The organism is Alphaproteobacteria bacterium, from assembly GCA_040905865.1.
Taxonomy (GTDB): domain Bacteria; phylum Pseudomonadota; class Alphaproteobacteria; order UBA8366.
The window spans coordinates 1-91,708 of the sequence record JBBDQU010000056.1 but is presented as its reverse complement, the minus strand read 5'-3'; the positions used below and the strand labels follow the sequence as shown (position 1 = coordinate 91,708).

The 91,708-nt window shown below is 62.1% G+C and carries 96 protein-coding genes and 1 tRNA gene; 62 read left to right on the top strand and 35 right to left on the bottom strand.

The annotated features are described in order from the left end of the window. Positions 1-98 precede the first annotated feature (98 nt). A complete protein-coding gene (locus WD767_12425; protein ID MEX2616892.1) occupies positions 99-1,178 on the top strand; it encodes a hypothetical protein in 1,080 nt (359 codons plus the stop codon). An 88-nt stretch (positions 1,179-1,266) separates the two neighbouring features. After that, entirely contained in the window at positions 1,267-1,875 is a 609-nt protein-coding gene (locus WD767_12420; GenBank protein ID MEX2616891.1) for a hypothetical protein, read from the top strand. A 61-nt stretch (positions 1,876-1,936) separates the two neighbouring features. On the opposite strand, the gene WD767_12415 is transcribed toward WD767_12420, so the two are convergent. After that, entirely contained in the window at positions 1,937-2,845 is a 909-nt protein-coding gene (locus tag WD767_12415) for a methyltransferase domain-containing protein (GenBank protein MEX2616890.1), read from the bottom strand. Positions 2,846-3,089: 244 nt separating this feature from the next. On the opposite strand from WD767_12415, the gene WD767_12410 reads away from it, so the two are divergent. The 3 genes from WD767_12410 to WD767_12400 all read left to right on the top strand — a co-directional run bounded on the left by WD767_12410 (position 3,090) and on the right by WD767_12400 (position 5,021). Further along, positions 3,090-3,848 (top strand): ComF family protein, encoded by a 759-nt coding sequence (locus WD767_12410; protein MEX2616889.1) that lies wholly within the window; start codon positions 3,090-3,092, stop codon positions 3,846-3,848. Between the two features lie 87 nt (positions 3,849-3,935). Beyond that, a complete protein-coding gene (grxC, locus tag WD767_12405; protein ID MEX2616888.1) occupies positions 3,936-4,199 on the top strand; it encodes a glutaredoxin 3 in 264 nt (87 codons plus the stop codon). 3 nt (positions 4,200-4,202) lie between these two features. Beyond that, entirely contained in the window at positions 4,203-5,021 is an 819-nt protein-coding gene (locus WD767_12400; GenBank protein ID MEX2616887.1) for a carbon-nitrogen hydrolase family protein, read from the top strand. A 132-nt stretch (positions 5,022-5,153) separates the two neighbouring features. Here the strand turns inward: WD767_12400 and WD767_12395 are convergent, their stop codons facing one another. After that, complete coding sequence (locus WD767_12395) at positions 5,154-5,603, bottom strand: GNAT family N-acetyltransferase (protein MEX2616886.1); 450 nt, start codon at positions 5,601-5,603, stop codon at positions 5,154-5,156. Further along, positions 5,600-6,133, bottom strand: coding sequence for a class I SAM-dependent methyltransferase (locus WD767_12390; protein MEX2616885.1), 534 nt, complete (start codon positions 6,131-6,133; stop codon positions 5,600-5,602). The genes WD767_12395 and WD767_12390 overlap by 4 nt, the downstream gene beginning before the upstream one ends. Positions 6,134-6,229: 96 nt before the next feature. On the opposite strand from WD767_12390, the gene WD767_12385 reads away from it, so the two are divergent. Further along, positions 6,230-6,649 carry a DUF1178 family protein gene (locus tag WD767_12385; protein MEX2616884.1) on the top strand — a complete coding sequence of 140 codons (420 nt, stop codon included), beginning with the start codon at positions 6,230-6,232 and terminating at the stop codon, positions 6,647-6,649. On the opposite strand, the gene ubiG is transcribed toward WD767_12385, so the two are convergent. Then, on the bottom strand, positions 6,650-7,414 hold the full coding sequence (gene ubiG / locus WD767_12380; GenBank protein ID MEX2616883.1) for a bifunctional 2-polyprenyl-6-hydroxyphenol methylase/3-demethylubiquinol 3-O-methyltransferase UbiG: 765 nt from the start codon (positions 7,412-7,414) through the stop codon (positions 6,650-6,652). Between the two features lie 107 nt (positions 7,415-7,521). Between ubiG and WD767_12375 the strand changes: the two genes are divergently transcribed. From WD767_12375 to WD767_12290, 18 genes are all read left to right on the top strand, one after another. Continuing rightward, the gene (locus tag WD767_12375; GenBank protein ID MEX2616882.1) at positions 7,522-8,742 is read left to right on the top strand and encodes an aspartate kinase; all 1,221 of its coding nucleotides are present in this window, start codon (positions 7,522-7,524) and stop codon (positions 8,740-8,742) included. 226 nt (positions 8,743-8,968) lie between these two features. Beyond that, the gene (locus tag WD767_12370; protein MEX2616881.1) at positions 8,969-10,276 is read left to right on the top strand and encodes a RodZ domain-containing protein; all 1,308 of its coding nucleotides are present in this window, start codon (positions 8,969-8,971) and stop codon (positions 10,274-10,276) included. A 98-nt stretch (positions 10,277-10,374) separates the two neighbouring features. Further along, the gene (hisS, locus tag WD767_12365; GenBank protein ID MEX2616880.1) at positions 10,375-11,619 is read left to right on the top strand and encodes a histidine--tRNA ligase; all 1,245 of its coding nucleotides are present in this window, start codon (positions 10,375-10,377) and stop codon (positions 11,617-11,619) included. A gap of 7 nt (positions 11,620-11,626) precedes the next feature. Then, positions 11,627-12,904, top strand: coding sequence for a glutamyl-tRNA reductase (gene hemA, locus WD767_12360; protein MEX2616879.1), 1,278 nt, complete (start codon positions 11,627-11,629; stop codon positions 12,902-12,904). Continuing rightward, positions 12,905-13,966, top strand: a complete 1,062-nt coding sequence (gene prfA, locus WD767_12355) for a peptide chain release factor 1 (protein ID MEX2616878.1) — start codon at positions 12,905-12,907, stop codon at positions 13,964-13,966. It abuts the gene before it with no gap. Further along, on the top strand, positions 13,963-14,823 hold the full coding sequence (gene prmC, locus WD767_12350) for a peptide chain release factor N(5)-glutamine methyltransferase (GenBank protein ID MEX2616877.1): 861 nt from the start codon (positions 13,963-13,965) through the stop codon (positions 14,821-14,823). Before prfA ends, prmC begins: the two co-directional genes overlap by 4 nt. Before the next feature lie 316 nt (positions 14,824-15,139). Further along, a complete protein-coding gene (gene coxB, locus WD767_12345; GenBank protein ID MEX2616876.1) occupies positions 15,140-15,997 on the top strand; it encodes a cytochrome c oxidase subunit II in 858 nt (285 codons plus the stop codon). A gap of 24 nt (positions 15,998-16,021) precedes the next feature. After that, a complete protein-coding gene (ctaD, locus tag WD767_12340; protein ID MEX2616875.1) occupies positions 16,022-17,608 on the top strand; it encodes a cytochrome c oxidase subunit I in 1,587 nt (528 codons plus the stop codon). 29 nt (positions 17,609-17,637) lie between these two features. Further along, positions 17,638-18,546: a heme o synthase gene (gene cyoE / locus WD767_12335; GenBank protein MEX2616874.1), complete on the top strand. Its 909-nt coding sequence runs from the start codon at positions 17,638-17,640 to the stop codon at positions 18,544-18,546. Between the two features lie 6 nt (positions 18,547-18,552). Further along, positions 18,553-18,726 (top strand): hypothetical protein, encoded by a 174-nt coding sequence (locus WD767_12330; GenBank protein MEX2616873.1) that lies wholly within the window; start codon positions 18,553-18,555, stop codon positions 18,724-18,726. Between the two features lie 4 nt (positions 18,727-18,730). Continuing rightward, positions 18,731-19,336: a cytochrome c oxidase assembly protein gene (locus WD767_12325; GenBank protein MEX2616872.1), complete on the top strand. Its 606-nt coding sequence runs from the start codon at positions 18,731-18,733 to the stop codon at positions 19,334-19,336. 31 nt (positions 19,337-19,367) lie between these two features. Further along, positions 19,368-20,213, top strand: coding sequence for a cytochrome c oxidase subunit 3 (locus tag WD767_12320; GenBank protein ID MEX2616871.1), 846 nt, complete (start codon positions 19,368-19,370; stop codon positions 20,211-20,213). Between the two features lie 79 nt (positions 20,214-20,292). Then, complete coding sequence (locus WD767_12315; protein ID MEX2616870.1) at positions 20,293-20,601, top strand: DUF983 domain-containing protein; 309 nt, start codon at positions 20,293-20,295, stop codon at positions 20,599-20,601. An 18-nt stretch (positions 20,602-20,619) separates the two neighbouring features. Then, positions 20,620-21,318: an SURF1 family protein gene (locus tag WD767_12310; GenBank protein ID MEX2616869.1), complete on the top strand. Its 699-nt coding sequence runs from the start codon at positions 20,620-20,622 to the stop codon at positions 21,316-21,318. Beyond that, positions 21,290-22,825 (top strand): carboxypeptidase M32, encoded by a 1,536-nt coding sequence (locus WD767_12305; GenBank protein MEX2616868.1) that lies wholly within the window; start codon positions 21,290-21,292, stop codon positions 22,823-22,825. The genes WD767_12310 and WD767_12305 overlap by 29 nt, the downstream gene beginning before the upstream one ends. Positions 22,826-22,899: 74 nt before the next feature. Continuing rightward, positions 22,900-24,306, top strand: coding sequence for a threonine synthase (gene thrC / locus WD767_12300; GenBank protein ID MEX2616867.1), 1,407 nt, complete (start codon positions 22,900-22,902; stop codon positions 24,304-24,306). Beyond that, on the top strand, positions 24,303-25,583 hold the full coding sequence (locus tag WD767_12295; protein ID MEX2616866.1) for a pitrilysin family protein: 1,281 nt from the start codon (positions 24,303-24,305) through the stop codon (positions 25,581-25,583). The genes thrC and WD767_12295 overlap by 4 nt, the downstream gene beginning before the upstream one ends. Positions 25,584-25,638: 55 nt before the next feature. After that, positions 25,639-26,238, top strand: a complete 600-nt coding sequence (locus WD767_12290) for a GNAT family protein (GenBank protein MEX2616865.1) — start codon at positions 25,639-25,641, stop codon at positions 26,236-26,238. A gap of 15 nt (positions 26,239-26,253) precedes the next feature. Here WD767_12290 and WD767_12285 read toward each other — a convergent pair whose 3' ends face one another. Then, complete coding sequence (locus WD767_12285; GenBank protein ID MEX2616864.1) at positions 26,254-26,829, bottom strand: YqgE/AlgH family protein; 576 nt, start codon at positions 26,827-26,829, stop codon at positions 26,254-26,256. A gap of 209 nt (positions 26,830-27,038) precedes the next feature. Here WD767_12285 and WD767_12280 point away from each other — a divergent pair, with 209 nt between their 5' ends. Further along, positions 27,039-29,165 carry a protein-disulfide reductase DsbD domain-containing protein gene (locus tag WD767_12280; protein MEX2616863.1) on the top strand — a complete coding sequence of 709 codons (2,127 nt, stop codon included), beginning with the start codon at positions 27,039-27,041 and terminating at the stop codon, positions 29,163-29,165. A gap of 263 nt (positions 29,166-29,428) precedes the next feature. Next, positions 29,429-29,911, top strand: a complete 483-nt coding sequence (locus WD767_12275) for a peroxiredoxin (GenBank protein MEX2616862.1) — start codon at positions 29,429-29,431, stop codon at positions 29,909-29,911. Positions 29,912-29,941: 30 nt separating this feature from the next. Here WD767_12275 and rnhA read toward each other — a convergent pair whose 3' ends face one another. Next, positions 29,942-30,400, bottom strand: a complete 459-nt coding sequence (gene rnhA / locus WD767_12270; GenBank protein MEX2616861.1) for a ribonuclease HI — start codon at positions 30,398-30,400, stop codon at positions 29,942-29,944. After that, entirely contained in the window at positions 30,400-31,359 is a 960-nt protein-coding gene (locus WD767_12265) for a homoserine kinase (protein ID MEX2616860.1), read from the bottom strand. The genes rnhA and WD767_12265 overlap by 1 nt, the downstream gene beginning before the upstream one ends. 165 nt (positions 31,360-31,524) lie before the next feature. On the opposite strand from WD767_12265, the gene WD767_12260 reads away from it, so the two are divergent. Genes WD767_12260 through recQ form a run of 3 tightly spaced genes read left to right on the top strand, consistent with a single transcriptional unit; the run spans position 31,525 to position 34,153 of the window. After that, a complete protein-coding gene (locus WD767_12260; protein MEX2616859.1) occupies positions 31,525-31,764 on the top strand; it encodes a CDGSH iron-sulfur domain-containing protein in 240 nt (79 codons plus the stop codon). 16 nt (positions 31,765-31,780) lie between these two features. Then, complete coding sequence (locus WD767_12255; GenBank protein ID MEX2616858.1) at positions 31,781-32,296, top strand: hypothetical protein; 516 nt, start codon at positions 31,781-31,783, stop codon at positions 32,294-32,296. 6 nt (positions 32,297-32,302) lie between these two features. Further along, entirely contained in the window at positions 32,303-34,153 is a 1,851-nt protein-coding gene (gene recQ / locus WD767_12250) for a DNA helicase RecQ (GenBank protein ID MEX2616857.1), read from the top strand. On the opposite strand, the gene WD767_12245 is transcribed toward recQ, so the two are convergent. Further along, positions 34,143-35,273 (bottom strand): GNAT family N-acetyltransferase, encoded by a 1,131-nt coding sequence (locus tag WD767_12245; GenBank protein MEX2616856.1) that lies wholly within the window; start codon positions 35,271-35,273, stop codon positions 34,143-34,145. The two genes, recQ and WD767_12245, sit on opposite strands and share 11 nt — an antisense overlap. A gap of 63 nt (positions 35,274-35,336) precedes the next feature. On the opposite strand from WD767_12245, the gene WD767_12240 reads away from it, so the two are divergent. Both WD767_12240 and WD767_12235 read left to right on the top strand, forming a co-directional pair. Further along, positions 35,337-36,107, top strand: coding sequence for a methyltransferase domain-containing protein (locus WD767_12240; GenBank protein ID MEX2616855.1), 771 nt, complete (start codon positions 35,337-35,339; stop codon positions 36,105-36,107). Between the two features lie 60 nt (positions 36,108-36,167). Continuing rightward, positions 36,168-37,541: an MmgE/PrpD family protein gene (locus WD767_12235; protein MEX2616854.1), complete on the top strand. Its 1,374-nt coding sequence runs from the start codon at positions 36,168-36,170 to the stop codon at positions 37,539-37,541. Here the strand turns inward: WD767_12235 and WD767_12230 are convergent. Beyond that, positions 37,538-38,104 carry a RecX family transcriptional regulator gene (locus tag WD767_12230; protein MEX2616853.1) on the bottom strand — a complete coding sequence of 189 codons (567 nt, stop codon included), beginning with the start codon at positions 38,102-38,104 and terminating at the stop codon, positions 37,538-37,540. The two genes, WD767_12235 and WD767_12230, sit on opposite strands and share 4 nt — an antisense overlap. A 356-nt stretch (positions 38,105-38,460) precedes the next feature. Next, positions 38,461-39,102, bottom strand: coding sequence for a DUF4167 domain-containing protein (locus WD767_12225; protein MEX2616852.1), 642 nt, complete (start codon positions 39,100-39,102; stop codon positions 38,461-38,463). Between the two features lie 439 nt (positions 39,103-39,541). Between WD767_12225 and WD767_12220 the strand changes: the two genes are divergently transcribed. Then, positions 39,542-39,808 carry a hypothetical protein gene (locus WD767_12220; GenBank protein ID MEX2616851.1) on the top strand — a complete coding sequence of 89 codons (267 nt, stop codon included), beginning with the start codon at positions 39,542-39,544 and terminating at the stop codon, positions 39,806-39,808. 42 nt (positions 39,809-39,850) lie between these two features. On the opposite strand, the gene WD767_12215 is transcribed toward WD767_12220, so the two are convergent. Next, a complete protein-coding gene (locus WD767_12215; GenBank protein MEX2616850.1) occupies positions 39,851-40,564 on the bottom strand; it encodes a ribonuclease activity regulator RraA in 714 nt (237 codons plus the stop codon). An 86-nt stretch (positions 40,565-40,650) separates the two neighbouring features. On the opposite strand from WD767_12215, the gene WD767_12210 reads away from it, so the two are divergent. The 6 genes from WD767_12210 to WD767_12185 are packed head-to-tail and all read left to right on the top strand — an operon-like array spanning position 40,651 to position 44,935. Continuing rightward, positions 40,651-40,851, top strand: a complete 201-nt coding sequence (locus tag WD767_12210) for a twin transmembrane helix small protein (GenBank protein ID MEX2616849.1) — start codon at positions 40,651-40,653, stop codon at positions 40,849-40,851. A gap of 6 nt (positions 40,852-40,857) precedes the next feature. Beyond that, the gene (locus tag WD767_12205) at positions 40,858-41,421 is read left to right on the top strand and encodes a cob(I)yrinic acid a,c-diamide adenosyltransferase (GenBank protein ID MEX2616848.1); all 564 of its coding nucleotides are present in this window, start codon (positions 40,858-40,860) and stop codon (positions 41,419-41,421) included. Positions 41,422-41,437: 16 nt separating this feature from the next. Beyond that, complete coding sequence (locus tag WD767_12200; GenBank protein MEX2616847.1) at positions 41,438-42,283, top strand: hypothetical protein; 846 nt, start codon at positions 41,438-41,440, stop codon at positions 42,281-42,283. Positions 42,284-42,337: 54 nt separating this feature from the next. Further along, positions 42,338-43,087, top strand: a complete 750-nt coding sequence (locus WD767_12195) for an electron transfer flavoprotein subunit beta/FixA family protein (GenBank protein ID MEX2616846.1) — start codon at positions 42,338-42,340, stop codon at positions 43,085-43,087. Positions 43,088-43,089: 2 nt separating this feature from the next. After that, positions 43,090-44,031, top strand: coding sequence for an FAD-binding protein (locus WD767_12190; protein MEX2616845.1), 942 nt, complete (start codon positions 43,090-43,092; stop codon positions 44,029-44,031). A 31-nt stretch (positions 44,032-44,062) separates the two neighbouring features. Continuing rightward, complete coding sequence (locus WD767_12185) at positions 44,063-44,935, top strand: 3-hydroxybutyryl-CoA dehydrogenase (protein MEX2616844.1); 873 nt, start codon at positions 44,063-44,065, stop codon at positions 44,933-44,935. Between the two features lie 55 nt (positions 44,936-44,990). On the opposite strand, the gene WD767_12180 is transcribed toward WD767_12185, so the two are convergent. Then, positions 44,991-45,533 carry a TlpA disulfide reductase family protein gene (locus WD767_12180; protein MEX2616843.1) on the bottom strand — a complete coding sequence of 181 codons (543 nt, stop codon included), beginning with the start codon at positions 45,531-45,533 and terminating at the stop codon, positions 44,991-44,993. 21 nt (positions 45,534-45,554) lie between these two features. Here WD767_12180 and argH point away from each other — a divergent pair, with 21 nt between their 5' ends. From argH to WD767_12160, 4 genes are read left to right on the top strand one after another with little or no spacing between them, the layout of a single operon-like run. Further along, positions 45,555-46,952: an argininosuccinate lyase gene (argH, locus tag WD767_12175; GenBank protein MEX2616842.1), complete on the top strand. Its 1,398-nt coding sequence runs from the start codon at positions 45,555-45,557 to the stop codon at positions 46,950-46,952. Continuing rightward, positions 46,949-47,077, top strand: coding sequence for a hypothetical protein (locus WD767_12170; protein ID MEX2616841.1), 129 nt, complete (start codon positions 46,949-46,951; stop codon positions 47,075-47,077). Before argH ends, WD767_12170 begins: the two co-directional genes overlap by 4 nt. Before the next feature lie 9 nt (positions 47,078-47,086). Then, complete coding sequence (gene lysA, locus WD767_12165) at positions 47,087-48,349, top strand: diaminopimelate decarboxylase (GenBank protein ID MEX2616840.1); 1,263 nt, start codon at positions 47,087-47,089, stop codon at positions 48,347-48,349. A gap of 38 nt (positions 48,350-48,387) precedes the next feature. Next, entirely contained in the window at positions 48,388-50,925 is a 2,538-nt protein-coding gene (locus WD767_12160; protein ID MEX2616839.1) for a TIGR02302 family protein, read from the top strand. Between the two features lie 26 nt (positions 50,926-50,951). On the opposite strand, the gene WD767_12155 is transcribed toward WD767_12160, so the two are convergent. Next, positions 50,952-51,815, bottom strand: coding sequence for a zinc-ribbon domain-containing protein (locus WD767_12155; GenBank protein MEX2616838.1), 864 nt, complete (start codon positions 51,813-51,815; stop codon positions 50,952-50,954). 209 nt (positions 51,816-52,024) lie between these two features. Between WD767_12155 and ftsE the strand changes: the two genes are divergently transcribed. The 5 genes from ftsE (at position 52,025) to WD767_12130 (ending at position 57,427) form a co-directional block, all read left to right on the top strand. Continuing rightward, positions 52,025-52,669 carry a cell division ATP-binding protein FtsE gene (ftsE, locus tag WD767_12150; protein MEX2616837.1) on the top strand — a complete coding sequence of 215 codons (645 nt, stop codon included), beginning with the start codon at positions 52,025-52,027 and terminating at the stop codon, positions 52,667-52,669. A gap of 1 nt (position 52,670) precedes the next feature. Then, on the top strand, positions 52,671-53,555 hold the full coding sequence (locus WD767_12145) for a cell division protein (protein MEX2616836.1): 885 nt from the start codon (positions 52,671-52,673) through the stop codon (positions 53,553-53,555). Between the two features lie 9 nt (positions 53,556-53,564). Next, positions 53,565-54,191, top strand: a complete 627-nt coding sequence (locus WD767_12140; GenBank protein MEX2616835.1) for a YdcF family protein — start codon at positions 53,565-53,567, stop codon at positions 54,189-54,191. After that, complete coding sequence (locus WD767_12135) at positions 54,188-54,928, top strand: lysophospholipid acyltransferase family protein (GenBank protein MEX2616834.1); 741 nt, start codon at positions 54,188-54,190, stop codon at positions 54,926-54,928. Before WD767_12140 ends, WD767_12135 begins: the two co-directional genes overlap by 4 nt. Before the next feature lie 246 nt (positions 54,929-55,174). Beyond that, positions 55,175-57,427, top strand: a complete 2,253-nt coding sequence (locus WD767_12130; protein ID MEX2616833.1) for an adenosylcobalamin-dependent ribonucleoside-diphosphate reductase — start codon at positions 55,175-55,177, stop codon at positions 57,425-57,427. Here WD767_12130 and WD767_12125 read toward each other — a convergent pair. Continuing rightward, positions 57,409-58,026, bottom strand: coding sequence for a gamma-glutamylcyclotransferase (locus WD767_12125; GenBank protein ID MEX2616832.1), 618 nt, complete (start codon positions 58,024-58,026; stop codon positions 57,409-57,411). The two genes, WD767_12130 and WD767_12125, sit on opposite strands and share 19 nt — an antisense overlap. 131 nt (positions 58,027-58,157) lie before the next feature. On the opposite strand from WD767_12125, the gene WD767_12120 reads away from it, so the two are divergent. Beyond that, a complete protein-coding gene (locus WD767_12120; GenBank protein ID MEX2616831.1) occupies positions 58,158-59,201 on the top strand; it encodes a DUF2125 domain-containing protein in 1,044 nt (347 codons plus the stop codon). Here WD767_12120 and WD767_12115 read toward each other — a convergent pair. The 3 genes from WD767_12115 to WD767_12105 are packed head-to-tail and all read right to left on the bottom strand — an operon-like array spanning position 59,152 to position 62,065. Further along, complete coding sequence (locus WD767_12115; protein MEX2616830.1) at positions 59,152-60,129, bottom strand: prephenate/arogenate dehydrogenase family protein; 978 nt, start codon at positions 60,127-60,129, stop codon at positions 59,152-59,154. The genes WD767_12120 and WD767_12115 overlap by 50 nt on opposite strands. Continuing rightward, complete coding sequence (hisC, locus tag WD767_12110) at positions 60,126-61,217, bottom strand: histidinol-phosphate transaminase (protein ID MEX2616829.1); 1,092 nt, start codon at positions 61,215-61,217, stop codon at positions 60,126-60,128. Before hisC ends, WD767_12115 begins: the two co-directional genes overlap by 4 nt. After that, positions 61,214-62,065, bottom strand: a complete 852-nt coding sequence (locus tag WD767_12105) for a chorismate mutase (protein MEX2616828.1) — start codon at positions 62,063-62,065, stop codon at positions 61,214-61,216. The genes hisC and WD767_12105 overlap by 4 nt, the downstream gene beginning before the upstream one ends. A gap of 142 nt (positions 62,066-62,207) precedes the next feature. Between WD767_12105 and WD767_12100 the strand changes: the two genes are divergently transcribed. The 9 genes from WD767_12100 to WD767_12060 all read left to right on the top strand — a co-directional run bounded on the left by WD767_12100 (position 62,208) and on the right by WD767_12060 (position 68,793). Further along, entirely contained in the window at positions 62,208-63,368 is a 1,161-nt protein-coding gene (locus tag WD767_12100) for a homoserine O-acetyltransferase (GenBank protein MEX2616827.1), read from the top strand. Beyond that, on the top strand, positions 63,365-64,018 hold the full coding sequence (gene metW / locus WD767_12095; GenBank protein MEX2616826.1) for a methionine biosynthesis protein MetW: 654 nt from the start codon (positions 63,365-63,367) through the stop codon (positions 64,016-64,018). The genes WD767_12100 and metW overlap by 4 nt, the downstream gene beginning before the upstream one ends. A 53-nt stretch (positions 64,019-64,071) precedes the next feature. After that, positions 64,072-64,677 carry a VOC family protein gene (locus tag WD767_12090; GenBank protein ID MEX2616825.1) on the top strand — a complete coding sequence of 202 codons (606 nt, stop codon included), beginning with the start codon at positions 64,072-64,074 and terminating at the stop codon, positions 64,675-64,677. A 127-nt stretch (positions 64,678-64,804) separates the two neighbouring features. Then, on the top strand, positions 64,805-65,773 hold the full coding sequence (locus WD767_12085) for a TauD/TfdA family dioxygenase (GenBank protein ID MEX2616824.1): 969 nt from the start codon (positions 64,805-64,807) through the stop codon (positions 65,771-65,773). 136 nt (positions 65,774-65,909) lie between these two features. After that, positions 65,910-66,122, top strand: a complete 213-nt coding sequence (locus WD767_12080) for a hypothetical protein (GenBank protein MEX2616823.1) — start codon at positions 65,910-65,912, stop codon at positions 66,120-66,122. 50 nt (positions 66,123-66,172) lie between these two features. After that, on the top strand, positions 66,173-66,613 hold the full coding sequence (locus WD767_12075; GenBank protein MEX2616822.1) for a type II toxin-antitoxin system HicB family antitoxin: 441 nt from the start codon (positions 66,173-66,175) through the stop codon (positions 66,611-66,613). Positions 66,614-67,011: 398 nt separating this feature from the next. Then, a complete protein-coding gene (locus tag WD767_12070; GenBank protein MEX2616821.1) occupies positions 67,012-67,293 on the top strand; it encodes a DUF1778 domain-containing protein in 282 nt (93 codons plus the stop codon). 11 nt (positions 67,294-67,304) lie between these two features. Further along, a complete protein-coding gene (locus WD767_12065; protein MEX2616820.1) occupies positions 67,305-67,811 on the top strand; it encodes a GNAT family N-acetyltransferase in 507 nt (168 codons plus the stop codon). Positions 67,812-67,983: 172 nt separating this feature from the next. Beyond that, positions 67,984-68,793 (top strand): aldolase/citrate lyase family protein, encoded by an 810-nt coding sequence (locus tag WD767_12060; protein MEX2616819.1) that lies wholly within the window; start codon positions 67,984-67,986, stop codon positions 68,791-68,793. A 32-nt stretch (positions 68,794-68,825) separates the two neighbouring features. Here WD767_12060 and WD767_12055 read toward each other — a convergent pair whose 3' ends face one another. The 13 genes from WD767_12055 to miaA form a co-directional block, all read right to left on the bottom strand. Further along, complete coding sequence (locus WD767_12055) at positions 68,826-69,476, bottom strand: DUF924 family protein (GenBank protein MEX2616818.1); 651 nt, start codon at positions 69,474-69,476, stop codon at positions 68,826-68,828. Further along, positions 69,473-70,636 carry an MFS transporter gene (locus tag WD767_12050; GenBank protein MEX2616817.1) on the bottom strand — a complete coding sequence of 388 codons (1,164 nt, stop codon included), beginning with the start codon at positions 70,634-70,636 and terminating at the stop codon, positions 69,473-69,475. The genes WD767_12055 and WD767_12050 overlap by 4 nt, the downstream gene beginning before the upstream one ends. Before the next feature lie 203 nt (positions 70,637-70,839). Further along, positions 70,840-70,915, bottom strand: a tRNA-Lys gene (locus tag WD767_12045). Positions 70,916-71,059: 144 nt separating this feature from the next. Continuing rightward, entirely contained in the window at positions 71,060-71,806 is a 747-nt protein-coding gene (locus WD767_12040; GenBank protein ID MEX2616816.1) for a YdcF family protein, read from the bottom strand. A gap of 69 nt (positions 71,807-71,875) precedes the next feature. Then, entirely contained in the window at positions 71,876-73,021 is a 1,146-nt protein-coding gene (rodA, locus tag WD767_12035) for a rod shape-determining protein RodA (GenBank protein ID MEX2616815.1), read from the bottom strand. Next, positions 73,018-74,910 carry a penicillin-binding protein 2 gene (gene mrdA, locus WD767_12030; GenBank protein ID MEX2616814.1) on the bottom strand — a complete coding sequence of 631 codons (1,893 nt, stop codon included), beginning with the start codon at positions 74,908-74,910 and terminating at the stop codon, positions 73,018-73,020. Before mrdA ends, rodA begins: the two co-directional genes overlap by 4 nt. A 1-nt stretch (position 74,911) precedes the next feature. Further along, positions 74,912-75,430, bottom strand: coding sequence for a rod shape-determining protein MreD (mreD, locus tag WD767_12025; GenBank protein ID MEX2616813.1), 519 nt, complete (start codon positions 75,428-75,430; stop codon positions 74,912-74,914). Between the two features lie 178 nt (positions 75,431-75,608). Further along, complete coding sequence (gene mreC, locus WD767_12020; protein ID MEX2616812.1) at positions 75,609-76,493, bottom strand: rod shape-determining protein MreC; 885 nt, start codon at positions 76,491-76,493, stop codon at positions 75,609-75,611. Positions 76,494-76,545: 52 nt separating this feature from the next. After that, entirely contained in the window at positions 76,546-77,586 is a 1,041-nt protein-coding gene (locus tag WD767_12015) for a rod shape-determining protein (GenBank protein MEX2616811.1), read from the bottom strand. Between the two features lie 324 nt (positions 77,587-77,910). Then, positions 77,911-78,930, bottom strand: coding sequence for a ketol-acid reductoisomerase (ilvC, locus tag WD767_12010; protein ID MEX2616810.1), 1,020 nt, complete (start codon positions 78,928-78,930; stop codon positions 77,911-77,913). A gap of 59 nt (positions 78,931-78,989) precedes the next feature. After that, complete coding sequence (gene ilvN, locus WD767_12005) at positions 78,990-79,523, bottom strand: acetolactate synthase small subunit (GenBank protein MEX2616809.1); 534 nt, start codon at positions 79,521-79,523, stop codon at positions 78,990-78,992. Continuing rightward, positions 79,523-81,289 carry an acetolactate synthase 3 large subunit gene (locus WD767_12000; GenBank protein ID MEX2616808.1) on the bottom strand — a complete coding sequence of 589 codons (1,767 nt, stop codon included), beginning with the start codon at positions 81,287-81,289 and terminating at the stop codon, positions 79,523-79,525. The genes ilvN and WD767_12000 overlap by 1 nt, the downstream gene beginning before the upstream one ends. Positions 81,290-81,445: 156 nt before the next feature. Then, a complete protein-coding gene (miaA, locus tag WD767_11995; GenBank protein ID MEX2616807.1) occupies positions 81,446-82,402 on the bottom strand; it encodes a tRNA (adenosine(37)-N6)-dimethylallyltransferase MiaA in 957 nt (318 codons plus the stop codon). Positions 82,403-82,805: 403 nt separating this feature from the next. Here miaA and WD767_11990 point away from each other — a divergent pair, with 403 nt between their 5' ends. Beyond that, on the top strand, positions 82,806-83,594 hold the full coding sequence (locus tag WD767_11990) for a PEP-CTERM sorting domain-containing protein (protein ID MEX2616806.1): 789 nt from the start codon (positions 82,806-82,808) through the stop codon (positions 83,592-83,594). A 192-nt stretch (positions 83,595-83,786) separates the two neighbouring features. Beyond that, on the top strand, positions 83,787-84,587 hold the full coding sequence (locus WD767_11985) for an enoyl-CoA hydratase/isomerase family protein (protein MEX2616805.1): 801 nt from the start codon (positions 83,787-83,789) through the stop codon (positions 84,585-84,587). 63 nt (positions 84,588-84,650) lie between these two features. Here WD767_11985 and WD767_11980 read toward each other — a convergent pair whose 3' ends face one another. From WD767_11980 to WD767_11970, 3 genes are all read right to left on the bottom strand, one after another. Continuing rightward, entirely contained in the window at positions 84,651-85,871 is a 1,221-nt protein-coding gene (locus WD767_11980; protein MEX2616804.1) for a glycerophosphodiester phosphodiesterase family protein, read from the bottom strand. Between the two features lie 128 nt (positions 85,872-85,999). Continuing rightward, positions 86,000-87,160, bottom strand: coding sequence for a glutathionylspermidine synthase family protein (locus tag WD767_11975; GenBank protein ID MEX2616803.1), 1,161 nt, complete (start codon positions 87,158-87,160; stop codon positions 86,000-86,002). A gap of 11 nt (positions 87,161-87,171) precedes the next feature. Next, complete coding sequence (locus WD767_11970) at positions 87,172-87,720, bottom strand: DUF1190 domain-containing protein (protein MEX2616802.1); 549 nt, start codon at positions 87,718-87,720, stop codon at positions 87,172-87,174. A gap of 144 nt (positions 87,721-87,864) precedes the next feature. On the opposite strand from WD767_11970, the gene WD767_11965 reads away from it, so the two are divergent. The 3 genes from WD767_11965 to WD767_11955 all read left to right on the top strand — a co-directional run bounded on the left by WD767_11965 (position 87,865) and on the right by WD767_11955 (position 89,767). Then, on the top strand, positions 87,865-88,320 hold the full coding sequence (locus WD767_11965; protein MEX2616801.1) for a peroxiredoxin: 456 nt from the start codon (positions 87,865-87,867) through the stop codon (positions 88,318-88,320). A 75-nt stretch (positions 88,321-88,395) separates the two neighbouring features. After that, positions 88,396-88,722 (top strand): NIPSNAP family protein, encoded by a 327-nt coding sequence (locus tag WD767_11960; GenBank protein ID MEX2616800.1) that lies wholly within the window; start codon positions 88,396-88,398, stop codon positions 88,720-88,722. 142 nt (positions 88,723-88,864) lie between these two features. Further along, positions 88,865-89,767: a hypothetical protein gene (locus WD767_11955; GenBank protein MEX2616799.1), complete on the top strand. Its 903-nt coding sequence runs from the start codon at positions 88,865-88,867 to the stop codon at positions 89,765-89,767. Positions 89,768-89,817: 50 nt separating this feature from the next. On the opposite strand, the gene WD767_11950 is transcribed toward WD767_11955, so the two are convergent. Together WD767_11950 and WD767_11945 are read right to left on the bottom strand one after the other, a co-directional pair. After that, positions 89,818-90,597, bottom strand: a complete 780-nt coding sequence (locus tag WD767_11950) for a glucose 1-dehydrogenase (protein MEX2616798.1) — start codon at positions 90,595-90,597, stop codon at positions 89,818-89,820. Positions 90,598-90,730: 133 nt separating this feature from the next. After that, entirely contained in the window at positions 90,731-91,366 is a 636-nt protein-coding gene (locus WD767_11945; GenBank protein MEX2616797.1) for a glutathione S-transferase N-terminal domain-containing protein, read from the bottom strand. Positions 91,367-91,708 lie beyond the last annotated feature (342 nt).

Below are 91,708 nucleotides of genomic sequence, written 5' to 3'. Positions count from 1 at the left end.
ATTGAATCACAAACCCCTCACCAAAGGCGAGGGGTTTGTCAGCGGTCTGAGGCCGTCCCATCGGGGCGGCCTTTTTCTTTTTCCATATGGAGAAATCAATGCGCCACCCACAATTGCCTATGCGGCCGCGCGTCTCCGCCGAATCCGCCGCCGCAAACCGCCGCACGGTTGACGCCCTGTTGCGGACATCGACGATAGGCGATCTGCCCACCCAGCTTGCCAACGCGCTCCAGACCGGCGGCGAAGACACTGTCAATGAAGTCGCCGATCTTTTCCAACAACTCGAAGCGCGCGACCCGGAAATATCCGCCCAACTCGGCGATGGTCTCGCATCTCAATTGGGGTCGATTGAAGGAAACGACGGCGGAAAATCGAAGAATCCGCAGGTTGCCTTCGCGCCAGCCGTACCGTTGCTGGGCCTTTTGATAGGCGGTGGCGCGGCAATCGGGACGGGCGAAATATTGCGACGGCAATATGAACGCCGGCGCCGCGAAAATTTCCACAACAGACCGCCGGCACTGGTTCCGCCGCCGCCTTTGACGCCAAACCGAACGCCGGAAAACCAAAGGCCCAAAGACCTCGAGACCGCGACAAGGACCCCGCCACAGACGCAGCCGCCGCGAGGTTTTACCGGCACCAAGGGGCCGATTCCAGAAATCAAGACGCCGCAGGTCATACTTGGGCCGAGCCTCGATGAGATTACGAAAGAAATCCCTTTTTATGAAAACCGTGGCAACGACTTGACTAAGGACGAAATCGATATCGTAAGGGACTGGTTTCTTGGAAATAACCCCCTCTACGAACATAAAGACGGAGGGCGAGAACAGGGCTCAGGCGAAGACAAGAAGGAGAGGCAGATTCCGGGACCGGGAATTGCCTTTAAACATCCGATCACCGGAAAACCGGGGGACAGCCGGCCTGGTTCGCGTTTTGCCGATTTGACATTTAGACACAAGAAAACCGGTAAGATTGTGCATATTCAAACGGTTGATATCGACAAAAACGGTAAAGTCACCGCCGATGAACTGGAAGCGGCGGAAGCGATTCGCCGCGCTTCCGGCGCCACTGTCTTGCTTATACGGAAACGCTGGCAGGTAGAACGGTTGCGACGCCGACGCATCAAGATGCAACGACGCCAACGCGGAATCGGACACAATCCCAGGTCGCGCAAACGATAGGATATCTGCTAATGTGAATCTGACTCGAAGATGAGGCCAGAAACTAGTGACAGGGCGAAAATCCACCAAGCGGTCCAGACCGCTCATCATGACCGAAGTCGATGAGGCTGCGCTGACCCGTGTTTTGCTGGAAGAATTTCCGGCGATGAAATTCATCGACGGCAGCAGATGGGATTTCGACAATTTTCCGTGGATCGAGTCAATCGATCAGTCAAGCGAGATCGTTGTACACGGCGTCCTGCCATACCCCGGATGGCACCCGGAATTGTCACGGTACGATACGGATAAATTCCCGCGCCACAATTTCTTTTGGGCGCGTTCCTGGTGGGACTGGACCCTGCCGCGCGGCGCCAACTGGGCCTGGGACCCGCCGACTCTGGAAGCGGGAGCTTTCATGGCAACCTATTGGCGCGACGATGCCGAAGACAGGTTCTTCGTCAACAAGCTGTACCGGCTGCTGCGCAAGGTCACGGTAAATGCCTTTCGCAGCGAAAACCCGCATCTGGGTATCGTTCACGGCGATGCAACGGGATGGGAAACATTCGCCGGCCACGACGCGCTGCGCTGGTGCAGCGAATCGCCGACGCGGATGCTGGACGGCAAGTACCGTCCGCATAGCGAATGGTCCTTTCCGGAGGACAGCCCGTATTACAAAGGGCTCGGCATCTTCGGGCGCCCCGTCGCGCCAACCGGATGAAGCGGATATTCCGGGCATCGGTTGTTCGATATTCGGCGCAAAAGCAAGCTCACGATTTGCTTCAGTTGGGTCTGGCCTTGTCGGGCACGGTCGATTCCGGAACGTCCAGCGCATCGGCGAGCCGTACCTCCGCGCTGCCGGGGCGCAGCGGCTGCTGCTGGGTCTCATGCGGCGCCCAGCCATGCAGCCAGATCACCTCGAAGGTTGCCGCGATACGGCCATCCGGCCCCGCATGCCGGTCGTGATAGATTTCCGCCATGCGCAGGAACAGGTCCTTGCGGGTAAAGCCGCGCGTCCGCGCCATCGCAGCGTCCGTTTCACCCATGCCGCGCAGGTCGGCCAGCAGCTTCAGGGCATTGTCATAGGTTACCGTAATCCGGTCGCTGTCGATGACCGGCAGGGCGAATCCCGCCCGCTGCATCAGCGCGCCCGCGTCGCGGATTTCCAGGAAAGGCGACACCCGCGGGCTCGCGCCGTCGCGCAGGTCGATTTCCGCCGCCATCAGGCATTCTCGCAGTTCAGCCAGCGTATCGCCGCCCAGGGTCGCGGCAAGGAACAGGCCGTCCGGTTTCAGGATACGCCGGATCTGCAGCAGGGTTCCCGGCAGGTCGTTTACCCAGTGCAGCGACAGGTTGCTGATCGCCAGGTCGAATCTTCCCTCCGCGAAGGGCAGGGCTTCCTCGTCGGCGACGACAACGGGGCCATCCGCCCGTCGCGCCATGGGTTCCGACAGGTCGGACTGCAGCAGCGCGCCGATCCGCCCGCTGGCCAGAACCGCGTTCCGCAGACCGCCGTCGTGACAGCCGATATCGACCGCCAGGGGGAATTCCCGGGCGATATCCAGCAGCCGGTCCGCCAGCCGGTCCGCGGATTCCCGGAACAGGAAGTCGTAGGCGGCGAATCCAGGGGCGGCGCGATTGCGGTGCGCGCGGACGGCCCGCCGGTCGAAGACATGCATGGAATCGGACATGGCGGCACAATATGGCGCACCGGGAGCCGGGGCAATCGCCGCTTGAGCGAACGCCGTCTATCCGCCTGGATCGGATCATGGATTACCGGAATCGCCTCTGGCGATCCAACAGCCATGTGAACGTGCTATAGTATAGCGATACAGGTTTCAGGGAAACTCGTCGAATGGCCGGACAAATCGATGCGAAAGCGCTGAACGATGCCCTTGGCGACGGCACGCTCGTGTTTCCGGATTTCGGACCCTGATGGGGCTGGCGCTCCGGACGCCACCCGGTCTCGGGCTGGTCGCGCGGACGATTGTGAATGCCGTGTTACCGCCGCGCTGTACCGTTTGCGGCGTGACGGTCGAACCCGGTGGCGCGCTCTGCGGCGACTGCTGGGGCCGGATCGTGTTTCTGGCGACGCCTGCCTGCGATTGTTGCGGCTACCCGTTCGAATACGCGGTGCCCGACCGCACCCTGTGCGGCGCCTGCACCATGCGGCGGCCGGCCTTCGACCGGGCCCGGGCGGTTTTCGCCTATGACGATGCCAGCCGCGACCTTGTCCTGGCGTTCAAGCATGGCGACCGGACGCATGATGCGCCGGCTTTCGGCCAATGGCTGGCGCGAGCGGGCGGCGAACTGCTGCACGATGCGGACCTGATCGTCCCTGTCCCCTTGCATCGCTGGCGGCTGTTCTATCGGCGTTACAATCAGGCGGCGATTCTGGCGCTGGCGCTTGGCCGTATCTCCGGCCGGCGCGTGGCGGTCGACCTTCTGGCGCGCCATCGGCGCACACCGATCCAGGGCCGGCTGTCCCGATCCGCGCGGATCAACAATGTCCGCGGGGCATTCATCGTCCGCGGCGCCTGGCGTGACGATCTGGCCGACAAACGGGTCCTGCTGGTCGACGATGTGCTGACAACGGGGGCGACGGCAGAGGAGTGCGCCAGGGTGCTGAAACGCGCTGGCGCGGGTGCGGTGGATGTATTGACCCTGTCCAGGGTTGTCAGACCGCTGGGCTGACGCCATATTTCACGCCGCATCACTGTATTTTTGCGTATATTGCCCTGACGGTCCCAGCGGCCGGAACGGATGAGGATGGAAATAAGCATGGCCAAGGTCGAGATTTACACAAGCCCGTTTTGCGGCTTCTGTCACCGCGCAAAACATCTTCTGAGCCAGAAGAATGTCGCGTTCGAAGAAGTCGATGTGATGATGGACAGGGCCCGGAAGAGCGAAATGGTGCAGCGCGCCGGCGGCCGCACCAGTGTTCCCCAGATATTCATTGATGGCGAACATGTCGGCGGCTGCGACGATCTGTTCGCCCTCGATTCCGCGGGCAAGCTGGACGAGAAGCTGGCCGCCGCGGGCTGACCCATGACACTACGCGTTGCGTGCGTTCAGCTGAACTCCGGCGCGGAGATCGCACCGAATATCGCCATATCCACCGCCCTGATCCGCCAGGCGCACGGCGAGGGTGCGGCGTTGGTTGCGACGCCGGAAGTGTCGAATCTCTGCGAAATGCGGTCGGGTCGCGCGGCTGAAAAAGCCTTCGACGAAGCGAACGAACCCGCCCTGCAGGCCTATCGCGAACTGGCGGCGGAACTCGGTATCTGGCTACTGGCCGGTTCGCTGGTTGTCAGGCTGGAAGACGATCCGCGCTTTGCCAATCGCAGCTTCCTGATCGATTCCAGCGGCGCGATCGCTGCACGATATGACAAGATCCATATGTTCGACGTCGATCTGGAAGGCGGCGAAAGCTACCGGGAATCCGCCCGGTTCCGCCCGGGAGAGCGTGCCGTCATCGCGCCTTCGCCGTGGGGCGATATCGGCATGACGATCTGCTACGACTTGCGGTTCGCCTATCTGTACCGCCATCTGGCGCAGGCTGGCGCGCGCATCCTGACCGTGCCTTCGTCCTTCGCCCGGCCCACGGGTCGCGCACACTGGCATGTCCTGTTGCGGGCCCGGGCCATAGAAACCGGCTGTTTCGTGATGGCGCCGGCGCAATGCGGCGATCACGAAGACGGGCGCAAGACCTATGGCCATTCGCTGATCGTATCCCCCTGGGGCGAAATCCTGGCGGAGGCGGGCGAGGAACCGGGCGTAATCCTGGCCGACCTGGATTTCGACGCGGTCGATACGGCCCGATCGATGGTGCCCTCGCTGGGCCACGACCGCGTCTACAGCCGGTAGATCAGATCGTGTTTGATTGGAATCGCCTCTGGCGATCCAGCCAAACACGTGAATCTGATCTATCTTATTGAAGATATAGCACCTTCACAGGTTTGAATGGAACCGCAACCGGTTCCATTCAAACCTGATGTGCTATAGTTCACCCTTTTTATAGATATCGGGGTTGTGGATCGTCATCATCGACTGCGGCGCTGCGAGCGAGGTGAACCCCACCTTGGCGTAAACCCCGTGCGCATCCCGCGTCGCCAGCAACCAGCGGCGCATACCCTGCAATTCCGGATGGCCGACGAGGCATTGGGTCAGCCATACCGCCAGGCCGCGCCCGCGCCAGGCCTCCAGGACAAAAACATCGCCGATATAGGCGAAGGTCGTGTAATCGGTCACAACGCGCGAAAAGCCGATCATACGGTCGCCGTCATACAGCCCCATGACCAGCGAGTTGCGGATGGAGCGCTCGACCGTTTCGCGCGGGATGCCCTCGGCCCAGTATGAGGTCCGCAGGAAATCGTGAACCGTATCGAGGTCGATACGCGCCTTGTCGTCGCTGGCGGTAATGCCGTCCATTTCGACCTCGTGCGTCATGCGGCGCGGACCGCGGCAATATGCTGGACCACGCGCCGGTTTTCCTGAACGCATTGGCCGTAGGCGATGACCGTCAGTTTGCCGCGCACCGCTTCCAGCAGTTCGCCCCGGCGCAGCAGGAAATCCGGGTTCCGGGGCCGCCCGAACGCCTCGTTACCCTCGGCAAAGGTCTCGTAGATCAGGATGCCGCCGGGTGCGACGGCGTGGATAATATCGGGCAGGATCGGCCGCCACAGATAGTTTGTCACCACGACGCCGCCGAACTGCCGGTCTCCCAGCGGCCAGGGTGCGCCGGATTCCAGATCGGCCTGAATGATTGTTGCAGCCGGGTGATCGGCAAGGTCGCCAAGCGCTGCGGTATCGGCATCGACAAACGTGACCGGATGCCCGGCTTCCAGAAACAGCCTGCCATGCCGGCCGCCGCCGCAGGCGAGGTCCAGAACGGCGCCGCCGGCGGGAAGCCGGTCGGCGAACCGTTTCACCCAGCCCGATGGCGGGCCGTCGGTTTCATGCTTTCCGGAGTGGGCCATGGATATCCAGGAAATTTAATTCTTGCGGGGTAATGTGAAAGTCACCATCTTTTATCAGGTGAAACTGTAATATACTTGGAGACAGGCGTCAGCGCCATGATTTCATTCAATCTTCGTTGTGCCAAGGATCATGTGTTCGAGGCCTGGTTCAAGGACAGCGCGTCCTATGACGAGCAGGTGAAACGCAAGGCGCTTTCCTGCCCGAGCTGCGGCGGCACGACGATCGAAAAGGGTGTCATGGCGCCCAATATCTCCAGGGGTTCAGGCCGCCGGAAAAGCGATAACATGCCGTCCCCGGCGCAACTCCGCGCGGCCCTGTTGGAGTTGCGGACGGTTGTCGAAAAGAATTGCGACTATGTAGGCTCGGAATTCCCCGAAGAAGCCCGGAAGATCCATTACGGTGAAACGGACCAGCGCAATATTTACGGTGAAGCGACGGCCGAAGAAGCGACCGAACTGGCGGAAGAAGGCATTGAGTTCGGCCGGATTCCCTGGGTTTCCTCAACGGACGACTGATCAGTCGGCCTGTTCCGGTTTTGCCGCCCGCCGTTCCGCGACGGCCATGTAGTTGACCGCGAGGTCGTCCGGATCGAGCGACCAGCGGTCCGAGAACGGATTGTAGACGACGCCCGTCATCTCCGTGACGGTCATGCCCGCCGCCCGCAGGCCGGCGGCCAGCTCCGACGGCTTGACGAAGCGTTGCCAGTCATGGGTTCCCCTTGGCAGCCAGCGCAGCAGGTATTCCGCGCCGACAATGGCCAGCGCATAGGCCTTGGCGGTCCGGTTCAGTGTCGCGAGGAACATGGCGCCTTCCGGCTTCGTCAGTGCCGCCGTAGCCGCGAGGAACATGTCGACATTGGCGACGTGTTCAATCACTTCCATGTTGAGCACCGCATCGAATTGTTCGCCCGCGCCGGCCAGCGACTCCGCCGTGGCGACGCGATAATCGATGGCCAAACCCATATCAGCCGCGTGGATACGGGCGATGCCGATATTCTTTTCGGTTGCATCGATGCCGGTCACCGAGGCGCCCAGGCGGGTCAGCGGTTCGGCCAGCAGCCCGCCGCCGCAGCCGATATCGACAACGCGCAGGCCTTCCAGGGGACGTTCGGCTTGCACATCGCGCCCGAACCGCATCGCCAGCCGGTCGCGGATGAAACGCAGCCGGATCGGGTTCAGCCGGTGCAACGGCTTGAACGGCCCGTCGTGATCCCACCATACCGCCGCCAGGGCCGCGAATTTTTCGACCTCCGCCGGATCGACCGTTGTGTTTGAAGTCATGCGGAAACTCCCTTCGCGCCGCAGGATACGGCTTGCGCCTGTACTTTCATGCGCGTATGCATACGCCGCCTTTTCGGGCACCGGGCAATCGAACGAATTCGGGTTTCATGGCACGCATTGTACAGAAATTCGGCGGCACGTCAGTGGGCGATCTCGATCGCATCCTGCATGTCGCCCAGCTTGTAAAGCGGGAGTACGACCAGGGCAATGAAGTTGCCGTCGTGCTGTCGGCGATGTCCGGGAACACAAATGATCTCGTCGCCAAGGTGAATGCGATCAGTCCGCTGCATGATACGCGGGAATACGATGCCGTCGTCGCGACCGGCGAGCAGGTGACCTGCGGCCTGATGGCGCTCGCACTGCAGAACCTGGGCATTCAGGCGCGGTCCTGGCTGGGCTGGCAGGTGCCGATCCATACGGACGACGTGCACGGCAAGGCGCGGATAACAGGCGTGGATACCGAGGGTATCGTCAGCCGGTTCGCCGAGAGGCAGGTTGCCGTGGTGGCCGGATTCCAGGGTGTATCGCCCAACGGACGAATCACCACGCTGGGCCGCGGCGGGTCGGATACGACGGCCGTCGCGCTCGCGGCGGCGCTGGGTGCGGAACGTTGCGACATCTACACCGATGTCGACGGCGTATACACGACCGATCCGAGGATTGTGTCCCGGGCCCGGAAAATTGACCGGATCACATATGAGGAAATGCTCGAAATGGCGTCGCAGGGCGCCAAGGTGCTGCAAACCCGCGCCGTCGAGCTGGCAATGAACCAGAGGGTGCGTCTGCAGGTCCTGTCGACATTCGAGGATCTGCCGGGCACGCTTGTCGTAGACGAGGATGAAATCGTGGAACAGCAGGTCGTAAGCGGCATTGCCTATAGCCGTGATGAAGCAAAGCTTACCCTGGTCGGGGTTGAGGATCAGCCGGGAATCGCCGCCGCAATATTCGGCCCGCTGTCCGATGCCAGCGTTAATGTCGACATGATCGTCCAGAACGTCTCGGCGGACGGCACGCATACCGACATGACTTTCACCGTCGGCAAGGCCGATTACCAGCGCGCGATAGCGATCCTGGAAAGCATCCGGCCGGCAATCAATTTCGGGGCGCTGAAGGTCGACCCGAATGTCGTCAAGGTATCCGTGATCGGCGTCGGCATGCGCTCCCATGCCGGCGTTGCCAAGACCATGTTCCAGGCACTGTCCGAAAAGGGGATCAATATACAGGTGATCTCGACATCGGAAATCAAGATAAGCGTCCTTGTCGCCGAGGAATACACGGAACTTGCCTTGCGGTCATTGCACACCGCCTATGGACTCGACGCGGACTGATTGCGTTAATACAAGTGTAAGTTTTAGGATTTATAGACATTATATTGATATTGCCAGTACATGGCGGTTTGAATATTGTTAATGCGCTGAAATATCGAAATTATAATGTTTAATGGCGGGTGCGGGACTGTTCTCAATTCGTATTGTGTACGGCAAGGGGTGGGGAGCCTCGGGCTCCATCATCTGATTTGATTGGCGCGCAATGTTGAAACGACGGCAAGAGACCATGCAGCTTGATGAAAGCGTCGAATCCCCGGTCCGGGAAACGGCTGGCCAGTTTTTGCGCCAGAAACGCGAAGCATTCGGCTATGACCTGCGCGACGTGGCCGACCGGTTGCGGATTCGCTATGTTTATCTCGTCGCCATTGAGGAAGACAGGCTCGATGACCTGCCCGGCGCGACCTATGCCGTCGGCTTCGTACGGGCCTATGCGGAACTGCTCGACCTGGACGGACCGGAGATTGTCAACCGGTTCAGGGAAGAAACGGCGGAACTCGCGAAAGAGGCGCGCCTCGTCTTCCCCTCCCCGCAATCGGAAGGCAGGGTGCCCAGCGGCGCCATATTGCTGCTGTCGATTGTTGCGGCGGCGCTGGTCTATGGCGGATGGGTCTTTCTCTCGTCGAAGGATCGTCCGATAGCGGAACTTGTCCCGGCCCTGCCGGAACGATTTCTGGCGCTGATCGGTAAATCCGAACCCGTGGCGCCGGAAGGCATTGCGCCTGTATTGCCCGTGCCGATGGCCAGTGAAGGCCCCGCGGAACCTTCCGGATCGGCGGCATCGCAACCGGAAATGCCGCCTGTTACGGTGGCGCCCGTAGGTCCGGTGACCAGTGAACCGGTTGAAAACCCGTCCATAGCCGTGGCGCCCGCGCCGGCGGAGCCGCAGACGGCCGTCACCGCGCCGCAGCCGGCACAGACGGAATCGCCGGATAATGCGGTCGGTTCGGAAACTGCCGACGGACGGATTCCGGCGTCCGAGCCCCTGCCCGACACCGGCCGCGATATACCGACGGTGGCTGCCGGCAATATCGAATCGGTCGATCAGTCGCCCGGCGAGCCCCCGGCGACGGTTTCCGCCGGATCGCCGGATGCTGCCGCTCCCGCGACGGCGGCGGAGCCGGAAACGAATGCCGCCGCCGCGCCGTCCGAGGATGCGCCGGAACCGGCGCCCGCGAGGGTAGACCTGACAGCGTTGCCGGCGCCGCCGGCGCCGCCGCGCATCGATTCCACCACACCGCGCGAATATGGCGAGGAAAATACCGATGCGCGCGTTGTGCTGCGTGCGGCGGCGGAGGTCTGGGTTCAGGTTCGGGACAGTGGCGGAAACCTGCTGCTGACCCGCCTGTTGCGGACCGGCGACAGCTACCGCGTCCCCAATGATCCGGGTCTCGTGATGCGCACGGGAAATGCCGGCGGGCTGGATATTCTCGTCGATGGCAGCGCCATTCCCCGAATAGGGTCGAAAGGCGCCGTCATGAAAGAGGTCCAGCTGGATGCCGACCTGCTCAAAGCCGGTACGGCGACCCGTCAGTAGACGAGCGCCGCCCGCGTTGACCCGGCGCTTGATCTTTCAGGCATGTGCGAGCACATTCGCCGCCGATCCGACACAGCAACACTGACGGCGTAATTGACATGGCCCTGCTACAACCCGTTCGCGGCACGCATGATTTACTGGCCGATGAAACACGCGCTCACGGCCGCGTGACCGAAACCGCGCGCGCGGCGGCGCTGCGTTACGGATTCGAGGAAGTATCGACGCCGATTTTCGAGTTCAGCCAGGTGTTCAGGCGGACCCTCGGCGATACCTCCGATATCGTCACGAAGGAAATGTATACATTCACCGACAAGGGGGGCGACGAACTCACCCTTCGGCCGGAGAATACGGCCGGCATCGCGCGCAGCTTCATCTCCGAGGGGCTGGCGCAGCAGATCCCGGTCAAGGTGTTTTACAACGGGCCGATGTTTCGCTACGAGCGCCCGCAGAAGGGCCGGTTGCGCCAGTTCCACCAGATCGGGATCGAACTGATCGGCGTTGCCCAGCCGCAGGCCGATATAGAGGTCATCGCCTGCGGCGCGCGGGTGCTGGACGAGCTGGGTGTGATCGGTCTGGCGACGCTGGAACTGAATACGCTCGGCGATACGCAAAGCCGGTCCGCCTATCGCGACGCGCTGGTCGAATATTTCAGCGATTTTACGGCCGACCTGTCACAGGACAGCCAGGAACGGCTGACGCGAAATCCGCTGCGCATCCTGGACTCGAAGAACGAAGGCGACCGCAGGATCATCGCCGATGCGCCGTTGTTTGCCGATTTTCTCAATGCGGAAAGCAGCGATCACTTCGCCGCGGTGCGCGCCGGGCTGGACGCGCTGGACATAGCCTATACCATCAATCCCCGGCTGGTGCGGGGGCTGGATTATTACTGCCATACGGCGTTCGAGTTCACGACCGATGCGCTGGGCGCCCAGGGCGCGCTGATTGCGGGTGGCCGGTATGACGGGCTGATCGGCATGATGGGCGGGCCCGAAACGCCGGGGATCGGATGGGCCGGGGGCATTGAGCGTCTGGCGATGCTGTGCGGCGATCCACCGCCGCGGCCACGGGCGATTGCGGTGGTGCCGGTTGGTGATGTCGCCCAGCAGGCCGCCCTTGTCCTGTCGGAAAAACTGCGCCGGGACGATTTTCGGATAGAAATCGCCTATAGCGGAAACCTGAGCCGCCGGATGAAACGCGCAAACAGGCTGAATGTCTGCGCCGTGGTGATTTTTGGCGAGGACGAACTGGCGCGGGACGCGGTGACCGTGCGCCACATGGATACGGGCGAGCAGGAAGAGGTGCCGCTCACCTCCCTCCCGGATTTTCTCGCCCGCTATCGTTAGCAACGCCATGCCGGCGGTAGCGCGGGCGGTGGCTTTCGCGGCGGGAGCGAACCATCGTTCCAGCACGGTCGGACTGCGCGACAGGCTGTTTGTCGACGAAGCGAAGGCGCCGCTGGTTCTCGAGCAACTCGCCCGCACGGGCATCGCCCAGGCGATTGTCATGTCGACCTGTGACCGGGTGGAGGTGCAGGCCGTCGTGACGGATCCGGAACTGGCGCGCGATACCGTCCGCGCCCTGTTTGCACGAAATTCCGGCCTGGATGAAAGCGAGCTCGCCGATCAGGTCTACTGTTTATCCGGCGACGCGGCGGTACGGCACATTTTCGCCGTTGCCGCTTCCCTGGACAGCCAGACCATTGGAGAACCGCAGGTGCTGGGGCAGGTTCGCGAAGCCCACAGGTTTTCGCAGGCCCATGGCATGACCGGTCCGGAACTCGATGCGATCATGCAGGCTGCGTACACCGCGGCAAAGCGGGTGCGGACGGAAACCGAAATCGGCCGCCGTCCGGTCTCCATCGCCTCGGCGGCGGGCCGGATTGCCCGCGACGTGCAGGGGGACCTGTCGTCGTCGGCCGTGCTGGTCGTCGGCCTCGGCGACATGGCGGATATTGTCGTCGACCAGTTTCGCGCCATGGGCGTTACCCGCATCATGCAATGCGGGCCGTCACGGCGAACCGAAGCGGTCGCGCGGCGCAACGGATTTCATTTTGTCGCCTATGACGCGCTTGACGATACGCTAAAGGATGCCGAAATCGTCGTGACGGCGGCGGGAACCGGGCAGTATCTGGTTGGCGAAGAATCGATGCGGCGCGCCTTGCGCCGTCGCCGGTTCCGGCCTGTCCTGCTGATCGATGCGGGCGTGCCGGGCGATATCGATCCGGCGGTGGGCGACCTGGACGGCGCTTTCCTGTATACGCTGGACGATCTGGAGCGGGTCGCCATGGAGGGTCGCTCGACCCGGGGCGCGGCTTCCGCCGCGGCCTGGGCTATCGTTGACCAGGAAGTGGAATCGTGGCGGCGCGCCCATGCGGGCCGGGATGCGGTTCCGGCGATTGTCGCCTTGCGCGACCGTTTCGAGGCGCTGCGTCGGGAAATTCTGAAAGAGGCGCCGGATGCGGATGCCGTGGAAACCACGCGGCGGCTGATCGGCCGCCTGCTGCATGACCCAAGCCGCGCCATGCGTGAAATGGCGTCAGGCAGCGGCGAGATGGACTTGAAAGTGGCGGAACAGGTGCTGCGGCAGATATTCCGCCTTGATGATCGTGACGATGGAAAGCAGGACTAGATGCGCGAAAACGAAAAATACGCAAGCCTCGTTGCCCGCCAGGAGGAATTGACGGCATTGATGTCGAGCGGCGAACTCGGCCCCGAAGCCTTCACGAGGTGTTCCCGGGAATATGCCGAACTTGCGCCCATCGTCGAAAAGATCACCGAACTGCGGGATGCCAGGGCGGAACAGGCCGATCTGGAGGAACTGACCCACGATCCGGAAATGCGCGAAATGGCGGAAAAGGAATCGCGCGCCCTGCAGGAGCGCATCCCGGCGCTGGAACAGGAATTGCGCATCCTGCTGCTTCCGAAGGATGCGGCCGACGAAAAGAATGCCATCCTGGAAGTACGGGCCGGAACCGGCGGCGACGAGGCGTCGCTGTTCGCGGCGGAGCTGTTCCGCATGTATCAGCGCTATGCGGATCTGCAGAACTGGCGGTTCGAGGTGCTGAGCATCAGCGAAAACGAGCTGGGCGGATACAAGGAAGCCACGGCGCTGATATCGGGCAAGGGGGTGTTTGCCCGCCTGAAGTTCGAATCGGGCGTCCACCGGGTACAGCGGGTGCCGGAAACCGAATCCGGCGGCCGGATACATACATCGGCCGCGACGGTCGCCGTGCTGCCCGAAGCGGAGGAAGTCGACGTGCAGATTGCCGACAAGGACATCCGCGTCGATATCTTCCGGTCCAGCGGCCCCGGCGGGCAGTCCGTCAATACGACCGACAGCGCGGTGCGCATTACCCACCTGCCGACGGGCATCGTCGTGATCCAGCAGGATGAAAAATCGCAGCACAAGAACCGCGCCAAGGCCATGAAGGTTCTGATGGCGCGGATTTATGACCTTGAACGCGCGCAGGTCGATGCGGCGCGCTCCGCGGACCGCAAGAACCAGGTCGGCAGCGGCGACCGGTCGGAACGCATTCGCACCTATAATTTTCCGCAGGGCCGGGTTACGGACCATCGAATCAACCTGACCCTCTACAAGGTCGACAGGGTTATCGTCGGCGAGTCGCTGGACGAGATTATCGGCCCGCTGATCGCGGAAGATCAGGCCATGCGACTGGCCAGTATGACATGACGGATATCCGCGCCGGACTGCAGCACGGTGCGGCCCGGCTGGCCGCGGCGGGCATCCCGAATTCCCGGGCCGAAGCGCGGTTGCTTCTGGGCCATGCGACCGGATTGCCCCTGGAAACGCTGATCGGCCATCCGGAGCGCCGGATAGACGGCGAACGGGCGTATATGCAACTCGTCGAACGGCGCGCGGCGCGCGAACCGCTGTCGCATATCACCGGCCGGCGCGAATTCTGGAGCCTGGATTTCGCCGTCACGCGGGATACGCTGGACCCCCGCGCCGACTCCGAAACGCTGATCGAAGCGGTCATGGACCGGATCGCGGATCGGGGCGCGCCCTTGCGGATTGCCGACCTCGGCACCGGGACCGGGTGCCTGCTCGGCGCGCTGCTGTCGCTGCTGCCCGGCGCTTTCGGTGTTGCGGTCGATTGCAGTCCGGCGGCGGCGGCGGTTGCGGCCCGCAACCTGGCAGCGCTGGGGTTCCGTGACCGATTCACGGTGGTGGCGGGCAATTGGGCCAATTCGCTGGCCGGCGGATTCGATATCGTCGTTTCCAATCCGCCCTATATCCCGAGCGGCGAAATCGACGGCCTGGAACCCGAAGTCGCCGTCTGGGAGCCGCGACTCGCGCTTGATGGCGGAACGGACGGGCTTTTCGCCTATCGGCAGATTTTCGACGAATTGCCCCTGCTGTTGAAAGCCGGCGGCTTCGCCGCGCTGGAATTCGGCCAAGGCCAAGGGGATGCCGTCGCGATGCTGGCGGCGCGCGCCGGGATGACCGTATCCGCCAGAAAGGCCGATCTGGGCGGCAGGGAGCGTTGCCTGGTGTGCGAAGCTCCCTTGAATGATGTATTGGATTAAGTATTCCGATAGTGTTTGCTGCAATTTTTGCCGGTTGAATTTATAATTGACTGGCGTGGCCGGCGGTGCGGTAAGGAATCGTTACGATTTTGCGGCATAGTGTCGCGCTGACTACTTGATGCTGCGTGGATGCGGTAGATAGTGCGGCATATTTTGATCGGCAGGATCGCCCGTCTGGTCCGGCAGCGTAGTTGCGCTTGATATGGCGTCGTGGCCGGTTAGTATGCGCCACAGTGGAAGGGGGTTCTGTATACAGGTCGTTGTTCGGCTCGATTACGGAACCGGGGAGTTTCCGTTTGGTATGGAGGGAGCAATCGTGAAATCACGACTTGCCGCGTTTGCGGCGGCTTTTGTCGGTGCGGTGGGCGCTGTGCTGTATGGCAGTGTTGCGTTCGCAGCCGAGCCGCGGAATTGGCAACTGGGCCTTCAGGATCCCGCCTCGCCGACGGCGGCCCGTATCGACAGTTTTCATGACGTGTTGACATGGCTGGCAACAGGCATCTCGCTTTTCGTCATGATACTGTTGGTGATCGTTATTTTCAGGTTCAACGAAAAAGCCAATCCGACGCCGACGAAAACCACGCATAACGCGGTGCTGGAACTTGCCTGGACGATTGTGCCGGTGCTTATCCTTGTCGCGATGGCGATCCCGTCATTCAGTCTGCTGTATTATGCGGACCGGGTCGAGGACCCTGACATGACGCTGAAGATCACGGGCCATCAATGGTACTGGTCCTACGAATACCCCGATCACGGCGGATTCGGTTTCGACGCAAACATGGTTACCGACGAGGAAGTTGCGAAAAACCCGAATCTGAAGCGGATGATGGATACGGATAACCGGGTCGTCCTGCCCGCGGGCAAGAAAGTCCAGTTGCTGATGACCTCCGCGGACGTCATCCATAACTGGGGTGTTGCGTCGCTTGGCGTGAAGCTGGATACGGTGCCGGGTCGCCTCAACGAAACCTGGGTGCAGGTCAACGAGCCGGGCGTCTATTATGGTTTCTGCTCGGAACTGTGCGGTGTCGCCCACGCCTATATGCCCATTACCGTCGAGGTGGTTTCACCCGAGGATTTCGACATATGGGTCGAGCAGGCGAAGGTGAATTTCGCCAGGTCGGATGACGGGGCGGCGCCCGCTGTCCGGGTTGCACAAAACAATGTCGCAGACTGAAGTGGTTAGAGGAGGGCTATAGGCATGGCTGGCGCACACGCGGACCCGACGGGTTGGAAACGCTTCGTCTATTCGACTAATCACAAGGATATCGGCACGCTGTACCTGCTTCTGTCGGTGGTCGCGGCGCTGATTGGCGGCGGTTTCTCCGTATACATGCGTATGGAGCTGATGGAGCCCGGCGTTCAGTTCATGACCAATGCCGACGGCACGCCGGATGGCCAGGCCTGGAACGTGTTTGTCACCGCGCACGGCCTGATCATGGTCTTCTTTGTCGTCATGCCTGCCCTGATCGGAGGGTTCGGCAACTGGTTTGTGCCGCTCATGATCGGCGCGCCGGACATGGCGTTTCCGCGTATGAACAATATCAGCTTCTGGCTGCTCGTACCGGCCATGCTGCTCCTTGCCGCCTCGGCGTTTGTGGGTGAAGGCGCGGGTACCGGCTGGACAATTTATCCACCGCTATCCGGCGGCGACGCCCATCCCGGGCCATCGGTGGACATGGCGATTTTCGCCCTGCATCTTGCCGGCGCGTCGTCCATTCTCGGCGCCATCAATTTTATCACCACGATCTTCAACATGCGCGCCAAGGGCATGACGCTGCACAAGATGCCGCTGTTCGCATGGTCGGTTCTGGTGACCGCATTTCTGCTGCTGCTGTCGCTGCCGGTGCTCGGCGGCGCCATCACGATGCTGCTGACGGATCGCAATTTCGGCACCTCCTTCTTCAAGCCCGATGGCGGCGGCGACCCGATCCTGTTCCAGCATCTGTTCTGGTTCTTCGGACATCCTGAAGTCTATATCATGATCCTGCCGGGCTTCGGCATCGTCTCGCACATCATTTCGACCTTCTCGCGCAAGCCTATTTTCGGGTATCTCGGGATGGCCTACGCGATGGTGGCGATCGGTTTTGTCGGTTTCATCGTCTGGGCCCATCACATGTACACGGTGGGTCTCAGCGTCGATACGCGGGCCTATTTCGTCGCGGCGACCCTGGTGATCGCGGTGCCCACGGGTATCAAGATCTTCAGCTGGATCGCCACGATGTGGGGCGGCTCGATCCGGTTCGACACGCCGATGCTCTGGGCGGTCGGATTTATCTTCCTGTTCACGGTCGGCGGCGTGACCGGCGTTATCCTGGCCAATGCCGGTGTCGATCTGGTGCTGCACGATACCTACTATGTGGTGGCGCATTTCCACTATGTTCTGTCGCTGGGCGCCGTGTTCTCGATCATCGCCGCGACCTATTACTGGTTCGGCAAGATGACCGGGCGGCATTATCCGGAATGGGCCGGAAAGCTGCATTTCTGGACGACCTTTATCGGCGTCAACCTCACCTTCTTCCCGCAGCATTTCCTGGGGCTGGCGGGGATGCCGCGGCGCTATATCGATTATCCGGATGCCCTGGCCGGCTGGAACATGGTGTCGTCCTATGGCGCCTTTATCACGGCCGCATCGACGATCTTCTTCCTGCTGGTGATGTGGTATTCGATGGTTGCCGGTCGCAGGGCGGAAGCCAATTACTGGGGCGAGGGTGCGACGACGCTTGAATGGACCGTCAGTTCGCCGCCGCCGTTCCACAGCTACCACGACCTGCCTGTCATCAAGTAGCCGGGCCGGAACTCAGGGAGGCAATAAGGGTGAGCGACGCCGCAATCCGTACGGTGGAACTGGAACACGCAGATGCTGCGCCGGGTGATTTTTTCGCCCTGCTCAAGCCGCGTGTGGTGTCGCTTGTCGTTTTCACCGGCGCAACCGGGATCCTTGTCGCGCCGGGGGCGATCCATCCGCTGATTGCGCTGGTGGCCCTGCTTTGCATTGCCGTCGGCGCCGGTGCGGCGGGCGCGATCAACATGTGGTATGACCGCGATATCGATGCGGTCATGACGCGCACCAGCAACCGGCCAATTCCGGCGGGCAGGATCAGGCCCGGCGATGCACTTGGCTTCGGCACCGTCCTGGCGGTCGGATCGGTTACGGTCATGGGGCTGGCGGTCAATTATGCCGCGGCGGCTCTTCTGGCCGTTTCGATCCTGTTCTACGTGTTCGTCTACACGGTCTGGCTGAAGCGTCGCACGCCGCAGAATATTGTTATTGGGGGCGCCGCCGGCGCGTTTCCGCCGATGATCGGCTGGGCCGCCGTGACGGGTTCGGTCGGCATCGAATCGGCGTTGCTGTTCGCCCTGATTTTTTTCTGGACGCCGCCGCATTTCTGGGCGCTGGCGCTGTATCGGCGCGGCGATTACGAAAAGGCCGGCATTCCGATGCTGCCGGTTGTCGCGGGCGAGGCCGAAACCAAGAAACAGATGCTTCTGTACACGGTTCTGCTGCTGCCCGTCGCCGTCGCCCCGGCGTGGTTCGGCGTGGTGGGCTGGCTGTATGGCGGCGTGGCCCTGGTGCTGGGGCTGGTGTTCCTGGCGGCCGCGATTTGCGTGTCTTTCGACAAGACGCACCGGTCCGCAAGGCGGATGTTCGGCTATTCGATCTTTTATCTTTTTGCCCTGTTTGCCACGATGATGGTCGATGTGCCGTCCGGAACGGCAGGGTGAGGCGCGATGGCTGCAAAGGCGGATATGGCGGAACCCATGGCTGACGATAACGGCAAACACGACGCGCAAGACGAAAGACGCCGCCGGCAGCGGTCCAGGAACCTGACCTTGCTGCTCGTGCTCGGCGGCCTCGCATTGCTGTTTTATGTCATCACGATTGTTCGCATGGGCGGCGGGTGAGGCGATGGCGGCGACCGACAGAAACCGGAACCGGAAAACCCTTATTGCCTGCGCGACCGTTGTCGCGGGCATGGTGGGGCTGTCCTTCGCATCGGTGCCGCTTTACGATTTGTTCTGCCGGGTCACCGGGTATGGCGGCACGACGCAGGTCGCGGCGAGCGACAGCGCGACAGTGACGGAGCGCATTATCCGGGTGCGATTCGATGCATCGACGAATCCGCACCTTGGCTGGCGGTTCGAACCGGTACAGCGGGAAATGACTCTGCAGGTGGGCCAGACGGCCCTCGCCTATTACCGGGCCACCAATCTGGAATCCACCGTCAATACGGGCACTGCGACCTTCAACGTGACGCCGCAGAAGGCGGGCCTTTACTTCGCCAAGATCGAATGTTTCTGTTTCACCGAACAGCAGCTCGAACCGGGACAGTCCGTTGACATGCCGGTGACATTTTTCATCGATCCGGAAATCGAATCCGATCCGAATCTCGATGAAGTGAAGACAATAACGCTGTCCTACACGTTTTTCCGCGCGGCGACGGATGAAACGGACGCCGCTGACAAGACGGCATCCGTGAACCAGACTTCGAACAAGCCGGCCGAGATGAATTAATGAACAGAACACAGAGCGAGTGAGAACGGATATGAGCGCTGAACACGCACAAACCCATGACTATCACCTCGTCGATCCGAGCCCATGGCCGATCGTCGGTACCATTGCCGCCGCCAGCCTGTTCTGCGGCCTGATTCTGTTCATGCATCCGAATATCCTCGGCACTGATCTGGAACCGAGGATTGCGGCGCTGGGTATATGGACAATAGCACCCGGGGTGGTTCTCCTGTTTCTGACGGGCTGGTTCTGGTGGCGCGACGTCATTCGCGAAGCGGAATTCGAAGGCTACCACAAGCCTGTTGTGCAGCTCGGCATGCGATATGGCATGGCGCTGTTTATCTGTTCAGAGGTCATGTTTTTCGCCGCGTTTTTCTGGGCATTCTTCGATGCGTCGCTGGCGCCGAAGGAGATGCCCCACGATGTGCCCGGCGGTGTCTGGCCGCCGGAGGGCATTGAGACCTTCGATGCGTTCGATCTGCCGTTCATGAATACCCTGATCCTGCTGCTTTCCGGCGTGACGGTCACCTGGGCGCATCATGCCCTGATTGAAGGGGACCGCCGCGGCCTGATGCGCGGGCTGGGCCTGACGATCCTGCTCGGTATCGCCTTCACCGCCCTGCAGGCATATGAATACAGCCACGCGGCGTTCGGCATCACGAGCGGCATCTATGGCTCCACGTTCTACATGGCGACCGGCTTTCACGGTTTCCATGTTATCGTCGGGACCGCTTTCCTGACGGTCTGTTTCTTCCGGGCCCGTGCCGGCCATTTCAAGCCGGAGCATCATTTCGGTTTCGAGGCAGCGGCCTGGTACTGGCATTTCGTTGACGTGGTCTGGCTGTTCCTCTTCATCTGCGTCTACTGGTGGGGCGGCTGATAGATTCCTGATGGCCGTATCCTATCCGCCAGTTTCGCCATTCTCGGCCGGGCTTCGTTGCCGGTGTCCGCGATGCGGCGTGGGGCGGCTGTTTCGGGGCTATCTGACGGTTGCGGACAAATGCGAACGTTGCGGACTGGACCTGAAAGCATCCGATAGCGGCGACGGTCCGGCGGTGTTCGTCATTTTTATCGTCGGGCCGGTTGTAACGGGCCTCGCGCTCTGGGTCGAAGCCATGTTCGAACCGCCGTTATGGGCGCACGCCCTGATGTGGATCCCGGCAATCTGCGGCGGTTCGGTGGTGCTGCTGCGGCCCTTCAAGGCCGTTATGATCGCGTTGCAATACCGGCACAAGTCCGGCGAAGCCGGCACAGCGACATTCGACTAGATACGAGACCGGACAAACATGGGATTTCGCCCGCAATTCTGGCCCACCGTGGTAACGGTGCCGATGCTTATCGCGCTGGTCGGGCTCAGCATCTGGCAATTCAACCGGTACGGCTGGAAGGCCGACCTGATCGAAAAGCTGAATACCCGCGCGGAATCGGAAGCGGTGGACCTGCCGCCGGGAACACCCGCTACCGAAGCGCTGGAATTTCAGCGGGTCCGCGTGACAGGGACCTATCTGCACGACAAGGAACTCCATCTTGTTGCGCGGTCGATGCGCGGGAATCCTGGCATGCATATCTTCACGCCCCTGCGCCGCGCCGATGGCGGCGGCATCGAACTGATCAACCGCGGCTGGGTTCCCGGGGAACGGCTGGAGGCGGCGACGCGCGCGGCGGGTCAACTCGCGGGCGAGGTAACCGTTGACGGAATCGTCCGGCTCGCCAAGGGGCAGGGCAGTTTCATTCCCGACAACGACCCGGAACAGAATGTCTGGTTCTTCATCGATCCGGCGGCGATGGCGCAGGCGGTCGGGCTGGACGCATTGCCGCCCCATTATATTGTATCCGGTAATACGGATGTGCCCGGCGGCTTTCCGGTCGGCCGGCAGTGGCGCATCAACCTGCCGAACAACCATTTTGAATACGGCCTGACCTGGATGTTCATGGCCATGGCGTTACTGGTGATTTATGTCCTCTACCACCGAAAGCCGCGCTGACAACGCCGGGACGCCGGCGGCATACCGGGAACTCGAACGCCGGTTCCGCCGCATCGCCCTGGTCGGCAATGCCCTGAATCAGTTGCACTGGGACCAGTCCGTGATGATGCCGCCCGGCGGCGCGGGCCCGCGCGGCGACCAGATCGCGGCGCTGGCGGTCATCCGGCACGGCGCGCTGACCGATCCGGCAATGGACGATCTGCTGGCCCGGGCGGCGTCGCAGGCCGATGCGCTGGACGACTGGCAGGCCGCCAATCTGCGAGAAATGCGCCGGAAGCACGCCCACGCCGCGGCCCTGCCGGCCGACCTTGTCGAGGCATTGTCGACGGCGACGAGCAAATGCGAGACGATCTGGCGCACCGCGCGGCGCGATGCCGATTACGCCACCGTGTTGCCCGCCCTGACGGAAGTGCTTTTCCTCACCCGCCGCAAGGGAGAGGCGCTGTCATCGGCGTTCGGGGTGGCGCTGTACGATGCGTTGCTCGACGCCTTCGAACCCGATGGGCGCAGCGCCGATATCGATCCTGTTTTCGATGCCTATGCCGCCTTCCTGCCGGACTTTCTGGATGACGTGCTGGCGCGGCAGCGCACGCAACCGGCGCCCGTATTGCCGCCGGGTCCGTTTCCGATCGAACGGCAGCGGGCTCTCGTGCGCCTGATGGCGGAGACAGTGGGTCTCGATTTCGGGTCGGCGCGTCTCGATGAAAGCCTGCACCCGTTTTCCGCGGGTATTCCCGAAGACAGCCGGATCACCACCCGTTACGACGAAGCCGACTTTACCCAGGCGCTGATGGGTGTGCTGCATGAAACCGGGCATGCGATGTATGAACGCGGCCGCCCGGCGGCCTGGCGCTACCAGCCGGTCGGCGAAGCACGCGGCATGACCATGCATGAAAGCCAGTCGCTGCTGGTCGAAATGCAGGTCTGCCGGTCGGCGGCGTTCATGGCCTGGGCGGCGCCCGTAATACGCGATGCCTTCGATGGCGCGGGGCCGGCATGGGATCCGGATAACCTCGCCCGGCTGGCCCTCCGCGTCGAACCCGGATTTATCCGTGTCGACGCGGATGAAGTAACCTATCCGGCGCATGTCATATTGCGCTACCGGCTGGAACGCTCGATGTTGTCCGGCGACCTGGCGCTGGCCGATCTGCCCGGTGCATGGAATGACGGTTTGCGGGCGCTGCTGGGGGTTACGCCGCCGAATGACCGGCTCGGCTGCCTGCAGGACATTCACTGGTACGACGGCGCCTGGGGTTACTTTCCGACCTATACGCTGGGCGCGATGGCGGCGGCGCAGATATTTGCCGCTGCGAGACGGGCGGATCCGTCTATCGCCCCAGCGCTGGGCCAGGGCAATTTCGGACCGCTGATGGTCTGGCTGCGGGCCAATATCCATGCGAAAGGCTCGTTCCTGTCAACCGGCGCGATCCTGCAGCAGGCCACGGGCCGGACGCTGACCGCCGCCGCGTTTCAGGATCATCTGCGGGCGCGCTACCTGCCCGATTGACCGGGGACGAATGCTTGCCTGCGTCGTAACGTGTGGATAGGTTACGCGCGCTGCGACTGGCTGAAAGGAATACGGTGCGCTATATCAGCACACGCGGGCGCGCGCCCGAACTGGAATTCGATGACGTTCTGCTGACCGGGCTTGCCCGGGACGGCGGGTTGTACCTGCCGCAAAGCTGGCCGGCATTCAGCGCCGATGACATTCGCGCCCTGCGCGGCCTTTCCTATCCGGAGCTGGCGGCCCGGGTGATCGGACCGTTTGCGGGCGGGTGCATTGCGCCCGCCGACCTCTCCGCGATCCTGACGGAAAGCTACCGGGGTTTCGGCCACAAGGCCGTGGCGCCGCTGCGGCAGCTTGAACCGGCCCTGTGGGTGATGGAACTGTTTCACGGGCCGACACTGGCGTTCAAGGATTTTGCGATGCAGTTCCTTGGCCGCGCCTTCGACCATGTTCTGACACGGCGCGGTGAGCGCGTGACCATTATCGGCGCGACGTCCGGCGATACCGGTCCGGCAGCGATCGAGGCGTGCCGCGACCGGGAAGCGGTCGATATATTCTTCCTGTATCCGCATGACCGGGTGTCGGAGGTGCAGCGCCGCCAGATGACAACGGTAATGTCGAAGAATGTCCATGCGCTGGCTGTCGAAGGGACGTTCGACGATTGCCAGGACATCGTGAAAGCCATGTTCAACGATGAGGTCTTTCGGGACGACGTGCGGCTTTCCGCGGCCAATTCGATAAACTGGGCGCGGATCGTGGCGCAGATCGTCTATTATTTCCACGCGGCCGTGTCCCTTGGCGCGCCGGACCGTGCGGTCTCCTTTGCCGTGCCGACAGGGAATTTCGGCAATATCTATGCGGGTTATGCGGCAAGGGCCATGGGCCTGCCCATCAGCCAGTTCATTATCGGCTCCAACGTCAATGACATCCTGCCACGCTTTTTCGATAGCGGCGCGTTGACGACCGGCGCCGTGACGCCGACGATTTCGCCCAGCATGGATATTCAGGTGTCGAGCAATTTCGAGCGCTTTCTGTTTGAACTCTACGGGCGCGACGGTCGCGCTACCGAGGCGGCGGTGACGGAGTTCCGCGAGACAGGTACTCTATCGGTCGGCAGCAACCTGTGGCGGCGCGCGCAGGATACCTTCGACGGCTACCGGACGGATGAGGCCGCGACAAAGACCGTCATCGGCGAGACGTACCGCGACAGCAATTATCTGCTCGACCCCCACAGCGCCATCGGCGTCGCATCCGCGCGGGCCCGGCGCCGGGATTCAACGACGCCGGTCGTGGTGTTGGCGACCGCGCACCCGGCGAAATTTCCCGATGCGGTCAGGGAGGCGTCCGGCGTGTACCCCGAACTGCCGCCGGCGCTGGCCGACCTTCGCGAACGGCCGGAACGGATCGAGGTTCTGCCCAACGATCTTCGGGTCATCCAGAAATTCGTGCGCCGGCAGCTCGGTATCGCGGGGTCCGCATGAGCAGCGTGCAACTGACAACCCTACCGAACGGGCTGCGGGTCGTGACGGATACCGTAGCAACCGTTGAAACTGTTTCGGCCGGGGTCTGGATCGGCGCCGGGACGCGGCATGAGCCTGCAAATATAAACGGCGTCGCACATCTGCTGGAACATATGGCGTTCAAGGGGACCGAGCGGCGCAGCGCCGCCGATATCGCCCGGGAAATCGAGGATGTCGGCGGCCAGATCAACGCCTATACCAGCCGGGAGCACACGGCCTATTACGCCAAGGTGCTGAAGGATGACACACGGCTGGCCTTCGATATCCTGGCCGATATCCTGCAGAATTCGGTATTCGATCCGAAGGAACTGGCGCGCGAACGGTCGGTGGTCCTGCAGGAAATCGGCCAGGCGAACGACACGCCCGACGATATCGTCTTCGACTATTTCCAGAGCGCGGCCTTTCCCGATCAACCGCTCGGTCGCCCGGTTCTGGGGCCGCCGGAAATTGTCGAGGCGATGACGCGGGAGGAAATCATGGGTCATATGCAGCAGACCTATGGCGCGGAAGCGATGGTGCTGGCCGTTGCCGGCAACATCGAACACGAAGCGGCTGTTGCGCTGGCGCGGGACCTGTTCGGCGGAATCAGGTCCGCTTCCGTCCGGGAAACCGCGCCGGGCGTTTACCGGGGCGGTGAATACCGGCATGAGCGGGATCTGGAACAGCTGCACCTGGTCCTGGGCTTTCCCGCTACCGGCTATCACGATGACGATTTTTATGCGGCGACCGTGCTGACATCGCTGTTCGGCGGGGGTATGTCGTCGCGGCTGTTTCAGGAAATCCGCGAAAACCGGGGCCTGGCCTATTCGATATACGCCTACAATGCGTTTTACGCCGATTGCGGCGTGCTGGCGGTGTATGCGGGGACGGGGCCGGAGATGACGGGCGAACTTATTCCGGCCATCGCCGAAGAGATCAGGCGTCTGCCGGAGACGCTGGAGGAAGCCGAACTGACACGCGCCCGCAACCAGCTCAAGGCGTCGACCCTGATGGCGCTGGAATCGACGTCCAGCCGATGCGAACAGATGGCGCAGCAACTTCTCATCTTTGACCGGATTGTTCCGGTTTCGGAACAGGTGGCGAAAATCGATGCGGTCGACGCCGCGGCCGTACGGCGGGTGGCCGAGACGGTGTTTCGAGGCCGGCCGACGCTCGCGGCCGTCGGGCCGCTGGAAGGACTGGACGATTACGACCGGATTGGCGCAAGCTTCGCGATGCCAGCCGTGCTGGATGCCTGACAGATTGTGGCGGTGACTCGAATAGGGTAATTGCGGGGACGTAACGAATAGGGCCATGTTCGGATTATTGTCGCATAACGCGCCGACCATTCGGCTGGTTGGACCCAAGGTCATTCTGCGCCCATTGCAGCGTCAGGATGAAAAGCAATGGGTGGAGATTCGTGAGGTCAGCCGATCCTTTCTGGAACGATGGGAGCCCAGATGGCCGAGCGACGCGACGTCGCCTGCCGCCTTCCGTCGCCGCCTGAAACGGTTTTCCGCTGAATGGCGCGACGGGACGACCTATTCGTTCCTGATTTTCAACCGCAGCGACGATGCGTTGTGCGGCGGTATCACGCTGTCCAATATCCGTCGCGGCGTCGCGCAGACCGGCAGCGTCGGGTACTGGGTCGGCGCCCCCTATGCCCGCAAGGGCGTCATGTCGGAAGCAGTGCAACTGCTGCTGAATTTTTCCTTCGATACGCTCGGCCTGCACCGGGTCGAGGCCGCCTGCCTGCCGTCAAACGCGCCCAGCCGCGGCCTGCTGGAAAAAAGCGGCTTCATCCAGGAGGGGTTGGCAAGGAAATTCCTGCGGATCGACGGGATATGGCAGGATCACGTCTGTTACGCGATCCTGCGAACCGATCCCCGGCCTGTCGTGCCGATGTATGACTGACCGAATACGTATCTGTCAGGCGTGGCCGTGCTCGCCGGACAGCAGGGACAGGTCGATCCCCAGCTTCGCGATCGCCCGCTCCCACCTTGTTTCGTTGTCCTGATCGAACAAAAGACTGTCGTCAGCGGGTACGTTCAGCCAGGCATTCTGCTGGATTTCGCTTTCCAGCTGTCCGGAGCCCCAGCCGGCATAACCAAGCGCCAACAACGAATGTTGCGGACCGCGGTTTCGCGCTATATCGCGCAGGATTTCGATCGTCGCCGTCAATCCGACCCGATCATCGACCGTAATGGTGCCGTTCTGTTCGTATTCCGGCGAATGGAGGACGAATCCCCGGCCCGTTTCGACCGGTCCGCCGTACTGGACCTTGATTTCGTTCGCGGATTCGCCGTGTTCGATACCCAGTTGATCGAGCAGTTCCTGGAAGCTCAATTCCTTGATGGGCCTGTTTACAATCAGGCCCATCGCGCCATCGGCATTATGCGCGCACAGGAAAATGACCGAGCGTTCAAAACGTGGATCCTGCATCGTCGGCATGGCGGCCAGAAGCTGGCCCTTCAGATATCCGGAAGTGCTTTCCTTTCCACTCATGGCGTTGGCCTTTTCGTAACTGTGTTCCCGTGTCAATTATCGGCGATATTCGCTGCCGGCGGAATGGCCCACAACAATATCTCGTGTTCAATTATATTGCAGTGCAGCATAACACGAAATACCCTGACGGAAAAGTGACCCGTTCTTTCGGCGTGGAAACATTATATATTCCGCGCATTCGTTGATTACAGTAGAGGGGAAATAATTTCGTGCCGATCGTTCGGATCATGCAGGCGGCAATCGTATCCCTGTTCTGTCTGACGCTGTCGTCGGCGGGGATGGCGGCCAGCGGCGCCTGGAACACCAACGATCATGTCGATACGCGGCTTGTGTCGGCGACGGATGCAGTTGGCGATGCGGATGTCCTTCGGCTGGGCCTGCATTTCCGGATGCGGCCGGGCTGGAAGATTTACTGGCGGTCGCCGGGCGATGCCGGATTTCCGCCGCAACCCGACTGGACCGGATCCGAAAATGCGCGCCAGGTGACGCTGGCTTGGCCCGCGCCGAAGCGGTTTACCATCTTCGGGCTGGAGACGCTGGGTTACGCCGACGAGGTCTTGCTGCCGCTGGATATTGCGCTGGAAGCGCCAGGCCAGCCATTGCGGCTCCGAACCAGTGTCCGTTATCTCACCTGCAGGGATATCTGCATTCCCTATGACGCCGTGCTGGCGCTGGACCTGCCTGCGGGGCCTGCCGAACCGGGAAGCGAGTCCGGGCTTATCGAACGGTTTGCGGCACATGTGCCCGGTGCAGATTCCGCCGCCGGCCTGTCCATTGAAAACGCCGTCCTGGTCAACCGGGGCAGGGACCCCGTATTACAGTTCGCCCTGCGCAGCGATACGGGATTCGATACGCCGGACGTCTTCATCGAGGCGCCGAAGGATACGCTGTTTGGCAAACCGGCGGTCGTCGAGGCGGAGTCGGGCAGGCGCGCTTGGCTGGAAGTGAAAGGCGCCGGTGCGTCCGCGGCGGAACTGGATGGCGCCGAATTCACCGTGACACTGGTCGATGGCGACCGGGCGATCGAACGCGTTCTGCCCGTGCGCCTGGGCGAGCCGCTTGCGGACCTGCCCGAAATTACCGGGGCCGTGGCAGAGGCGCCGCCGCTCTGGTACATACTGTTGCTGGCGGTCTTGGGGGGGCTGATTCTGAACCTGATGCCCTGCGTACTGCCGGTCCTGTCGATCAAGCTGCTGGCCGCCGTCAGTCATGGCGGCAGCCATGCCGCCGACGTGCGCACCGGATTCCTCGCCACGGCGGCAGGTATCGTGGCGTCGATGCTGGCGATAGCGGCGGCACTGATCGCCGTGAAGGCGGCGGGGTTTGCCGCCGGATGGGGCATCCAGTTTCAGCAGCCGGTCTTTCTGGCGTTCATGGTTATCGTGGTCACGTTGTTCGCGTGCAACCTGTTTGGCATGTTCCAGATTTCATTGCCGCAATGGATGTCGGGGCTGGCGCTTTCCGCCGGCAACAGGCCATCGACCGGCGGGCACTTCCTGACCGGCGCCTTTGCGACCCTGCTGGCGACCCCGTGTTCCGCGCCGTTCGTCGGTACTGCGATAGGCTTCGCGCTCAGCCGCGACGCGATGGAAATCCTGACGGTCTTCGCCGCGCTGGGGCTTGGCCTTGCGCTGCCTTACCTTGCTGTGGCCGCCTTTCCAGGGGTTGCCGCCGCCATGCCGCGCCCCGGCCCGTGGATGATCACCCTGCGCCGCGTGCTGGGGCTGGCGCTGGTGGCGACGGCGGTATGGCTGCTCAGTATCATGGCGGCTCAGATCGGCATGGAAGGCGCCATCCTGCTCGGTGCGATGATGGCGCTGATCGGCGCTGTCCTGGCGTTACGGCGTCTGCCGGATTCCCGCCTTGGCCGCCATTCGGGCGTCGCCGTGACCGTTCTGGCGCTGGCCGCGCTGGCAATGCCCATGGTTCGCGCACCCGACCCGACCGTGCCTGCAAGGCAGGTGCAGGCCGGATGGCAGGCTTTCGACATGGCGGAACTGCGCCGTATCGTCGCCGCCGGCGGGACCGTTTTTGTGGATGTCACGGCGGACTGGTGCATCACCTGCCAGGTCAACAAGAAGCTGGTGCTGGATCAGGGCGAAGTCGCGGCATGGCTCGCGGGAGGCGGCGTTACCGCCATGCGCGCGGACTGGACCCGCCCCGACCCAGCCATCGCCGCGTACCTCGCGCGCTTCGGCCGATACGGTATTCCGTTCAACGCGATCTATGGGCCGAAGGCGCCTGACGGAATAGCCCTGCCGGAACTTTTGACAAATGCCGCTGTACTGGATACTGCGGCCCGCGCATCGGGCGGCAGCGACACGGTTTCCCGGTAGATATGTCATTTCCGCGTCGATCATGCCGAATTCGGCTGGACTTGCGTGGTCGCGGGTTTAGATCGGATCGTGTCCGGTTGGAATTACCCTCGAAGATTCAACATATACGTGAATCCGACCTATCTTATTGAATATTTAAACTGCACCTTCACAGGTTCGAATGAAGCCTGTTGCGGTTCCATTCGGACCTGATGTGCTATAAGTATCTGGCCGGACGAAACCACACACAATGACATTTCAGTATTGGAGGGTTGGAAGAAGACATGACAATCAAGGTTGGCGACAAGGTTCCTTCAGCGACGCTGTACGAATTGGGTGCGGATGGCCCCGCCGCGGTATCGACGGATGATTTCTTCAAGGGCCGCAAGGTTGTGCTGTTCGCGGTGCCGGGCGCCTTCACGCCGACTTGTTCGGCGAAGCATGTACCGGGCTTTTTGAACAATGCGGCGGCTATCAAGGCGAAGGGCGTCGACGCCATCGCCTGTCTCGCGGTGAACGATGCGTTTGTCATGGGCGCCTGGGGCAAGGACCAGGGCGTCGGCGAAAATATCTCGATGCTCGCCGACGGCAGTGGAGAATTCACAAAGGCGGCCGGTCTGGAACTGGACCTTTCGGCGCGCGGCCTGGGCGTGCGGTCGAAGCGTTACGCCATGGTTGTCGATGATGGCGTGGTGACGGCGCTGAAAGAGGAAGAAGGCGGCGCGCTGACAATCTCCAGCGCGGAAAGCGTTCTGGAATCGCTATAGCAGGCGCGTTCTGATTTACGGCGGAAGGTATTATCGCCTTCCGCCGAAAGCCCTTGCCGCTTCGCGGGCGAGTTCGTCGGCGCGTTCGTTTTCCGGGTGGCCGGCATGCCCCCTGACCCAGCGCCATTCGACCTCATGGTCTTCGATTGCCGCTTCCAGGCGCTGCCACAGGTCGACATTCCTGACCGGTTTCCTCGACGCGGTTTTCCAGCCATTTTTTTTCCAGGCGTGAATCCATTTCGTGATCCCGTCGCGCAGATAGGTGCTGTCCGTGTGAATCACGGCGCGGACAGGTCTTTTTATCGCCTCCAGCGCCATGATGGCCGCCAGCATTTCCATCCGGTTGTTGGTGGTTTCCGCCTCGCCGCCGTTCAGTTCCTTTTCCGTACCGCGATACCGCAGGATCGCCCCCCAGCCGCCCGGGCCCGGATTACCGCTGCAGGCGCCATCCGTGAAGATTTCAATTCTGTCCGTGCTGTTGTCCGCCATCACAACCCGTATGCGCCAGGTCCCGGCACCTGCTGGTGAAACTGCAGGAAGCCGAGATATTCCAGGGGGTCCTTCGGCTGCACCATCGCGCCTTCCGGATGATTCAGCCAGTCATACAGCCGGGTCAGCAGAAACCGGAGCGCGCTGCCGCGCGCAAGGATCGGCAACGCCTGCAGTTCCGCGCCGGAAAGCGGCCGGACCTTGCGGTATTCGGACAGCATGACCCTGGCCTTGGTGACGTTGAAGCTGCCATCGCGTTCAAAACACCAGGCGTTCAGGCAGATGGCGATATCGTAGGCGTAGAAATCGTTGCAGGCGAAATAGAAGTCGATGATGCCGGACAGCCTGTCGCCGAGGAAGAAGACATTATCGGGAAACAGGTCCGCGTGGCAGACGCCGGATGGCAGGCCGGTTGGCCAGTTCGCTTCCAGGAACCCGATTTCCGTTTCGAGCAGTGTATCCAGCCCGTCCCGGATCTCATGCGCGCGCGCGGCGCAGGACTCAATTAACCCGCGCCAGGCGCCGACCGACAGGCTGTTGGCGCGTTGCATCGGAAAGGTATCGCCGGCCAGATGCATCCGGGCCATGGCGCTGCCCAGTTGGGCGCAATGGCCGGGCAGGATGCGCCGCGGCCACATGCCTTTCAGAAACGTGACGATAGCGGCGGGACGCCCGCATAATTCGCGCAGCGCCCTGCCGTCGCGGCCGTGCAGCGGCGTCGGGCAGGCAATGCCGTGCGCCGCCAGATGCTCCATATAACCGATGAAATAGGGCAGGTCTTCCCGCTTCACCCGCTTCTCATAAAGGGTCAGGATATGGCTGCCCGCCGTCGTCTGCAGCAGGTAGTTCGAATTTTCGACGCCTTCGGCAATGCCCTTGCAGGACACGACCTCGCCGATATCGTACGCGGCGACAAACGCGACGAGTTCCTCGTCGCCGACATCGGTATAGACGGCCATCGTCAGCGGCGCATTCGGTGTTTGACGATGCCACACATTCGCTTGACGCCCTGCTGCCCGGTGCCCATAAAACCCTCAATCATTTATGCCGCTGGCCATGACGGTTATCCGCCAGGCAGCGACCGGCGCGAACCTAATATAGTCTACAGGGGGATGAAACAAGCCATGACAGACCCGGTTATCGCACAGAAGGCGCCGTATGAAGTCGACGTGACCAAGGGCGACAGCTACTGGTGGTGCGCCTGTGGACAAAGCAAGGCGCAGCCTTTTTGCGACGGCAGCCACAAGGGTACAGGTCTGTCGCCGATGGAGTATGTCGCGCCACGCAGCAAGACGGTTTATTTCTGCGGCTGCAAATGTACGGATAACAAACCCCTCTGCGATGGCGCACACGGGGACCTGTAGTCGGAAGGCTGTAAACATGCTGGCGCGTACCGGATTTGTGATTGCCGTCGGCATGATGCTGGCTGCCTGCGCGGGCGAGCAGGACAGCCGAATCGCCTGTCCCGACGTTGACGTACTGCGCGGGCTTGGCGATGTGACCCGGTTTAATCCGGGGCCCGGTCGCGACCCGACGGATGTCCTGCTGGAGGCCTGGATCGATCGCGTTGGCGGAACTTGCCGGCGCGACGACGAGGACCTGCTGGTGGACCTGACAATCCGGGTCGTCACGCGCCGTGGACCGGCGAACCAGACCGAAAGCGCCACCATTCCCTATTTTGTGGCGATCACGGATCAGCAGCGAAATATACTCAGCCGCCAGACCTTTGCGGCGGAAACGCCCTATGTCAGCCGGAAATCGATTTCGTTCGAAGATACGCTGACCCTGACAATTCCCCTGAGCCCCGGTGTCGAAACGGATTCCTTTACCATTTATGTCGGCCTGGAATTGAGCGAAGAGGAATTGCGCCACAATCGCAGCAAGCTCAGGAACTGAAGCGGCGTGAAACAAAAAGCGGATATGACGGAGGCTGCGGACCGGCAGGCTAAAGCGCGCCTGTTACTGCATGACGTCTTCGGGTTTTCGGATTTCCGGGGCGCCCAGGAACCGGTCGTGCGGTCGTTGCTTGACGGGTGCAACACGCTGGCCGTGATGCCGACGGGGTCGGGAAAATCGCTGTGCTTCCAGATTTCGGGAATGGTGCTGGGCGGGCTGACCATCGTCGTATCGCCATTGGTGGCGCTGATGCACGACCAGGTCGCCGCCTTGCGGCTTGCGGGGGTCGCGGCTGAAACCATCAATTCGTCGCGGGACAGGATCGAGAACGTCGACGCCTGGCGCCGCGTCGTCGCCGGGGAGGCACCGTTGCTGTATATGTCGCCGGAACGGCTGATGACCGACCGTATGCTGTCCGCATTACAGCGCCTGCCGGTCCGGCTGATCGCCATCGACGAGGCGCATTGCATTTCGCAATGGGGACCGGCGTTCCGACCCGATTACGAGGCCCTGGCGCGGTTGCGGGACCAGTTTCCCGGCGTGCCAATTGCGGCCCTGACGGCGACTGCGGACAAGGCGACGCGCAGCGATATCGCGGCAAAACTCTTTGGCGGCGACGGCGCGATATTCGTTGCCGGGTTCGACCGGCCGAATATCCGGCTTTCCGTTGAAATGAAGCGCGGCGGCATGCGCCAGGTACTCGACTTCGTAACAGCCCATAAGGGCGACAGCGGGATTGTCTACTGCCTGTCGCGGAAGAAAACGGAAAGCGTCGCCAAAATGCTGTGCGATGCCGGCATTCCCGCGCTGCCGTACCATGCGGGCATGGACAAGGGCGAGCGCGATGCGAACCAGGATACGTTCATGACGGAACCGGGCAGCGTGATGGTGGCGACCATTGCCTTCGGTATGGGCATCGACAAGCCGGATATCCGGTTCGTTCTGCACACCGACCTGCCGGGCAGCATGGAGGCCTATTACCAGGAAATCGGTCGTGCCGGGCGCGATGGCGAGGCCGCCGAAGCGCATATGCTGTACGGGCTGGATGACATCCGCATGCGCCGGGTTTTCATCGAACAGGAAGACAGCGGCGATGACGACCGGCGGCGGCGCGAGCATAAACGCCTCGACGCGCTGATCGGTTACTGTGAGGCGCCGTCGTGCCGGCGGCGGACGCTGCTCACCTATTTTGGCGAAGATATCGGCAATTGCGGCAATTGCGATATCTGTCTTGATCCGGTGGAGATGATAGATGGCCAGGCGGAAGGCCAACTGGCCCTTTCCGTGGTCTTGCGGACGGGACAGCGCTTCGGCGCGGCGCATATCGTAGACGTGCTGCGCGGTGCCGATACCGAGAAAATTCGCGCGGCCGGGCATGATGCGCTGGAAGGTTTCGGCACGGGCGCGGGGCGCAGCAAGGATGCCTGGCGATCGATCATCCGGCAACTCGTCGCGGCGGGCTATCTGCGGCTCGACGTTGCGGGATACGGTGGACTTTCCCTCACGGAGGATGGCCGGAAACTGCTGCGCGGCGACGCGGCCTTCGCCTTCCGGGCCGATACGGTCAGGCAGGAAAAGACCGCGAAGGCGCTGGCGCGGGAAGTTACCGCCGGGCTGGCGCCAGCCGATGCAGCGCTGCTTGGCGTGTTGAAGAAACTGCGGCGCGACCTCGCGAGCGAACGCGGCGTCCCGGCCTATGTGGTGTTCTCCGACCGGTCGTTGCAGGACATGGCGCAAAGCCGGCCCCGGACGCACAGCCAGTTCGCAGAGGTGCATGGCGTCGGGGCGGCCAAGCTGCGCGATTTTGCCGATATTTTCCTTGCCGCCATCGAAGCCGAGGAAAACGCTACGGCGTAAGCCGCTTTGCCATGGCGAAATTAATCAGTGAGACTTTGTCACGCGACACTGTCTGTTGCCGGACAACGGTAAATCCCATCGATTCGAAAAACGGCCGCGCGGTGATGCTGACATCGGCGGTCAGCTGTATGTACCCCCGTCGTCGGGCGATGCCCTCTATACGGCGGTAGAGCAGTTGGCCGGTGCCGCGTCGCTGCCAGTCTTGATGCACGTAGAACATATCGACATGGCCGCCGGCTTCCAGATTGGAAAACCCGAGAATCACATCCCCGGATTCGACGATGACTACGTCGCATGATCCCATACGGGCCCGCATCCATTCTTCATCGGGTATGCGTGGTGCCCAGGCGTTCCGCTGCTCCGGTGAGTAATCCGCGGCCGCGGCGCGGTGAACGCTGCCATGAAACAGGCGGGCCAGTGTGGCGGCGTCCCCGCGCCGGTAGGCGCGAAGGCGCATTCCGGGATCCGGCTGCCCCGCCAGAAACGAGGTCATGTGCAATGACGCCTGGTCGGTTTCATAGGCATATGTCCGGCCCACGGGGCAGGCATGCCGGGCGATACAGCCGCCGGACAGGCAGTCGGCGCCTGCCGGACTCCGGATCCATGCGGCGCAGGCACGGGTGTCGTAACCGGCCTTCCCGAAGGCGGAAACGGGACAGCCGGAAAGGCAGGGTTGCGCCGTACAGTCCATGCAGGGCGCCCGGTGGACAGGCATATCGGGCAGCGGCAGCCGTTCGCGGAAAACAAACGCGCCGCGCCAGGCATGCCATAACCCGAATTCCGGATGGATCAGCATGCCAAGCGGAGAACTTGCAATACTTTCCGCCCGTTGCGCCCAGCGCGGGAACGGCCAGTAGGGCGGCCCCTCGAACGGATACAGCACCCTTGCGCGATGCTGTTCGGCCATCGGCGCCAGCACCTGCCGGGTCCAGGCGTTCAGCGGATCGGCGCCCACCGGGCGGGCGGCGTTGAAGGCCCGCCACATCGCCGGGCCGGCATTGCCGACCAGCAGTATCGTGCCGGATTCCGGCGGGACGTCATCGCCGCCCCCGGGATGAAACCCGCCGCGCAGGATCAGCCCCTGCCGCGCCAGCGCATCGCGGACGGCATGTACTGTCATGGACGACATGGAAGCCTTCTATCCTGTAACCGCATTTTGCCCGCTCTGTGGTACATTCATGGCATGTGGACCGATGTTGTCGACCAGAATGAATTCTATCACAGCCCGCTCGGGCATGTGGCGCAACGGATGATTCGGCGGCGGATCCGCCAGTTATGGCCGGATGTGCGCGGTATGCGAATGCTGGGACTGGGCTACGCGATACCCTATCTGACGTCGTTCCGGGGCGAAGCGGAGCGCGTCCTCGCCGCCATGCCGGCGCAGCAGGGCGTCATGCACTGGCCGCGCCATGAACCGGGTCTGGTCACCCTGGTGGACGAAGCTGAACTGCCCTTTTCGGATCTGTCCATAGACCGCATGCTGCTGGTGCATGCGGTCGAACAGAGCGAGACCCAGCGCGGCATGATGCGCGAAGCCTGGCGGGTGCTGTCGGAAGGTGGTCGGTTGCTGATCGTTGTGCCGAACCGCCGGGGCATATGGGCGCGGCTGGAACGGACGCCGTTCGGCCATGGGCAGCCATACACCAACCGGCAGATTCGGCGGTTGCTGCAGGACAATCTGTTTCTGCCGGTCGATACGGCCCGGGCGCTTTATGTACCGCCAAGCCAGTGGCGGCTGGCCCTGTCGTCGTCGCCGGCGATCGAACGGATTGGCGACCGGTTCTTTCCGCAATTTTCCGGTGTCCTGCTGGTCGAGGCGATTAAACAGATCTACGCCGCCGCGCCGCCCGCCAAGGCCGCGCGCGGCCGCCGCCGATACGTTGTTTTGCCGGACAGCGCCGCGCGGACATCAGGTACGGGGCAGTTCGGAATTGCTGGAAAGCGCCGCCGGTGATTATCATGGGCCCCGATGCGGCATCCCGTTTTTCAACGGCACCGGATACAGGAGGCGACGATGGTAGAACAGCCTGTTGAAAAAAAAGAAGAATGCCCGGAAATAACGCGGCTATTGGCGGACAACGCCACCCGTATCGCCTATGACCGCCTGCCGGCGGAGGTCGTGTTTGTGACCAAGCACTGCCTGCTCGACTGGCTGGGCGTTACCTTGGCGGGCGCGCAGGAACCGTTGACGCGGCAACTGGCGGATTATGTCGCCGCCGAAGGGGGCGCCGCGCAGGCCACGCTGATCGGCATTGGCGGCAAGGTCTCGGCGGGGCAGGCGGCGCTGGTCAACGGGTCTGCCGGGCATGCGCTGGATTATGACGACGTGCTGCGGCTTCTGAACGGCCATCCGACCGCGCCTGTCATGCCGGCGATCCTTGCCCTGGCGGAGCATCGCGGCGCCAATGGCCGCGCGCTTATCGAGGCTTTCACGGCAGGCGTCGAAACGGAAAGCCGCATCGGCGCCATCATGGGCGAGGGACATTATGCCCGTGGCTGGCACGCCACCGCGACAGTTGGTCACTTCGGGGCGGCGGCGGGGGTTGCGCGGCTGCTTGGCCTCGACGCGGCGACGACCGCCATGGCGCTCGGCATTGCCGGGACGCAGGCGGCCGGGCTGAAATCGATGTTCGGGACGATGTGCAAGCCGCTGCATGCGGGAAAGGCGGCGCAGAACGGGTTGTTCGCGGCGGAAATGGCGTCGCGTGGTTTTACCAGCAATCCGGCGGTCATCGAATGCCTGCAGGGATTCGGCGATACCCAGACCGATACCTTTGCGCCCGCAAAGGGGCTGGACGGGCTTGGCGAACGCTATCTTCTGCCGACCATGCGGTTCAAATACCACGCGGCCTGTTTTGGAACCCATGCGCCGATTGACGCGGCGGCGACCTGCCGGGAAAATCCCGCCTTCCGGCCCGATGCGGTGGAACGGGTCGAAATCAGGGTAACGTCGCGCTGTTTGCGGATGTGCAACATACCGGTCCCGACGACCGGGCTGGAGGCGAAATTCAGCCTGCGCTTTACCGTGGGGCTGGCCCTGGCAGGGATCGATACGGGGCGCCTCGATACATTCGACGACGCCATCGTCCGCCGTGCTGATGTAATGGCGTTATGCGACAGGGCGGTGGTTATCGGCGACGATACGCTGGAGCGCAATGAGGCCAAGGTCATTGTCCATTTGCGCGACGGCGCCGTATTGCAGGGGCAGGCCGACCTGAGCGACCCGGTGACGGATCTGGACCTGACCTGGCGCCGGCTGCAGACGAAGTTCCGCGGTCTCTCGGAGCCGCTCGTCGGTACCGAAAAGACGGAACGGATGCTTGAATTCGTGTCGGACCTGGAGAATGCGCCCACGCTGTCGCCCTTACTGGACGCCAGCGCGCCTTAATCGTCCGCGATCTCCGCTTCGAGTGCTGCGACAGAGTCGGCATCGACGATACGCCGGACGATTTCAAAGCTGTAGCCCTGCCGGCCCAGCGCCGCCATATCGCGGTCGCGGCGGGAATCGCGGTCTGCTTTTCGCCAGGGACCCAATCGCCGCCGCCGCGCAAAATTGAACGCGCCCCGGATATCGGCGCCGCCCGTTTCGTCTTCCAGACTTTCCAGCGCCTGATCGATCTGGCCGCCATCGACGCCTTTTTCCGCGAGGCGCATGCGGATGCCGCGGCTGGACGCGCCGCGCCGGTGCAGCGTCGCGGCCCGGGCCGCGGCATAATCGGCGTCATTCAGCAGACCGGACCGCAGGAAACGTTCGATCAGCGCATCGACCAGGATGACGCCCTCTGCCGGGTCATCGTCATTTGCCTGCGCGGCGCGCCAGACACGCCGCATCAGCACCGCGCGCAGATTCGCCGCCGAAGTGCTGTAACGCTGCAGGTGCGCCAGTGCGGCCGATTCCAGCGACCGGGCGGAAACCCGGCGCGGCTGCCGCTTCTTGATAGCCTTGTTCATGACGCAAAAAGCTTGCCGGTTCCGGAACGGATAAACAAGCGCGAAAAGCTGCGGCCTGTGACCGGCGTCACTGACCGGTTCGCTGTTTCCGATGATCATGCACCATGTCGGAAGCAGAAGATGCTTGCATCGGATGTTTTCGGAAAGCCGTTGATCGATTGCCCACCCTGCCCCTCCCAAAAGGCATTCGATCTGCGGACAGACGGCGGTAATGCCACCCGCGTTGCCGCCGTCGCCGATTCCGGTCCGTCACTCGTCATGCAATGCCCAGCGTAATCCCGATCCGAATGGCCCGGCGTAATTCGACCATCGGTCCGCACGGACAGCCGGCGCGACGATTGTCGGCGCGGCGGCAATCAGTCGGCGGCGCGCTCGTCGATGGCTTCGTCACCGGCGGTTGCAGGATCGAACGCCGCATGGGGTTTTTCGACGACAACGGCGGCTTGCCCCGACAAGTCAGCGACATTGCCGTTCTTGTCCGCTTCAACAGGACGGGCCGTATTTCGACGCGGCTTGCGCGCCGGGCGCCGGGCTGTCTTTGTGTCGTCGTCCGTCTCCGAAGTACCTGGGGACTGGTCGTTTCCGCGGCCGGTATCGCGCGACTGGCGCGGACTCGGTGCTTCATGGGCCGTTTCCTCGTTCGAGTCGGAGGAATCGTCGTTGTCCCGCTGGTCGTTACCGGAATATTGCCGGTCGGAAGACCTGGAATCGTTGCTGTCGCCGCGATTCTGACGGGGCTGGCCGTTTTCGGCATCCTCCATATTCACGAGCCGAAAGTAGTGTTCCGCATGCTGGTACATATTTTCGGCAGCGATCCTGTCCCCCGCCGTATAGGCGTCGCGGGCCAGTTGCAGGTATTTTTCGTAGACCTGGTGCGCATTGCCGCGAATACGGATACTCGGACCGTTGCTGTCGAAATTCTGATGTCGTGGGGACACATTACGACGCCCCCCGCCACTACGGCCGCGAGACCGCTTCGGATTTTGCCCTTGTCTCATTTTTCCGTCATTAATTGTTTAAACGCTCAAACTCATCTGCCCTACGTAAAGGCGTATCGCGAGAACCATACTTTTGGAGCTACGACCCCGGACCTTCTCTGTCACGGGCTATCGACCGGCTGAATCAAGCTATTGAAACCTGCAAACGCCGCAATGAGCCGTATTGGCTAACCTGTCGTCGATTTCCGGAATCTAGTCGCTTCGGCCAGCCAAACCAAGGACTTTTTTTAAATCCCGCCGATGAACAGCAGTTTTTTGGGCCTGACGCGCCCGAATCGCGGCTCAACGGCGCCTGCTGTCGATGCCGTAGCGGTTAGCGAATCATCCATGAAATCCTGTTCTGAATCATTTGTTTCCATCGTCGGGGGAACGGTCTTGACCTGCCGCTGGGAAGCGATACATTGACCGGACTGTCCGGTGCAGGGATAGGGAGCGTCTGATGTTCGAATTACGCATATACGGTCGTCGATCAAGCGGCATGGTCCGATACCGGCATGGTGGACTGGCCGCAATCGTGCCGGTCGATCAGAAAGTCGTTGAAGTTGAAGAAGTCGCGCCGGCCCTGACGGGGACAGGCGACGCGGTGCTCCGTATTGAACGGCCCGAAAGCGCCGTCGTCCTTGCATTTCCGGCGCCGGTGGACCGTTTGAATCGCGCCAAGAAAGGCCGCCCGAACGGCCGTTCCAAGGGGCGGCCGAAAAGCTGAAAAAAGGGGCGCCGGGCTCCCTTTATCCGTTCTGATCCGCGGTTACAGGGCCGGTTTTCCGGCCTTGAGCCACGCGTCATATTCGGCGCGAACCGTGTCGCCGGCCGGATAGGTGCCGATAACCGGCCGGCCGCCGGCAACCAGTTTCTGGATGAATTCCTCGATGCCTTCCTGCGCGGCGGCATCGCGGGCGACTTCCTCCGCCAGGGCCTGCGGCAGGACCGCGCAGCCATCGCCGTCGGCGACGATAATGTCGCCGGGATATACGGCGACGCCGCCACAGGATATCGGTTCCTGCAGCCCGGCGGGACAATGCGCCGTGGGGCTGGCCGGCGCGGCGGGGCCGGCGCCGAAGACCGGCAGGCCGATATCGCGAACCGCATCGGCATCGCGAATGCCGCCATCGGTGACAATTCCGGCAACGCCGCGGTATTTAAGCCGGGTAATGAGGATGTCGCCGATAGTGCCGCTGTCGCGGTCGCCTCTGGCGTCGGTGACGAGAACCCCGCCGGCAGGACATTCCTCGATGGCGCGGCGCGCGAGGTTCTGCGGGCTGGCGAGTAGCGCCAGGTCGGCGATATCCTCGCGCATCGGGATGAAACGCAATGTATAGGCGACGCCGACCATGCGTTCCGTCACCGGATGAAGCGGCAGGACGCCTCGCATATAGACATTGCGGATATTCCGCTTCAGAAGCTGGTAGGTCAGCGTTCCGGTCGATATGCCCATGAGGCGCCGGCGCAATTCGTTGTCCACGTCCGATATCTCCTTGGCGTAATCTCTTGCTCTGCCTGCACCGATTTAGCCTGTCAAACTCTGGTCGTACACACTATATCGTGGATATGTCCGGTGTATTTGTCGTTTTCATGGTTCTGGCGATGGTCGCCACGCTGGCCGTGCTTGTCCTTGGTATCATAGGCATGGCGAGAGGCGGTGACTTCAATCGCCGATACGCCAACAAATTCATGCGTGCGCGCGTTCTCCTGCAGGCGTCGGCGCTGCTGCTGTTTGCGATCGTCCTGTTCTTCGTCGGCAGGGGGTGACCGGCGATGGTGCGGTTGACCCGGATCTACACGCGGGGCGGCGATAAGGGCGAAACCTCGCTGGGCGATGGCCGCCGCGTGGCAAAACACGATCTTCGCGTCGCGGCGACGGGCACCGTGGACGAAACCAACGCCGTTATCGGCCTGGTGCGGCTGCATACCGACGGCGCCATCGACAATGCGCTCTCCCGGATACAGAACGACCTGTTCGACCTGGGCGCGGACCTGTGCACCCCGGAGGGCGGCGAACGCGGCGCCGGCGCGCTGCGCGTGACCCAGCCGCAGATCGACTGGCTCGAAGGGGAAATCGACCGTTTCAATGCATCCCTGGCGCCGCTCAACAGTTTCGTCCTTCCCGGGGGTACGGCGGCCGCGGCCTATCTGCACCTGGCGCGAACCGTTGCGCGCCGGGCGGAACGGCTGGCAACCGAACTGGCTGTGCAGGAACCGGTCAGCGGGATCGTCATCGCCTATCTGAACCGGCTGTCCGACCTGCTGTTCGTGCTGGCCCGGGCCTGCAACGACGACGGCGCAGGGGATGTGCTGTGGGTGCCGGGAGCGAACCGCTGACGCCGCATCTTGCCCGATGATCGCCGAAGCGCTGCAATGGGCGCTGACGCCCGCGCCGCCCTGGGCGCGGCGGGCAGGGTATCTCGGGGAACTGATCGCCATTCAGGCGCAATACGGGCGCTGGCGGCGGCAATGGGCGCCGCACCTGCGGGAATCGAAAGATGCCGTACGCGCCGCGATGGAAGGGTGTGCGACGCACCGCCACGCGATGATCTATGGTTCCGGGCCGCTGCTGGATATTCCGCTGGCGGAACTGGCGTCGCGTTTCGGAACGGTGACGCTGGTCGATGTGGCGCATTTATGGCCGGCACGGCTGGCGGCCCGCCGATTTCCGAATGTCAGGCTGGTGGCGCGGGATATTTCCGGCGTCGCGCAGGGCCTGCTGGAAGGCGCGGCGCGGGGCGCCAGCAGCCCGCCGCGACCGCAGCCCCATCTGCCGCAGGACCATGAATCGGTCGATTTCCTGGTATCGGCCAATGTCGTGTCTCAACTGGCCGTGACGCCCCTGCGCTTTCTGTCCCGGCATATCGTCCTGTCCCGCGACGAGGCGCTGGGTTTCGCCGCCGATGTCGTGCATGCGCATCTGCGGCATTTGCGGGAATTTAATGCAACGTGCTGTCTGATCACGGACACGAAGCGTGAATTTCTGTCCCGGGATGGCGCAGTGCACAAAACGGAAGATCAGCTACCGGGAATTATTCTGCCGCCGCATGATCGTTCGTGGGATTGGGAAATCGCGCCGCTGGGAGAAATTTCGCCCGATTACAGTGTGCGGGCGCGGATGCTTAGCGCCATCATATTGCCGGGAAACGACGGGCAGGAACGGCAAATCGGCGCGGCGGCTCGTCTTGACACGGTTTAGAGGCGGGCCTAAACAGGACCCCGCCTCAGCCAAGAATGTAGGGAAAATATCGCGATGAAAATCCTCGTCCCCGTGAAGCGGGTCGTCGATTACAACGTCAAGGTCCGGGTTAAATCGGATGGAAGCGGCGTTGAGACGGCGAATGTGAAAATGTCCATGAATCCGTTCGATGAAATCGCCGTTGAAGAAGCGTTGCGCCTGCGTGAAGCCGGAAAGGTCGAGGAGGTAATCGTCGTTTCCATTGGCGTGCAGCAGTGCCAGGAAACCATCCGTACGGCGCTTGCAATGGGCGCGGATCGGGGCGTTCTGGTCCTGACGGATGAAAATCTGGAACCACTCGCAGTTGCGAAGGCGCTGAAGGCCGTGGTCGAAAAGGAAAGCCCCGATATCGTCATTCTCGGCAAACAGGCCATCGACGACGACAGCAACCAGACCGGCCAGATGCTGGCGGCGCTTCTGGGCTGGAGCCAGGCCACCTTCGCGTCGAAGATCGAAGTCGGCGACGGTTCGGCCGATGTGACCCGCGAAATCGACGGCGGGCTGGAAACGATCAATGTGAAGCTGCCGATGATCGTGACGACGGATCTGCGTCTCAACGAGCCGCGCTATGCGTCCCTGCCGAACATCATGAAGGCGAAGAAAAAGACCATCGATACGATGAGCCCGGCCGATATCGGTCTGGATACATCGCCCAGGCTGAACATTCTGAAGGTCGTGGAACCGGCCAAGCGCAAGGAAGGCGTCAAGGTGGCCGATGTGGCGGAACTCGTCGACAAACTGCGTAACGAAGCGAAGGTAATCTGATCATGGCCAACCTGGTGATCGCCGAGCATGACGGCAGGAACGTCAAGCCCGCAACGCTGAATGCGGTGACGGCCGCTGTCGAGATCGGCGGCGATGTGGATATTCTCGTGGCCGGCAGCGATTGCGGCGCCGTGGCGGATGCGGCTGCGCAGATCGCGGGTGTCGGCAAGGTCCTGTGTGCCGATTCCGCCGAATACGCCAACCAACTGGCGGAAAACATGGCTCCGCTGGTGGTCAACCTTGCGGCAAATTACAGCCATGTCCTGGCTCCGGCAACGACGAACGGCAAGAACCTGATGCCGCGTGTCGCCGCCCTGCTCGATGTACAGCAGATTTCGGAAATTAGCGCGGTTATCGCCCCCGATACGTTTGAACGGCCGATTTACGCCGGCAACGCCATCGCGACGGTTCAGTCGTCCGACGCGACCAAGATCATAACGGTCCGCATTACCGGCTTTGACGGCGCCGCCGCCACGGGCGGCAGCGCCAGTGTCGAAGCGGTCGACGCGACAGGCGACGCGGGCCTGTCCAGCTTCCTGCGGGCCGAAATCAGCAAGTCCGAACGGCCCGAACTGACCTCGGCGGGGATCGTCATTTCCGGCGGGCGCGGCATGCAGAACGGCGAAAACTTCGCCATGCTGGAAAAGGTCGCGGATATCCTCGGCGCCGCCGTTGGTGCGTCGCGCGCGGCGGTCGATGCGGGGTTCGTGCCGAATGAATTTCAGGTCGGCCAGACCGGCAAGGTCGTGGCGCCGGAACTGTATATCGCGGTCGGCATTTCCGGCGCGATCCAGCACCTCGCCGGCATGAAGGACAGCAAGGTGATCGTCGCCATCAACAAGGACGAGGAAGCACCGATTTTCCAGGTGGCCGATTACGGGCTGGTTGGCGATCTGTTCAACGTGATTCCCGAACTTGAAGCGGAACTGAACAAGACGGCCTGACGTACGCGGCCGCGCAGACAGGACGCGTTACATGATCAAGACGATTGGTATCATCGGCGCCGGGCAGATGGGCAGCGGCATCGCACATGTTGCCGCCCTTTCCGGCTTCGACGTCCGGATTCTCGATGTCAATGAAGCGGCCCTGAACGCGGTAAAAGGCGAAATCGATCGCAATATGGATCGCCAGGTGCGCCGTTCGCTGGTCAGCGAAAGCGACCGGACTGCGGCCCTCGCCCGGATCGCCACCACGACGGATTACGCCCGGTTCGGGGACTGTGAAATCGTGATCGAGGCGGCGACCGAGAACGAAGCGGTCAAGAAGGAAATCTTCAAAACGCTGATCCCGCATTTGTCCGCCGATGCGATCATCGCGTCCAATACGTCGTCGATTTCGATCACCCGGCTGGGGGCGTCGACCGACCGGCCCGGCCGGTTCATCGGCATGCATTTCATGAATCCGGTGCCGATGATGAAGCTGGTGGAACTGATTCGCGGTCTTGGCACGGACAGGGAAACCTACGATACGGTTCGCGACCTGGCGCTGAAAATGGGCAAGACCGTCGCCTCGGCGGAAGATTTCCCGGCCTTCATCGTCAACCGGATCCTGCTGCCGATGATCAACGAGGCCGTCTATACGCTCTATGAAGGCGTCGGCAATGTGGAAGCCATCGACACGGCGATGAAGCTGGGCGCCAACCACCCGATGGGTCCGCTGGAACTGGCCGATTTCATCGGGCTGGATACCTGTCTTGCGGTGATGCAGGTGCTGTATGAAGGGCTCGCGGATACCAAATACCGGCCCTGCCCGCTGCTGGTGAAATATGTCGAAGCCGGCTGGCTTGGCCGCAAATCCGGTCGCGGGTTCTACGATTACGGCGGCGAAACGCCGGTCCCGACGCGCTGATCCAGATCGCCGTCAATCCGCCGCAATCCTTGCGTCCGATTAATCACGATTTATTTTAACGCCGGTCCAGCAGTTCCCGCACCGTCGCCACCGCTTCCGGCGAATCCCATTCGGCCGTGCCGGAAAGCGATCCGACGATATTTCCCTCGCGGTCGATCAGATAGGTTGTCGGCATGCCGATCAGGCCAAAGCCGCGGGCCAGCTTCATTCTGGTGTCGAAATAGGATGTGAAATTTTCGATGCCAAGCTTTTTCAGGAAGGGAATGGCGACTTCGGCGCCCTTGCGATCCTCGCTGATCGCGACGATTTCGAAGTCGTTATCGCCAATTTTGGCCTTAAGGCGGTCCAGCGACGGCATCTCGCGGATGCACGGCGCACACCAGGTGGCCCAGAAATTGACCAGGACGACCTTCCCCCGAAACGCTGACAGGGTGAGGGCTTCGCCGGCAGCATTCAGAAATTCGACGTCCGGTGCTGGAAGTAATGGATCGTTGCGGCTAAATTGCGCCATCGAGCCGTCCTGCGGCGGCGCGGCGATGCCAGGCGCCGCAACGGCGAAACCCAGAATGATTGCGGTAATGAACGACAGCTTTTTCATCGAATATCCAGTCGGCCTGTCATGAGCGGGAACGATTCTCGTGCAAACGCCATGTGGGGTGGCCGGTTCGCCGCCGGGCCGGATGCGGTCATGTCGGAAATCAACGCCTCCATCGGTTTCGACAAGCGGTTATACGCGCAGGACATCGCGGGGTCGAAGGCGCATTGCCGCATGCTGGTGGATACCGGCATTGTCACCCCGGCGGACGGCGATGCGATTATATCGGGACTCGACTCCATCCTGATGGAAATCGAAAGCGGCCGCTTTGAATTCAAGACCGCGCTGGAAGACATCCACATGAACGTGGAATCACGATTGCGCGAGATGATCGGCGATGCCGCCGGGCGTCTGCACACCGGGCGCAGCCGCAACGATCAGGTCGCGACCGACCTTAGGCTGTGGACCCGGGACGCCATTGACGGGCTGGACGCGCAGATCGCGGCCCTGCAGAAGGCGCTGATCGCCAAGGCCGAGGCCCATGATGCAACGCCGATGCCCGGCTTCACCCATTTGCAGGTGGCGCAGCCCGTGACCTTCGGTCACCATATGCTGGCTTATGTCGAAATGTACGGGCGTGACCGGGGCCGGTTGATGGATTGCCGCAGGCGGCTGAACGAATCGCCGCTGGGCGCGGCGGCACTGGCGGGGACCTCATTTCCCATCGACCGCCGGCAGACGGCGCAGGCGCTCGGTTTCGACCGGCCGATGGCGAATTCGCTGGACGCGGTTTCGGCGCGGGACTTTGCGCTTGAATTCCTGTCGGCCGCGGCGATCTGCGCCACGCATGTATCGCGTCAGGCGGAGGAACTGGTGGTCTGGTGTGCGCCGCAGTTCGGTTTTGTGCGGCTGTCAGACGGTTATTCCACGGGCTCGTCTATCATGCCGCAGAAGCGCAATCCCGACGCGGCGGAACTTGCGCGGGCCAAGGCGGGGCGTATTTTCGGCGGGCTGATGGGCCTGCTGACGGTGATCAAGGGGTTGCCGCTTGCCTATGGCAAGGACATGCAGGAGGACAAGGAACCGGTATTCGATGCTGCCGACAGCCTGTCGCTGATGCTGGCCGCCACCGCCGGGATGATCGACGACATGACCGTCATGCCCGAAGCGATGGGGGCCGCCCTGGCGCATGGATATCCGACCGCGACGGATCTGGCGGACTGGCTGGTTCGCGCGCTGGGCATGCCGTTCCGGGATGCGCATCATGTGACCGGCGCGATTGTCGGTCTGGCGGAAAAATCGGGCTGCGCGCTGGACCAGGTGCCGCTTGCGGAGATGCAGTCGGTCGAGCCCCGGATGACACGGGAAGTGTTTTCGGTGCTGTCGGTCGAATCGTCGATCAACAGCCGCACCAGCGAGGGCGGCACCGCCGTCGCCAATGTGCGGGCGGCCATCGCCGCCGCGAAGGAGCGTTTCCTGTGACCCGTTTCCTGATCCTTCTACTGCTGACAGTTTCGCTGGCGGCGCCATTGGGCGCCTGCGGCAAGAAGGGCGACCCGCAGCCGCCCGGCCGCGACAGTGACTTTCCCCGGCAATACCCCCGGTAAGGATGCGCCATGTCTGAATTCGACTATCGCGGCGGCATCCTGCATGCCGAGGGTGTGGCGATCCCCGATATCGCGGCGGCGATCGGCACGCCGTTCTACTGTTATTCGAGTGCCGCGCTGAGCCAGCGCTACAGAGCCTTCACCGGCGCGTTCGACGGGCAAGACGTCATGGTCTGCTATTCGGTGAAAGCGAATTCCAATCTCGCGGTCATCCGCACGCTGGCGGCGCTCGGATCCGGAGCCGACGTGGTGTCGGAAGGCGAATTGCGCCGCGCGCTGGCGGCGGGAGTTTCGCCCGAACGCATCGTGTTTTCCGGCGTCGGCAAGACCCGGGGCGAACTTGCCTTCGCGCTCGACCAGGGGATTTACCGGATCAATGTCGAATCCGAACCGGAACTGGCCGTCATCGGTGAACTGGCGGCCGGCCGGACCGTGGAAATCGGCATACGGGTTAATCCCGACGTCGATGCGAAGACCCATGAAAAAATCTCGACCGGCCGGGCGGAGAACAAGTTCGGCGTCGATATCGGCCGGGCGCGCGAAATCTTCGCCCGGGCGCGGGCGATGCCGGGAATCCGGCCGGTTTCCGTCGCGGTGCATATCGGCTCGCAGTTGACCGACCTTGCGCCGATGCGCATGGCATTTACGAATGTCGCGGCGCTGGTGCTGGCGCTGCGCGCGGACGGCAATACGATTGACAGCATCGACCTTGGCGGCGGTCTCGGCATCCGGTACGACGACGAGGCGCCGCCGACAGCGGAATCATATGCGGCAATGGTCATGGAAACGACCGGAAATCTGGGCTGCCGGCTGATTTTCGAGCCGGGCCGGTCGCTGGTCGGCAATTCCGGCATCCTGATAACCAGCGTGATATACGAAAAAGCCGGTGAGGCGCGTCGCTTCGTTATCGTCGATGCGGCGATGAACGACCTGATCCGGCCGGCGCTTTACGAGGCGTATCACCGCGTCATGCCAGTGAAACGGCCGACGCCGGATGCCGGTGTGTCGCCGGCCGATATCGTGGGGCCGATCTGCGAAACCGGCGACACCTTCGCGCGCGGCCGCGACCTGCCGGCGGTGCAGCCGGACGACCTTCTCGCATTCGCGTCGGCGGGGGCTTATGGCGCGGTCATGGCGTCGACCTATAACACGCGCCTGCTGGTGCCGGAAGTGATGGTGCGCGGCGATGCGTTTGCCGTTGTCCGCCGCCGGCCCGGTTATGACGAATTGTTGAAGCTCGATTCACTGGCGGAATGGCAACAATCTGTGTGATAATACAGTATCTTCGTTAGAACGAAGGATGCCGCATCATGAAGGATTGGCGTAAAACCTGGGCGTTCCGCATCGCCCTGTCCCGTCTGGCGCTGTTCTGGGAAGGCGCATGGCCCGCCCTGTGGCCGGCGGCGCAGATTGCCGGGCTGTTTCTGCTCGTGGCGCTCCTCGATATCCTGCCGATGCTGCCCGGCTGGCTGCATGGGGGTATACTCCTCATTGCGGCCGGCGGGCTGTTATGGGCGCTGTGGCGTGGCGTCCGCGCGCTGCGTATCCCTGCAGGGCCCGCCGCCGAGCGGCGGCTGGAAAGGGTCAACAACCTGCCGCATCGCCCGTTCGATGCGCTGGACGATGAAATTGCGACGCCGGATCCACATGGCGAGGGTGCGCGCCTGTGGCAGTTGCATCGCGCCCGGATGGCGAAAATGCTTCAGGGAATCCGTGCCGGCTGGCCGCGGCCCGGGCTTATTCGGCGCGATCCGTTTGCCACCAGGATTGCCCTCGGCGCGGTTCTGGCGGTGTCCGCCTTCGCCGCGGGGGGCGATGCCCCCGCGCATCTGCTGCGCGCTGTTACACCCCAATCGATTTTTTCCGATACCGGGTCGCCCGTAACGCTCGACGCATGGATTACGCCGCCGGCCTATACGGGTCTGCCGCCTGTATTTCTGACCGGGGCTGACCGGAAGGCCGGCGATATTTCCGTGCCCGCCGGCAGTGTGCTACTGGCGCAGGTGACGGGGGGCGGCATGGTCCCACAGCTTGTTTCCGGCGTGGCGCAAACGGAGTTCACAGCGATTGAAGCGGAAAGCTACCGGATCGAGCACGAATTAACGGCGGATACCGCCATCGATATCATGTCGCGGGACCGGAAACTGGACAGCTGGACAATTGCCGTCACGGCGGACCGCGCGCCCGTCATTGCGCTGGCGCAGCCGCCGGCGGCGTCGCAGCAGTCGGCATTGCACCTGTCCTATACCGCCAGCGACGATTACGGTCTCGACAGGGTGAAAATGGTTATCCGGCGCGGGTCGGATGCGGCGGGTGAGCCCCTCTCGCTCGATATCCCGCTGCCGAGCGTCAACCCGCGCGATGTGAGGGCGGAGCATTTCCGCGACCTGACGCCGCATCCCTGGGCCGGCCTGACGGTCAGACTGACCCTGGTCGCGACGGATGCCATCGGTCAGGAAGGGATGAGCGATACCGTCGAATTCATCCTGCCGGAACGTATCTTCAACCACCCCGTCGCCCGCCAGATTATCGCGGAGCGCAAGAAGCTTTCGGAAAATCCGGAGGCAAACCATGTCGCGGTCGCCGAGGCGCTGAAGAAAATCGGGCTTCTGCCTGATCTCTTCGCCAACGATATCGTCGTTTTTATGGGTCTCGATGTTGCCGCACGCCGCGTGCTGAAGGACTGGCAAGGCGAATCGCTGGCCGCCGTGCAGCAACTGCTGTGGGATACGGCGTTGCGGGTCGAAAACGGCAGCATAACGCTGGCCGAGGCGGATTTGCGCCGCGCGGAAGACGCGTTGCGCGATGCGTTGTCGCGCGAGGCACCGGATGAGGAAATTGAGCGCCTGATAGAGGAATTGCAGGCGGCGCTGGACAAATATCTGGACGAGCTTACCAAACAGCTCCAGAAACAGGCGGAGCGCGGCGAATTGCAGGAAATGGACCCGGCGCTGAATACCATGACGCGTCAGGATCTCCAGGACATGATGGATCAGATCCGTGAAATGGCCAAAAGCGGCGCCCGCGAGGCGGCGAAGCAGATGCTTGCCGAAATGCAGAAGCGGCTGGAAAACATGCGCGCCGGTATTGCGCAGCCACAGCAAAACAGCCAGCAGAGCCGCGCGTCGAAAATGATGAACGACCTGCAGCAGCTGACCAAGGGCCAGAAGGATTTGCTGGACCGGACGTTCCGGCAATCGCAGCAGGGACAGGACCGCGAAGGCCAGCAGTCGCGCGAGCAGCGGCAGGGCGATCAGGGTCAGCGCCAGCAACAGGGCAATGAGGGCCGGCAAAGCCAGGGTCAGCCGAATCCCGGTGGCCAGCCCCAGGCAGGCCAGACTCCGGGTCAGTCGGACGCAAGCGCTGTCCTCCAGGAGGCGATACGGCGCCAGCTTGGCAATGTCATGCAGCGTTATGCCGAAATGACGGGCGACGTGCCGCAGGCGTTCGGGCGGGCGGAGCAGGCGATGCGGCGTTCGACAGGTGCGCTGCGGCAGGGCCAGCCTGGCGAGGCCATCGATCCGCAAAGCCAGGCCCTGGACGCGCTCCAGCAGGCAACGCAGCAGGCGATGCAACAGATGCAGCAGATGATGGAGCAGCAAATGGGGTTGCAGCCCGGCGGGCGTGGCCAGATGCCGGGCAGACAGCAGTCCCATAATCGCGATCCGTTCGGCCGCGACCACAATGAGGGCGCCCAGGGCACCAGTTCCGACAAGGTGACGATTCCGGACAAGAGCGACCTGCAACGGTCCCGGGAAATCCGGGACGAACTGCGCAAGCGGTCTTCGGAACGCGAACGGCCGCAGATCGAACGGGACTATATCGACCGGCTGCTGAAACAGTTCTGATCCGATCTGACGCGCAGGCCACCGGTTCAACGGTCAGCGTCGGGCCTCCTGGCGGCTTCGCGGGCCTGTTCGCGTTCCGCGGCGATTTCCTCTTCGCGGGTGAAGGAAATGTTCAGTTCGGTGGCGCCCGGCGGTGGGTTCCTGATTTCGGTTTCGTACGTGTTTTTCTCGCCCGCCAGCACGCGCGGCTCGTTCGCCTTGAATGACCAGATGAACAGCGTCTCACCCTGCGCATCCTTCAACTCGCCGCGCAGCAACGGTACATCCATAACCTGGCTCGTCGTGTTGCTGATCTCTCCGGAAACGACAATGATCCGATCGTTGCCTTCTTCGCGCTGCGATGTTGTCGGTTTTGCGATTTCGAGGCCGTAGCCGAGGGTATTGACCGGCAGTCCGATCAGGCTGAACAGCTTGTTTGCCGCCGGATAGGCGGAAACGATGGCCTTGCTGAAATATATGCTGCTGCCCACCAGCGCAACGATCGTTACAAACAGCGCGATCCACCAGGGTAGCAGGGACCGCGGCTTGACGGGCGGCCGGGACTGGAAGCGGGCGATCTCTTCCTCTGACGGGATAGGCGGCGGACGCCTGTAGGCATTGTCGCCATCAGCGTCGTCTTCATCTGGTTCGTCCGGTTTATCCGGCTCGACAGGCGCTGCTTGCTCGGGCGGCGGCGCAGCTGGCCGCGGTGGCGCGGGCGGCGGGGGAGGAGGTGGCGGTGCCGCTGCCTCCTCTAGAGGTTTCGGGGCTGCCGGATTCGCGGCATCCACAGGTCTTTCGGCAAACCATCGATGGGAACATTTGGCGCATTTGACATTACGCCCCTTATCGCCAAGGAGATCGTCCTTGAGATTGAAGCGCGCTGCGCAGTTAGGACAGGTGATGATCATTCGGGCGGACAGCCTATTAACTTTGAATCTTTATAGGGAGCCCGTTGTAACATGGCAAGGCAGGGGGCAGGGCTTTGCCGAAGGGTATGATCTATGCCATTGTGGGCATTGCGATCTTGTGGGTGTAACATCGCGCCGGGGCAGGATTCTTCACCTTACTTTTGCGAGGCGAGTGGTGTAGCGGCGTGGTGCGATTCGAAAATGTCGGAATGCGATATGGCGCGGGTCCGGAGGTTCTCAGGGATATTTCCTTCTCGCTGGCGCCGGCATCGTTCCATTTCCTGACCGGGCCGAGTGGCGCGGGCAAGTCGTCACTGTTGCGCCTGATGTATCTCGCCTATCGTCCCAGCCGCGGCGTGGTGACTCTGTTCGGGCAGAACGTGGCGACGATAGAGCGCCAGGCGCGGTCGAAGATGCGACGCCGGATCGGCGTTATCTATCAGGATTTCAGGCTTCTCGAACACCAGTCCGTTTTTGACAATGTCGCGTTGCCGCTGCGAATTGCCGGCGCGCAGGAAGACCAGATCAGGACCCATGTGACGGAACTGCTCACCTGGGTCGGGCTTGAGGCGCATGTCGGATCCCTGCCAACGACCCTGTCCGGAGGCGAACAGCAGCGGGTCGCGATCGCCCGCGCCGTTATTGCCCGGCCCAGCCTGTTGCTGGCGGACGAACCCACGGGAAATGTCGATGACGTCATCGCCGTCCGGCTGCTGTACCTGTTCGAGGAACTGAACCGGATGGGAACGACGGTAATTGTCGCGACCCACAACGAATCGCTGATTGACCGCTTCCGGCACGACCAGATCCACCTGAGCCAGGGCGGCGTGGAAATCCGCCGGGCAAACGCCTGACATGGCCGCAAACCATATCGATCTGCCGCTATCCAACGATCCGGCCGTGCGATTGCTGCCCTGGATCGTCGGGCTGATGGTCTATCTGGCGACGATGACCCTCGCGGGCGGATTGCTGGTTGCCACGCTGGCGACACAGTGGAGCGCCGGCCTGACCGGCACCGTGACGATCCATATCGCCGCCGCAGACGATGCGGCGGCGGCGAGCCTGGATGCGCAGGTCGAACAGGCCGTCCGGCTGGCATTGAAAACCCCGGGTGTTGTTTCCGCCGAACCTATGCCCATGGAAAACGTCGCGGCGCTGCTGGCGCCATGGCTCGGCGACGCCGCGGGAATATCGGAACTGCCGTTGCCGCGTATTATCGATGTGCGGATAGACGAAGATGAAACCGACGTCGCAGCACTGAAAAGCCGGATCGAAGCGGAAATTGAAGGCGCCGGCCTCGACGATCACCAGTTATGGCGCGACCATCTGGTTACCTTCCTGCGGGTAATGGAACTGATCGCCATCGTGATGGTGATGCTGATTGGGATCACGACCGTTTCCGTGGTTGTCTTTGCAACCCGCAGCGGTCTGGCGGTCCATAGCGACGCCATTGAGATTCTGCATCTGATCGGTGCCTATGATGACTATATCGCCGGACAGTTCCAGTCGCAGGCCCTGGCGCTGGGCCTGAAGGGCGGCGCCGCCGGGTCGGTTGCCGGTATTGCCAGTCTGCTGGGCCTCGCCTTCGCTGCGTCCAATCTGGATACGGAACTTCTGCCGCTCTTTCTGTTTCAGGCCTGGCACTGGCCCGTCCTGGTCTGCCTCCCCCTTGCGGCCGCCCTCATCGTGCGGCAGACGGCGAGACGCACAGTATTGCGCGCCCTTCGCCGGATGCTTTAGAAGATTCATATGCCTTTGCGCCGATTTCCACGCCGCCGGTTCATTGCCCTGGTTGCCATTGTTGTGGTGGCGCTTTGGGTGGGCGGCTTCTTCGTTTTCATGCAGACGATACCTCGTACAAAGCCGCTGGCATGGCCAAAGGCCGATGCCGTTGCCGTGTTGACGGGGGGCAGCCTCAGGCTGGAGGCCGGATTGGCCCTGCTGGCGGAAGGGCAGGCGAAGAAGCTGTTCATTTCCGGCGTGCACCGGGGGGTCGATGTCGCGGAACTGCTGCGGCTTTCCCGGCATTCTCCCGAAGCGCTGGACTGCTGCATTGTGCTGGATCATGCCGCCGGCAACACCAGGGGTAATGCCCGGGAAACGGCCGACTGGATGGCGCGCGAGAAATACCGCTCCCTGCGTCTCGTCACCGCCGGTTACCATATGCCGCGCAGCCTGCTGGAGTTTCGCTCGGCGATGGCGGGCGTAACAATTCTCCCGTATCCGGTCTTTCCGCCCCATGTCCGGCTGGACGACTGGTGGCGCTGGCCGGGAACGGCATTCCTTCTGTTCGGGGAATACAACAAGTACCTGCTGGTCTGGATGCGCGAGATGGTCCGCCCCGTCGCCCCTGTCGCCCGGAATGAAGTGACATGATACGGTCCATCCTGTTTGCCGTTGTTTTCTATGGACTCACGGCAATATTCGCCGTCCTTTACCTGCCGTTCATGCTGCTGCCGCGGCGGATGTTCTCCTGGCTGACCCGACTGTGGGTCCGGATGATGATGGGCATCATTCGGCTCATCCTGGGCATTCGGTATGAATTGCGCGGGACCGGGAACATTCCCGATGGCCCGGCTGTCTTTGCATCGAAGCACCAGTCCGCCTGGGATGTGCTGGTCTTCAACCTGATTATTCCCGATTGCGCCTATGTCCTGAAGCGTGAACTCTTCCGGATACCGCTCTGGGGCTGGTATGTCTGGCGCGTCGGCATGGTCGGGATCGACCGGCGCGCCGGCGCGAAGGCGCTGAAAAAAATGGTTGTCGATGCAAAGGCGCTGCTCGATTCCGGCCGTTCGATCGTCATTTTCCCGCAGGGGACGCGAACGACGCCGGGAGAATCCAGGCCGTACCTTCCGGGTGCTGCGGCCCTGTATCTCGGCGCGGAGCATCCGGTCGTGCCGGTCGCCCTGAATTCCGGTTCGTTCTGGCCCCGGCGGACCTTCGTCAAGAAGCCGGGCGTGGTAACCGTCGAGTTTCTGCCGCCGATTCCGCCGGGACTGGATCGCCGGACATTCCTCAAGCATATCGAAGCGCAGATTGAACCGGCGACGCAGCGACTGGAGCACACAATATCGGATGGCGCGACGGCGGCGTTCCCCGTCGCCGAGTAGGATTTACGGCTTGTGGATAACGTTGTGGAGAAATTTTCGGGCGGCAGGGCTCGAAAAAATCACATAGGATACAGTTTGTTATAAACGCGCGCAGTAGGTTATGGCCCGTTCTTGAGGTTTAATCCCCGGTTGACGTGGATTTGTTTTGGAAAGATGTGTCCAACATTTTAAGTTATTGAAATAATAGATTATCCAAGATAGACGCCCGAATCGGATAGGGTGTCATACCGGATGGGAACGCGTCGTTTGACCCCTGTCAGCGCCATCGCCCAGCAGATCTGGGATATGAAGTACCGGCTCAAGGCGGTTGACGGCGGCCCTGTGGACAAAACAATTGACGACACGCTGTGGCGGGTCGCCAAGGCGCTGTCAGCAAACGAAAAAAATCCGGAGGAATGGGCCGGGCGCTTCCATGGCGCAATGACGGACTTCCATTTTATCCCGGCGGGCCGGATTCTGGCGGGGGCCGGATCGGCGCGGCAGGTGACGCTGTTCAACTGTTTCGTCATGGGCACGATTCCTGACGATATCGCCGGTATCTTCGAACATCTCAAGCAGGCTGCCCTGACCATGCAGCAGGGCGGCGGCATCGGCTATGACTTCTCGACCCTGCGGCCGAAGGGCGCGCCGGTCCGCGGGGTGGGCGCGGATGCGTCCGGCCCGGTCAGTTTCATGGATGTCTGGGATTCCATGTGCCGGACGATTGTCAGCGCCGGCACGCGGCGCGGCGCCATGATGGCGACAATGCGTTGCGACCATCCGGATATCGAAGCCTTCATCGACGCAAAGCGCGACCCTGGCAAGCTGCGGATGTTCAACCTTTCCGTTCTGGTAACCGACGCCTTCATCCGCGCGGTCAAGGAGGATGCCGGCTGGGACCTGCGCTTTGACGGCGCCGTGTACAAATCGCTGCGCGCCCGCGCATTATGGGACCGTATCATGCATGCGACCTATGCTTATGCGGAGCCCGGCGTCGTCTTCATCGACCGGATCAACGAGCGAAACAACCTGCATTACTGCGAGGCGATTTCCGCGACCAATCCCTGCGGCGAACAGCCCCTGCCGCCCTATGGCGCCTGTGACCTGGGGTCGATCAATCTTGCCCGGCTGATCGAATCGCCATTCACGGCGGAAGCCAGGCTCGATGAAGGGGAACTGGAACGAATCGTGCCGCTGGCGGTACGCATGCTGGACAATGTCATCGACGTTTCCGGCTTTCCGCTCGATGAACAGCGCCAGGAAGCACAGGCGAAACGGCGCATCGGCCTGGGGGTGACGGGGCTGGGCGATGCGCTGATCATGTGTCGTGCGCGGTACGGCAGTATCGAGGCCGTGCGCCTCACCGAACAGTGGATGGCGGCGATCCGGCGCCTCGCCTATCGCGCGTCCAATGAACTGGCAAAGGAAAAAGGGCCGTTTCCGCTTTTCGATGCGGAACCTTATCTGGCAGGGGAAACGATCGGCGCGCTGGATTCCGGTCTTCGCGACGATATCCGCGAATTCGGGATCCGCAACGCCCTGGTCACATCCATCGCGCCGACGGGTACGATCTCGCTGTTGGCCGACAATGTGTCGTCCGGCGTGGAGCCGGTCTATAGCCACAGTTATACGCGAAGCGTGCTGATGCCGGATGGTTCGCGTCGCGACGAGAATGTGACGGACTACGCCTATGGCCTGTTTCGCCGCCAGTTCGGTGATAAAGCGGCCCTGCCCGACTATTTCGTCGACGCGCAGAGTATCCAGCCGGGCGACCATATCGTCATGCAGGCGGCCGTGCAGAAATACATCGACAGCTCGATTTCCAAGACCATCAACGTGCCCGCCGAGACGCCGTTTGAAAGCTTCGCGGCGCTGTACCTGCAGGCCTATGAGATGGGCTGCAAGGGATGCACGACCTACCGGCCGAATGCGGTGACCGGTTCGGTACTGCGCCTGTCGGACGAGGCCGCGCCGGCGACCGCCGTGGCGCCTTCCATGGCCGAGGATTCAGGCGTCGTCTACATGACCCGGCCGCTTGACCGGCCCGAATCGCTGGTCGGCAGGACCTACAAGCTGCGCTGGCCCGAAAGCGACCACGCCATCTATATCACGCTCAACGATATCGAACGGGACGGTCGCCGCCTGCCTTTCGAGGTGTTCATCAACTCGAAGAACATGGAACATTATGCCTGGACGGTGGCGCTGACCCGGATGATAAGCGCGGTATTCCGGCGCGGCGGCGACGTGTCCTTCGTGGTGGAGGAGCTGAAGGCCGTGTTCGACCCGCGCGGCGGGCAGTGGGTGGACGGGAAATACGTGCCGTCGCTGCTGGCCGCGATTGGCGGCGTTATCGAACGGCACATGATCGATATCGGGTTTCTGGCGCCCGAGGCGCGACCGGATCCCGGCATTCAGGGCGCCGGCAACCTGAGGCAATGCCCCAAATGTGGCGGGCTGACGCTGACCCATCAGGAAGGCTGCGACAGCTGCACCGCCTGCACCTATTCGCGTTGCGGCTGACCGGGTCCTTCCACGACCTTCAACAGCTTGTGCAGCGGTCCGTCACCGATACCCAGCGAATCGAGATGCGTGACGGTATTGCGCAGATATTCGAGGTTCGATCCCGTGATGCCGACGCCGCGACGGATCATCGACACGACCTCGTCATCCGGCAGGCGGCCGGCATATTGATAGTGGCTGCGATTGGCGACGAAGGTGCGGCTGCGCACCCGCCGGTCGTCCAGCCGGATATCGATGACGCGCGGCTCGTATACCCAGGTCACCATTTCCCGGTTCCACAGGTAATCGAGGATGTCATGGGCTTCGGATGGCGGCAGGCGGAAGGCGATGCCCTGGCAGCAGCCACCCCGGTCCAGTCCAAGGACGAGGCCACGCTGTTCCCGCGTGCCCCGGTAGTATTCCGAATAGACGCAGAAGGATCGATGCCAGCCATAAAGCCGGGCCTGCCGCCGTTCCAGATAGTCGAAACCCGGTTTCCACATCAGCGATCCGTAGCCGAAGACCCAGATTTCCGGGTCGCCATCTATCGCATGCAGCAGGGCGCGCTGTTCCGCCTCATGGGGATTCGGCGGTTCTTTTTCCGCAAGGCCGTCATCCATCGCTCGAGAAAATTCCCTGAATCCGTTGCGCGGCGTATAAAGGCAAGGGGGCTGACCTAACAGAAATCCACGCTGTTGGGATAGCAAAAACAGCCTGTCTCCCCGCTATTGAACAAGTTTGGATGCGTATCATGCGTTTTGGAAAATCCGTGTTAATAGCTGTATTGGCAAGTCTCTCCGTAGCCGCCGCGTATTCGGGTTACTGGTATTATGCGCGTGGACTGGCTCTTGAAGCGGTTGCGGACTGGCTGGACTTGCGCCGGGAGGAAGGTTACCGGGTTTTGCATGACCCGATTCGGACCGAAGGCTTCCCCTTCGTAATCCGGGTGCTGCTGAAGGAGCCTTCGGTCGCGGCGCCAGATGAGATCTGGCGCTGGCGGGGGGAGCGCCTGACGCTCGAAGCGCAGCCCTGGAATCTGTATCGTTACCGGCTGGAGTTTCATGGCGCCCAGGAAATCATGCTGGAGCGCGATGGCGCGCCTTACAGCATTACGCTCGAATCAAGGGAAGCAACGGCAATCGCCGGTTTCTGGCGCGATGGTCAACCGAAAGCGGCGTCCGTCCTTCTGCGGGAGGTGCGGGTGTCTGGCGGTCCCGGTGACTGGCGGGCAGAGGAAGTCTGGATGGAGGCGACACGGCCCGAATTCCCGCCGGCAACCCATACTGAAACGGCCCTGACTCTTTCGGTTAACGGGAGCGGCATTGAAATGCCGGCGGATTTTAATGCGCCGCTTGGCCGTATGATCGAAATGTTGCGCGGAGATTTCAGATTGCTGGGGGTAATCCGGAACGGCCCCGTCGAGCAGGCGGTGGAAGGCTGGCGGCGCGACGGCGGCACGATAGAGGTTCCCTGGCTGCGTGCGATATGGGGCCGGGTCGATCTGCGCGCACAGGGCGGTATGGCGCTGGATGAGGACTGGCGGCCGATGGGCGCGTTTTCAGCAAATATCAGGGGTTATGCGGCGGGCATGGACGCGCTGGCCGATACGGCGGTTATCGAGCCGAAGACGGCGGCAATGGCGAAAATCGGCCTTGCCCTTCTAGCCAAAAGGCCGCCGGAAGGCGGCGAGCCGGTTCTGACGGTGCCGGTAACCGCACAGTCCGGGCAGCTTTACGCGGGGCCGGTCAGGATTGCCGATCTTCCCCGGATCCGGATTTCGGTTCCACGGCACTGAAGCTGCCGGCCTGGCCCATTTCGACGACGCCGCGGCGGATCGCCCGTGTCCGGGTGAACCAGTCTTCCAGAATATCGCCTTCGCCCCAGCGGATGGCGCGCTGCAGGGCCGTCAGATCCTCGGTAAACCTCCCCAGAAGCTCCAGCACCGCTTCGCGGTTGTTCAGGAAGATATCGCGCCACATGATCGGATCTGACGCCGCGATGCGGGTGAAGTCCCGGAAACCGCCGGCGGAAAACTTGATCACTTCGCTGGTCCGGACCATGTCGCCGTTCTGCGCCGATTCCTTCATCAGGTGTTCTTCAAGATCGCTGGCCGTGCCGACGATCGTGTAAGCGATCAGATGCGGCAGGTGCGACGTGATGGCGAGCACCCGGTCGTGATGCTTTGCATCCATCAGTTCGACAATGCTGCCGACCCTTGCCCACATGTCGGTGACGGTCCGGATCGCCTTTTCGTTCGTACCGGGGGTCGGGGTAAGGATGCAGTATCGACCGTCGAACAGTTCGGCAAAGCCCGATTCCGGGCCAGAATTTTCCGTCCCCGCTACCGGATGACCAGGCACCAGGTGGGCATGGCCCGGCAGTTCCGGCAGGACATCGCGGATCACGGCCGCCTTGACCGATCCGACATCGGTGACAATGACGCCTTTCTTCAGGCCGGGCCGCATGGCGCGTGCGATATCGCCATAGGTGCCGACCGGCGAACACAGCACGACGACATCGGCATCGGCAACCGCCTCGGCCGGGGCTTCGTGTACTGAATCGACAAAGCCGATTTCCATCGCCTTGTCACGGGTGGCCCGGCTGCGCGCGCTGCCGGCGATATGGTTGACCAGTCCCTGGCGTTTCAGCGCATGCGCAAGCGAGGAGCCAAGCAGTCCCAGGCCGATCAGGGAAACGCGGTTGAACAGGGGGGCCGTATTCATGACGTGGCCGCCAAATGCCGTTCCAGACAGGCGACAAGGGGACGGATCTCTTCTTCCAGGCCGACCGTAATCCGGATGCATTCGGGCAGGCCGTAGCCGCCGATGAGCCGGGTGATGAAGCCGCCCGCCAGCAGGGCGTTATAGGCCGCCGTCGCCGCAGCCGCGTTTCGGAACCGGACCATGATGAAGTTGCCGACGGAGGGATGCACGGTCAGGCCAAGGCGGTTCATTTCCCGGGTCAGCCAGGGCAGCCATGTGTCATTGTGTTCGCGACTCCTGTCGATATGGGCGACATCGGCCAGCGCGGCAATGCCTGCCGCCTGCGCCGCGACCGTGACATTGAAGGGATTGCGGGTCCGGTTCAGCACATCGGCGATCTCCGCCGGGCAATAGGCCCAGCCGAGCCGCACCGCCGCCAGCCCGAAGATTTTCGAGAAGGTGCGGGTCATCACGACATTGTCGACTTTGTCGACCAGATCCGCGCCGGCCGTGTAGTCATTGCGCGACACATATTCCGCGTAGGCGGCATCGATCACCAGCAGGACGCGGCCCGGCAAACCGGCCTGAAGACGGCGCAGCTCATCGGCGGAAATATAGCTGCCGGTCGGATTGTTCGGATTGGCGATGAAAACCATCGTCGTCCGGTCGGTCACCGCCGCCAGAATCGCATCCACATCGAAGGTGTAGTTGGCTTCGGGGACGGAAACCGGCGTTGCGCCGACGACGCGCGCGGCGATGGAATACATCAGGAAGCCGTGCCGGCTGTGCACCACCTCGCAGCCGGGCCCCGCATAGGACCTGATCAGCAGCCCCAGCAATTCATCGGATCCGGCGCCGCAGACAATCCGGTCCACATCGCAGCCGTAGCGGTCCGCAATCGCGCGTCGCAGTTCGATCGAGCCGCCTTCCGGATACCGGTGCAGTTCGCCGGCGGCTTCAACATAGGCCCGGACCGCGTGTTCGCTGGGACCGAGCGGCGATTCATTGGCGGACAGGACGACCGGCTTCTCGATGCCCGGCAGGCTGTGAACGCCGCCGACATAAGGGCTTACGCCCATGATCCCCGCGAGTGGCTTCGGGCCGCTCATGAGGGTCGGGCCTTGGCGTCAACCGGCACCGCGTATCCGCCGATGCTGCAGGCGCGCATGATGGCGCCATTCGCTTCGATACGCCCGAGTTCCGGGCTGTCCACGGTCACGAATCCGGCGACGTCGACAAGATGTACCCACACATCCTCCTTGCGGGTGACGATGCTGCCCGCTGCCAACCCGGCTTCTGACATTATGCCGCGAAGCGAGTCCTGGCCCATGTTTTCGCCGGTCTCGACAACGATCAGCGACCGGTCATCGCCGGATTCGTCCAAAAGGACACGCGAAATGGCAAAGGCGCCGGTCTTGCCGTTGCGGGCGTTGCTGCCATCTACAAAGGGAAGCCGCTGCACAACCTGTGGAGCGCCTGCTACGCAGAGGCTGCGCCACCAGCAGTCTCCTTCACCGGCATTGTCCGGAACGGGCACCACGCCGATGACCGCCTCGCGGCTGGATACCTGCGCGACGACGGCGCGGATGCTCGGCAGGGTCGTCATCCTGTCATGACTGCCATACTGGTCGCGCGCCAGGTCCCAACATGACTGGTCGTCGCTATCCGTATAGGCAACGACCGCATAGGGCCCCTGGAGCGCGGCATAAACCGAAATCAGTTCGCGCCAGATCCTGGAAATGGCGATGCGGGGAAACGCGCCTTTGTGATACTCCATCCGGCGGCGGATGACGCGCGCCTCGCGGCCCGGCGCAAAATTTGCCGTGCTGGTGCCGCCCTTTGCCCGGCCGACATCGGCGACCACTTCGGTGCGCCGCAGGATGAGATCGTGGATTTTGGTGTCGATTTCGTCGATTTCCTGTCGTGCGCGTTCCAGCGCTATGTTCCGTTCAGTCATGATGGGGTTCGTTGCTGGTCTGAAAATGCGGCCGATACTCGTAGCGTGACGGGCCCGAGAAAGCAAAGAAAACATTGACACTAACGATTCACAAAACCTACTTATTCCCTCCCCTCGGCAGCAGTCGAACAGGCTGAAAGCAATGAATTCCGGCGCTACGGATACAGTTACCCAGGATTGGCCCTGCAGGCGCGTGACGCTGGGCGCGGATACCCCGATGCCGCTGGATTGCGGCGTCGCGATCGGGCCGTTCACCGTTGCCTATCAGACTTACGGTTCGCTCAATGCAGACCGCTCGAATGCCATACTGGTCGCCCATGCGCTGACGGGCGACCAGTATGTCGCCGATGAAGCGCATCCCGTATCGGGCCGTCCCGGCTGGTGGCGCATGCTCGTCGGTCCCGGCCTGCCGATCGATACCGACCGGTTCTTCGTGATCTGCGCCAATGTGCTGGGCGGATGCCTCGGCACCACGGGGCCAAAGGAGATTGACCCGAAGACCGGCAAGCCCTACGGGCTGTCTTTCCCGATCATCACCATCGGAGACATGGTGCGGGCGCAGAAGATGCTGATCGATCATCTCGGGATCGAGCAATTGTTCCTCGTCACCGGCGGGTCGATGGGGGCGATGCAGGCGCTGGAATGGGCGGCGCGCTACCCCGATGCGGTTTTCGCCGCGGCGCCGATCGCCGGCGCGGCGCGGCATTCCGCGCAGAACATCGCCTTTCACGAAGTCGGTCGTCAGGCGATCATGGCCGACCCGAACTGGCATGGCGGCGATTATTTCAGCCACAATGTCGTTCCCAGCCGCGGTCTGTCGGTCGCGCGGATGGCGGCCCATATCACCTACCTGTCGGAAGCGGCGCTGCACCGGAAATTCGGCCGCCGGCTGCAGAACCGCGATTCGCTGACCTATGGCTTCGACGCGGATTTCCAGGTGGAAAGCTACCTGCGCCACCAGGGCAGCACCTTTGTCGACCGCTTCGACGCCAATTCCTATCTCTATATCACCCGGGCGATGGATTACTTCGACCTGGCGGCGGAGCATGACGGCAACCTGGCCGCCGCGTTTGCGGGCACGAAAACACGGTTCTGTATCGTGTCTTTTTCCAGCGACTGGTTGTTTCCGACCTCGGAAAACCGCGACATTGTCCATGCGCTGAACGCGGTTGCGGCGAGTGTCAGTTTTGTCGAGGTGGATTCCGACAAGGGCCATGACGCCTTTCTGCTCGATGAGCCGGGATTCTTCGAGGTGCTGGCGGGGTTCATCAATGGCTGCGCCAAGCATCGGGGCCTCGCATGAACGCGCCAAACGGCACCGTCCAGGCGGAGCAGCGGCCGGATACGATCCGCGTCGACCTGCGGCTGATTGCCGATATGGTCGATCCGGGCAGCCGGGTGCTCGACATCGGCTGCAGCGAAGGGGCGCTACTCGCCTATCTGGAGCGGCACAAAAATGTCGATGGCCGCGGCATTGAACTGTCCATGGCCGGCGTGAACACCTGTGTGCGCAATGGTCTTGCCGTTATCCAGGGCGATGCGGATACGGATCTCAAGGATTATCCGACTGGCGCCTTCGACTGCGTTGTCCTCAGTCAGACCCTGCAGGCGACGCGGCGTCCGCGCGCGGTGCTGGAAGAACTCGTCCGCATCAGCCGCCGGGCGGTGGTATCCTTTCCGAACTTCGCGCATTGGCGGGTCCGGCTCCAGCTTGCCATTGCGGGCCGGATGCCCGTCACCGGAACGCTGCCGTTCCACTGGTACGATACGCCGAATATTCACCATTGCACGATCAAGGACTTTATCGCGACCTGCCGGGACGCGGATATCGTGATCGAGAAAGCCGTTCCGCTGAACGGTCAGGGTATTCCGCTGAAGTTTTCCGCCACCGGGCGCCTTGCCGGCCTTTTCGCCGAACAGGCGCTGTTCGTCCTGCGCAAGAACGGGAATTAGATACGCCTGTCACGGTCAGTATAGTTTGTCAGACTTCCACAGAGGAGCAGCACATGGCACGCGGTATCATCGATTTCGAAGGCTTCCACAGGGCGGACATCCGCAGGCTGCGCAGCGCCAAAACGCCCGAGGGCATTCCGTTCCGCCTGGGCAAGCTGAGCCATGTGGTCGTCAGGGTTACCGACCTGGAGCGCTCCGTCGATTTCTACACGAAGATACTGGGTTTCCGTGTCACCGACGCCTATCCCGAAACCATGATGCCCGGGCGCATGGTCTTCATGCGCTGCAACGCCGACCATCACGGCGTTGCGCTGGTCGGCGGGGCCGCCGCGGTGTCGGAAAACCGCGAACTGCATCATTTCGCCTTCGAAGTGGACACGCTGGACGAGGTATTCCGCGCCCGCGATCACCTGGAGCGCCATGGCGTCCGGATCGGCTTCCAGGGCCGCCGGCGCGCCGGACAGCAGATCGCGATTGAATTCGCCGATCCCGACAATCACCAGTTGGAAATATGCTGGGGCATCGACCGGATCGCGGACGGCGCCGATTCGCGCCCGCCGGAAGAATGGCGCGAAGCCGCCACGCTGGAGGACGCCATGCGTTCCGCGCCGCCGGGCCAGACGCCGCGTCTGGCCAACCCGTCGCTGTTGCGGGACTGAAACGCCGCCTGTTCGCAAACCGTCAGGCGGAAATAACGGCGACGGCGTCCAATTACCGCAAAAACGCTTTTCGCGGCGCACGGGACTGGTTAGCCTTGAACTCCGTCTCATTTATCCGGAGATCGATATGAAACACCCGACATCCACGTTGAACGGGCAATTCGGCATCCTGATCGACAAGGTCACGCGGAGCGATCTCGCGGACAGCGATTTCCAGTCCTGGGCCCATGGCCTGTGGATGGCGCATGGCGGGCTGCTGGGGGTCCGGGGCGATGACCTCGCGGCACTGCCGCCGCAGGATCTGGTGGCCTGGTCCCGCGTCTTCGGCAGGGTCGAGGAGGAGATGCAGGCCGCGCGCGAGGGAAAGTCGGTGCCCGGCTACCCGATCCTTCGTATCGGCAACACCAGGGACGAGTCCGGCAAACCGAAGGCCCAGCTTGCCATCGTGCCGCCGCTGAAAAGCGACGATGACATCCGCTACAACCCGGAAACGCGCCGGCCGGTCTGGCACACCGATTCGACCTTCCGGGAGCGCCCGCCGGTCGGCTCGGTCTTCCACTGCCGCATCGCGCCGCCCGCCGGCGGCGAAACCCTGTTCGCCGACATGCGCGGCGCCTATGCCGCGCTCGATGACGACACACGGCGACGGCTGGACGGGCTGGAGGCGGTGTGCTCGCTCGCCCATCACGACCGCAAGATCAACCGTTACTCGCCCAATTACCCGATCCTGACGCCGGAACAGCGCGCGGCGAACCCGCCGCGACGGGTGCCGCTGGTCCTGGAGCATCCGGTGACGGGCGAACCGGCGCTCTACGGGCTGAACAGCTCCACCTGCGCCATCGTGCCCAAGGGCGCGGCGGTTTCCCCGGAAGATCTCGATTTCTGGGACCTGGAAGGGGTGGAGGATGACAGCGTCCTGATCTGGCGCGACATGCTGCCCACCGTCACGGGGCCGGATTTCACCGTGAAATGGCAATGGCGGGCAGGCGATATCGTCGTCTGGGACAACCGCTGCACGATCCATTCGGCAACAGGCTTCGATTTCGAGCGTTACGAGCGAGAGATGTGGCGGCTGACGCTGCTCGACGCGGCATAGGGCCGACCCCGCCAGCCGCCGCTTCACGCGGAACGACCGCCGGAAGGAATATCGTATAGAAACGTCGGATTTTTTCCTTGATGATCGTACAAAAAAGTACGATCTTATTGACCTCGTAAGGACTTGGAGCCAGGCGGTGAACGGCAATGAGTTCCTGCGGCGGCTCAGGAAATATGGCAAGTCGCACGGTTTGGCGGTCGAACTCGTCGCCACGCGCGGCAAAGGCAGCCACGGCACGGTCTATCTCGGCGGTCGCCGCACGACGTTGAAGGACCGCCGGAAGGAAATCGGCCACGGGTTGCTCAACGCCATGCTGCATGACCTCGGCATCGCCCGGGAAGATTTCTGATCCGCCCGGTACGATTATCTTTAATGTGACCGAGATTAGGGACACATACGATGACTACGAAGTATCTCTACCCCGTAGACCTCTCCCCTCCCTCCCCCCGGGACATGCGGGTGACCGCCCGCATCTCCGACCTCGAAGGCTGCGTCACGGACGGCGCGGACAGTGCCGAAGCGCTGGCGGAAGCCGCCGATGCGCTGGAGGAAGCGCTCGCCGTATTGATTGCCGAAGGCAGGGACGCGCCCGCCCCGTCGCCTGCGCGCGGACGCCCCTGCGTCGCGCCCGGCACGGTGATCGCGGCGAAGGCCGCGCTGGGCGCGGCGCTGCGTGCGTCCGGATTGTCGCAATCGGCGCTGGCCCGTCGCCTGGGCGTCGCCGAAGGCGAGGTGCGCCGCATGCTGGACCCGCGGCACGCCACCAAGATTGGCCGGCTGGAAGACGCGCTGGCCGTGCTGGGCCGTCGGCTGACCGTGACGGTGGGCGACGCCGCGTAGGCATCCGGGGAAAGACCGAACCGCCGGACCATCGCAGGCGGGTGGGAAAAGCACTGTGCAAAATAAATGACCCGACCCCGGCGACTTTCGCATCACCGAATGCCACACCATTAACACTGCCTGGCAATGGGCAGCGGTGAACATTATTTACGGAATTGTGCCGACTGTTCGCTGATTATTGCCGTCCTTTGTCGTTGCCAGATGGGAAAATACGGTTCTGCTGATAATACGGTTCTGCTGATAAATAGTGCCCTGTCGCCGGTTCTGGCATGATCGCTGGAACGGCATCCCTTCTGGACCGGGGACGGACCATGGCGGACCGGCTTTAACGATACTCCTTGAAATGTGCTCCATTTGTGAGTACACTATAAAACGTATTCGAAAAAAGGAGGACGGCCATGCCCCGAGCGGCGGAAGCCAAGGATGACCGGCTGCAGGTGCGCCTCGACGCCGGGTCGAAGAGCGTGCTCCAGCGCGCGGCCGGCTACCGGCACAAGACGGTCAGCCAGTTCGTTCTCGCGACGGCACTGGAAGAGGCGGAGAAGGTCATCCGCGAGAACGAGATCGTCACACTGTCCGGTCCGGACTGGAAGGTCTTCTATGACGCTCTGACCAGCCCGCCGGCGCCCAATGCGGCGCTGCGCAAGGCGTTCGCCAGATACAAGAAGGCGGCCGGTTGAGGCAGACACATTTGCCATGGCAGATAGCGCCGCTCAATAGCAAGATCCATGACCGGGCGGCCTTCTCGTGCGGCGCTGCTGAACTCGACAATTACATCCGGGATTATGCTTCACAGGACGTGAAGAGGGATGTCGCCCGCGTCTTCGTGGCCATCCAAGCCGACGCGCTGAAAGTCTGCGGCTACTACAGCCTGAGCGCCACCAGCTTTCAACGGGACAGCCTTCCGGCCGACCAGGCGACGCGTCTGCCACGCTATCCCGTGCCGGCGGCCCTGCTCGGTCGGCTGGCCGTCGATGACAACATAAAGGGCAGAGGGCTGGGTGTTTACCTGCTCATGGATGCCCTGAACCGCATCCTGCTCGCAACGCAGACACTCGCAGTCCACGCGGTGATTGTCGATGCGAGAGACGACGTGGCCGCCGCGTTCTACCGCAAGTACGGTTTCATCCCGTTCACGGGCGAAGGCCGGCGGCTGTTCCTGCCGATGGCGACGATCCGGCGGTTGGCCGACGGATGATCGGCGCAGGATCGTCCCGGTTCCGCGCCGGGATGCCGGGTAAGCCGTCCCGTCCCGGCGGCCGCATCGGGCGTATTGCCACAATGCCGTCGGTATCCGAGACTCGCATGAAGGGCGGGCGCGGCGACGCGCCCTGCACGACACCTACCTGCGGCAGGGAGGCCGGACAGCCATGAAAGAGAACAGCATTCGGCGCGCGGTGCGCGAGGGGCGGGCGGCGCTGGGCACCCAGTTGAAGGAGTTCACCTCGCACGGTATCCCCTGGATCATCCAGGAATCCGGTTTCGATTATGTCATGATCGACCACGAGCACGGCGCCTTCGACATAGAGACCATCGCCAGGCTGGCGGGCTGGTTCCAGGCGACCGACGTGTCGCCCGTCCTGCGCCTGCACAAATCCTTCATGCACATGATCCCCGGCATCCTGGACCAGGGGATCATGGGCATCCAGATCTCGGAGGTGAACAACGCCGAGGAGGCGCGGGCCATCGTCGAACTGGCCAAGTATCCGCCCATCGGCAATCGCGGCCTGTCGGGCCAGGGGCCGCACACGCAATACAGGAGCTACGGCGCTCGCCACGCGACCGAATACGCACCCTGGGCGAACGAGAACATCATCCTTTGCCCGTCCATCGAGTCGCTGGAAGGGCTGAAGAATGTGGAGGCCATCGCCGCCGTCGACGGGATCGACATGATCGCCTACGGGCATTCGGACCTTAGCGCCCAGCTCGGCGTGCATCTCGATCTGGAGCATCCGAAGTTCAAGGCCGCCATGAAAAAGATCGTGGACGCCTGCAAGGCGAACGGCAAGATCGCCCGCGGCTCGGCCGAAACCGAGGCGCAGATCGCGGAATACTGGCAAATGGGGTGCCGGGCGCTGAACCTGCCCGGCAGCGACGTCAGCACCTATCTCGACGGCCTCAAGGCGCGGGCCGCCCGCGCGAACACGCGGCTGAAAGCCATCGGCGTGCCGACGCCCTGAAGGGGAAGCGAGGCGATGCCGGCGAACCGGTGTCATCCGGGGGCGGTACGTGTCCCCGCGTCAGGTATCGCGCCTTGCCCGAATCGTTCTTCATTCCCGGCCAGGAACTGTAATTCCGCCTCAGTGCTATTCCGGCCAAGGATATGGTTTCGATGCGGAAAGCGCCCGAAGCGCGCGACGATATCCCGATGCCGGCGCCATCCCGTAATACTGCGCCGGATATAGGTCCGCCATTCGCGCGGCGCCGCCTTTTCGAGATCGCGCAGCAGCAGTACCCCGTTGTCCTGGTCTTCGATGCGCTCCGAATGATGGAACGGATGGTAAAGCCAGATGCGGCAAACCGGGTGCAGGTTCCGGTCAAGTTCCGCGGCAATGGCGCGGCTTACGACGTCGAAGGCATATTTATCGCCCGACCAGGCGTCAGGCGTGTGCCGGTACAGGTTCCGGGTGAACTGGTCGAGCAGCAGAATCAACGCCAGCGCGCCGTCAGGGGTTGTCTGCCAGTCCTGGAACGCGCCCCGGCAGGCCTGCCGGACGAGCGCGCCGAACCGCTCCCCGATCGCCGCGTCGACCGCCGGTCCGCCATCATACCACCAGTCGCGGCGCGCCATTGCCGCCTCCGGATTTTCCAGCGCGGGACCCAGCCAGAAGGCGATAATTGCCGGGACGGTTTGGGTGCTCACGCCGTCGCCCGGCTGTTCGGCAGCAGGAAGACCACGAAATTCGCGGCAAACATGATTGCCGCAATGAGGTAAAACACCTCCGTCAGCCCATAGGCGTCCGCAATCGCGCCGCCGATCAGCGGCATCAGGACCGACAGGCCCGCCTGGGTGCCGAACAGCAGGCTTGTCGCCGAACCGCGCACTTCCGGCGGCGCCATGTCCATCATCCAGCTGTGAATGACCGGGCGGACGGCATAGAGAACGAACCCGAGCACGGCCACGGCGGTCACATAGACCACCGCATTGTCGACAAAGGTCAGGCCGGCAATGATGATCGTCGTCGCGGCAATGCCCGACATCACGACGGGCCGCCGCCCGACCCTGTCGGACAGGATCCCGGCGATGGGTGAAACAATCACGCCGCCCAGATGCATGCCGGCAATCGCCGCGCCAAGCATTACCGGGCTCACCTTCATGACATCGGCCAGATACAGCGGCAGAAACATCAGCAGGCCATTCTGCGCCATCGAGCGTAATGCGGCCATCAGGCAAAGGCCCAGCACGGCCTTGCGCCGAACCAGCCCGCCCAGATCCGTCAGGTAGGACCGCAGGCCAGTCACGGACCCGGTACCGGGTTGCTTCTTCGTATCTCGGGGCAGCAGATAGAATATGAAGATTGCCGTTACGACGAAGACCGGCAGGGCGTTTGCCACCGCCGACCCCTGCCACGACCACCAGGCGATCGCGGCGCCCGCGGCCAGCGGCGCGATCATGTCGCCAAGGCTCGCGCCCGTCGCATGAATTGACAGGGCATAGCCCCTGTTATCGGGATATTTTTCGGAAATAAAGGCCAGCGACGGCGGATGCCACAGATTGTTCGTTGCCCCGATCAGCGCGACCATGGCGCACAGCACCAGATACAGGCTCGTGAAACCGAACATCATGAGCGCCAGGCCGCCGACCAGCAGCGAAAGGACCTGAAAAACGACCCGCCGGCCGGTCATGTCGACCACCGCGCCGCTGCCGATATTCGCGCAAAACGAACTGACATGCAGGATGGAGACCAGCAGCCCCGCCTGGGTGTAACTCAATCCCAGATCCTTCGTCATGAAAGGCAGCAGGACGTAGAACGTTCCCGCAACCCAATGCGTCGCGCCGTGACCCAGTCCGATCAGGAACATGGGACCCTGGTTTTTAAGCTGAAAAACGGATGCTGAACTGGACAGGGTACCCTCCCATTGCCACAACCCGAAACTCGGGAAAATTTAGCCGCAAACAAGAACCATCATATCCGAAGACGCGATGCGTCCGGCAGGTGTCTTGCGCCGTCAATTATCCGACAAAATAAAGGCTCAGACGTTTCCGTCCAAACCTTTGATTTAATTGGTGGGCTGTACAGGATTCGAACCTGTGACCCGCTGATTAAGAGTCAGCTGCTCTACCAACTGAGCTAACAGCCCCCAAAACACCGGCAATAGTCCCGGGCTTGAATTGCCGCGCCGTCGCAGGTCCCTGTAAACAGGCTCCGCTCCGACAGGCGCGCCGGGTATAGCAAAGCGGTTGCGGTTTGTCGATAGCGGGGGAAGAAGCGGAAACGCCCCATATCAGTCGAATTTGACCGCCCGATACCAGATCAGGCCCATCATTTCGTGAAAGGCGTAATAGCTGTTCAGCAACGCTTTCGCCGACGGGATGAAGATACTCGGCCCGAATTCCATTGAGTCGGTATTCGTGTAGCCCGCCGCAATCGGCCATACGGTGAAGCCGGCGGCGCGAAACGCCGCGATGGCCCGAGGCAGGTGCCATCCCTGTGTGGCGACATATACCGACCGAACGCCCAGCGGTAGCAGGATAGCCGCACTGAACGTTGCGTTTTCCAGGGTGGTCGCCGATTTGTCCTCCACCCAGGCGGCATCCGTCCCGAAATCGCGTCGCAGCGAATCAGCCATCAGCCTGCCCACGGGCGGGCGGCTTTCATGTTTTCCGCTGCCGCCGGTCACGAGGAGGGGGAGGCCGGTTTCCTGTTGGCGCCGGACCGCGAACCGCAGGCGGTCGAGCGTCATGGCGTCGACGGTCACGGGGCTCCCTTCCGGTAGCAGGGCCAGATAGCCGGCGGAGAGCACGACGATGGCCTGTGGCGGGGCCGCCTGCGGCCCGGGCGCCTCGATGCCGGCTTCCAGCATTTTCAGCAAATGGGATGAAACGAACGGGATGCTCAGCAGATAGAGGGCAACAATCCCCGTTGCCATCAACACCGATCCCGCACGGCGCCGCCGCAGCAGATAACCTGCAAGAACAATGACCAGCAGGTTCGCCGGCGGCAGCGCGAATCCTTTGATCAGGTCATACATGGAGGCGGATAATCACTTCGCCGTCATTGGCGTCATTCCGGAACGACGCGTCAATGCCGCGGTGGGATCTCATCGTCCCTCGCCGCTGCGTCCCATGCGAACGTCACGATGGATATAGACGCAGATCATCAGGCCGAACCCGGCCATCACCGTCAGCATTGCTGTCCCGCCGTATGAAATCAGCGGCAGCGGCAGGCCGACGACAGGCACAAGGCCCATCACCATCGCAATGTTTATGAAAACGAACAGGAAGAAGGTGAAGGTGACGCCAATGGCGACCAGCCGGCCAAAATGACTGCTGCTGCGCAATGCGATGGCGACGCCGTACAGGCAGAGAACGGTATAGAGGCTGAGCAGCCCCAGCCCGCCAACAAGGCCGAATTCCTCCGCGAGCATGGTGAAGATGAAGTCGGTCTGCTTTTCCGGCAGGAAATTGAGATGGCTCTGCGTGCCTTCCATGAAGCCGCGGCCGAACATGCCGCCGGAACCCAGTGCGATCTTCGATTGCAGGATGTGATACCCGGCGCCCAGGGGATCGCGTTCCGGCGTCAGAAAGGTCAGGATGCGCTCCTGCTGATAGGAGTGCAGGAAGGTCCAGCCGACAGGCACCGCCGTCGCGCCGACAGCAACGACCAGTGCGAATTTCCACAGTCGCACGCCGGCGGCGAAGAATACGGCGCCGCCGCCCATCAGAATCAGCAATGCCGTGCCAAGGTCCGGCTGGCGCAGCACCAGCGCGAAAGGGATGCCGACAAGCGCCAGCGGCGTGATCAGCGTGAGTGGGTTGCTGATATCCTCGATATTGAGGCGATGGAAATAACGAGCGAGCGCCAGAACCAGGGCGATCTTAACGAATTCGGAGGGCTGAATCAGGAAAAACCCGAGATCAATCCATCGTTTTGCACCGCCTTTGATGACACCGGCAAATTCGACGCCCAGCAGCAGTATCAGCGTCAGCCCGTAGATGAGATAGGCGTAACGCATCCAGATCCGGATATCGATCAATGCGATGCCGATCATGAGGATGAGTCCGACCCCGAAGCGAACCATCTGCATCGACGCCCAGGGCGTGAAGCTGCCATTGGCGGCGGAATACAGCATGGCGAAGCCGATGCCGGCGACCAGCACGATCAGCAAGACCAACGACCAGTTTATCTGCCAGAGTTTCCTGGTCAGCGTTAACGGCGTGGCGTGTCGGTCGTTGCCGGAAATCATAACGGCGACGCCTTTTCGGACCCGCCGGAATCCGCCACCCGGCCGGGTGCATTGCGTCTGGCCGAGCTGCGGCGTTGCGCTTCTTCCAGCAGGGCACTTGCTATGGGCGCGGCCGCGGTGGATCCGCCACCGCCATGCTCCACGACGACAGCCACCGCGTATTGCGGTGCGCTGACCGGCGCGTAGCCGACAAACAAGGCGTGATCGCGTTCCTTCCAGGGCTTTTCTTCGTTCTTGCGGACGCCGCCGTCGCGTTCGGCCATGCTGATCCGACGAACCTGAGACGTGCCGGTCTTGCCCCCCATCGCCATGGCCGGGTCCGTGATGCGCGATTTCCTGGCGGTACCCTTCGGGTGGTTCACGACCTGGTCCAGCGCTTCCATGACAGTCGTGCGGGCAATCTCGGAAACGCCGATATCGGCGAATTCGGGCGCGGCGAACGACTCCTCGCCCGCGTCATGCGGGGCGGGTTGTAAAATCAACTGCGGCGTCACCGCCTTGCCGCCATTGACCAAGCGCGCGGTCATCACCGCGAGTTGCAAGGGTGTGGCAAGAACGTAACCCTGGCCGATGGCGGCGATGAGCGTTTCACCCTTGTGCCAGGGCTCGCCGTAGGTCGCCTGTTTCCAGGCGCGGCTTGGCATCAGCCCGGCCTTTTCCTCTGAAAGTTCGAAGTTGAACCGCGACCCCAGGCCCATTCGTTGCGCCATCTCGGATATGCGGTCCACGCCAAGTTTCAGGGCCAGATCGTAAAAATAAACGTCACATGATTCGCGGATGGCGCCATGTATATCCATATGGCCGTGACCGTGCCTTTTCCAGCAATGGAACTGCCGATTGCCGAGCCTGGTGACGCCGCGACAGAATACCCTGGAATCGGGATCGATCCCGGCTTCCAGCGCCGCAAGCGCGACGACAATCTTGAAGGTCGACCCTGGCGGGTATTGCCCCGCAATTGCCTTGTTGGTAAGCGGCGCATAGGGGTTTTGGACCAGTTCGCGCCATTCCTCGCCTTTCATCCCCTCGCTGAATGCGTTGGGATTAAAACCGGGCGACGACACCATGGCCAGGATATCGCCGTGATGCACATCCATGACGACGGCGGCCGCGCTGCGTTCCCTGGCCAGGAGGTCCGCGGCGAAGGTCTGTAGCGTGGAATCGAGAGTCAGCAAAATTTCCGATCCGGGTTGCCCTTCGTCACGTTCCAGTTCACGAATGACACGCCCGACAGCGTTTACCTCTACCTGGCTGTTGCCCGCCTTGCCGCGGAGGGCTGTATCGAAAAACCGCTCGACCCCGTGCTTGCCGATACGGAAGCCTGGCAATTCCAGTACCGGGTCGCCGGTCAGGTCCTTTTCGGAGACGGCGGCGACATAGCCCATGACGTGGCTGGCTACGCTACCCAGCGGGTAATAACGCGACATCCCGACATCGATACTCACGCCGGGCAGGTTGGGGGCATTGACTTCCAGCCGGCTGACTTCGTGCCAGGAAAGGTTCTCGCTTACCGTTACCGGCACAAAGGCGCGGCGGCGCTTGATGTCCCGCAGGATACGATCCAGGTCGAACGAGCCGGGGTCGAGCAGATTTTCCAGCCGAACCAGCGTCGCGGCAACATCGTCGACCTGCTCGCGAATAATGACGACCCGGTAATTCTGGACGTTTATCGCCATGGGAGCGCCAAACCGGTCTGTAATCTGGCCGCGCGGCGGCGCGAGAAGCCGCAGGTTTATGCGGTTTTCCTCCGCCAGGGTCCGGTACCGATCGGACTGCAGCACCTGAAGATAGTACATCCGCGCGCCCAACCCGGCGAACAGCGCCAGTTGCCCGCCGGTCAGCAAAGCGGCGCGGCGGCTGAATATCTTTTCGCGCGACTTGTCCAATGTCACGTCACACGGTCTCCTGCGGAAGCGAACGCTGGATCCGGACAAACAGCCATGCGATTGGCGGATACAACGCGACCGTCATGAAATACCTGAAATAGACCGGCTCGAGCGAAACAATCGTTTCCAGGAAAATCGACATCAGCGCCCATTCGATCAACTGTGCGGCGGCGGCGACGACCATGAATCCCCACCAGATGACTGCAAAGGACTTGTTATAGAAAAACCGTCGCTGGCTCACGCAGAGACCGAAGACCCCCAGCAGTATGAATGCGTTCAGGCCCAGCGGCAGGCCGGCCAGGATATCCTGGAAAAGGCCGATGGCGAAAACGGCGGTCGCAGGCAGTAGATCGGTCCGATGCAGCGACCAGAAATAGACCGACATCAATGCCAGCATCGGCATGACAAAACTGGCCTCGGGCAGGCGAAGCGGCAGGACACTGACTATGACCATGCATAATGTTACCAGTACCGGAGTCATGTTGCGCAACAGGACGTCGAGTTGTCGCCAGATTGTCGTTTTCATCGCTTCGACAAGGTCCCCCCTAAATTTCTGGCCGGATCATCATCAATGCAGGTCAGCAAAATTTTTATCGTCCGCACGCACCGGAACATCGGAGCCTCGCTTCAAGTCCCGGTGCGCGACCGGCGGAAACGCTTCGAAATCGAAGCCCGACATGCCGAACCGGAAAGCCGGCGGGCGACTAATCCGCTTTCGTCGGCGTATCGGTCCGGCGAGGGGCATCGTCCAGCAATCCCACAAGTCCGAAATCCATTATACGCACATATTCCAGTCGATTGGACGAAACAAACGTCTCGACGCGGATCTCATTCGGACCGGCCCGGGCGACGATACCGACCGGCAGGCCGGGCGGAAATACACCGCCCTGTCCGGATGTCACGACACGCGCGCCAACCGGCACATTCGCATTCGCGTCCAGATAGGCGATTTTGGGTTGGCTTGTGTTGTCGCCGGCCAGAACGGCCCGTTCGCGGTCGGCGCCGATCACAACCGGGATACGGCTGTTCAGGTCATTGATCAGCAGGATACGTGCCACACGCTCGCCGGTATCGACGATCCGCCCGATCAGGCCCTCCCCGACGACAACCGGCAAACCCTTGCGGACGCCGTCGCGCCGCCCGGCATTGACAAGCATGGTGCGGACGAAGGACCCGCCGGTTTCGGCGATCACCCTCGCCGAAATGAATGTTGCCTCCGGCGAGGGCACGTAGTTCAGAAGATCATGGAGACTCGCGTTCTCCGCCGCCAGCGTGCGCGCGGCGGCCTGCCATTGCAGCAGCCGGGAATTTTCCTGCCGCAACGCCACGTTCTCTTCTCGCAAATGCATCAGATGCCGGGCTTCGTCGACAATGGCGGCGCCGGTCGCGACCGGTTTCGATGCCGCGTCAAGAATCGGCGCAGACGCGTCGGTGACCCAGATGCGGGCGCGGTCGAAAATTTTCGGATCGGCCTTGCCGACCATCAACACGGTTCCGGCGGCGAGCAGCAGAAACAGAAATGCAAATCGCTGCGCCAGTGCGCGCAATGGCGCGGTAACCCGTTGAATTGATTCAGGCCGCTTCGCCAATTGTCAGCACATCCCTTGCCGGCCGGTTTTCCGGCGCTTCCGCAGGCGCGAATCAGTCATTGCTGATCAGCACGGTTTTGAGCGTTTTCATTTCTTCCAGGCAACGGCCGGTTCCCAATGCAACGCAGGATAACGGGTCATCGGCAATGGAGACCGGCAATCCGGTTGCATGCCGTAGCACGAAGTCAAGATTGCCAAGCAGCGCTCCGCCGCCGGTCAGCACGATGCCCTTGTCGACGATATCCGCCGCAAGTTCCGGCGCCGTGTGCTCCAGCGCGACCTTCACTGCTTCGACGATGGCGCCGACCGGCTCCGCGAGGCTTTCGGAGATCTGCCGTTCGCTGATGAACAGTTCTTTCGGCACGCCATTCATCAGGTCGCGACCCTTGATTTCCATGATATTGCCTTCGCCTTCCTCGGGCGGGCAGGCGGAACCGATTTCCTTCTTGATCCGTTCGGCGCTGCTTTCGCCGACCAGCAGGTTATGGTTCCGCCGGATATAGGCGATGATGGCTTCGTCCATCTTGTCGCCGCCCACGCGGACCGAACGGGAATATACGATACCGCCGAGCGACAGAACCGCTACCTCGGTGGTGCCCCCGCCGATATCGACAATCATCGAACCGGTCGGTTCGGTGACCGGCAATCCGGCGCCGATCGCGGCCGCCATGGGCTCCTCGATCAGAAACACCCGGCGTGCGCCGGCGGCTTCGGCGGAATCCTCAATGGCGCGGCGCTCGACCGCTGTTGATCCGGAAGGCACGCAAACGATGACCTGCGGGCTCGCGAAGCTGCGGCGGTTATGCACCTTGCGGATGAAATGCTTGATCATTTCCTCCGCGACCTCGAAGTCGGCAATGACGCCGTCGCGCAACGGCCGTATCGCCTGAATATTGCCGGGCGTTCGGCCAAGCATCATTTTTGCTTCGTCGCCGACAGCCAATACCTGCTTTCGGCCCTTGATTTCTACTATGGCGACGACCGACGGTTCGTTCAGGACAATGCCGCGACCCTTTACGTAGACCAGCGTATTGGCGGTCCCGAGGTCGATTGCCATATCGGCGGACAACATACCGAGAATGCGTGAAAACATGGTTACCGACTTACCCCCAAAATTCCCCGATTGGAATACGGACAGGACGCTGGAAAACGAACTTCCCGTATCTCCCCCGACGGCCGGATTATCACTGTCTGTACCTGTTCAACTGTATCGGGTCACTGTAATTATGCCCGAATTTCGTTAACGTATAGTAATCATTTAGAAGAATAAAGGAAAACGCATATATTCGATAAAGAGTCAGGGATGCGAGCTTTTAAAACGTGGGCCGGATGCGTCTCGCCGCACCGTCAGTTTAAGACGCCCGTGACGCAAGAGGCGTTGCGGGCGTCTTAAAATCCGCTGCAAACGTTTGCCGGATCAGTTCTTCGACTTGTCGACCAGCGCGTTCTGGGCGATCCACGGCATCATGCCGCGCAGGCGCGCACCGACTTCCTCCAGCGAATGCTCGCTGGACAGCCGCCGTTCCGCCTTGAGCCGCGGCTGGCCGGCGCCGCATTCGCTCATCCAGTTGGAAACGAACTTGCCCTGCTGGATATCAGCCAGAATGCCCTTCATGGCTTTCTTGGTGTCTTCGGTAATGACCCGCGGGCCGCTTTCGTAATCGCCGAATTCCGCCGTATTGGAGACCGAGTAGCGCATGTTCGCGAGGCCGCCTTCATAGATCAGGTCGACGATCAGCTTCACTTCGTGAACGCACTCGAAATAGGCCATTTCCGGTGCATAGCCGGCTTCGACCAGGGTTTCGTAGCCCGCCTGGATCAGCGATGTCAGTCCGCCGCACAGTACGGCCTGTTCGCCGAACAGGTCGGTTTCGCATTCTTCCTTGAAGGTCGTCTCGATAATGCCGGCGCGGCCGCCGCCGATGGCGCTGGCATAGGACAGGCCGATATCGTGGGCGTTGCCGGACGCATCCTGGTTCACCGCGATCAGGCAGGGAACCCCCGCGCCGCGCTGGTATTCGGAGCGGACGGTATGACCGGGGCCCTTCGGCGCGATCATGAAGACGTCGATATCCGTGCGCGGTTCGATGAGGTTGAAATGAATTGACAGGCCATGCGCAAACGCAATGGCCGCACCTGACCGCAGGTTGGGGCCCAGTTCGGTTGCATACAGGTCGCGCTGGATTTCATCCGGCGCCAGCACCATCACGACGTCGCCCCATTTGGCGGCATCGGCGGCGGTCATCACCTTGAACCCCGCACCCTCTGCCTTCTTGGCCGAGCCGGAGCCCGGGCGAAGCGCCACGGCAACATCCTTGACGCCGCTGTCGCGCAGATTCATCGCGTGGGCATGACCCTGGCTGCCATAGCCGACAATAACGACTTTCTTTCCCTTGATCAGGTTGACGTCGGCATCACGATCATAATAAACGCGCATGGTATCTCTTCCCCGTTAAATGGATAAACATCGCCGCAAGCGGCATTACAAAAGCGCTTTTAAAGGACCTCGGACCCCCGGGCAATGGCGACGGCGCCGCTGCGGGCAACCTCCACCTTGCCCAATGCGCGCATCAGGTGGGTAAACGAATCGATCTTTTCCTTCGACCCCGTCACTTCGAAGACAAAGGACTCCGTTGTCGTGTCGGCGACGTTGGCGCGGAAGATATCCGCGATCCGTAACGATTCGCGCCGCGCCTCGCCCGTGGCGGCGACCTTGATCAGGGAAATCTCCCGTTCGATATACGGGCCCTCCTCGGTCAGGTCGTGCACGGCGCTGACCGGCACCAGCCGGTGAAGCTGCGCCTTGATCTGGTCGATGATCATCGGCGTACCGGAGGTCACCAGCGAAATGCGGGATTGTTGTTCGTCCTCGCTGATCGTCGTGACGGTCAGGCTTTCGATATTGTAGCCGCGGCCGGAAAAAAGGCCGACGACACGGGCCAGGACGCCGGGTTCATTGTCCACGATAACGGCCATGGTGTGTCGCTCGATCACATCTGATCCGATCTTGTCTGGAAAAATGCTGGCCATCAGACCAGCACCATGCCGTCTTTGGAGACAGGATTGGCGTTCTTGTCCGCGGTATTCAGCAGCATGTCGTTATGCGCCGCGCCCGACGGGATCATCGGAAAGACGTTTTCCGCCTGGTCGACGCAGATATCGGCGATGATGGGGCGCGGCGTACCGATCATCTCGTCGATGACGTTGTCCAGTTGCCCCGGGTTTTCCGCCCGCAGCCCGACGCCGCCGAAGGCCTCCGCCAGCTTGACGAAATCCGGCAGCGCTTCGGAATAGGTTTCCGAATAGCGCCCGCCATGCAGCAGTTCCTGCCATTGCCGGACCATGCCCATGTATTCGTTGTTAAGGATGAATATCTTGATCGGCAGCCGGTACTGTATCGCCGTCGCCAGTTCCTGGATGTTCATCATCGTCGACGCCTCGCCGGCGATATCGACGACCAGCGCATCGGGATGCGCCAGTTGCACGCCGACCGCCGCCGGCAGGCCGTATCCCATCGTGCCCAGCCCGCCGGAGGTCATCCAGTGGTTCGGTTTCTCGAAATGGAAATGCTGCGCGGCCCACATCTGGTGCTGGCCGACTTCGGTCGTGATGAAGGTTTCGCGGTCCAGCTTCTGCGTTGCCTGGTACAGCCGTTCGATGGCGTATTGCGGCTTGATGACCTTGTCGGAATGCTCGTAGCTCAGAGACTTGATCGACCGCCAGCCGTTGATCGTATCCCACCAGGTATCCAGGGCCTTGCCGTCGGCGTGGTGGTTCCTGGCCTGCCAGATCGCGAGCATGTCTTCCAGCACCGAAGCGACATCGCCGATGATCGGCACATCGACCGCCACATTCTTGTTGATGGAGGACGGGTCGATATCGATGTGGATGATCTTCGCGTCCGGCGCGAAGGCGTCCAGTCGCCCGGTGACCCGGTCGTCGAAGCGCGCGCCGACGCAGATCATCACGTCGCAGCCATGCATCGCCATATTGGCTTCGTAGGTGCCGTGCATCCCCAGCATGCCGAGGAACTGCCTGTCCTTGCTCGGAAAGGCGCCGAGGCCCATCAGCGTCAGGGTGCACGGAAAGCCTGTGGTGCGGACGAATTTGGTCAGCAGTTCGCTGGCGCGCGGGCCGGAATTGATGACCCCGCCGCCGGCATATATGATCGGCTTTTTCGCTCCGGCCAACAATGCCGCCGCCTTCTCAATGGCCTGCGGCGCACCCTTGATCTGCGGCCTGTAGGTCCGGTGCTCGACCTTTTCGGGCAACTCGTAATTGCCTTCGGCGAACTGGATGTCCTTCGGCAGGTCGATAACGACCGGCCCGGGACGCCCGGTTGACGCCACGTGGAAGGCCTCGTGCATGATGCTGCCCAGCCTGTCGACGTCCTTCACCAGGTAATTATGCTTGGTGCAGGGACGGGTGATGCCGGTGGTGTCGCATTCCTGGAAGGCGTCATTGCCGATAAGGTGCGTTGGCACCTGGCCGGTCAGGCACAGGATCGGGATCGAATCCATCAGCGCGTCGGTCAACCCGGTCACCGCGTTGGTCGCGCCCGGGCCGGACGTCACCAGCACGACGCCGACCTTGCCGGTCGAACGGGCATAGCCTTCCGCCGCATGGACGGCGCCGCCTTCCTGGCGAACGAGAATGTGACGGATGCGGTTCTGCTGGAAAAGCGCGTCATAAATCGGCAGCACGGCACCGCCGGGATAACCGAATACGACTTCGACACCCAGGTCCACCAGGGACTTGATGACGATTTCCGCTCCGGTCATTTTTTCGCTAGCCATGATCCTCTCCATCGATTTCGAAACACGGCGCAATGTCGTCTCGCGACAGACATCGCGCTGCCCCGGTCGCACGAACCGGCAGCGTTTCGGTCGCCGTTCTCTCTGCTATGTCATTTTTCCGGACCCTATGACCGGAAAGGCGGCGAACATAGGAGTTCATGTTGCGGGGGTCAATAGGTTTTGGCGAATAAATGAAAAGATTTTATCGCTTAATTTTTCCGAATATTTCGTTGGAAACGATACTTCAGCAATAATCTGATTGGCGAACCAAGTTGATTGCCGTTTTGCGTAGCGTCGGGTTGCCTGCTGCGCAGCGGCAATCGCTTCGTCGAGCGTAATCTCGCCGGCAAGGTGGCGCAGGAAGTCCGGTACGCCGAGCGCCTTCATTGCGGGCAGCGCCGGGTCGATCTCCGACCGGCGCAGCGCCGCGACCTCGGCCAGGACGCCTTCGGCTATCATGGCTTCCAGCCGCGCGTCGCATGCCGCGTATAATTCGGCGCGGGGCGGCTGCAGCAGGATCGTCGCAAACCGCAGCTCCGGCGGCGGGCCCGCCGCCGGGATTGCCTGCCACTCGGATAGCGGCCGACCCGTCGCTTCATATACCTCCAGCGCCCGGGTGATGCGCTGGCTGTCACCGCGCGACAGCCTGGCCGCGGTGACCGGATCGACCGCTTCGAGTGCGGCAAATGAGGACCGCAGCCCATCCCGTGCGAACCGCCCCCTTATGGATTTGCGGACCGGATCGGGGATTTCCGGTATGGGGGACAGTCCGCCGGTCAGCGCGCGCAGATACAGCCCCGTGCCGCCGCAGATGACGGGCAGCCTGCCTGCATTGTGGGCCGATGTGATTTCTGCGACCGCCATGTCGCGCCATCGCGCCGCCGAACAGGTGTCGCGCACCGACAGCACGCCGTACAGCCGGTGTGGCACGCGGGCCTCGGCTTTGGGGTCAGGTCGCGCCGTGAGAATCCGCAATTCCCGGTAGACCTGCATGCTGTCGGCATTGATGACGACGCCGTCGAATTCCCGTGCGACCGCCAGCGCCAGCGCCGATTTTCCACTCGCGGTGGGTCCGGCGACGATCAGAACAGGCGCCTCTCCACGGGACGTCATGCGGGTACCCCTGTCTTTCCGTTCAGGCGTGTTGCAGCTGGAGTGTGCATCTCTCGGGTGTTCCCAAGGCAATCAATCGGCACTTAACCAATGTGTCGGAAAAATTTACACATTGAGACACAACACACAAAGCTCCCTAAGTAGTTGAATTATAGGCAACGATAGTTCCGCATTATAGCATTATGAATGTGGTTGCCCGCCTCAGTGACGGAATTTCTTACAGATTTGCCCGCTCTTAAAAACGGGATACTTAAAATAATTGATTAAAATCAATGAATTGAGATTATGGCCTATGAATTGCTTGTATTGTTGAAATCGCAAGGCCGAAGCTTGGGAGCACCCGGTTTTTGGCAACATTTCAACCAATAATAGGAATGTAATAATGCATAAGGCAATAACAGGAATGCTTACAGCCGTCGGGATCGTGTTCGCGGCCGGGTCGGCACAGGCTGTGGTTTCATTCGACGACGATGTAACCAGTAACGCGATCTTCGGTAGCGGAAACGATAATGGCTCGTTTACGGTCGATCAGGACAACGGCATTGAACTCGGTCTGCGCGGCAAGCTGCGCTTCAACGAGAGCAACCTGCCGGAAAATACGTTTAACAGCAACGGCGACGGCACTTACACGTTCTTCGCCGGCACACCGCCGACGGGTTTCGGCTTCGCGCCGAATGCGCCGACGACGCCGGTCTGGAACTTCGAGTGGTCGATCAATTCCAATTTCGACTCATCGGGTGACGCTCTCGACCAGTTTTTCTATCGTTTAAGCCTCGATTTCGATCCTTCCGCAGGAACGAATTTTCTGTCATTCGATCCGATAAACGTGATCTTTGCCGATCATTCCATTGGTACCAACGCAACGGCTGCCGGTGCGGGTACGGAAGCGGCGGATGCCACGGAATATGCCGGCCTGATCGCCAACAACAACCTGGCGCAGAATTCCTGGAACATGGAATTCTTCAATGACTTCCCGTTCGATACCTTCGACCCGAATGCGCTTGGCACGTATACGTTTCTGCTCGAGGCTTTTGACGGCGATCCGGACGATCAACAGTCACCGCCGAATCTGTTGGCCAGTACGGAAATCGATATTATTGTTACCTCCGTTCCGGAACCGGGCACATTGTCGCTGCTCGGGCTGGGTCTGATCGGTCTCGGTATCGCCGCACGGCGTCGCCGCAAGGACTGATCCACGGACATAATACGGACGGAAATGTTCGCAATCATAGACGCTGCTGCCCGCACCCGCTGGCAGCGGCGTTTCTGTGTTCAGCGTCTGCTGTCTTTCGGGCCGGCCCGCTCTTGTCCGCGATGCCGCATTCTGTTCCAGTAACGGTTGGTGTGCCTGCGGGCGCATCGCTATCCAAGGGGGAAGACCACAATGACAGAAGCCAGCCTCGAAGACCTCGTATCCTATCAGTGCGAGGACCAGATCGCGACCATCACGCTGCACCGGCCGGAGAAGCTCAACGCCTTCAATGACGAACTCGTCAGGGCGCTGGACCTGCGCCTGAAGCAGTTCGATTCCGACCCGGACGCCAATGTCGCGATCATTTGCGGCGAAGGGCGGGCCTTTTCCAGCGGCGCCGATGTGCAGCAGCGCCAGCTGCGTAGTAGGGAGGAATTCCAGAAACTCGGCGGACCGCAGGGCCATGGCGCCAGCTCCCATGACCTGCTGGTCAAATCGGTCAACTGGAAACCGGTGATCGCGGCGCCGCATGGCTATGTGCTGGGGCTGGCGGTGGGGATTGTCTTCGAATGCGACCTGGTTGTCGCCGAGGAAGGCACGAAGTTCCAGATCACCGAAACCTCGCGCGGACTTGGGGCGGCGAAATACTGGGGGCTGCTCGATTTCCGCGGCGCCGCGGCCTTCGGGACGGAAATGGCGCTGACAGGGCGGTTTTTTGCCGCAGAGGAAGCGAAGGAAGCCGGGCTGATCAACCGTATTGCGCCGAAGGGAACCTATCTGGACGTCGCGCGGGAACTGGCGCAGGACGTTAATAAAAACCCGCCGCTCAGCGTGCGGGCGACGGTGCGGGCGCGGCGCTGGTACATGCACCGGCGCAGCGAGGAAATGCTGCATATGAGTGCGCCGCTGAAGCTCTATCTCAGCGAGGATTTTCAGGAGGCCGCCAGGGCCTTCGCCGAAAAACGCCCGGCGGGTCCGTTCAAGGGGCGCTGATCCTGCGTTTTTCCGCGTCCGTCCCGGGTGCCGAAGTCGTTTCCGGCAGCCGGGTGACGTATCTCAGTCCAGACCCAGGCAGTTGGCGTAATAGGTTACCGTCGCGGGCCAGTCGGAGAACACGCCTTTTATGCCCACGTCCTGCGCCAGCACATGGATCAGTTCGAACGTGGCGCCGTCGGACTTCACGGCTTCCCGGATCGACTGGTAATACCAGCCGCCCCCGCTTCCCAGCGGTCCGGACCGCTCCAGTGTCCAGGTGACGATGTTGAGCCCGGCGGCCCTGGCTTTCCTTGCATAGGGGGAGGGAACAATCCTTCCGTCTTCAAGGGTGACCAGCATCCAGATCGGCGGGCCGATGTAATTGACGCCCATCTGTTTCAGGGCCGTCATGGACGGATCGAAGGTTTCAGGCTTCATCGGGTCGAAACCCGCGGCGGTATCGTACCGGTTGTCCAGATAGACCGCCTGCCTGCCGAACTCGGGTTCGTTGCGGATCCAGTACAGCACGTCATCCAGATTGAAAGATTGCGGCCATACATCTTCGGGCGGCACCCCGGCTTCCTTGTATTCGTCGATCATCTTCTGGGCGTAGTCTTCCTGCGTAAAGCCGTCAAAAGGCATCTTCACCGCAGGCGCTTTCAGTTCCGGTGTGAATTTCGCGCCAAGCGACCGGATCAGCCGGATCGACTCCGCGTGGGTCAGCAGCGTGCCGGCACTGGATGCGTAAAGATCGGTACGCCAGTTTGCCGTACCGTTCATGTAATCATGGACATCGGTCGCCTGTCTGTTGGCGGCATCCATCTTGCCTGTCAGCGTGCGGAACTCCGCCAGCGTGATGTCGCTGGTCCGGCACTCCGCGGCTGCAGGCATGCCGAAAAAAGAGGCGGCGAAGGGTTTCGTGCATTTCTGCGCCAGTGGCGTCGCCAGGATATTCGTCGTGGCGTGAAGGTCGTTCTGCGCGTGGCGGCAGACGAGTTCCCGGTCCTTCGTGAAGGTAACGTCGCATTCGAGTATGCCCGCACCCATCCGCGCGGCCGCCCTGTGGGATTCCACGGTGTGTTCGGGAAACATCAGGGGCGCACCCCGGTGTCCGATGGAAAAGAGTTTCCGCTCGAAACGCCTGTCCGCGCAGGCCAGCAGCCTGTTTTTCAGGGCGCCGTCCGGCATCCGGTCGATCAGGAAATAGGGTCGCGGGCCAAGTTCGATTTCGGCGGCTGTCGCGCCGGTCGCGCCCGGCGTCAGAATGGCAAGCGTGGCGGCAATGAATATGGCTCTCAGCATGACGGGCATCCGATTTTCCCTGTTCACGTTACTTTGCGCGACCGCGAAGCGTAAAGACGGGCAATGATGCTTTATTATTGCTGTGTGACGGCTGGTTTACGCCGGTTGACCGGCGGCGGCTTTTCCGGTCAGTCCCGGATCACATGCGGCAGGAAGCGCGAGCTGTCCCTGGTTATCGGCGAATCGTCTTCCCGGATGCCGATTCCGCAGGGCTGGCTGGCGACCAGCCATGACCCGATGACGGTATGATTTCCCTCGAAAACCGGGAGCGGATGCAGGGCCTGCACAATGAATCCCTCGTCGCCATAGGGTCCGTCGACGGTCAATGTTTCCGTGCCGGGCCGGACCATTTCGATATTGCCGCCCTCGCGGGAAAACAACGGCTTGCGCACATAGCCGCCTTCCAGACTGCCGGCGCGCGGATCGTCCGCGAAAAAGGCGGGCAGCAGGTTCGGATGTCCTTCGAACATCTCCCACAACAGCGGCAGCAGGCCCTTGTTCGCCAGGATTGCCTTCCAGGCCGGTTCGATGAAGGTGACGCCGCTGCCGGGGACGGATTGGCCGAAATCCTCGGTCATGATCCATTCCCACGGGTACAGCTTGAACAGGGTGGCGATGCCCATGTCGTCCAGGTCCGTGAAATGGCCGGCGGCGTCGATGCCGATGTCTTCCATGTGCAGGAACGCCGTTTCCAGCCCCGCCTGCATCGCGCATTCCTCGATATAGCGGACGGTGCCTTCGTCTTCGGGGGTGTCCCTGCAGGACGCCAGATGCAGACGCCCTTCGATACCGAAATTGCTGAAGGCCTCGATCAGGCGTTCGTGGATGGAATTGTACTGGTCGCACCCGGTGGGGACGATATCGCGCGCCATGGCCTGTTCCAGCCAGAGCCACTGAAAGGCGGCGCTTTCATACAGGGAGGTCGGCGTGTCGGCGTTGTATTCCAGAAGTTTCGCCGGTCCGTTGCCGCCATAGGACAGGTCCAGCCGTCCATACAGGTTGCGTTCCCGGTTCAGCCAGCTGTTGCGGACATAGTCCCGGAAACCCTCGGGAATCGCCAGCTTCGCCATGATCTCTTCGCTTGCGATGGCGCGCTCGACCACCTGGAAGCACATCTTTTCGATTTCCCCGCTGGGGTCTTCGATATCGTCTTCGATCTGTTTCAGGCTGAACCGGTAGCAGGCGGTTTCGTCCCAGTAGGCGGCGCCGTACATGGTGTGGAAACTGAAGCCGAGGGCCTCGGCCTGCGACTTCCAGTCGTCCCGTTCCGTAATGGATATCCGCTGCATGGAAAAGGCCGTCAGCCGCCGAAGCTGCGGGACCCTCCCGTGAACGCGCGGGCGGACGCGCCGAAACCGTTGCGGCGGATCGTGGTGGTCTTCGTGGTCGGCGCCTTGGCCACCTGCGCCGGTACCTGAGTGAGGCCGGTCTTCCCGGCAACCTTCTGGTTGTCGCCCGTGCGGAAGCTGCCGCGGTCGTCGTTCGACCGGTACAGCGGCTGTGTGGCGACACGCGAGTTGTTGGCCAACATGCTGCCCATCATGTAGCCCATCATCAGCGGCATGAAGACGGACCCGCCATCCTGCGTCGTCTGCGGGGCGATCTCGCATTGCGCCGCGCCGAAATCCGCCTCGCAATCGGCGGCGGATGTGTATTTGGGCGCCACGCGGATATGCTCCGCCGCCGCCTGTTTGAAATTGGCCTCGCAGGTCTCGCGGTCGAACCCGGCCTCGTTCTGGCATTGCTCGACACTTTCGAAAACCGCCACGTTTTCCGGATTGTCGCAGGCTGCCAGACTCAGGGCGCTTGCGCCCATCAGGGCCAGCTTCAGGGATCTCGATCGTTTCATGGCGTTCTGCTCCGGCGATAGGTCGTGTCGGAATGATGCCGGAAGTGTATGTCTCCCGTGCATCGCTTTCCAGACCTTTTACCGGCAAGGCGTGTGATGTACGATGTCCCCGCAAGTCACCATACGTAACCAGAAGGGGAAACCATGCCGATGATAGCGGAAGGGGCAAAGGCGCCTGCCTTTACCATGACCAACCAGGACGGAGCCGCAGTATCGCTGGACAAATTTGCCGGCAAATACGTGCTTCTGTGGTGGTATCCAAAAGCCGACACACCCGGCTGAACTGTTGAAGGCAACGGGTTCCGTGATCGAATCCAGGAATTCAACGACTGCAATGCCGTCATTCTGGGCGTCAGCTTCGATTCACCGGACGCGAACCGCGCGTTCCGGGAAAAGTTCGACTTTCCATACGACCTGTTGAGCGACACCGGGAAATCCGCCTCCGTCGCCTATGGCGCGGCGGCCGGAACCGACGCCGAAAAGGCGACCCGGGTGTCGGTGCTGATCGGACCGGACGGGAACATTGTTAAAGCATACGCCAAGGTAACACCGGCCGAACATCCCGATCAGGTCATGGCGGATATAAAAAGTCTCGGCTGAGTCGCCGGGGTTGCGGGCCGGACAGATAAACGGTCCGCAATCCCGGGGCAGCTAAATTCTCACGGGGGTCAATACATGATTTACGAATTGCGGGTCTATCACTGCATTTCCGGCCGGTTGCCGGCGCTGTTGAAGCGTTTCGACACGATCACGTTGAAAATCTGGGAACGGCACGGCATCAAGCAGGCCGGTTTCTGGACCGTGCTGGTCGGCGATTCCAACCAGGACCTTTATTACATGCTGGAATGGGAATCGCTGGCGGATCGCGAAAAGAAATGGAACGCCTTTCAGGCCGATCCGGAATGGCACACAAAACGCGCGGAAACGGAAAAGGACGGCGCCATCGTGGCCAGCGTGTCCAATTCGTTCCTGCAGCCGACGGCGTTCTCGTCGGTCAAATAGCGTGCTGGACAGGGGCTTTTTCGGGCGGCACGCCCGGCGATCCCGCGCGACATGTTGATTTTCGGGCGTATTGGTTGGTAGTGTTCGGCCAGCCATAACTTCGTTCACAAGTTTCATTCAGCCTGTTCAGGAGGGCTCGATCATGTTGCGAAAAGGCAGTCCAGTTATCGAAGCCGGTGCGGTGACCTTTACGGTCGAACAACAGCAGTGGGATGGCAATATTCACAGCCACCCCGATCAGGGCGTGATTCTCACGGTGCGCGGCGAAGTCGACGGCGCGGACACCGCGTTGCTGCAGTTCAACTGTTTCGATGTGGAGCACAGTTATATCTATGCACCGGAAGGCAGGGCGAAAAAATGCTGGATCGATCCGATCACGGATGGCAACGCGATCGGCTGGAGCATCCGGACATTGCGCAAGAACCTCAAGGCCATGCTGGCGGCGGCCGGTTTCGAACCCGTTGGCAAGAAGGTCGACATGAAGCTGGTCGGCAGGAAGCTGGATGAGGTCGATGCCGCGGCCCGCGACCAGTTTTTCAACAAGCGCGGAACCGTGAAACACAATCGCGGCACCGACATTTTCGAAGCGGGCAATATCCGTTTCGGGCTCGAATTGCGCACGCTTGGCGACGATGGCGGGCTGGCGATCCACGTGTTGTCGGACGTGGTCGGCAAACCGAGCGACCCCTTCGCGGAGGAAACCGAAATGCTCGCCTTCGACTGTTTCAGGAACGCGCCGCATTATCATTACGGCCCGCGCAACAAGAACCACCGGATCTACTGGGACAAGACGCTGGTTCCCGATCAGCTGGAATGGACGCTGGATGTCCTGAAGGCGCGCAAGTTGCGGCAGATGATTTCCCAGGCCGGCTATCCCGGCGTTGCCGCCGATCTGGACGAGGAAATCATCGCCTCCGTGCTGCCCGCGCTGGAAGCCCGGGCGCGCGAGATGCAGCCGAAGGCGAAGAACGTCACAAAGCTGAAGCCAAAGGCAAAGGCCAGGGCGAAGTCGAAGGCGAAGCAGAAGCTTAAAAAGGCCGCCTGACCGCCCCGCTTACGGCGACAGGGAATACCTGGCGGTCTGGCTTCCTGTGTTCAGCAGGGGACCAGGCCGCCATCGACGTTATAGGCTTGGGCGGTAATATTCCGCGCGCCGGGCGAGGCCAGAAAAACCGCCATCGCGGCAATGTCCGCAGGTTCGTTGGCGCGTCCGATCGGGATCGTTTTCAGTGCATTCTGCCGCGCTTCCGCCACGGATACGCCCTGCTCCTTCGCCTTGATTTCGGCGATGGCGTCACCCATCGGCGTGTTGGTCACGCCGGGGCAGATCGCGTTGATATTGATATTGTAGCGGCCGAGCTGTTGCGCCGCCGTCTTGGTCAACGAGATCACGGCGCCCTTGCTGGCGGCGTAGGCGGCGTTGGATGTGTTGAGATAACCGCGCCCGGCGATTGACGCGATATTGATGATGCGGCCGCCGCCCTGTTCGATCATCACGCGCGCCGCGCCTTGCAGGCAGAAAAACACCCCCCGCGCATTCACCGTGTGGATGCGGTCCCAGTCGTCCTCCGTCAGGTCCATGATATAGGCGCGGCGCGTAACACCGGCATTGTTGACGATGACGTCCAGCCTGCCGAATTCCGCGACGGTCGTTGCGATCATCGCGTTGATCGACGCGACTTCGCGGACATCAACCGCCACCGGCAGGGTTTTGACCTGATAACCGGCGGCTTTTTCGGCGATGCGCCGGGCCGCGTCGAAATCGATATCGGCCGCGACGATGGTTGCGCCGGCTTCGGCCATGGCTTCGGCGATCGCCGCGCCGATGCCGTTACCCGATCCGGTGATCAGCGCCACCTTGTCTTTCAGAATCATGTTCCCCTCCCGGAAACGTTCTGTCGCACTGTAGCGACCGGTCCGGGTTTCCGTCCAGCGGCGGGCAGGACCCTATAGCACATCAGTTTTGAACGGAACCGCGACAGGTTCCGTTCAAAACTGTGAATCCGATCTAATGTTCCGGCGTTTCTGCCGGCACGGTTGCCTGCATGGCGGGCCGCTGCGAGAACCCTTCATACCATTGCGCCAGACGGGGACGGTCGGGACGGAAATCGTCCAGCCAGTCGCGCCAGTCCTGATAGCCGCAGGCGATGCCGGCGGTGATCTGCGCGAGGTCCAGCGGACCATCCAGCGCCGCCGCGCGCAATTCCAGATGATCGAAACAACGGGTTATCCGGTCGCGCTGCTTGGCGAGGAATCCCTGCGACACGCCGGCGGTCGGCCGCAGCAACTCCGCCCGCATGGCGACCTGCGCTTCCAGGATGCCGTCGGCGACAGCATAGAGCGACCACATGCGCCACTGGTCCGGGCCTTCGGGAATGATGCCGGCTGTGGGGTTGAGACTGTTCAGGTGCAGGCAGATCAGCGTCGAATCGCCCAGCGGCACGCCGTCATCGGTCACCAGCGTCGGGATGCGCGCCACCGGGTTCGCCGCCGCCAGGCCTTCGGTAAACGGGACGGTGGCGTAGCCCCAGTCCAGCGGCCAGGCGGTGGGCGCGATGTCGATACGATCCCACAGTCCCAGTTCGCGCGCGGTGACACAGACCTTGCGGGTGAACGGCGACGCCGGCGTCCAGAACAGTTTCATGCGGATGGTTCCACAGCGTTACCTGCACAATGTCGTAAAGCCAGGATTCCGAGGGCCGGGTGCGGGATGCAACCTGCCCGGCCAGCACGGCCTGTACGTCCGGTCTGGTGATCCGCAACCATTACAATGAAACCGGTTAATGGGCGCAAGGGACGAATGAAGGCGGGTCATCGGCCATAGTGTGGACAGTGGTCGGCAGCCAGCAACTCTGGGGCGATTCCTGGCCGACGGAGCGGCCGGAGTACGTTCTGCCATGAGAGGCGGCTGTATACGGCGCGCTCGAAAACAATGCACTGACAATCATCTAGGCGGCCTCCCCGACGGATGCGACAGTTTCGTTTG

Coding starts and splice junctions, on each gene's coding strand:
- WD767_12425 (MEX2616892.1), top strand. CDS start 99: ATGCGCCACCCACAATTGCCTATGCGGCCGCGCGTCTCCGCCGAATCC.
- WD767_12420 (MEX2616891.1), top strand. CDS start 1,267: ATGACCGAAGTCGATGAGGCTGCGCTGACCCGTGTTTTGCTGGAAGAA.
- WD767_12415 (MEX2616890.1), bottom strand. CDS start 2,845: ATGTCCGATTCCATGCATGTCTTCGACCGGCGGGCCGTCCGCGCGCAC.
- WD767_12410 (MEX2616889.1), top strand. CDS start 3,090: ATGGGGCTGGCGCTCCGGACGCCACCCGGTCTCGGGCTGGTCGCGCGG.
- grxC (MEX2616888.1), top strand. CDS start 3,936: ATGGCCAAGGTCGAGATTTACACAAGCCCGTTTTGCGGCTTCTGTCAC.
- WD767_12400 (MEX2616887.1), top strand. CDS start 4,203: ATGACACTACGCGTTGCGTGCGTTCAGCTGAACTCCGGCGCGGAGATC.
- WD767_12395 (MEX2616886.1), bottom strand. CDS start 5,603: ATGACGCACGAGGTCGAAATGGACGGCATTACCGCCAGCGACGACAAG.
- WD767_12390 (MEX2616885.1), bottom strand. CDS start 6,133: ATGGCCCACTCCGGAAAGCATGAAACCGACGGCCCGCCATCGGGCTGG.
- WD767_12385 (MEX2616884.1), top strand. CDS start 6,230: ATGATTTCATTCAATCTTCGTTGTGCCAAGGATCATGTGTTCGAGGCC.
- ubiG (MEX2616883.1), bottom strand. CDS start 7,414: ATGACTTCAAACACAACGGTCGATCCGGCGGAGGTCGAAAAATTCGCG.
- WD767_12375 (MEX2616882.1), top strand. CDS start 7,522: ATGGCACGCATTGTACAGAAATTCGGCGGCACGTCAGTGGGCGATCTC.
- WD767_12370 (MEX2616881.1), top strand. CDS start 8,969: ATGCAGCTTGATGAAAGCGTCGAATCCCCGGTCCGGGAAACGGCTGGC.
- hisS (MEX2616880.1), top strand. CDS start 10,375: ATGGCCCTGCTACAACCCGTTCGCGGCACGCATGATTTACTGGCCGAT.
- hemA (MEX2616879.1), top strand. CDS start 11,627: ATGCCGGCGGTAGCGCGGGCGGTGGCTTTCGCGGCGGGAGCGAACCAT.
- prfA (MEX2616878.1), top strand. CDS start 12,905: ATGCGCGAAAACGAAAAATACGCAAGCCTCGTTGCCCGCCAGGAGGAA.
- prmC (MEX2616877.1), top strand. CDS start 13,963: ATGACGGATATCCGCGCCGGACTGCAGCACGGTGCGGCCCGGCTGGCC.
- ctaD (MEX2616875.1), top strand. CDS start 16,022: ATGGCTGGCGCACACGCGGACCCGACGGGTTGGAAACGCTTCGTCTAT.
- WD767_12330 (MEX2616873.1), top strand. CDS start 18,553: ATGGCTGCAAAGGCGGATATGGCGGAACCCATGGCTGACGATAACGGC.
- WD767_12325 (MEX2616872.1), top strand. CDS start 18,731: ATGGCGGCGACCGACAGAAACCGGAACCGGAAAACCCTTATTGCCTGC.
- WD767_12320 (MEX2616871.1), top strand. CDS start 19,368: ATGAGCGCTGAACACGCACAAACCCATGACTATCACCTCGTCGATCCG.
- WD767_12310 (MEX2616869.1), top strand. CDS start 20,620: ATGGGATTTCGCCCGCAATTCTGGCCCACCGTGGTAACGGTGCCGATG.
- WD767_12305 (MEX2616868.1), top strand. CDS start 21,290: ATGTCCTCTACCACCGAAAGCCGCGCTGACAACGCCGGGACGCCGGCG.
- WD767_12295 (MEX2616866.1), top strand. CDS start 24,303: ATGAGCAGCGTGCAACTGACAACCCTACCGAACGGGCTGCGGGTCGTG.
- WD767_12290 (MEX2616865.1), top strand. CDS start 25,639: ATGTTCGGATTATTGTCGCATAACGCGCCGACCATTCGGCTGGTTGGA.
- WD767_12285 (MEX2616864.1), bottom strand. CDS start 26,829: ATGAGTGGAAAGGAAAGCACTTCCGGATATCTGAAGGGCCAGCTTCTG.
- WD767_12275 (MEX2616862.1), top strand. CDS start 29,429: ATGACAATCAAGGTTGGCGACAAGGTTCCTTCAGCGACGCTGTACGAA.
- rnhA (MEX2616861.1), bottom strand. CDS start 30,400: ATGGCGGACAACAGCACGGACAGAATTGAAATCTTCACGGATGGCGCC.
- WD767_12265 (MEX2616860.1), bottom strand. CDS start 31,359: ATGGCCGTCTATACCGATGTCGGCGACGAGGAACTCGTCGCGTTTGTC.
- WD767_12260 (MEX2616859.1), top strand. CDS start 31,525: ATGACAGACCCGGTTATCGCACAGAAGGCGCCGTATGAAGTCGACGTG.
- WD767_12255 (MEX2616858.1), top strand. CDS start 31,781: ATGCTGGCGCGTACCGGATTTGTGATTGCCGTCGGCATGATGCTGGCT.
- WD767_12245 (MEX2616856.1), bottom strand. CDS start 35,273: ATGACAGTACATGCCGTCCGCGATGCGCTGGCGCGGCAGGGGCTGATC.
- WD767_12240 (MEX2616855.1), top strand. CDS start 35,337: ATGTGGACCGATGTTGTCGACCAGAATGAATTCTATCACAGCCCGCTC.
- WD767_12235 (MEX2616854.1), top strand. CDS start 36,168: ATGGTAGAACAGCCTGTTGAAAAAAAAGAAGAATGCCCGGAAATAACG.
- WD767_12230 (MEX2616853.1), bottom strand. CDS start 38,104: ATGAACAAGGCTATCAAGAAGCGGCAGCCGCGCCGGGTTTCCGCCCGG.
- WD767_12225 (MEX2616852.1), bottom strand. CDS start 39,102: ATGAGACAAGGGCAAAATCCGAAGCGGTCTCGCGGCCGTAGTGGCGGG.
- WD767_12220 (MEX2616851.1), top strand. CDS start 39,542: ATGTTCGAATTACGCATATACGGTCGTCGATCAAGCGGCATGGTCCGA.
- WD767_12210 (MEX2616849.1), top strand. CDS start 40,651: ATGTCCGGTGTATTTGTCGTTTTCATGGTTCTGGCGATGGTCGCCACG.
- WD767_12205 (MEX2616848.1), top strand. CDS start 40,858: ATGGTGCGGTTGACCCGGATCTACACGCGGGGCGGCGATAAGGGCGAA.
- WD767_12200 (MEX2616847.1), top strand. CDS start 41,438: ATGATCGCCGAAGCGCTGCAATGGGCGCTGACGCCCGCGCCGCCCTGG.
- WD767_12195 (MEX2616846.1), top strand. CDS start 42,338: ATGAAAATCCTCGTCCCCGTGAAGCGGGTCGTCGATTACAACGTCAAG.
- WD767_12190 (MEX2616845.1), top strand. CDS start 43,090: ATGGCCAACCTGGTGATCGCCGAGCATGACGGCAGGAACGTCAAGCCC.
- WD767_12185 (MEX2616844.1), top strand. CDS start 44,063: ATGATCAAGACGATTGGTATCATCGGCGCCGGGCAGATGGGCAGCGGC.
- WD767_12180 (MEX2616843.1), bottom strand. CDS start 45,533: ATGAAAAAGCTGTCGTTCATTACCGCAATCATTCTGGGTTTCGCCGTT.
- argH (MEX2616842.1), top strand. CDS start 45,555: ATGAGCGGGAACGATTCTCGTGCAAACGCCATGTGGGGTGGCCGGTTC.
- lysA (MEX2616840.1), top strand. CDS start 47,087: ATGTCTGAATTCGACTATCGCGGCGGCATCCTGCATGCCGAGGGTGTG.
- WD767_12160 (MEX2616839.1), top strand. CDS start 48,388: ATGAAGGATTGGCGTAAAACCTGGGCGTTCCGCATCGCCCTGTCCCGT.
- WD767_12155 (MEX2616838.1), bottom strand. CDS start 51,815: ATGATCATCACCTGTCCTAACTGCGCAGCGCGCTTCAATCTCAAGGAC.
- ftsE (MEX2616837.1), top strand. CDS start 52,025: ATGCGATATGGCGCGGGTCCGGAGGTTCTCAGGGATATTTCCTTCTCG.
- WD767_12145 (MEX2616836.1), top strand. CDS start 52,671: ATGGCCGCAAACCATATCGATCTGCCGCTATCCAACGATCCGGCCGTG.
- WD767_12140 (MEX2616835.1), top strand. CDS start 53,565: ATGCCTTTGCGCCGATTTCCACGCCGCCGGTTCATTGCCCTGGTTGCC.
- WD767_12135 (MEX2616834.1), top strand. CDS start 54,188: ATGATACGGTCCATCCTGTTTGCCGTTGTTTTCTATGGACTCACGGCA.
- WD767_12125 (MEX2616832.1), bottom strand. CDS start 58,026: ATGGATGACGGCCTTGCGGAAAAAGAACCGCCGAATCCCCATGAGGCG.
- WD767_12120 (MEX2616831.1), top strand. CDS start 58,158: ATGCGTTTTGGAAAATCCGTGTTAATAGCTGTATTGGCAAGTCTCTCC.
- WD767_12115 (MEX2616830.1), bottom strand. CDS start 60,129: ATGAATACGGCCCCCCTGTTCAACCGCGTTTCCCTGATCGGCCTGGGA.
- hisC (MEX2616829.1), bottom strand. CDS start 61,217: ATGAGCGGCCCGAAGCCACTCGCGGGGATCATGGGCGTAAGCCCTTAT.
- WD767_12105 (MEX2616828.1), bottom strand. CDS start 62,065: ATGACTGAACGGAACATAGCGCTGGAACGCGCACGACAGGAAATCGAC.
- WD767_12100 (MEX2616827.1), top strand. CDS start 62,208: ATGAATTCCGGCGCTACGGATACAGTTACCCAGGATTGGCCCTGCAGG.
- metW (MEX2616826.1), top strand. CDS start 63,365: ATGAACGCGCCAAACGGCACCGTCCAGGCGGAGCAGCGGCCGGATACG.
- WD767_12090 (MEX2616825.1), top strand. CDS start 64,072: ATGGCACGCGGTATCATCGATTTCGAAGGCTTCCACAGGGCGGACATC.
- WD767_12085 (MEX2616824.1), top strand. CDS start 64,805: ATGAAACACCCGACATCCACGTTGAACGGGCAATTCGGCATCCTGATC.
- WD767_12075 (MEX2616822.1), top strand. CDS start 66,173: ATGACTACGAAGTATCTCTACCCCGTAGACCTCTCCCCTCCCTCCCCC.
- WD767_12070 (MEX2616821.1), top strand. CDS start 67,012: ATGCCCCGAGCGGCGGAAGCCAAGGATGACCGGCTGCAGGTGCGCCTC.
- WD767_12060 (MEX2616819.1), top strand. CDS start 67,984: ATGAAAGAGAACAGCATTCGGCGCGCGGTGCGCGAGGGGCGGGCGGCG.
- WD767_12050 (MEX2616817.1), bottom strand. CDS start 70,636: ATGTTCCTGATCGGACTGGGTCACGGCGCGACGCATTGGGTTGCGGGA.
- WD767_12040 (MEX2616816.1), bottom strand. CDS start 71,806: ATGTATGACCTGATCAAAGGATTCGCGCTGCCGCCGGCGAACCTGCTG.
- rodA (MEX2616815.1), bottom strand. CDS start 73,021: ATGATTTCCGGCAACGACCGACACGCCACGCCGTTAACGCTGACCAGG.
- mreD (MEX2616813.1), bottom strand. CDS start 75,430: ATGAAAACGACAATCTGGCGACAACTCGACGTCCTGTTGCGCAACATG.
- WD767_12015 (MEX2616811.1), bottom strand. CDS start 77,586: ATGTTTTCACGCATTCTCGGTATGTTGTCCGCCGATATGGCAATCGAC.
- ilvC (MEX2616810.1), bottom strand. CDS start 78,930: ATGCGCGTTTATTATGATCGTGATGCCGACGTCAACCTGATCAAGGGA.
- ilvN (MEX2616809.1), bottom strand. CDS start 79,523: ATGGCCAGCATTTTTCCAGACAAGATCGGATCAGATGTGATCGAGCGA.
- WD767_12000 (MEX2616808.1), bottom strand. CDS start 81,289: ATGGCTAGCGAAAAAATGACCGGAGCGGAAATCGTCATCAAGTCCCTG.
- miaA (MEX2616807.1), bottom strand. CDS start 82,402: ATGACGTCCCGTGGAGAGGCGCCTGTTCTGATCGTCGCCGGACCCACC.
- WD767_11990 (MEX2616806.1), top strand. CDS start 82,806: ATGCTTACAGCCGTCGGGATCGTGTTCGCGGCCGGGTCGGCACAGGCT.
- WD767_11985 (MEX2616805.1), top strand. CDS start 83,787: ATGACAGAAGCCAGCCTCGAAGACCTCGTATCCTATCAGTGCGAGGAC.
- WD767_11980 (MEX2616804.1), bottom strand. CDS start 85,871: ATGCTGAGAGCCATATTCATTGCCGCCACGCTTGCCATTCTGACGCCG.
- WD767_11975 (MEX2616803.1), bottom strand. CDS start 87,160: ATGCAGCGGATATCCATTACGGAACGGGACGACTGGAAGTCGCAGGCC.
- WD767_11970 (MEX2616802.1), bottom strand. CDS start 87,720: ATGAAACGATCGAGATCCCTGAAGCTGGCCCTGATGGGCGCAAGCGCC.
- WD767_11960 (MEX2616800.1), top strand. CDS start 88,396: ATGATTTACGAATTGCGGGTCTATCACTGCATTTCCGGCCGGTTGCCG.
- WD767_11955 (MEX2616799.1), top strand. CDS start 88,865: ATGTTGCGAAAAGGCAGTCCAGTTATCGAAGCCGGTGCGGTGACCTTT.
- WD767_11950 (MEX2616798.1), bottom strand. CDS start 90,597: ATGATTCTGAAAGACAAGGTGGCGCTGATCACCGGATCGGGTAACGGC.
- WD767_11945 (MEX2616797.1), bottom strand. CDS start 91,366: ATGAAACTGTTCTGGACGCCGGCGTCGCCGTTCACCCGCAAGGTCTGT.